This is a genomic window from Pseudomonas sp. GW822-FHT06D10, from assembly GCF_058799535.1.
In genome coordinates, this window is sequence record NZ_JBXALN010000009.1 from 1 (window position 1) to 113,568 (window position 113,568).

The following is a 113,568-nucleotide window of genomic DNA, read 5'->3' on the forward strand; positions in this document are numbered from 1 at the left end:
CGGTAGTTCAGTCGGTTAGAATACCGGCCTGTCACGCCGGGGGTCGCGGGTTCGAGTCCCGTCCGCTGCGCCATATTCGGCAACCTGGAACACTGAACGCCAGGTCGCCACACAAAGCCCGCTCAATGCGGGCTTTTTGCTGTCTGGGATTTGTATCGGTTCGAATCCTGCGCATGAAAAAAGCGGCCCGAGGGCCGCTTTTTGCGTTTTTGCCTACTGCTCGGCGTTACGGCTGTGCCGGTAGTCGCTGACGGCTTCATACACAGCCTTGCGCAGACGGTTGATGCCGCCGATGGGGCGATGGGCTTCCAGGCCGAACCAGGGGTTGAAGGACTGGTTGTCGCAAGCCAGGTTTTGCGCCGGGGTATCGAAGTCCTGGGCGGGAAGGGTTACCCGCGCCACCGTTTCAAAGGGGGCGTCACTTTCTTTCCACTCAATGCTGGTGTCTTCGATCGGCATGAAACGGTTCGGGTCCTGGCGCTGGACCTGCAGTACGAAACAGGCCGCAACCCGATCGGTGGAGAGCTGCTGGGTCAGGGCGCTGCGCAGGAAGTTGGGCAGATCCTGGTTCTGTGCTGGCAGGCTGTAGGCCGGGCAACTCTCGGGGTCCGGCATGACCCGGAATTTGGCGTTGGCATTGCCGAACTTGTAGGGCGAGACCGAGTAGTAGATGGTCTGGGTCGGGCTGGCCGGGGCCGGTGACAGGGTCGCCAGGGCGATGAACAGATGCCGTACCTGCCAGGTGCGCGGATCCCACCCGGGGAAGAATGCGCCGACTTTCTTGCCGTCCGCCTGGGCGGCGATGTTCTGCTGATATTCGGCTACGTCGCTGACGAAGAAATTCGGATGATTGAACATCACGAAGTCCTGTTCACGGCGTTGTGATTCCGACGCCATCAATTGTTGCCCGGGAACATCCAGTAGCTTGATCGCCATGCCGCGGGCGTCGCGAATACTGTCGAACTGCGGGTAGGCGTTGCCGTTGGACAGGCGTACGACGGCCTGCCAGGTCTGGCCAGGGGTGGCAAATACTCCCTGGCGCAGTGGCGGGCTCAAGTCGTTGAGGACCTGGACCTGCGCCTTCACGCAACCGTGAGCCTTGGCATGGGCATCGCGCAGGTAGCGGGTGCCTTCGCGGTGCTGGTCAACGATGCGCACCGCGGTCTGGATGATGTCCTGGGTGCGGGCTGCCTCATCGGCAGGAACCTGCTCCTGCACCGCTACCGGGCCTCGGTGGTGCCAGGCGAACCAGGCACTGGACAGTGCCCAGCCCAGCAGGCTGATGACCAGTAGCAATAACAGGGCCCTGCCCAGCAAGGCGCCGAGGCGCAGCCACAGTCGGGCCAGCAGGGACGGTCGTTTTCTGGCGAGATCGAGTTTCATGGCAATTGCGACTCCAATGGTCCGCCCAGCACTTTCAGGTATTCCAGCAAGGCCCAGCGTTCTTCTGGCTGCAGCAGTGGGCCGATAACGCCATTGCCGCGCTGGCCGGCGCGGAATTCGTGGCCGCTGTTGTGGTTGCCGCTGATGCGGGTATCGAATTCAAAACCGTTCTTGAAGGCTTCCGGGCGATAGCCCAGGTGCTTGGGATCGTACTCGAAGGTGCCGCGGTAGAAGGTTGTCGAGCGCTCTGATTGCGGAGACAGCAGTTGATAGAGGTTGGGTACCGAGCCGTTGTGCAGGTACGGCGGTGTGGCCCAGACCCCGGCCAGCGGGCGGGCCTTGTAGGCGCGCAACTCGCGTACGCCGATCGGCAGCCCGTAGCCGTCCAGCCGCGGGCGCTCCTCGGGGGTGACCTTGGCGTCGCTATAGGCGCGCTCTTCGACAAAGGCCGTGATGTAGGCCAGGCCCTTGGCAGCCGAGAGTTGACGCAGGTCCAGCGGTTCGCTGGGTGTCGGGTGCAGCTCGACATTGGACCTGGCCAGTTCGGCGGTATCCCACTGCAAGGAGCTCAGGTCATAACGCAGGTCGGCGATATTGCTCGCCGAATTCGGGTCGGTGCCAATCACCGCTACCGGAAGCATTTTCAACTGCTGCACGGGGCGGCCGTTGTTGTCGCTGACCGAGGGTACATGACAGCCGGCACAGTTGCTGGCGAACAGCTCGCGGCCCTTGGCGGCCAGCGGCTTGTCGATCGTGCCCAGCAAGGCTTCCGGCCAGGCCGGTGGCTTGAGGCGCTGCAAGGTTTCCTCGATCAGGTTGAGATCGCGGACACGTACGCTGGAAGGGTAGCGGGCCTCGCCGGTGAGGGGTTGGCCGTTGGCGTCGAACAGGTTCAGGGTGGCGCCAACCCCCAGGGCTTCGCCGATATTGCGCGCCATGGGTTGCTGCGCCGAGCCGTTCCACTGGACCCAGTCGAAGGTCCAGATATCCCAGAGTTGCGGGTAGTCCACCGGGGCATTGGCGATCCGATAGTTCTCAGGGGAAATGGCGTCGCCGAAGCTGGCATTGGCGATGCGGCCAAAGGCGTCGGTACGGCCCGGACCCTCTTCGGTTGGATAGAGGCCGCGATGGGTATCGTTCCAGGCCACCCGCAGGAAGTTATCCAGCGAGACCTTGAAGTCCTTGCGCAGCTGTTCGTGCCTGGCTTCGTAGTCGGCGCCCAGCACCTTGCGGGCGAAGCGCTCGAATTTCCAGGGGTTGTAGTAGGTGCTGGTCAGGCTGGCCACGAGGGCCTGGCCGAAGCTGCCACCACGCAGGGTCGGTACACTGGACGGTAGTACGTGCTGCGCCGAGCCGCCATCAATGCGCAGGGCTTGATGGTTGAACCGCAGCTCGCCGGTGTGGCAGGCAGCACAGGTGATGTCCAGGTATTGTTCCGCGCTGTCCGGATTCTGATGGCGGGCGAAGCCCACGGGCAGGTTGCCGGGATTCTGCGCTGTGGCTTTCTGCCCCGGCTCCACCAGGAAGCCGAAGCGGGCCAGGTACTCGGGAGCGGCAAAGGGCTGCTCGGAGAACGGCAGTTCCAGAGCGCTGAACCATTCATAGCGCAGGCCTTTGACCTGGGTGCCCTGGGGAGTGAAATAGTAGGTCTGGCGATCCTTGGCATCCCATTGGTCCAGGTAGTGCACCTGTTCAACGGGTACATAGTCGGGGAGTTTCGGATTGGCCACGTAGTACAGGACCACAGCCAGGACAATGCCGATCAGCACGGCAATCAACAGCAACACACGATAGATGAGGCGCAAGATGTACTTCCTTGTCGAATTTCGTTTCCTTATGCCTGAGCTCATCTGACGCGGCAAGTAGCCATTACTTGAGCTATGGTTATTCGCGCCCGTTCAAGCGCCTCGGTAAGCGGCCTGGGCAGGGTGTACCCCAGAGCATGAAAACGCGTTTAAAGACGTGAACTTATCGGCCATTTACTACTCTTACGCCGGTAGCCATTGGTCGTGGTCGCCTGATAAGCTCGCGGCTTTATTCGATTGCCCTTTAGGCGCATGAACAAGGAAATAGCATGAAACAGCATCGGTTGGCGGCGGCGGTGGCCCTGGTTAGCCTGGTACTTGCGGGTTGTGATTCGCAGACCAGCGTAGAGCTGAAAACCCCGGCGCAAAAAGCTTCCTACGGTATCGGCCTGAACATGGGCAAGAGTCTGGCTCAGGAAGGCATGGATGACCTGGATTCCAAAGCGGTCGCCCAGGGCATCGAAGATGCCGTCGGCAAGAAAGAACAGAAGCTGAAGGATGAAGAGTTGGTCGAAGCCTTCGCCGCGCTGCAAAAGCGTGCCGAAGAGCGCATGGCCAAGATGAGCGAAGAGTCGGCGGCTGCCGGCAAGAAATTCCTCGAAGAGAACGGCAAGAAAACCGGTGTGACCACCACCGCTTCCGGTCTGCAGTACGAAGTATTGAAAAAGGCTGACGGTCCTCAGCCCAAGCCGACTGATGTCGTGACTGTTCACTACACCGGCACCCTGACCAACGGCACTGTGTTCGACAGCTCGGTAGAGCGTGGCAGCCCGATCGATCTGCCGGTCAGCGGCGTGATCCCGGGTTGGGTCGAAGGCTTGCAACTGATGCACGTGGGCGAGAAGTACAAGCTGTACATCCCGAGCGACCTGGCCTACGGCGCCCAGAGTCCGAGCCCGGCGATTCCAGCCAACTCGGTGCTGGTCTTCGAACTGGAGCTGCTGGGTATCAAGGATCCAGCCAAGCAGGACGCCGCCAAGTAACCTGCGTTAGCGCCTGAAGCAACGCCCCGTTCTTACGGGGCGTTGTCGTTTCTGCAGGTTGCTGCTGGCAAATTATCCGAACCGACGGCAGTGTGGGTGGTCTGAACAGGGTATGAGCGATAGCTAGTCGCTGGAGCCTGCCAAGTCAATGAAATTATGGGTTTTTTTATGTGAGTAAAAAACGCCCGATCTGAGCTCAGCCCTTATGAAACGGGGCTTTCAGCCGTGAAAAATAGCTCTGTTCACAAGGTTATCCACAATTTGTGTGGATAACATTTCAGTGGGAGTGATGATGAAAGCACCCTGGAATTTTGCTCGTTTCCTGCCTTTGGCGGGGCGCTTGCTGAGCCGCGGTCGTTTGCCCACGCTGCTGTTCGCCGTGGCGAGCAAAGGCGCCAGCCAGGGCGGACGCCTGGGCAAGGTCAAGCAGGACCTGCGCTTGTTGCAGGCACTGTGCCTGGCCTACTGGCGTGGCGAGTACCGGGCCATCAGCCCCAAGGCGCTGCTGTCGGTGGTGGCAGGCTTGATGTATTTCCTCAGCCCGGTGGATGCCATTCCCGACTTTATTCCTGTGTTCGGCATGCTTGACGATATCGCCGTTCTGGCTTGGCTGATGAAAACCCTGGATGACGAACTCAACGCCTTCCGAGCCTGGCGCAATCGGCAAATGCCGGAAAAGCTCGCGGTTGTCGAGCGCTTGCCGGACACTGCGGAGCAATTGCTGCTGGAAGGACCGCAGAAAAACTAAGGGTATTCACCGCCTCCCACAACAATCATGCTCCCCGCGACCATTGCCGCTGTTAGGATTACACTTCAAGGGAAAAGTCCGACTCGCTAAGTGTCGTTGTCCTACGGGGTAGTAATGGATATTCAGATTATTGAACGCGATGGCGAGCCCGAATATGCGGTTCTGCCGTGGGCTCAGTATCAAGCTTTATTGTCAGCCGCAGGTCTTACCGAACAACCACCGCACGCTGTCGCAACTTCTCAGGCAGCGCCACCAGCCCAGAATCTTCCGGGCCTGGATCAATTGCGCAGTCTGCGCGAAGGGAAGGGCATCGCCATCGAGGCGCTGGCCCGCAAAGTTGGTATCAGTCCGTCTTACCTGGCCCTGATTGAAAGTGGCGAGCGTCAACCCGACGCTGCGATTCGCCGCAGCCTGGCCTGGGAGTTGACGGTGCCGGGGTGGAGGGAGCAATCGTGAGTGTAAGGATCAGTCGTCAGCACTGGGATGGGCTGTTGGGTGAGCTGGATCAGGCCCGTCGTCAGCGGCATCTTTTAACCTATCGAGCCTTGTTGGAGCGCTTGCAACTGCCCAGCCCGGCCATGCAGACCCTGACAGCCGCGCTGGAGCATCTGGCAGCGCTGGATGCACGGGCCGAACAGCCTTTGCGCAGTTCCCTGGTGATCAGCCAGGGGGCCAGCCGCTTGCCGCGTACCGGCTTCTTCGAGTGCGTGGAGCGTCTGGGGCGTTTTTCCGGCCCTTCCGACGGTGTTGCCGCGGCTTCATGGCATGCCTCGGAAGTGGTGCGGGTCTTCGAGTACGAGTATCCCGAATCAGCGGAGGCTTGAATGTTCCTGGCACTCAAGGCGCGACTCGGCTATTGGCTGGCGCGCCGTTTGTTTCATTGGCCGTGGTTTGTCCGCCAACCCCGTGTCTGGCGTTGGATGGAAGGTCAGTTCGCGCGCATGGCCAATCTGGGCAATGTCGGTGCGCTGAGCTTTTATGGGCACATCCTGACTTTTCGTGGGCAGGGGCTTGGCGCCCGTCAAGAAGGTCAACGCCTGCTGCGTCTGGCTGCACTGGCGGGGGATGGCAAGGCAGCCTATCAGTTGGGCGTGATCAGCCTGGCCGGCTCGCCCAGCAAGGCTCCCGACGCTGTCGAAGCGGCGCGCTGGTGGACGCTTTCGGCCCAGGCCGGGCATCCTCTTGCGGCGCTCAAACTGACGCAGCTCGATCAGCCGACTGATCCCGCAGCGGCTCACTGAGGTTTTGCGCTCCCAGGCTGGCTGCCGCTTCCAGGCTGTCGATCACATGGATGCTGTAGCCCTGGATATTCTTGGCGTGATGCTTGGCCTGGGAGGCCAGCTCCGCCAGTTGGTTGGAGTCCAGTTGGCCACAGGCCTGTGGATACAGGTGCACTACGCCGATGGACAGTGACAGCAAGGGAAATTCCTGACGGATCCCTTGCCGATTGGGGGCGACAAAACAGCCGGCTTCCAGGTGTTCGCTGCGATAGAAGCGCCGGCACTGGCTGTGGAAGTCATCCAGCAACTGGTTGAGCCGTCGGCGCCAGTCCTCCGGCCCCAGCACCAGCAGAAAGTCATCCCCACCGATATGTCCGACGAAGTCGCGGCTCGGGTCAACCCGGTCGTTCAGGCACTGGGCCAGGCACAGCAGCACCTCATCGCCGCGGCCATAGCCATAGATATCGTTGAAGGGTTTGAAACTGTCGATGTCGACGTAGCAGATCACCGATTCCCGTGCTTGCTGCAGCAGGCGGCTCAGGCACTGCTGGATCGGCACATTGCCGGGCAGCAGAGTCAGCGGGTTGGCGTAGCGGGCTTGCTGGATCTTCAGCTCCGTAATCAGCTTGAGCACATCGATGACCCGCCCCAGCCCCAGATAATGGCCATTCAAGGTGATGATGAAATCTTCCTCGATGCGTTGGCGGGCGCGGCTGGTGATCAGGCGGCTGACCTGCTGCAGGGACTGGCTGAGTTCGACCGCGAGAAAGTCATCGTTCATCAGGCGGCTGATGGGCTTGCGGGCGAACAGGTCGGTGGCAAAGGGCTTGAGCAGGGCGTCGGAGAGCGAGTGCCGATGGACGATGCCGCAAGGCTGCCCCTGTTCGTCCAGTACCGCCAGGGAGTTGAGGTTGGCTTGCCGGCGAAAGGCTTCCAGGACGTTGGCGGTGGGCGTATTGCGCGCAACGGCCGGTTGCTCGTTGAGCAGCGCACTGAGGTCGCTGCCATCATCGTTGAGGGCCACGCTGGTTTGATCATGCTTGGGCATCATTGCCCGAGCGTCCCTCGGCGGCTGTTCCTGGGGGCGACACAACAGGTAGCCCTGGACCAGGTCGACGCCCATCTCGGTCAGCACTGCCAGTTCTTCGGTCAGTTCGATCCCTTCGGCGATCACCTGGGCGCGGGAGGCTTTTGCGATTTGCAGAATCGAGCCGACGAACTCGCGCTTGAGGGCATCCTGGTGAATGCCGTCGATAAAGTGCCGGTCGATTTTCACGTAGTCCGGGCGCAGTTCCGACCACAGGCGCAGGCTCGAATAACCGGCGCCCAGGTCGTCCAGGGCGATGGAGAAACCCATGTCGCGGTAATGGTGCAGGGCGTTCTGCAGCAACTGGAGATCGTCGATCGGGGTCTGTTCGGTAAGCTCGATCACCACCTGGCTGGGGGGTATGCCGAAGTCCTCAAGCAGCTGCAAGGTACGCCCTGGTTGGTGGGCGGCCTCCAGCAGGGATTCCGGTGAAACGTTGAGGAACAGCTTGCCGGGCAGTTGTTGTTCGCTGAAGCGTTTGCAGGCGCTTTGCCGACAGGCAATCTCCAGCTCGCTCAGGCGCCCGGCCTGGCGCGCGACGGCGAACAGCGCGACAGGGGAGTGCAGAGGGCTGTTTGAGGGGCCGCGACTCAGGGCCTCATAACCCAGGATGCGCCGCTCGGACAGGGAAATGATCGGTTGGAACAGGCTGTGCAAACCGCTTTGAGCCAGGATTGAACTCAATGCACTGAGCTGTTCGGTCGTGGTCATGGCGATCTCTGTCGATAAAAAAAGGACCGGGCGCGGCTCTGGCTAGAGAGCGGCGCCCGGTCCTTTATTTCACGACAGAATGATGACTGTTTAATGACGATCCGAGGCGTGATCGAATTAAATTGCCATCATCCTCAGTGCTTGGCCACCGAGGTGTTGAGCTTCAGATAGTCCAGCAGGATGCGCCCGGTTTCACTCAGGTAGGCGTCGTCTTCCGGCTTGGTCTTGTCCGGCTCGGCAGCGGCCAGCGCGTCCTCGTCTTCTTTCTTCAACTCTTTGAGTGGCTCCTCGCCCTTGGCCTTGCGACGGGCGTTTTCCAGGGCCAGTTGCTTGGCTTCGATGTCGGCATGCTGTGCCCGGCGATCGGCTTCGTTGAGGCTGACGGTTTTTTCCGCCATCAGCTTCTGTGCCAGGGCCAGCTTGTCGCGGATGAACACGAACTCCGGATCTTTCGCCGAACGGCTTTCGTGTTCGGCCTTGAGCTGAGCCAGGAACGGTTTGAACGGGTCTACCGCAGGCTTGATGGCCGGGCGGATGGTGTCCCATGGCATGGCTTCAGGCAGGGCGCTTTCGCCGATTTCCTTGGTGTCGATGATCGACGGATAGCCGATATCCGGCAGCACGCCCTGGTGCTGGGTGCTCTGCCCGGAAACCCGGTAGAACTTGGCCAGGGTCAGCTTCAGCTCGCCGTGGTTCAGCGGCTGGATGGTCTGCACGGTGCCTTTGCCGAAAGTCTGGCCGCCGATGATCAAGGCGCGGTGGTAGTCCTGCATGGCGCCGGCGAAGATCTCCGAAGCCGAAGCCGAGAGACGGTTGACCAGCAGTGCCATCGGGCCTTTGTAGAAGGCGCCGGGGTTTTCATCTTCCAGTACATCCACCCGGCCGTCGGCGTTGCGCACCAGCACGGTAGGACCCTTGTCGATGAACAGGCTGGTCAGCTCGGTGGCTTCCTGGAGGGAACCGCCGCCGTTGTTGCGCAGGTCGATGACCACACCGTCGACCTTGTCTTTCTGCAACTCGGTCAGCAGTTTCTTCACGTCGCGGGTAGTGCTCTTGTAATCCGGATCACCAGCGCGGAAGGCCTTGAAGTCCAGGTAGAAGGCCGGGATCTCGATCACCCCGAGCTTGTAGTCCTTGCCGTCCTGCTTGAGGTTGAGGATCGACTTCTTCACCGCCTGGTCTTCGAGCTTCACCGCTTCGCGGGTGATCGGCACGATCTTGCTGGTCTGGTCGTTTGGCGCATTGCTGGCCGGGATTACCTCCAGGCGTACCAGGGTGCCTTTCGGACCACGGATCAGCTTGACTACTTCGTCCAGGCGCCAGCCCACCACGTCGACCATTTCCTTGTCGCCCTGGGCCACACCGATGATCTTGTCCGCAGGGGCTACCTGCTTGGTCTTGTCGGCAGGACCTGCCGGCACCAGGCGCACGACCTTGACCTGATCATTGTCGCTCTGCAACACGGCGCCGATGCCTTCCAGCGACAGGCTCATGTTGATGTCGAAGTTTTCCGCGTTATCCGGCGACAGATAGTTGGTGTGCGGGTCGTAGGACATGGCGAAGGTGTTGATGTAGGCCTGGAAGATATCTTCGGCACGGGTCTGGTCCAGGCGCGCCAGCTGGTTCTTGTAGCGCTTGGTCAGGGTTTCCTGGATCTGCTTGGGATCCTTGCCGGCGATCTTCATCCGCAGCACTTCGTCCTTGACGCGCTTGCGCCACAGGTCGTCGAGTTCGGCGGTGGTCTTGAGCCAAGGAGCATCCTTGCGATCGATCAGCAAGGTTTCCTTGGTGGTGAAGTCGATCTTGTCGACGCCCTTGTTAAGCTCGGCCAGGGCGAAGTCCAGGCGGGATTTGACCCGGTCCAGATAGCGCTTGTAGATGGTGAACCCGGCGTTCAGGTCGCCGCTCTTGAGGAAGTCGTCAAACTGGGTTTTCCATTTGTCGAACTCCGCGATGTCGCTGGCCATGAAGTAGCTGCGCGACGGATCCAGCAGCTTCAGGTAGCTGTCGTAGATGATCACCGAGCGCGCATCATCCAGCGGCGGTTTGCTGTAGTGATGACGTTTGAGCAGTTCAACGACATTGAGGCTGGCAATTACCTCATCGCGATCGGGCTGAAGATTGTCCCAGCTATTGGCTGCGAACGTATTGGTCGACATCGGCAGCAGGCCGAAACCAATGAAAAGAGCGAGGGCGGTGCTGGGGAACAAATGCTTCATGCTGATTCGACGCGGGGGCAATTGATAACGCATATTAGGCCGTCTTTGAAGTCGCCGGTTCCATAAGGACCGGTCGCATAATGCAAAAAGCCCGGTGCTACCGCTCCGGGCTCAGTCCAGACTCACTATGGAGGCACTGTGAAAGCATTGCAAGGCGTTGAAGGTCATGTGGAGTGGGTGGAAGAGCCAAGTCCGGCCTGTGATGTGGGGCAAGTTCGCATTCGGGTGGCGGCTGCTGGCCTCAATCGGGCCGACCTGTTGCAGCGTGCGGGGCTCTATCCCCCACCTCCCGGAGCCAGCAAGGCCCTTGGCCTGGAATGCTCCGGGGTAGTCAGTGAAGTGGGCCCGGGTTCGTCCTGGCAAGTGGGTGATCGGGTCTGTGCCCTGCTGGCGGGCGGAGGCATGGCTGAAGAGGTGGTGGTCGATGCCCGCCATGTACTGCCAGTACCCGAAGGGTTGTCCCTGGCCGAGGCTGCGGCGCTGCCCGAGGTCTACAGCACAGCCTGGCTGAATCTGTTCCAGCTGGCAGCGCTCAAGCCGGGCGAGAAGGTCCTGCTGCACGCTGGCGCCAGTGGCGTCGGCTCAGCGGCTATCCAGCTGTGCAAGGCGTTCGGCAACCCGTGCTGGGTGAGCGTTGGTTCAGCCGATCGCCTGGCCTACTGCGAGAGCCTCGGTGCCCAGGGCGGTGTGGTGCGTACCGATGGCATTGAGGCGCTGCGGGACTTTGGGCCTTTTGATGTGATTCTCGACCCGGTGGGCGCCAATTATGTGGCCAACAACCTCAAGCTGCTGGCCCTGGATGGACGTTGGGTGCTGATCGGCTTGATGGGCGGGCGCGAAGCGCAGCTGGACCTGGCCCAGGTGCTGGCCAAGCGGATCCAGTTTCTGGGGTCGACCCTGCGCAGCCGGAATGACCAGTTCAAGGCCGACCTGTTGAGCGACCTTGGGCAGAATGTCTGGCCGTTGTTCAGCGAAGGGCGCCTGAGCCCGCAATTGGCCAGGACCTTTGCGATCCAGGATGCAGAAGCCGCTTTTGCGGAGCTGGCGACCAATCAGGTCTCGGGCAAGCTGGTGCTGGTGATCGACCCCAGCCTGACCTGAGCCCTGCAGGAGCCGGCTTGCCGGCGAAGGGGGCGTCAGGCCTGGCGGTCTGTTCGCTGGCAAGCCAGCTCCTACACAAGCCAGCTCCGGGGATCTCTGGGGCGGGTCACTTCCAGTGGTGGATCGGCCAGCCGGCTTTCTGCGCATGTTCACGCAGCACCGGATCCGGGTTCACCACCTGCGGGTGGTCCACGCGCAGCAGCAACGGCAGGTCATTGCGCGAGTCGGAGTAGAAGGTCGCGCCTTCCAGGTTTTCTTCCTCGGCATCCAGCCATTGCAGCAGGCGGGTGATCTTGCCCTCGCGGTAGGTCAGGGTGCCAACGGTGCGGCCGCTGTAGACCCCATGCTGCACCTCCAGCTCGATTCCCAGGACTTCGTCGATACCCAGGCGCGCGGCAATCGGCTTCACCAGGTGAGTGCCCGAGGCCGAGATCACCAGGATCCGGTCGCCGGCCTGGCGGTGGGCGGCAATGGCCTTGCAGGCGTCGCTGAAGATGATCGGCTCGATCACCTCTTCGACCCAGGGGTCGACCAGGTGCGCGACCTCTTCCGGGGTGCGTCCGCTCATGGGTTCCAGGCTGAAGTCCATGAACTCCTCCATGGCCAGCTTGCCATGGCTGTAGGCGTCCATCAGCTCATGGTTGCGACGCATGAACGACTCGCTGTCGACCCAGCCCAGGCGGCCCATCTGTTCGCTCCAGAGGGTGGCGCAGTCGCCGTGAATCAGGGTTTCGTCCAGATCAAAAATTGCCAAGGCCATCAGTGCCGCTCTCTCTTCAGGATCAATTGCGTGAATGCCATCAGGCTACCTCACACAGGGCTGTCGGATCGATGCTCAATGCCAGACGCTGGCCGTCGGCGTGCAGATCATCGGCTGAGCGGTTGAGTACATCCACCACCAGCTCCACGCCTCGGGCCTCGACCCGATAGCGGATCACGTTGCCCAGCAGGCTGTGGCTGCGTACCAGCGCATCCAATGGGCCTTCTTTGCGCAGTTCGATGGCTTCCGGCCGGATGGCGATGCGGCCGCTGACCGGCCGTTGCAGCAGCTTGCTGGCGCTGTCGGCATCCAGCAGGTTGTAGTTGCCGATAAAGCCCGCGGCGAAGGCGTCCACCGGGGCGGTGTAGAGGGTTTCGGCATCGCCGCTCTGGACGATCCTGCCCTGGTTCATCAGGAAGATCCGGTCGGACATGGTCAGGGCTTCTTCCTGGTCGTGGGTGACGAAGATCGTCGTCAGGCCCAGTTCCCGCTGGATGTTGCGGATCTGTTCGCGCAAGTGCTTGCGGATCCGTGCATCCAGGGCCGACAGCGGTTCGTCCAGCAACAGCAGGCGCGGGCGGGTCACCAGAGAGCGGGCCAGGGCCACGCGCTGGCACTGGCCACCGGACAGCTGGTGCGGGTAGCGGCTGGCGAAGTCGTTGAGCTCCACCAGTTGCAAGGCTTCCTGGACCCGCTTGCGGCTGTCTTCGGCGCCGACCTTCTGCATGCGCAGGCCAAAGGCGACGTTCTGCTCCACGGTCATGTTGGGAAACAGCGCGTAGCTCTGGAACACCATGCCGATCCCGCGTTTCTGCGGGCTCAGGGGCACGATGTCCTGGCCGTCGAGGAGGATCTTGCCGCCGTCCACCGGGGTCAGTCCGGCGATGCAGCGCAGCAGGGTCGACTTGCCGCAGCCGGAAGGGCCGAGCAGGGTGACGAACTCGCCCTTGCGGATTTCGCAATTGATGTCGCTGAATACCGTGGTGCCCGCATAGTCTTTTTGCAGGTGTTGGACGCTGACGAAGCTCATTGGCTTTTGTCCTTGTTCAAGATGTTGGCGGCCCAGGTCAGAAGCAGCACGAAGAAGAAGTAGGAAATCACCAGGGCGCTGGTGAAGTGGCCGCTGCTGTTGCGCATGTTGTTCAGGTAGACCTGCAGGGTTTCATAGCGGGTGCCCACCAGGATGTTGGCGAACACGAACTCGCCGAACAGGAACGAGAAGGACAGCAGCAGCGCCACCATCAGGCCCTTGCGCAGGTTCGGCAGGACCACCAGGAAGGCCGCCTGCCAGGTACTGGCGCCCAGCAGTTGGGCCGCGTCCATCAGGTCGCGCAGGTTGATCGCCTGCAAGTTGTTGGTGATGGCCCGGTACATGAACGGCAATGCCACGGTGAAGTAGCAGCCGATGAGGATCCAGGGCGTGCCGACCATGGCGAAGGGCCCCGAACCATAGAGTTGCAGCAGGCCCACCGAGGACACCACCGGCGGCACCGCGAAGGGCAGCAGGATCAGGATGTTCATCAGCGCATCGAGCTTGGGGAAGTGGTAGTGCACCACGAACAGCAGCGGCAGGATCAGCACCACTGAAAGCACCAGCGCACCCACGCAGACCAGCAATGACTGGCCGAAGGCATTGAGAAACCGTGGGTCGCTCCACAGCTGCAGGTACCACTTGAAGGTGAAGCCGCTGGGCAGGATGGTCGCCGACCAGCTGCTGGCAATCGAGTAGACGAAGGTCCCCAGCAGCGGCAGCAGAAGGACGGCAAACAGCAGGTAGACCATCACTCGGTGGTAGAGCGCGGCGGAGCCGGGTTCAGCGCGAGACATGGTAGCTCCTCTTCAACAGCAGTTGATGGACGATGGTCACCAGGGTCATCAGCGCCACCAGCACCACGGCCAGGGCGCTGGCCATGTTCGGATCCAGGGAGATGTCCCCGGAGACCATGGCGGCGATGCGGATCGGCAGGACGTTGAAGTTGCCGGTGGTCAGGGCGTAGACCGTGGCGTAGGCGCCCAGGGCGTTGGCCAGCAGGATGACGAAGGTGCCCAGCAGCGCCGGGGTCAGCACCGGCAGGCCGATATGCCGCCAGAACTGCCAGCCGTTGGCTCCCAGCAAGGCGGCGGACTCACGCCAGTCCTCGCGCAGGGCGTCGAAGGCCGGGTAGAGCAGCAGCACGCCAAGGGGGATCTGGAAGTAGGTGTAGAGAATGATCAACCCGGTCTTGGAGTACAGGTTGAAGTCCTGAATGATCCCCGACTGCTTGAGCATGATGGTGATGGTGCCGTTGAAGCCCAGCAGGATGATGAAGGCGAAAGCCAGGGGCACCCCGGCGAAGTTGCTGGTCATGTTGGCGAAGGCATTGACGAAGTTGCGCAGGCGCGAATCCACCCGGCGCAGCGAGTAGCTGCCCAGCACCGCGATGATGATGCCGAACACGCTGGACCAGAAACTGATCTCCAGGCTGTACTGGATGGCCTGCAGGTAGAACTTCGAGCTGAAGATCCTGGTGAAGTTGGCCAGGCCCCAGCCGAACTCTTCCGATTGCAGGCTGTTGATCAGTACCCACACCAGGGGGGCAATCTGGAACACGATGAAGAACAGGGCGAAGGGCACCAGGCACAGGGCCGCCAGCCATTTGCCACGGGTGACTGAATTCACTTCAACAGCTCCCGGCAGAAAGGTTTGTCATGGGGCGCGCCCAGCAATTGGCAGACGGTGCCGCACAGTTCGGTCTGTTTCGGCGCGGCAGCGGGGTCGAGGCTGAAAGCGTCGCCGAGAACGAACAGCGGGACCTCTCGCTCCTCGGCCAGCAGGCCATTGTGCGAGCGGTCGTTGTTCATGCCGTGGTCGGCCGTCACCAGCACCTGGTAGCCGGCGTCGAGCCAGCCTTGCAGGTAGTCGGCGAGAATGATGTCCGCCGAGCGCGCGCTGTTGCGGTACTGCGAACTGTCCAGGCCATGCTTGTGTCCGGCGTCGTCGATGTTCATCGGATGCACCAGCAGCAGGTTGGGCTGATGGCGCAGGCGCAGGTCCTCGGCGTCGGCGAACAGATGGGAATCGGGGTAATGATCGCTCCAGTAGAAGTGGCCGTACTGGATCGGCAGTTCAGGGTTTGCGGTGTGCCGGTCTTGCGGGGCGTTGAAGGGCGAACGGTTGTACAGCTCGCTGACCCAGTGATAGGCCGCGGCGGCAGTGCTCAGGCCGGCCTCGCGGGCGTAGTGGAACAGGCTGCGCTGGTTGGACAGGCGCGAGACCTGGTTGTGCACGATACCGCTGTCGATCGGCCGCACGCCGGTGAGTATGCATTCGTACAGCGGGCGGGAGAGGGCAGGTAGTTCGCATTGCAGTTTGTACAGGGCGGCGCGGCCAGCACCGACGTAGGCTTGCAGGTGCCCCATGGCGTGTCGGGCAACTTCGTGGTTGAGGCCGTCGAGCACCACAAGGATGACGTTGTGCTTCATGAGGTGGAGGACTCCGGGATCGGGTGTGCAGGCGCCAGCTTGTCGGCGAGTGGCCTGTGTGCGCTTGTCTGTGCAGTGCCTTTGAGCCATTCGCCGGCAAGCCGGCTCCTACAGGGATGCAGCCTTACTGCATGTTGATGATCACTTCTTCCTGCCACTTCTGCGGCAGGCCCTTGGAGGTTTTCTCCCAGGCATCGGCGTCCTTGATCGGCGTTACGTGCTTGTACTGCTCGTTGGGCAGCAGGTTGGCCTGGACGTCCGCCGGCAGGGTCAGGTGCTCGGCACGGATCGGCCGCGCATTGCCGCGGGCCAGGTTGGTCTGGCCGGCGTCGCTGAAAATGTACTCGCGGGTCAGCTTGGCGGCGTTGGGATGCTTGGCGTACTTGTTGATGATGGTGGTGTAGCCGGAGATCACCGAGCCGTCCGACGGGATCAGCACGATGTAGTCGTCCTTGTTGACCATCTTGTTGCGGTAGCTCAGGCCGTTGAAGTCCCAGACCACGCCCACTTCCACTTCACCCTTTTCCATGGTGGCGATGGTCGGGTTGGCCAGGGACAGGCGCCCCTGCTTGGCAATTTCGGCGAACATCAGCAGCGCCGGCTGGATGTTCTTCTCGTCACCGCCCTTGGCGATGGCGGCGGCCAGTACGCCGTTGGCGGCCTGGGCGGCGGTGCTCACGTCACCGATGGAAACCTTGTACTTGCCCTTTTCCAGGTCGGCCCAGCTCTTCGGCGCTTCGGAGCCGTGCAGCAGCTTCTTGTTGATGATGAAGGCGATGGTGCCGGTGTAGGCCAGCGCCCAGTTGCCGTCCTTGTCCTTGGCCCAATCCGGGACCTGGGCCCAGGTGCTCGGCTTGTAAGGCTGGGCCACGCCCTGCTTGACCGCGATCGGGCCGAAGGCTGCGCCAACGTCGCCGATATCGGCGCTGGCATTGTCTTTCTCGGCGGCGAACTTGGCGATCTCCTGGGCCGAGCTCATGTCGGTATCGATGTGCTTGAGGCCGTAGGTCTTGGCCAGGTCTTCCCAGGTGCCTTTCCAGTTGGCCCAGTCATCGGGCATGCCGACGCTGTTGACCGCGCCTTCTGCTTTCGCAGCGGCTTCCAGGGTTTTCAAATCGTTATCAGCAGCCATGGCGGCGGTGCACAGGGCAATGGTCGAGCCTAACAGTGATGCCAGGAAAAGCTGTTTCATCCGAAGCTCCTTTGGGCGTGTTCAACGCTGCGTTTTATCGACAGTCTTGCGGTGGGTTGGTCTAGGTCAGCAATACCTGAGCCAATTTAGGTGGGTTGGATGACACTTTGATGTCGGTACCCATGATCGGCGCGAGGATTAGGGCGCAGGTCCAGGGCTGCGAAATAAGCGTAGACCATGGCCAAACATGCGCAGAGCAAGGATCTGGCGGGTAATTTGCAAGTCGGTGGCAGGCCCGTTGAGCGCCTTTGTCATCTGTCAGTCATATGCATTGCCTAGGCTTTGGGCACGGATGCAGAGCACTGCCCCGGCCATTGCGCTGCCCTGAAACAGTGCTGGTCTAGTCCAGATAGGTAACGTTGATGCGTATTGATGCAACCAAAGCGGTGACAGCCATCGGCCAGGTCCTGCAGGAGCAGATCGCCCACGGGCTGTTGGCGCCCGGTAGCAAGCTGCCGGCCGAACGCAAGCTCAGCGAGCTGTTCGCCACCACCCGCATCACTGTGCGTGAGGCCCTGCTGCAACTGGAGGCCCAGGGCCAGATCTACCGTGAAGAGCGTCGTGGCTGGTTTGTCTCGCCGCCGCGCCTGGCCTACAACCTGATGCAGCGCAGCCACTTCCACGCCATGGTCAGTGCCCAGGGGCGGGTGCCCTCCACCGAGGTGATTTCCGCGCGCCTGCAACCGGCATCGGCGGCGGTCTGCGCCTGGCTGCAATTGCCGGCACTGTCCAGCGTGATCCAGATCTGCCGCGCACGACGCATCGATGAGCGGCTGGTGCTGTATGTCGAGCACTACCTGAACCCCAAGTATTTTCCGAAGATTCTCGATCTGGACCTGAACCAGTCGATCACCGAACTCTATGCCCGGCATTACGACCTGCACTACGGACGGGTGCGCTTTGAAATCGTGCCCACCTCACTGCAGCCGGAAGCGGCGGCGGCCTTGAAGGTCTCGGTGGGCAGCCCGGGGCTGCGGATTGCCCGGGTGAACTATGACCAGCACGAGCGGCTGATCGATTGCGACCTGGAGTTCTGGCGCCATGACGCGATTCATGTCGGTGTTGACGTTCTTTAGGCGCCAGTGTCGTTAGCCGGCAAGCCGGCTCCTACAGGATTACTCCTTTTCCGCGCCGCCGCCTGCGGTGATCACCTGGATGCTCATGCGCGGCGTAGCCAGGTCCAGCCCGGCTTCGTCGAGGTGACGCTTGAGGGACAGGTTGAACGCCCGGGACACTTCCCACTGCTTGATCGGTGCGGTCTTGAAGCGGGCCCGGAGGATGGCGCTGCCGGACTCGAAACTCTCCACCCCCTGGATTTCCAGCGGCGACCAGATATTGCGGCGCTGCAGGGGGTCGGTGCGCATCTTCTGGCCGACATCGCGCATCAGCTTGATTGCGTCGTCGATTTCCATGTTGTACGGGATCGCCACGCGGAAGATCGCGTAGCCGAACTCCCGGGAGTAGTTCTTGATGCTCTTGATTTCGCTGAACGGGATGGTGTGCACGATGCCGTCGATGTCCCGCAGGCGCACGGTACGGATAGTCAGGCCCTCGACGGTACCCAGGTGGCCGCCGACATCGACGTAGTCGTCGATGGCCAGGGAGTCCTCGATGATGATGAACAGGCCGGTGATCAAGTCCGCCACCAGGGACTGGGCGCCGAAACCGATGGCCAGGCCGATGACACCGGCACCGGCCAGCAGCGGCGTGACGTTCATGCCCATGTTCGCCAGGGCAACGATGGTGGCAATGATGAAGATCGCCACGAACAGCACGTTGCGGATCAGCGGCATCATGGTTTGCGCGCGCGCGTTGGCCAGGCCCTTGCGCGAACGGGTCAGGGCGTGATGCACCGCGGTGTCGCTGAGAATCCAGATCAGCCAGGCAAAGATCAGGGTGCCGCCGAGGCTGAACAGCTTGACGCTGACTTCATGGCCATCGCCTTCGGTGAAGCGGATCAGCGACATGCCCCAGACCCGCAGGCCGAGCTCGATGAATGCCAGCCAGACCGCCAGGTGAGCCAGGGTGTAGAAGAAGCTTTTCAGCCGCTCGGAGTACAGCGCATGGCGTTTGTGCCCGCGCTGGGGCTTGAGGGCATGGCGGCGTACCAGGCCGTTGATCACCATGCACAGCACCAGCAGTACCGTGCACAGCAACGACTGGCGCAGGGCGGTGCTGGTGTCGCCGGCGGAAACGAAGGTGGCGAACAGCGAGATACCTACCAGCACCAGGGCCGGCAGGTACCAGAAGGTGCCAATGATCTCGATGGTGTCGCTCAGGGCCCGGCGGGTCAGGCGCCGTGACAGCGGCTGGTTGCGGATCAGGTGGGCGATGGGGCGGCGGAAACGCAGGATGAACACGCCGGTGGACAGCGCTGCCATGACATTGGCGAAGGTCGCCGCGGTATGGGCCAGGTGCTGGCCCAGGCTGGCCACCATGCGTGGGTCGCTCAGGGCCTCGCCAAAGGCGGCGAAGCTGCCGATCCACCACAGCGGGCGGAAGGCCTGGCGCCGCAGGATGTACAGGGCGCGATGGCGGTGCGGGCCGTCGAGTACGGAGAACGCCACCACGCAGATCGCCGAGAAACAGGTGCCGACCACCAGGGCGTAGGCCAGGACCATGGCCAGGTCCTTGCCCAGGGAGGAGGGCAGGGAGTAGGTCATGTAGACCGTGATCAACAGGGCGATCAGCCAGGGGCCGAGCTTGCGCAGGGCAAAGCGCAGCAGGTCCCAGGTCTTGGGGTGCTGGGGCAGGTCTTCGGTCAGGCCGAAGCGCAGGCGCACCCGGTGGCTGAGCCAGATCAGCGCTGCTGCCAGCAGGCTCCAGACCATGAGGATCAGGGCAAAGGCAAAGATGATCGGCAGCCACTGGCTGGCTGGCAGCATCAGTGCCGAGAGTTCTTCCTTGGCCAGGTCGAACTCGTCGGACCAGCGGGTAACCGGGCTGTCGGCCCCGGAGAATTGCTTTTCCAGGTTCGACAGGGTGCCGCCGATCAGGCCCAGTACGCCTTCTTCTGGCGTGGGCTGGGCTTTTTTCGTGGCATCCCGCAGTTTCTTCAGGTCCGCCAGCAGCTTGGCCCGTTGCTGGTCGTTCTCCAGGGACTTGATCACCTCGTCCAGGGATTGCCCCAGGGGTTCCTCAGCCTGGGGCTGCGCCTTGGTCTGGTTGCCCAGCAAGCCAGGCAAGCCCACCGCCTGGGCGCTCCCCAGGGGCAGCAGGGTCAGCAGGCAGACGAGCACATAGCAGGGCAGGGCAAAAAGACGAGCGAACACTGGGCGGTCAACCTCGGGGAAAATGGATCGACCGAGTGTACGAGGCCGCCAAATTCAATGCGAGGGTGAGTGCTGCATTTATTCCGCGAGCTTGGCCAGGATCTTGTAGACCACGGTGCCGAGAATCAGCAGCATGCCGATCCACATGCTGAACACACCGAGGTTCTTGTCCCGGAAGTTGAAGCCGATGGCCAGCAGGATCATGCCCGTGAGAATGGGGATGAGCATGGAGTGGAACGAAGACATCGAGATCATGGCGACAGCCTTGTCAGGAGGAGTAACTGTAAGTCTAGGTCGCTTTGTCGCGGCCCGGGTTGATGTGCATCAGAAACAGGCGGGCGTGTGTCCACGCGCCCGCCCTCTGCCTCATGGCAGTTCGTGGCTAGCGTAGAAGGCGCTCAGCACTTTCACCAGATGAGCCAGGTCATGGCTGCCACAGAGCTCGCGGATCGAGTGCATGGCGAAGGTCGGCAGGCCGATGTCCACAGTGCGTACCCCCAGATGGCTGGCGGTGATCGGGCCGATGGTCGAGCCGCAACCCATGTCGCTGCGCACCACGAAGCTCTGTACCGGCACTTCTTCGGCCATGCACAGGTGGCGGAAGAAGCCGGCGGTTTCGCTGTTGGTGGCGTAGCGCTGGTTGCTGTTGACCTTGATCACCGGGCCGGCATTGAGCTTCGGCCCGTGGTTGGCGTCGTGCTTGTCGGCATAGTTGGGGTGCACGCCGTGGGCGTTGTCTGCGGAGATCAACAGCGACTTCTGAATGGTACGGACGAATTCGTCACCTTCGGGCAACAGGCGGCGCAGGGTCTGTTCGAGCATCGGGCCGTCGGCGCCGCAGGCCGAGCAGGAGCCGACTTCTTCGTGGTCGTTGCACACCAGTACGCAGGTTTCATCGCTGTCGGCCGTCAGCAGGGCCTGCAGCCCGGCGTAGCAGGACAGCAGGTTGTCCAGGCGTGCACCGGCTATGAAGTCACCGTGCAGGCCTATCACCGCGGCGCTCTGGGTGTCGTAGAAGCTCAGTTCGTAGTCCAGCACCACGTCGGCGTTCAAACCATGCTCGCGGGCCAGTTGGTCGGTCAGCACCGCGCGGAAATCCACCCGCTCGTCACCGGCGAACTGGGCCAGGATCGGTGGTAGTTCGTTCTGCGCGTTGATCGCCCAGCCCTGGTTGGCTTCACGGTTGAGGTGAATGGCCAGGTTGGGAATGATCGCGATCGGTGCCTTGAAGTCGATCAGCTGGCTTTCCACCTTGCCGTCGCGGCGGAAGGTCACGCGGCCGGCCAGGGACAGGTCGCGGTCGAACCACGGAGCCAGCAATGCGCCGCCGTAGACTTCGACGCCCAGTTGCCAGAAGCCCTGGCGTTGCAGTTCCGGCTGGGGCTTGACCCGCAGGCAGGGGCTGTCGGTGTGGGCGCCTACCAGGCGGATGCCGCCTTGCAGGGGCGAATGCCGGCCCAGTTTGAAGGCGACGATGGAGGAGTCGTTACGGGTGACGTAGTAGCGGCCGTTGGCTTCGGTAGTCCATGGCTCGCGCTCGTCGAGGCGCTGGTAACCCGCCGCTTCCAGGCGCTGAACGAGGCTGGCAGTGGCATGGAAAGGGGTAGGGGAGGCCTTGAGAAAGTCGATCAGGCCTTGGTTCAACTCTTCGCGCATAAGTAGCTCCAGACAGCAGTGGCGCGAGTTTAACGTATAGGAGTGCCTTGTAGGAGCCGGCTTGCGGGCAAGGGCCGCTGGGGCGGCCTTTGCCCGCAAGCCGGCTTGGGCGGCGTGCGCTCAGAACGGCGCGGGGCAGTCGAAGCGCAGGCGCTCGCCGGTCTGGGGGTGGGTGAAGCTGAGCATGCTGGCGTGCAGGCACAGGCGTGGCCAGGCCGCCAGCGCCTGGGGATGGGCGTACAGGCCATCGCCCAGCAGCGGGTGGCCGATGGACAGCATGTGTACCCGCAACTGATGGGAGCGGCCGGTGATGGGGGTCAATTCGACCCGGCACCAATCGCCGCAGCGTTCCAGGACGCGCCAGAAGGTCAGGGCATGCTTGCCGAATTCGTGGTCCACCACGTGCCGGGGCTTGGTGGGCGGGTCGTAGCGCAGGGGCAGGTCAATGCTGCCGCTGTCCAGTTCTGGCTGGCCCCAGCAGAGTGCGGTGTAGGCTTTTTCCGTTTCGCGGTCATGAAACTGTCGGGACAGTTCGCGATGAGTGTCTGCGTCCCGAGCCAGCAGAATGATCCCCGAGGTTTCCCAGTCCAGGCGGTGGACGATGCGGGCTTCCGGGTAGCCGTTTTCCTGCAGGCGGGTAATCAGGCAATCCTTGTTGTCGTCGGCGCGGCCGGGGACGGAGAGCAGCAGGGTGGGTTTGTTCACCACCAGGACGGCGGCGTCCTGATGCAGGATGTGGATATTCGACAACGGCATTGAAACAGCCTCGTAACAAACGCCAACGGCGGCTCGCCGACCTCGATGCAATGCATGAGGCCCGCGAGCCGCCGTGGCTCCCGTCGGATCAATCAGCGATCAGGCAGGGTGATATTGAGTTCCAGGATCGAGCAGCTGCCCTGGTTTTCCAGAGCGACGTGCACGTCGTCGGACCCGATATTGACGTACTTGCGGATCACTTCCACCAGTTCCTTCTGCAAGGCGGGCAAGTAATCAGGGGTGCTGCGCTGGCCGCGTTCATGCGCCACGATGATCTGTAGACGCTCTTTCGCTACCGACGCGGTGCTGACCTTTTTGCTGGCACGAAAGAAGTCAAAAAGATTCATTATCTACCTCCAAACAGGCGCTCGAAGAATCCCTTCTTCTCGACATCAAGGAACCGGTGCTCCACGGTTTTGCCCAGCAGGCGGTCAACCGCATCGCTGTAGGCCTGGCCAGCATCACTCTGGTCGTCGAGAATCACCGGCACGCCCTGGTTGGAAGCCTTGAGCACTGCCTGGGATTCCGGAATGACGCCGAGCAGGGTCACTGCCAGAATTTCTTTGACGTCTTCAACACCGAGCATTTCGCCATTGCTGACACGCTCCGGGTTGTAGCGGGTCAACAGCAGGTGTTCCTTGATCGCGTCTTCGCCCTTTTCGGCGCGACGGGATTTGCTGGCCAGCAGGCCGAGCATACGGTCGGAGTCACGCACCGAAGACACTTCAGGGTTGGTCACGACAATCGCTTCGTCGGCGAAGTACATGGCCAGGTGCGCGCCTTTCTCGATACCGGCCGGGGAGTCGCAGACCACGAACTCGAAGGTTTCCTTGAGTTCCATCAGGACCTTTTCCACGCCTTCCAGGGTCAGCGCGTCTTTGTCGCGGGTCTGGCTGGCGGCCAGTACGTAGAGGTTTTCCAGGCGCTTGTCTTTGATCAGGGCTTGCTGCAGGTTGGCTTCGCCGTTGACCACGTTGACGAAGTCATACACCACGCGACGCTCGCAGCCCATGATCAGGTCGAGGTTACGCAGGCCGACGTCGAAGTCGACGATCACTGTTTTGTGGCCGCGCAGAGCGAGGCCGGTACCGATAGCGGCGCTGGTGGTGGTTTTACCCACACCACCCTTGCCGGATGTAACCACGAGAATCTTGGCCAAGGTGTTTCACCCCTAAGGAAAAAGGACTTTTAGCCCCTGAAAAACATCTCTTGAAAACTACTGCAGTCGGACAGCCTTGGCTGGAGCTCGGTCAGCGACAGGGTTTATCGTCGATAAACACTGCTGATTGCCAATTTCCTACTTCGTTTGAGCCGTTTTCGCTACGTTTTAGAGATGCTTGGAAAATGCGGCAGTATCCGTTAAAGACGTGTGATGTTCAACACGTCACCCGACAGGCTGACCTGGACTCCGGAGCCCCACAGAGGGTCGCGTCGCAGGTCCTCGGAAACCTTGTACTGGCCTGCGATGGAGATCAGTTCAGCGCTCAATTGCTGACAGAAAATCCGCGCCTTGGTGTCACCCTTGACTCCGGCCAGGGCGCGACCGCGCATGGGGCCGTATACATGGATATTGCCATCGGCGAGAAGTTCCGCACCGGGGCTGACCGAGGACACCACTACCAGATCGCCACCCTGGGCATAGATCTGCTGCCCGCCGCGTACGGGCGAGGTGATGATGCGAGTCGGTTTGATGGTGGGTTCCGGCGGTTTTTCCGGCTTCTTGATTTCACTTTCCGGTGGTTCCAACGGCCGCTCCCGGGCGCCGGAAGGTGGCAGCACCGGCAGGTCGACGGCAATCGCCGCGGCAATGTCTTCGATGCGGCTGGCGCGGATCGCCAGGGTCCGCAGGCCGTGCTGGCGGCAGACGCGCATCAGCCCGGGCAGATCCACCGAGCCTTCGCCAGCAGGCAGCTTGTCCAGGGCCAGTACCAGCGGGGCGTTGCTGAAGAAGTTCGGCGCCTGGGCGACTTTCGCGGCCAGTTGGCGATCGAGGCCTTCTAGGTCGTTGCGGGCCAGTTCCAGCACGGTGATGGCGAGCATGCTGCCCTTTAACTGGAACACAGGATCTTGGTCTAGCGATTCGGTTTGGCTCATGGTCTGCAGAAGGCGGCTTGTCACTAAAAGTGCCGAGACTTATAACGAGATCGCCCGCGCCCCGCAAGCCAGGTCGAACCGATGTAGAATGCGCGACCTTGTTGTCTGTCCCGGAATCTGTAATGGATCGCCCGCGTTTTCGAGCTGCATTCTTGTCTCCACGTTTCTGGCCGCTGTGGCTGGGGCTTGGTGTGTTATGGCTGATTGTCCAGTTGCCCTATGCCGCACTGCTGCACATCGGTCGAGCCCTCGGGGCGCTGATGTACCGGGTGGCCGGTGAGCGCCGGCGAATTGCCAAGCGCAACCTGGAACTGTGTTTCCCGGAAAAGTCCGCCGAGGAACGCAAACGCCTGCTCAAGGAGAACTTCGCCTCCACCGGGATCGCCTTCTTCGAGATGGCCATGAGCTGGTGGTGGTCCAAGCCGCGGCTGGCTCGGCTGGCCCATGTCGAAGGGCTGGACTACCTCAAGCAGGCCCAGCGCGACGGTCATGGGGTGATTCTCATGGCCCTGCACTTCACCACCCTGGAGATCGGCGCGGCGCTGCTGGGCCAGCAACACACCATCGATGGCATGTACCGCGAACACAAGAACCCACTGTTCGACTTCATCCAGCGCCGCGGGCGCGAGCGCCACAACCTCGATTCCCTGGCGGTGGAGCGCGACGACGTGCGCGGCATGCTCAAGCTGCTGCGGTCCGGGCGGGCGATCTGGTATGCGCCGGACCAGGACTATGGCGCCAAGCAGAGCGTTTTCGTGCCGCTGTTCGGTATCCAGGCCGCGACGGTCACCGCTACTAGCAAGTTTGCCCGCCTGGGCAAGGCGCTGGTGGTGCCTTTCACCCAGGAACGCCTGGCCGATGGCAGTGGGTACCGTCTGGTGATCCATGCTCCCCTGACGGATTTTCCCGGTGCCACCGAAGAAGAGGATTGCCTGCGGATCAATCAGTGGGTGGAAACCGCTTTGCGCGCCTGCCCCGAGCAGTACCTCTGGGCTCACCGTCGCTTCAAGAGCCGGCCGCCAGGCGAGCCCAAGCTCTATAAGAAGCGCGGCTGATCCTCTGGCCTTGATGAGCGGCCCTGGTACGCCATGGATGGAGTGAAGCAATGAGTGCTGGACCGGTAACAGGTTTGATTCTTTCCGGCGGTGGCGCCCGGGCCGCTTATCAAGTCGGCGTGCTGGCGGCGATTGCCGAGTTGCTGGGCCCGGGGGCGCGCAACCCGTTCCCGGTGATCGTCGGCACTTCAGCGGGGGCCATCAATGCCGTCAGCCTGGCCAGTGGCGCCGCGGACTTTTCTGCGGCGGTCCAGCGCCTCACGGCGTTCTGGCGCAACTTTCGCAGTGATCAGGTAATGCGCAGCGACTGGCCCGGGGTCATTCGCCAGGCCAGCCGCTTTGTCGGCCACAGCCTGCTGGGGCTGGGTGCCCAGGTGCCGGTGGCGCTGATCAACAACTCGCCGCTGCGCGAGCTGCTCAACGAACACATGCACCTGTCGGGCATCAACGACGCGATTGCCCAGGGCCAATTGCACGCTGTGGCGGTAACCGCGTTCGGCTACGAATCCGGCCAGGCGGTGACCTTCTATCAAGGGGGCGGGGTGATCGATCCCTGGCTGCGGCATCGACGGATCGGCATTCCCACCCATCTGACGGTGGATCACTTGCTGGCCAGTTCGGCGATACCCTTGCTGTTCGCGCCGGTGAAGCTCGACCAGGAGTATTTCGGCGATGGGGCGGTGCGCCAGTCGGCGCCCATCAGCCCGGCCCTGCACCTTGGGGCCAGTCGTGTGCTGGTGGTGGGCGTCAGCGGCAACCCGCGGGGCAACGATCCGGAGAGTGCCGGGCAGCGGACCTATACCGGTCAGGAGCCGACCCTGGCGCAGATTGGCGGGCACATGCTCAACAGCACCTTCATTGACAGCCTGGAAAGCGATATCGAATTGCTGGAGCGGCTCAATCACTTCAGCCGGTTGCTGCCCGGCAGTGCGGCCGACCGCGCCCTGGGTATTGCTCCAGTGGAAGTACTGGTGATTGCCCCCAGCCAGCCTATCGACGAGATAGCAGCACGCCACCGGCATGAGTTGCCAGCGGCGCTGCGAGTGTTTCTGCGCGGCCCCGGGGCGACCCGCACCAGCGGCGCAGGGGTCTTGAGCTATCTGCTGTTCGAAGCGGCCTACTGCAACGAGCTGATCGAGCTGGGCCGCAGTGACGCCCTGGCCAAGCGCGAGGAGCTGGCGCGCTTCCTTGGGCTGGCGAGCGCGCCACGGGCCTGAGTCCGCTTGGAAGCATGCAAGCGCCTGCGTGCGGAACAATGCGCGCAGCCCTGCCTGCTCTCTATTGCCGGCGCTGCCAAGGGCCGGCGCAGTCTTTTAAGAGCAATCTGATTACAAAGGTTCGGGATCGCTTGGATGATGGTGGAGATCAATGTCGATCATCATCGCGGTTCCTCCTGCTTTCTGCGGCCATTTGCTGTCAATTGTGGACATTGTCTTGAGGAGCCTGCGACGCAAATGTGGTAGGTAGTCCCATGCAACTATTGGTCCGCTCGACGCTGTCGGGCCTTTTTACGATGTCCCTCGTGGCTGTGTCGATCCAGGCGCGAGCTGCTGAATACGGCCAGATCGATCTCTCCAATCCGGCTGGCGGTGATTCGATGAGCCTGCATCCGGGCGACTCCGTGATCTATGACGGCCCGGGGGCGGCGATCAACATTTCGGCCAAGGGCAATGACCTGAATGCCGAAGGGGTTGATATCCAGGCCGGTTCCCCGGTCGGCAACTTCACGGTTGGGGTCAGCGCCAGCGATGGTGGACACGTGACTCTGGTGGATAGCCAGGTACTGAGCCACCGCACTTACGCGCTCGAAGCCCGTGGCTCTGGCAGTGAGATCGTCGCTAGTGGCACCTCGCTCACTTCCCGGCAATCATTTGGTGCGTACGCGCACGGTGGGGGCCGTATCACGCTTGACGGTGGCAGCATTACCACCCTCGGCACCTATGGTCATGGCGTGGTCGCCTCGGATGCGGGAACGGCTCTGGACGCTCGCAATCTGAGCATCTCTACCAGTAATGCCAACGGATATGGCGCCGAGGTGTCCCAGCGCGCCTCAATGACGCTGGAGGCGGTCACCATCAATACGGCGGGCGAGGACGCTTCGGTTCTGTATGTCAGGGGGGCCGGATCAAGCCTGGCCTTCATCGACAGCCATGGCACTTCTGCAAGCTACTCCGGCGCCCGACTTTATGGTGGCAAGTTCTCGATGCTTGGCGGCAGCCTCACCGCCCACGAGGACGCAGTATTTCTGGGGTACGACTTCGACGGCGTTGGCTCGTCAGCCGATATTCGCGATGCAACGCTGAGCTCCAGCAATGGCTATGGGCTCAACCTCAATGGCGACGCCGCCAGCGCCACGTTGAATAACGTCCGCATCAGTTCCTCTGGAGCTCAAGCAGGCGGAATATGGATGTTCATGCCCGAGACGAAGCTGGTGGCCGATCGCTTCAGCATCGACACCTACGGCGCCCAGTCTGCCCACGGGCTGGATAATCGGGCCGGCCAGGCGACGCTGAGCAACGGCAGCATCACTACTCACGGTGCGAATTCGCTGGGTTTGTACCTGTACAACCAGTTCGACAGCGATGCCAGCATTGAGGCGAGCAATATCAGGATTGAAACCTTCGGCGCCGGATCCTTCGGCGCCCTGGCACAAACTACGGGAGCCGACCTGCGCCTGGCACAGTCTGAGGTCGTCACCCATGGGCAAGCGGCCCATGGTCTGTTCGTGCGGGCGGACGATGTACGTCTGGCCGCCAGTAGCACCGAGGTCATCACCAACGGCAACGGTGCGTCCGCCCTGGCACTGGGCAATGGTGCGGTAGCAATTTTGGAGAACTCCCGGCTGGCCACTCACGGGGACCTGGCGTCTGGCGTCTGGAGTTATGTCAACAGCGGGACGGCGAGCAATAGCCTTTCGCTGACCGGCAGTCAGATCAGTACCCAGGATGGCGCAGGCTTGCTGGCCAGTGGCGGCGATCATCAGTTCACTCTGATGAACTCGAGCATTGTTGCGCGTGCCGATGGGCAGGAGGCCCAGGGCATCTTTCTGCAGACCCACCAGGCAATGTTGAACAATGTTCCCGTCGATACCGGCCAGGTCAGTGTCGAGGCCAGCGGCTCGACGCTGGTGGGCGATGTCTTTGCCCAGAGCGGCAGTGTGGACCTGAGCCTCAGCGCCGGCTCGGAATTGACGGGGGCTCTGCGGGCCGAGAGTGGAGGGCGGATCAACAGCCTGCTGCTCGATGACAGCAGCCGCTGGAACATACGCAGTGACTCGACACTGGGCACCTTGACCAACAACGGTACGCTGGTGTTCGGCGCAGCCGGTTTCCAGACCCTGACCGTTAACGACTACATCGGTAATGGCACGATGGTATTCAGCAGCCACCTGGGCGACGACACGTCCCCCAGCGACCGGCTGGTCATCGATGGTGGAACGGCTAGTGGCCGAACCGCAGTGCGAGTGCTCAACGCTGGCGGTAAGGGGGGGCTGACGCAGGTGGGGATCCCCCTGGTGCAGGCGATCAATGGCGGAACCATCGCAGCCGACGCCTTCTACCTGGACACGGGCTCCAGCGGTTATCGTTGGAGCGTCGGCAGCCTTTCGATCAATGGCTATGAGTACAGCCTGGTGCAAGGTGGCAACTCGGGCAACACGAATGACTGGTACCTGACCTCAGAAGCCCACCAGGTGGCACCGGAAGGCGGGGCATATATCGGCACCCAGCAGGCCACCAGGACAATGTTCGACCATGGCCTGCAGGACCGTGCCAGCAAGCGCAGCCTGGGGGCCGACCGCCAGGATTCGGGACTCTGGATGCGGGCCCAGGGGCGGCATGACAAGGGCATGCGCATGGCCGAAGGCAAGGTCGATATCGATTCCAGCAGCGATGTGGTGCAGATGGGCGGAGCCTTGCTGCGCCGGCCGGTGGGCGCGCAAGGCGCGCTCTATGCCGGGCTCATGGCGGGCTATGGCGACGCGCGCATCGACTCGACCTCCACATTGATGCGCCGCGACACCAATACTGCTGTTCGCGCGAAGGCCCATGGCAAGGTCTCGGGTTATTCGGCGGGCGTGTATGGCACTTTCTATGCGGATGACGTGAACCGGCTGGGCGCCTATGTCGACACCTGGTTGCAGTACGGTCGCTATACCAACCGGCTGAGCAGTGAACTGGGGTCCGCCGATTATGATTCGAACCTATGGTCGACCTCCCTGGAGTCCGGCTATGCATTGGCGCCATTTGCCGCTGATTCTCCCTTCCGGGCCTGGGTGGTGGAGCCTCGCGGGCAGCTGATCTATAGCCGTTATACCGCCAGGGCCGCAGACTTGCGGGATACGCGGTTGCGCAGTGGCACTGCCGATTCCTGGCGTTCCAGTATTGGCGTGCGGCTCTACCAGCAGCCTGGTCAGGCAGCCGATGAATCGGTGCTGCGACCCTTTCTCGAAGCCAACTGGCTGCATAGCGAAGCGGTGCCGTCGGTACGGATGGGGAGTAACAGCTTCGATGCCAGGCCATCGCGGGATGCTCTGGAATTGAAGGTAGGAGCCCAGGTGCGGGTCGCTCGGGATGTGGAGCTATCCAGTCATCTATTCGGCCATTCGGGAAGCGCCAGCGAGTACGGTTACGGCGGGCAGTTGAACCTGAGCTACAGCTGGTAGTGCTTGCAGGTCTTGTGGCAAACCCAGCGAGGACGGCCTCCAGCTCAAGGAGGCCATCCTGGGGGCGGTCCGTTGTTCAACGATGCAGATAATCCCTGATGAACTGTCGGATCACGCTGGCAAAGTCCGGGTCCGCGGTGAAGCCCAGTTGGTTTGCATAAGGTGTGCTGAACGCTCCCGGCCAAGAGCCGACGATGCGCTCGACGGCTGCGTCCGGCCGCAATTGAACCTGCCGGGCCACTGCGTCACCGGCCACCTCGCGCAGCGCATCGATCATCTGCTCCACTGTCTGTGACAAACCGGGCATGTTGATTACTCGGCCCTGGCTCAAGCGCTCGGCGGCCAGCTCGTGACCGTGAACCAGGTTGGCAATGGCCTGTGCCGGTGACATCAGCCATAGTCGGGTGTTCAAGGGCACCGGGCAGACACTGGCCTGACCGTTGAGGGGCTCACGGATGATGCCGCTGGCAAAGCTTGATGCCGCCAGATTCGGCTTGCCCGGGCGCACGACGATGGTGGGCATGCGCAGGCTGCGGCCATCGACGAAGCCGCGACGGCTATAGTCGGCCAGCAGCAGGTCGTTCATGGCTTTCTGGGTGCCATAGGAACTCTGAGGTGACCAGACTTGATCATCGCCGACGGTGTCCGGCAGTTGCCCACCGAAGACGGCCACCGAGCTGGTCATCACCCACTTTGGGCAAGTACCCAACTGTCGCGCGCGTTCCAGCAGTCCCTGGGTGGCGCTGAAGTTGACGCGCATGCCCAGATCGAAATCGCTTTCTGCCTGGCTGGAGACCACTGCGGCCAGGTGAAAGATGCTTTGGGTGTCGGCGTCGATCAGGTGCGCCAGTACCTGGGGATCGGTGATATCCCCACCCTTGACCTGGACCCGAGGGTCGTCGAGGCCTTGCACGGGGTCGCGGTCGAACGCGGTAATCCGCTGAATGGGGCGCAACTGGCCGTGACGGTCGGTGAGTGAGCCGCGCTCGAGCAGGGCCTGGATCAGCCGGCGTCCGAGAAACCCGGCGGCGCCGGTGACAAGAATATTCATGAGTGACTCCAACTATCAGCGATTGACCAGTTTTCCGGGGATCTTGAAGACCAGCAGGGCTCCGACGAACAGCGCACTGGCCATCACGTACATGCCGATGGTGGTGCTCTGGGTCAGGTCCTTGAGAAAGCCCATCAGGTAGGGCGAAACGAACCCGGCGAGATTGCCCCAGGAGTTGATCAGGGCAATCCCGGCTGCCGCAGCGGTACCGCCGAGAAAGGCGGTGGGCAGGCTCCAGAACAGTGGCAGGGTGCTGAAGGCGCCCATGGCCCCCAGGGTCAGGCCGATCATCGACACTGTGAAATTGTCGCTCCAGGTGGCGGAAATCATCAGCCCCACCCCACCCAGCACCGCGGTCAGCGCCAGGTGCCAGCGACGTTCGCGCAGGCGGTCGGCACTGCGGGATATCAACACCATGGTCAGTGCCGCTGCGGCATAGGGAATCGCGGTGAGCATGCCGACCTGGAAGACGTCGCTGACGCCTGCCTGGCGAATCAAGGAGGGCAGCCAGAATCCGACTGTGTAGAAGCCGGCGATCATGCAGAAGTAGATGGCGGTCAGCAGCCAGATCCGTGGCTGCCCGAACACTTGGCGCACGCTGTGTACCTGGTGGCCGTCGGTTTCGGCTTCGATCCTGCTCTGCAGCAGGGTCTTCTGTTCCCGGGTCAGCCAGCCGGCGTCGGCGATCCGGTCGCTGAGGCAGTAGATCACCAGGCCGCCCACCAGAATCGAGGGCAGGCCTTCGAGAAAGAACATCCACTGCCAGCCGGCGAATCCGTGATGGCCATTGAGAGCGCTCATGATCCAGCCGGATAGCGGTGCGCCGATCAGCCCCGAAAGCGGCACGGCGGTAGCGAACAGTGCGTACATCTTGCCGCGGCGGTTGGAGGGGAACCAGTACGACAGGTAGAGGATCACCCCCGGGTAGAACCCGGCCTCGGCGATGCCCAGTAGAAAGCGCATGACATAGAAGGAAGTGGGGGTGTTGACGAAGGCCATGCACGAGGAAATGAGGCCCCAGCTGATCATGATGCGCGCGATCCACAGCCGCGCGCCGACTCGATGCAGGATCAGGTTGCTGGGGATCTCCACCAGAAAGTAGGCAATGAAGAAGATCCCGGCGCCCAGGCCATAGACCGCTTCGGAAAACTGCAGGTCTTCGGACATCTGCAGCTTGGCGAAGCCGACGTTGACCCGGTCCAGATAGGCCACCAGGTAGCACAGCAACAGTAGCGGCAGGATGCGCCAGGCGACTTTACGGTAGGCCAGGTCCTCGAAGGAGGCGGTGACCGGGGCCGATGCGGTTTGCGACAGTGATTCAGGCATGTCTTTACCCATCCTTGTTTCTTGTATTTGGGTGATTTTGTTTTTATCGGACTTGCTGACATGGCTTAGATAACATAATACATCATACGAATTCAATGGCGGGCTTCGGGCAGGACGGCGTGCCTGAAATGCAGTACCGTTAGCCAATTTGACTACCGAGATGCCCATGTCCAAGCCTGATAACGCTTTCCCCGCTGCCGATTCCCTGGCGACGCTCAAGGATTCGGCCAAGGGCACGCTGGCGGACCAGGTGACTGCGGCGCTCAAGGCACACATCGCCAATGGCGAAGTCCTGCCGGGAGCGCGCCTGCCCACCGAACCGGTTCTGTGCGAGCGTTTCGGCGTCAGCCGCACCGTCATCCGCGAGGCCATATCGCGCTTGAAATCGGCGGGTCTGGTGGAGGTGCGCCAAGGCAGCGGCACCGTGGTGTGTGAGGGCGCCCATATCAAGGCGTTCACTATCGACCTGGACGTACGTGGCTCGATCGAGGCGGTGCTCAGGGTCACCGAACTGCGTCGTGGTATCGAAGGCGAGGCGGCGGCCCTGGCGGCCCAGCGCCATACCCCTTCGCAGTTAGAGGCGATTCATCAGGCGCTGCTGGCTATCGATAGCGCCGAGCAGGCGGGTCAGGATGGGGTGGAGCAGGACCTGGCGTTCCATCTGTCGATTTCCCAGGCCACCGGTAACCCGCTGTACCCCTCCCTGCATGAATTCATTGCGCAATTCATCAAGGAAGCGATTCGTATCACCCGCTCCAATGAGGAACGGCGCAAGGATCTGGCGCGCACGGTGCGCGCCGAGCATCTGGCGGTCTATCGGGCGATTGCGGCGCGGGATGTCGAAGGGGCGAGGCAAGCGGCGCTGAGCCACATCCATAACGCGGTGGAGCGGCTCAAGAGTGCCGATCCGGCATTCTGGCGGGATTCCGGTTCACGCATTGCCTGATGGCAAATACCGCCTGCGCCCCTCCATGGAGGGGCGCAGGCGGCATCAGCCAAGCATCAGAAGTGGTACTTGACCAGCAGGCTGGCGGTGTCCTGGTTGGTCTCGAAGTTGCGCGAGTCCTCGATACCGTACTTGTTCTTCCAGTAGTCGTACTCGAAGCCGACGTACAGCTGCTTGGCGCCCCAATTCAGCGCCTTGCCCAGGTCGTACTTGATCTGCGGGTTGAAGTGCAGGTTGGCGTGGTAGGTACCCTTGGCGTTCTGGTCGTTGTCCACCACCCAGTCCATGTAGCCGTCGATCAGGATGTCCGAGCGGCCCACGGGAATGGTGTAGGACCACACTGGCGTGATCTGCCAGACGTTGTCGCCCGGGCGGCTGCCCTCGGTGTGGCGCTGGTAGAAGTTCAGTTGGAAATAGTCGAAGCCAGGGACTGCCAGGTCGAAGCCCGGGCCGATCAGGTAGGACTCGTTGTCACCCTCGCCAAACTCGTAGGTGAACGCCAGGAGCACGTCCTTGATTGGGCCGAATTCAAGTTTCTGGTCGAAGATCTTGCCGAACGACAGGCGTGGCGTGAACTCGCCGTAGTAAGTGTCCGGGCCGACGTTGCCGTCTTCCTTGCCGTTATAGAAGATGCGGTCGAGGAAGAAAAAGTTATCCCCGTACTTCCAGGCATCGGCATGTTCGAAAGTAACCGTCTGTTGAATCTGCGGGTTAACTTCGAAGTTCTTGCCATACAAGTAAGTCAGGCTGTTGTTCTGCCATTGCAACAGGTCGCCAGCCACGGCCTGCCCCCCGGCCAGCAAGCTGGCGGCCAACATCAGGCTCTTGCACATCGGTTTCATTCGGTTGCTCCCAAGTAGGTAGTTCCACGTTTTTTTGGCTTGGCGCTCTGGTTTGGCGCCTTTTTTCGTTGCTGCAAAAAACCATCCGATCGGTCAGCTTTGTTGCTGTTAGCAAGAGCTGAGCCAAGGCCGAAAAAAAGCAAAAAACTCCCGTCCGGCTGTAGCGATACCGCCGGGCGAGAGTGTTTTTCGCGATGTTTTCTTGCGCCTTGTTACCTGTCCAGGCCGGGATAAGTTGGCTATTGGGTCAGGTTTTTCATCCGGTCTTTTTTTTAGACCAGACTTGCGCGGCCGCGGAGAATACTGGCTCTCACGGCAGGGCTCAAGTGCTCCGCAACGGCGCACTTGCAACCACTTTGGGGCGGGTATGCGGGCCATCTCAGGCAAGCATCCGCATTGAAGGGCAATAGAGTGCCAATGACTGGCGGCCGTCAGGGGGATTGCATGGCGCTAATGGCCGTCCAGCGGCCACCGCCAGGAAAGCCTGGGCAGGCTGCATAGGTGTTGCTCCCTGTTTGTTCTTATTTTCAAGGCGCAGCGTCTAATGGGCAGCGCTCGATCCTGAGTGGGCGAGCGCTGCGGTCAAGCGTGAACGGTGAAGCAAGGTCAGGGCGCCGAGCCGGCACCCTGTTGGTGATTCAGTGCTGATGGGCGTGATGCGCATTGCTGGCCGCGCGCTCGCTGCCCCCGAGAATGTTGAACAGCAGGTTCAGCACCAGCGCACTCAAGGTCGCCATGGCGATGCCACTGTGGGTGATGGGGCTCATCCACAGGGGCAGGTGGGCGAAGAACTCCGGGCGCACCACGGGAATCAGGCCCATGCCGATGCTCACGGCCACCAGCAACTGATTGCGCCGGTCGGCGATGTCAGCTTCCTGGAGGATCTTGATCCCGGTCGCAGCCACCATGCCGAACATGGCGATGGCCGCGCCACCCAGTACCGCCGGTGGAATCGACGCCACCAGGAACGCCGCCTTGGGCAGCAGGCTGAGGACGATCAGCAGGCCGCCGGCGACCATGGTCACGGAACGGCAGCGCACGCCGGTCATCTGCACCAGGCCGATGTTCTGGGCAAAGGAGGAGTGGGTGAAGGTGTTGAGGAAGCCAGCGAAGAACGATGCCCCGGCATCACACAGCAAGCCGCGACGCAGCATGCGTGGGGTGACCTCCTGGCCGGTGATCTTGCCCAGGGCCAGGAACATCCCGGTGGACTCGACGAAGATGATCACCACCACCAGGCACATGGAGAGGATCGGGGCCAGGTGGAACTGCGGCATGCCGAAGTGCAGCGGTGTGACCACCTGCAGCCAGGGCGCCTGGGCCATGCCGCTGAGGTCGACCATACCGATCAGGCCGCAGAGGATGTAGCCCAGGCCCATGCCGATCAGTACCGAGATGTTCACCCAGAAGCCGCGCATGAAGCGGTGGATCAGCAGGATGGTACCCAGCACCAGGGCGGCGATGGTCAGGTAGATGGGCGAGCCGAACTGGGCCGCGCTGCTGCCTCCGCCTGCCCAGTTCACCGCCACGGGAAACAGCGAGAGACCGATCGAGGTGATGACCGTGCCAGTGACCAGCGGCGGGAAGAAGCGCACCACCTTGGACATGAACGGCGCGATCAGCATGCCGAAGAAACCGGCGGCGATGGTTGCGCCGAAAATTCCCTGCATGCCGATGCCGGGCATGCCGGCCATGGCCACCATGCTGCCCACCGCGGCGAAGCTGGCCCCCATCATCACCGGCATGCGAATGCCCATGGGGCCGATGCCCATTGACTGGACGATGGTGGCAATCCCGGCAACCAGCAGGTCGGCATTGATCAGGAAGGCGATTTCTTCACGACTCAGGCCAGCGGCCTGTCCGATGATCAGCGGTACCGCGATTGCACCGCCATACATCAGCAGGACGTGCTGCAGACCGACCAGGATCAGTTGCAGGAAGGGCAAGCGCTGAATGGCGGGCGCATCGGGGACGCACTGTTCGGATGAATCGGACATGCAACACCTCGGATCTTTTTATTCTTGTGATTTAACCGCTGCGTCTTTACGCGCAACGTGTTTGCAACAGGCGAATCTTCTGACTGATGGCAAGAAAGCCCGCTCCTACAGACAGTTGCGGTCCTGTAGGAGCGAGCTTGCTCGCGAATCAGCCGGGAACCAGGCTGATCAGTTGGTCTGGGCTCCCTGGGCAATCCAGGCACCGACCAGTTCACGTTCCTGCTGGGTCATCTGGGTGATGTTGCCCAGCGGCATGATCTGGCTGGCGACGGCCTGGGCCTGGATCCGCGCGGCTTGCAGGCGGATCTGCTCTGGAGTGTCGAACATCACCCCTGCCGGTGCTGCGCTGAACAGGGGGCTGGTTGGCTTGGCCGAATGGCAGACCGCGCAACGCTCCTGGATCACGCTATGCACCTTGTCGAAGGACGGGCCGGCATTGGCCGCCTGCGCCGGGGCGCTGGCCGGAGCCGTTGCCGCAGCGGCTGGAGCGGCCGGTGGCGGTGCCTCTGTCGCAGCCGAGGTTGCCGGCTTGCCGCCCAGGGCGGTTTCAGGCAGTGGCTGGTACTGGGTCTGGGCCTTGGCCACTTCCGGAGCGCTTGGCGCCGGGGTCGGGCCGGTCACGTAGGCCAGGCAGATCATGCCCAGTGCCGCGACGGGCAGGGTCCAGGCGAACTTGTGGCTGTCATGACGGGTGTTGAAGTAATGACGCACCAATACCGCCAGGACCGCGATCCCGGCCAGGATCAACCAGTTGTACTGGCTGCCGTAGGTGCTCGGGAAGTGGTTGCTGATCATGATGAACAGCACGGGTAGGGTGAAGTAGTTGTTGTGACGCGAGCGCAGCAGGCCCTTGGCCGGCAGGGTCGGGTCGGGGGTGCGGTTTTCCGCGATCGCTGCCACCAGCGCGCGCTGGGCCGGCATGATGATGCGGAACACGTTGCCCACCATGATGGTGCCGATGATGGCGCCCACATGCAGGTACGCGCCACGGCCACTGAACACCTTGCTGAAGCCATAGGCAGCGCCGATCAGCAGGAGGAACAGGATGAAGCCGAGCAGGGCGGGTTTCTTGCCCAGTGGCGAATCGCAGAGGAAGTCATAGACGAACCAGCCGGCGATCAACGCACCGATACCGATGGCCACGCCTTCAGGGCCGGTCAGACCGCTGCCGGGGGCAACCAGGTAGAGCATCGGGTTGAAGTAGAACACCAGGCACAGCAGGGCAATCCCGGACATCCAGGTGAAGTAGGCTTCCCATTTGAACCAGTGCAGGTTCTCCGGCATCGAGGGCGGTGCCAGCTTGTATTTTTCCAGGTGATAGATACCACCGCCGTGAATCGCCCAGAGGTCGCCGGACAGGCCGTCCTTGGGGTTGACGCGGTTGAGGTTGTTCTCCAGCCAGACGAAATAGAACGATGCGCCGATCCAGGCCACACCAGTGATCATATGTACCCAACGCACGCTCAGGTTGAGCCATTCCAACAGATGTGCTTCCACAGTCTTTACCTCTTGCCTGCCACCCTTGTTGTCGGGTGATCAGACCTTCTCTTATTGGTGGGGGGCGAGGATCAAACGCTCATCCTCTTTGAAGAAATGCTCATCGCAGTTGTTGCCAGTGCCACTGCGATCAACCACCAGGAAGTCATCCCGCTTTTCGATCGTCAGCACCGGGTGGTGCCAGACGCCGCGATGGTAATTAATGCCCTGCCTGCCATTACTGACAAAGGCACGGACCAAGCCCGATACAGGTTCATCGCCAAGTGGCGCGACCACGATCAGAAAGGGATTGCCGAGCAGCGGGATGAAAGCCTGGCTGCCCAGCGGATGGCGTTCCAGCATGCGGATGGTCAGCGGCATGTCCAGCGCGTCGGCGCGGAAGATGCTGATGATGGCCTGGTCTTCCGGCTGAGCGGTCTCGACCGTTGCCAGGCGGTGGAAGCGCATGGTCGAACCGTTGTTGATCATGAAGTGATCGCTGCCGTCGGTCTCGATTACGTCACCGAAAGGGGCGAAGGCTTCTTTGCTCAGGGGCTCAATCACTAATGTGCGCATGCTGTTCTTCTTATCTCGAGTTCGTTGTTGTCTGGTCCGTGGCTACTGCGGGCAAACCGGTCGCCCGCGCGCTGCGCGACCCTTTATTTTTTGACCTTGCCCAGCAGTCTCAGGCGGCTGACGCCACCGTCCGGGAATACATTCAGGCGCACGTGGGTAATAGCCCCCAGTGCCCTGATCTGTTCGACGAAGCTGTGTTCGGCGTGCATTTCCAACTTCTGGCTGGGTAGCAGTTCACGCCAGAACAGGCTCTGGGTTTCGATCTGGCTGTCGGTGCCACCCTTGACGAAGGCGCCCTGGATCGAGCAGCTGTCCGGGTAGTTGCCTTTGAAGTGCAGGGTGTCGACGATGATCTTTTCGATTTCACCGGCATGGCCCAGGGCGATGATCACCCAGTCGTTGCCGGGAGTACGGCGCCGGGCGGTTTCCCAGCCGTCACCCATGTTGATGCCGCGGCCGGGGTTGAGGAGGTTGCCCATGCGCCCGAAGTGCTCGTCGGAGCAGGCCAGGGCGCGGCCGCCGTTGAGGGCGGCAGCCAGGTCGACCTGTTCGTCGTCGCCGATGGCCGACCAGTCGCGGTAGGGAATGCCGTAGACCCGCAGCCGTGCTACGCCGCCATCGGGGTAGATGTTGAAGCGCAGGTGGCTGAACGGCTGGTGGTGGTGGATCTCGTGGTAGTGGTGGCTGTTGCCCTGCAACTCCACCGCCGACAGCACTTCGGTCCACTGGGTGTTTTCATCCGGTTCGCCTGCGGCCAGGAAGCAGGCTTCCAGGGAGGCCGAGGGCGGGAAGTTGCCCGTGAAGAATGAAGTGTCGATGTCCACGCCCTTGATCGAGCCGGCCACGCCGAGACGGATGACCGCACTGTCGTAGCCTTCGAAGCGCTTGCGGCGTGATTCCCAGCCATCCATCCACTTGCCGTTGTCATCGAATACGCCTTCCTTCCACACCGCCGGAGTCGGTTGGAACAGGCGGTTGGCGTCGGCGAACCAGTCATCGGTGACCGAGATGATCTTGGTCCCCAGCCGGGCATCGGCCAGGTTGACGAACTTCTCGAAAGCTACGGCGTTGGTTTTCATTCTTCTTGTCTGCCTTGAATTCAGTGGCCGGGGTGCTCGCGAGGCCCTGGGAAATGCATCGGTGCAGATGCTTTCTCGGGCCAGGCGGGCAATCGCTACAGGGTCAGCAAGCGGAACAGGGCGATCTTGTTGATTTCTGCCAGTGCGCATTTGAACTCGGTGTCCACCGAGTTGTGGATGCGGGTTTCGAATGCGGCGAGGATCTGGTGCCGATTGCTGCCCTTCACCGCCATGATGAAGGGAAACTTGAACTTGGCCTTGTAGGCGTCGTTGAGCTCGGTGAAGCGCTGGAACTCTTCGGCGGTGCATTGGTGAATACCTGCGCCGGCCTGCTCATTGGTACTGGCTTCGGTCAACTGGCCCTGGACGGCGGCTTTGCCGGCCAGGTCCGGGTGAGCGTTGATCAGTGCCAGCTGGCTGGCGTGATCGGCGCTCAACAGGATGTCGCTCATGCGCTGGTGCAGGGTCTCGATCTGGTCGACGGAGGCGTCGAGCCCCAGTTCGTAGGCCTTTTCGGCAACCCACGGCGAGTGTTCGTAGATGTCGGCGAAGGCCCTGACGAAATCTTCGCGGCTCAGGGTCGAGGGCTTGAGGCTCTGGAAGGCAGTCATTTCGCCGCTCCCTGGTAAGGGTGGGTCTGTTGCCAGTGACGGGCGATGTCCACCCGGCGGCTGAACCACACCTGCTCGTGGCCCTTGACGTATTCGAGGAAGCGCTTGAGCGAGGCCAGGCGCGCCGGGCGGCCGATCAGGCGGCAGTGCAGGCCGATGGAAAGCATCTTCGGCGCTTCGGCACCTTCGGCGTAGAGCACATCGAAGGCGTCCTTCAGGTACTGGAAGAAGTCGTCGCCCTTGTTGAAGCCCTGCACCTGGGTAAAGCGCATGTCGTTGGTGTCCAGGGTGTAGGGGATTACCAGGTGCGGCTTGCCGGTGGGGTTGTTGGGTTCCCAGTAGGGCAGGTCGTCGTCGTAGGTGTCGCAGTCATAGAGGAAGCCGCCTTCCTCCATCACCAGGCGCCGGGTGTTCGGGCCGGTGCGGCCGGTGTACCAGCCCAGTGGGCGTTCGCCGGTGATTTCGGTGAGGATGCGGATCGCTTCGAGCATGTGCTCGCGTTCCTGGGCCTCGTCCATGTACTGGTAGTCAATCCAGCGGTAGCCGTGGCTGCAGATCTCGTGGCCGGCTTCGACCATGGCGCGGATCACGTCCGGGTGACGCTGGGCGGCCATGGCCACGGCGAAGATGGTCAGTGGAATGTCGAATTCCTTGAACAGCTTGAGAATCCGCCAGACGCCGGCACGGCTGCCATACTCGTACAGCGATTCCATGCTCATGTTGCGCTCGCCCTGCAGCGGTTGCGCCGAGACCATTTCCGAGAGGAAGGCTTCCGATTCCTTGTCGCCATGAAGGATGTTGCGCTCGCCGCCCTCTTCGTAATTGAGCACGAAGGACAGGGCGACGCGGGCATTGCCCGGCCAGTGAGGGTGAGGAGGGTTGGAGCCGTAACCGATCAGGTCGCGAGGGTAGTCAGCGCTCACTGCAGTCTTCCTTCTTATTCGTGATAACGGTGGCGTGGCGGAACCTGAAGCCGGAAAGCCAGGTGGGCGTCACTGCGATGGAATTATTGTATACAAGTTTGTCTTCACTTTGTAAGCCTGATTTTTTGCATTTTTCCGCTTTCATCGCTATGGCTGTCACCTGCAAGAAACTTGCCTGGATGGTCAGCTAATGGATGACAAGTCGTCTGTCGCTATGGCGTTCAGGCAAATCCGCTGATGCATTCGAAGGGGCTCGGGGCCGGGAATATTTGCGATTATTATTGTGTACAATTTTTTTGAAAAATGTCTTAATCTTGCTCTCGCCGCAGCTTTTCACTGGTCGAAACGCTGCGGTCTCCTTCAATTACTGACTCCGGGAGGCGCGAGGCCTGAACGCTTGAAGGCGCCAGGCACGCAGAATCAATGGGACGTTTGACTACACACGTTTTGGATGCCGCACATGGCTGCCCTGGCAGCGCTATCAAGGTCGAGCTGTATCGAGTGGAAGGGGCCCAGCTGGAATTGGTCGCCAGCACCCTGACCAACAGCGATGGCCGTTGCGATGCGCCGCTGCTGCAGGGTGATGACTACCGTTCCGGTGTGTACCAGCTGCACTTCCATGCCGGTGACTACTACCGTGCCCGTGGTGTGCAACTGCCGCAGCCGGCGTTCCTGGATGTGGTGGTACTGCGGTTCGGCATCAGCGCCGAGCAGGACCACTATCACGTACCGCTACTGATCTCGCCTTACAGCTATTCGACCTACAGAGGAAGCTAGGACTTTCCCCCCAAGAATCCTGCGCAAATAGCTTCTTTGGTCCTTGCCCGCCCACACTGCGGGCTTTTTTTCGTCTGGCATAAAGCCTTCACTGGTCGTCGGCTCCACTCGATCCCGCAGGAGCCGGCTCGCCGCCGAAAGGGCCCTGTGACCGCCCCGGACCTGCTGGCCACAGCCGATCATCGGCAACGAAAAAGCCCCATCCAGCGGGACGGGGCCTGTGTGGAGCAGGGCGCCCTAGAGGAAAATGAACTTGGCGATGAAAATCGCGCACAGCACATACAGGCTGATGGAGATTTCCTTGTACTTGCCGGTGCCGGCCTTCAGCACTACATAGGTGATGAAGCCCAGGGCAATGCCATCGGCGACGGAAAAGGTCAGGGGCATCATGATCGCGGTGACGATGGCCGGAATGCTGTCGGTGGCCTCGTCCCAGTTGATGTGGGCCATGCCGCCCATCATCAGCATCGCCACATAGATCAGCGCGCCGGCGGTGGCATAGGCGGGGATCATGCCTGCCAGGGGAGCGAAGAACATTGCGGCAATGAACAGCACGCCCACGGTGACCGCGGTCAGCCCGGTGCGGCCACCAGCGGCGACCCCGGCGGCACTTTCCACATAGCTGGTGACTGGTGGTACACCGACCACGGCACCGAACACGCTGGAGGCACTGTCCGCCTTGAGTGCGCGGGAGAGGTTCTCGATCTTGCCATCGGCGTTCACCAGGCCGGCGCGCTGGGCCACGCCCATCAGGGTGCCGGCGGTGTCGAACATGTGCACGAAGAGGAACGCCAGGACCACGCTGATCATGCTGACGTTGAACACCCCGGCGATGTCCATGGCCATCCAGGTCGGCGCCAGGCTCGGCGGAGTGGACATGATCCCGTTGTAGTGCACCAGGTCCAGGCCCCAGCCGGCCAGGGTCACGGCGATGATACTGATGAGAATCGCGCCGAAGACCCGGTGATAGCTGAGCACTGCGATCATCAAGAAGCAGACGGCCGCCAGCAGTGGGCCGGGGTCTCGCAGGTTGCCGAGCTTGATCAGGGTGGCCGGGCTGTCGACGATGATGTTGGCCGTCTTCAGGCCGATCAGGCCGAGAAACAGCCCGACCCCGGCACCCATGGCGAACCGCAGGCTCACCGGAATGCTGTTGAGCAGCCATTCACGTACCCGCGACAGGGTCAGGATCATGAACAGCACACCGGAAATGAACACCGCGCCAAGGGCGGTTTCCCAGTGGTAGCCCATGGTGCCGACCACGGTGTAGGTGAAGAAGGCGTTGAGCCCCATGCCCGGTGCGAGGCCCACCGGCCAGTTGGCGTACAGGCCCATCAACAGGCAGCCCAGGGCGGCGGCGATGCAGGTGGCGACGAAGGCTGCGCCGTGATCGATGCCGGCGTCGGCCATGATGTTGGGGTTGACGAAGATGATGTAGGCCATGGTGATGAAGGTTGTCAGACCGGCAATCAACTCGGTCTTCACCGTGGTGCCATGCAACCTGAGTTTGAAGATGCGCTCCAGCCAGCCGCTGTTCAGCGACGGCGAGAGATCGAGCGTAGAGGCTTCGGATTTGCGGCTTTCCACAGCGAGTACTCCTCAAGAGTTTTATTGTTTTTTCCAGAGCCGGACACGCAAGGGTGGACAGCGGCTCTTTGAGGCAGGTAAGGCGTGCGGGTTTTGTTGACCTTTGGGTCAAGAACTCGTCGGGCGAATTATGCGTTTGTATACAAAGAAAGCAAATAATGTTTTTGGGGTTGTGTGCGAAAAATCCGCGAACATGGCTATATCGCGGCCCCGACGTTGCGCCGGGGTGTGCAAGGGTTTGGGGCAAGGCCGGGGCCGGCGCACCAATGAATGGCGCCCGCAGGGGCTCAGTCTTCGACGGGTTTGCCCGCCAGCGCCTGGTTCACCGCCAGCCAGCCATTGACCGCACTCTCGCCAGCTTCGCTGAAGGCCCGTTGCAGGAGTTTGACCTGCTCGCGGCGCAGGGATTGCTCGAAGCCTGTGCCATCGGCGGTCAACTGCAACAGGCGCTTACGCTTGTCGCTGTCCGGGGCGACGCTGTCCACCAGGTGCATTTCCATCAATTGGCGCAACGGTGTGTTCAATGCCTGCTTGCTCACCCCCAGCAGATTGAGCAGTTCCTTGACGCTGAGCCCGGGATAGCGGGCGATGAAAAACACGATGCGCTGGTGCACCCGGCTCAGGCCCCGGCGTTCGAGCATTTCGTCGGCCTTGGCGGTAAACGCCTGATAGCCGAAGAAGAAAGCTTCCATGGCCGCTTGTTGCGAAGCCTGGTTTTTAAGGTCAAGCATATTGACGTATCTGCAAAGGTCGGCGTAATTTCGGTCAAGCAGTTTGACGTATTTTCCTCAGCCTTCGCTAGCGGTGATCTCCATGGCCTTCTCCGAACGTGTATCGCGTCTCAAAAGCTCTCTGATCCGTGAAATCCTTGCCGCGGCCCAGCGCCCGGAAGTGATGTCGTTCGCCGGGGGCCTGCCGGCCGAAGTGATGCTGCCCAAGGTGCAATGGCAGGACATGCCGTTGGCCATGGGCCAATACGGCATGAGCGAAGGCGAGCCGCAATTGCGTGAAGCCCTGGCGGCCCAGGCGCGCCAGCTCGGGGTGCCTTGCGAGGCGAGCCAGGTGCTGGTGGTCAGTGGTTCCCAGCAGACCCTCGATCTGGCAGCCAAGCTGTACATCGACAAGGGCACCCAGATCATGCTGGAAGCGCCGACCTACCTGGCCGCCCTGCAGATTTTCCAGCTGTTCGGCGCCGACTGCCTGACCGTACCGCTGCAGGCCGATGGGCCGGACCTGGTGCAGATGCGCGCGCGCCTGGAGCAGCACCGGCCGGCGTTCATCTACCTGATTCCGACGTTCCAGAACCCCTCGGCGGTGCGCTACAGCGAAGCCAAGCGTGATGCCGTGGCGGCTTTGCTGGACGAGTTCGGCGTGACCCTGATCGAGGACGAGCCCTACCGTGAGCTGACGTTCGATGGTGGCAGTGCCACGCCTATTGTCGGCCGCCTGGAAAAAGCCAGTTGGATCTACACCGGCACCGTGTCTAAAACCCTGTTGCCGGGCCTGCGGGTGGGTTACCTGATTGCCAGCCCGGACCTGTTTCCGCACCTGCTGCGGCTGAAGCAGTCGGCGGACCTGCACACCAATCGGGTTGGCCAGTGGCAGGCCATGCAGTGGATCGGCAGCGAGCGGTATCAGGCGCACCTGGATCAGTTGCGCAGTTTCTATCGCCAACGCCGGGATGAATTCCAGGGCGCCTTGCTCACCCATTTCGCCGATCTGGCGGATTGGCAGGTGCCCCAGGGCGGATTGTTTTTCTGGCTGAGCTTGAAACAGCCCCTGGATACCCGCACTTTGCTCAAGTCGGCGTTGGAGCACGACGTCACATTCATGCCCGGTGAGCCGTTCTTTGCCGATCCGGAACGCAACCCCGGGCATCTGCGGTTGAATTTCAGCCATATCGATCCGGCGCGGCTGGACGAAGGCCTCAAGCGGCTGGCCACCGTGATACGTCAAGCACAGGCTGCACAGGCAGCCTAAGGGGAGGGCCATGTACAAGGTTTATGGCGATTACCGTTCGGGCAACTGCTACAAGATCAAGCTGATGCTCAATCTGCTGGGGCTGCCTTATGAATGGCAGGCGGTGGATATTCTCGGGGGCGATACCCAGACCGAGGCCTTCCTGGCAAAGAACCCCAACGGCAAGATTCCGGTTCTGGAACTGGAAGACGGCACCTGCCTGTGGGAGTCCAACGCTATTCTCAACTTCCTCGCCGACGGCAGTCAGTTCCTGCCCAGCGAACCGCGCTTGCGCACCCAGGTTCTGCAATGGCAGTTCTTCGAGCAGTACAGCCATGAGCCCTACATCGCGGTGGCGCGTTTCATCCAGCTTTACGAAGGGCTGCCGGAGGAGCGCCGCGAGGAATACCTGAAGTTGCACAAGCGTGGCTACAAGGCGCTGGACGTGATGGAGAAACAATTGAGCCGCACCCCGTACCTGGTGGGCGAGCACTATTCGATCGCCGATATTGCGCTCTATGCCTACACCCACGTGGCCGATGAGGGCGGTTTCGACCTGAGCCGTTACCCGGGCATCCAGGCCTGGATGCAGCGGGTGCAAAGCCATCCGCGACACGTGCCGATGCTCGACTGAGCGGGTGCTTTCATCCCCACTGGACCGGCCTTGTGCCGGTTCGGTGCGTTGTGGGGCCCGCTAACGATGTTTGCCGGCCAGGTTCTGGCGCAGCAACTCATAACAGCGCTGCGCCGCTGGGCTCAGTTGCTGGCCACTGCGGCGGATCAGGCCGATCTCGCGGCTGACCCCCGGGTGTTTGATGGCAATCCGGCGCAGGCCCTCACGGCCGTCATCGGCGGATTCCGGCAGCAGGGTAATGCCCAGCCCCTGGCGTACCAGCGCCAGCACCGTGCTCATGTAGTTGGCTTCCATGGCTGGAAGCAGGGACAGTCGGCTGTCGTCGAACAGCGCTTCGACCTGCTCGCGCACGCTGCTGTCGCGGCCGGTGAGAATGATCGGCTGGCGGGCCAGGTCCTTCAGCGTCACTGACTGGCGCTGGGCCAGGGGATGATCGGTGGCCACGAACAGGCACAGGCGATCCTCCAGCAGAGGTTGGAAATCCAGCCCGTGGCTGAGCCGGGCGCGCCCGCCGATACCGAAATCCACCTCGCCGGCCCGGACCTGGGCATGAATGCGGTGAGCCACCAGGTCCTGCAGGCGTACCTCGATTCCGGCAAATTGCTCGCGAAACTGGCGCAAGGCCGGCGGCAGCACCCCGGCGCAGACCGACGGCAGCGCGGCGAGGGTGACCACGCCCCGACGCAGGGCGGCCAGGTCCCGGGAGCCACTGACGATGTTGTCCAGGTCCAGCAGCAGTTTCTCCATCGGTCCCCGAGCCTGCAGCCCAGCAGCGGTCAGGCTGACATGGCGCGGGCTGCGATCGAGCAGGGCGACCCCCAGCCATTCCTCCAGTTGCTGGACCTGCACGGTAAGGGCTGATGGCGACAGGTGCAGCTCGGCGGCGGCTTTGCTGAAGTTGCCGCTGCGGGCCACGGCGAGGAAGGCCTGGATATGCTGGATCGAGTTCTTCATTTTGTTTTTCCGAATGCAAGGCGCCGAATATTCCAATTTACAAAGACTAGCGCGATTTCAATACTCCAGAAAAACAATAACCGTCCGCCTTCCGGCCCCGGCTTGAAGAGGCGGCACACTGGAGTTGCTCCATGCTCGCCACCCTGGGTGTCATCACCATTCTCTGCCTGCTCGCGGCCGTCATGAGCAAGCGCCTGTCGCCTCTGGTCGCGCTGATTGCGCTGCCGATCATCGCCGCGCTGATCGGCGGCTTCGGTCTGCAGACCAGCGCCTTCATCGTCACCGGCATCAAGAACGTCGCCCCCGTGGTAGGCATGTTCGTGTTCGCTATCCTGTTCTTCGGCATCATGACCGACGCCGGCATGCTCGACCCGATCATCGACCGCATCCTGCGCACCGTCGGCACCCGGCCGACGCGGATCGTGGTCGGTACGGCGCTTCTGGCGCTGCTGGTGCACCTGGACGGTTCCGGCGCGGTGACCTTCCTGGTGACGGTGCCGGCAATGCTGCCGCTGTATACCCGGCTGGGCATCGATCGACGGGTTCTGGCCTGTGTCGCGGCGATGGCCGCGGGGGTCAATTTCCTGCCCTGGACCGGCCCGGTACTGCGCTCATCAGCGGCCCTGCATGTGCCGGTGGCGGATCTGTTCCAGCCGCTGATCCCGGTGCAGATCGTCGGCCTGCTGTTCGTCTTCGCCAGCGCCTGGTGGCTCGGCCGCCGGGAGGAGCGCCGCCTGGGGCTCGGTGCCGATGCCACGGCCGGTGCAGGCATCCCGACCCGGGTATTGAGCCCCGCCGAAGAGGCGCTACGCCGTCCCAGGCGCTTCTGGATCAACCTGCTGCTCACGGTGCTGGTGATGCTGGTGATGATTGCCGGCTGGGTCGATCCGGTGGTGATGTTCATGGTCGGCACGGTGCTGGCGCTGTGCATCAACTATCCGGATGTCGAGGCCCAGCGGGCACGCATCGATGCTCATGCCAAGACGGCCCTGACCATGGCCAGCATTCTCCTGGCGGCCGGTGTGTTCACCGGCATCATGCAGGGCAGCGGCATGCTCAAGGCGATTGCCGAAGTGGCGGTGGCGCAGATTCCTGCCGGTCACGGCAAGCTGATTCCGACTGTGGTGGGGTTCCTGTCCATGCCTCTGAGCATGCTGTTCGACCCCGACTCCTACTACTTCGGGGTGATGCCGGTGATTACCGAAGTGGGCAAGGCCCTGGGTGTCGACCCGCTGCAAGTGGCCCAGGCTTCGTTGCTCGGCGTGCACACCACCGGTTTCCCGGTAAGCCCGCTGACCCCGGCGACCTTCTTGCTGGTGGGCCTGTGCAAGATCGAACTGGCCGACCACCAGCGTTTCACCATCCCCTTTCTATTCGCTGCGTCAGTGTTGATGACCCTGACCGCGCTGCTGCTGGGAGTTTTTTAAGATGAAAAGCCTACGTATCGGCTCCGGCGCCGGTTACTCCGGTGACCGTATCGAGCCCGCCATCGAGTTGGCGCAACAGGGCGACCTGGATTACCTGGTGTTCGAATGCCTGGCCGAGCGCACCATCGCCCTGGCGCAGCAGGCGCGCCTGGCCGACCCGCACAGCGGCTACGACCCGTTGCTGGGGGCACGGATGCGCGGGGTGCTGCCCTTTGTCGGCGCCACGGCCTCGGGGCGGCGTTTGCGCATCATCAGCAACATGGGGGCGGCCAATCCGTTGGCGGCGGTGGCCGAGGTGCAACGGATCGCGGCCGAGTTGGGCTTGCCAGGGCTCAAGGTGATCGCGGTGCTGGGGGACGATGTGCTCGAGACTCTGCGGGCCCGGCCGGAGTGGGTGCTGGACAACGGGCAGACCCTGGGCTCGCTGGGGCAGCGGCTGATTTCCGCCAATGCCTACCTGGGCGCCCAGGGCATCGTCGACGCGCTGCGGGCTGATGCCGACGTAGTGATCACTGGGCGGGTGGCCGACCCCTCGTTGTTCCTGGCGCCGCAGATCTTCGAGTTCGGCTGGGCCGAGGATGACTGGCTGCGCCTGGGGCGCGGGACCCTGGTGGGGCATCTGCTGGAGTGCGCAGGGCAGGTCAGCGGCGGCTACTTTGCCGATCCGGGGGTCAAGAATGTGGCCGGTCTGGCGCGCCTGGGGTTCCCCCTGGCCGAAGTGGATGCACAGGGCGCGGCGCTGATCACCAAGGTCAAGGGCTCCGGGGGGCAGGTCAGCAGCGCTACCTGTACCGAGCAGTTGATCTACGAAGTGCATGACCCGGCGGCCTACCTGACGCCGGATGTCTGTGCCGACTTTTCCGCAGTGGGCTTTGTCGAGGAGGCACCGGACCGGGTGCGGCTGCAAGGGGCGGCAGGCAGCCCACGGCCTGAGCGGCTCAAGGTCAGCGTCGGCTACCTGGATGGCTGGATCGGCGAAGGGCAGATTTCCTATGGCGGCCCTGGGGCTGTGGCCAGGGCGCGGCTGGCCCGGGATATCGTGCTCGAGCGCCTGGCCCTGACCGGGGTACAGATGCAGGAAGTGCGCGCGGAGCTGATCGGCATCGATGCCTTGCACGGTGTTGAACTGGGCCAGCGAGCGCCTGCCGAACCCTGGGAAGTGCGCCTGCGGGTGGCGGCTCGCTGCACGGACAAGGCCGAAGCGGTGCGCGTCGGCAATGAGGTGGAAACCCTCTATACCAATGGGCCCGCTGGTGGCGGCGGGGCCAGTAAAAGCCTGCGGCAGGTGGTGGCGGTGGCTTCGCTGTTACTGCCCCGGGAGGCCGTCAGGGTCACCTTGCATCAGGAGGTACGGGCATGAATGAGGTCAAATTGCGTGACTTGGCGCACTCGCGTACGGGGGACAAGGGCGACACTTCGAATATTTCGGTGATTGCCTACCGCGCCGAGGACTTTGCCTTTCTTTGCGAGCAGCTTACCGCCGAGCGCGTGGCGCAATATTTCGCCGGCTTGCTGGGGAGCGATGCGGCGCCGGTACAGCGCTATGTCCTGGAGAATGTGCGGGCCTTAAACTTTGTCTTGCCGGGCATCCTGCGCGGCGGAGTGACCCGCTCCCTGGCGCTGGATGCCCACGGCAAGTGCCTGGGCGCGGCCTTGCTTGACTTGCAGTTGGCTCGGGGCTGAAGAGCCCCGGGGAGGGCGTCAGACGGTCGCGAAGCGCTGGTTCAGGTAATCGATGATCACCTTGGATTCATACATCCAGGTGGTCTGGCCGTTCTCTTCGATGCGCAGGCACGGCACCTTGATCTTGCCGCCCTGCTCCAACAGGGCCTGGCGGTCCTGCTCGTTGTTTTTTGCGTCGCGCAAGGCCACCGGCACATTCAGGCGATGCAGGGTACGGCGGGTCTTCACGCAGAACGGGCAGGCGTGAAACTGGTACAGGGTCAGGCCCTTGGCGGCTTCCACGACTTGCGCCTGAGCGGCGGCGTCCCGCTGCTGCTTGCGTGGGCGGGTGATGAAGTCGATGAAAATGATGAGTTGGCCCAGGCCGACTCGCAGCGCTTTGACGATCACGGTTATTGCCTCTTGCCCATGAATGAAGGGGCGGCAGCTTACCTGATTTTTCCCGGGCGAAAAAAAACCGGCGATCAACGCCGGTTTTTTCGCCTGCAGCCTGTTACTTGATCAGGCTGAGGAATTCGCTGCGGGTCGCGGCATTCTCGCGGAACTCGCCCAGCATCACCGAGGTGATCATCGACGAATTCTGTTTCTCCACACCGCGCATCATCATGCACATGTGCTTGGCCTCGATCACCACGGCCACCCCGAGGGCGCCGGTCACTTGTTGGACGGCGTCGGCGATCTGCCGGCTGAGGTTTTCCTGGATCTGCAGGCGGCGGGCATACATATCGACGATGCGCGCGACTTTCGACAGCCCCAGGACCTTGCCGCTGGGAATGTAGGCGACATGGGCCTTGCCGATGAACGGCAGCAGGTGGTGTTCGCACAACGAGTAGAGCTCGATATCCTTGACCAGGACCATTTCGCTGTTGTCGGAGCTGAACAAGGCACCGTTGGTGACCTCTTCCAGGGTTTGGGCATAACCGCGGCAGAGGTACTGCATGGCTTTGGCGGCACGCTTGGGCGTGTCGAGCAGGCCCTCGCGGGAGACGTCCTCGCCCAGTTGGCCGAGGATCGCGGTGTAATTCTGTTCCAGGGACATGAAACTACCTGTGGGATTTTACGCAAAGGGCAAGGGTACGGTGGCGGACACGACGCTGCAAGCGTGATGCAGCGGCTTTATTCGTCACGGCCTTCCATCATGGTGCGCTTGAGCATGACGTACAGCGCCCCGGTACCGCCATGCCTGGCCTGGCAGGAAGTGAAGCCCAGCACCTGCGGATGCTGGCGCAGCCAGGTGTTGACGTGGCTCTTGATCATCGGTCGCTTGCCGTCCAGGCGCACAGCCTTGCCGTGGGTGACGCGCACGCAGCGGATTTCGAACTGGGTGGCTTCAGCGAGAAAGGCCCAGAGGGTTTCCCGGGCCTTTTCCACGGTCATGCCATGCAGGTCGAGGCTGCCTTCAAAGGGGATCTGGCCGATCTTCAGCTTGCGCATCTGGCTTTCCTGGACCCCGTCGCGGGCCCACATCAGCTCATCTTCCGGCCCCACGTCGATGACGAACTGGTCGGACAGCCCGTCCACTGTGGTGGTCTCGCTGCGTACGGTGGCCGCCTGGCGCAACTTGGCGATCTGCGCCCGGTCGCTCTTGGGTTTGCCCGTATCGGCACGATCGTGCTTGATCGGCTTGACGCCGCGGATCTCGTTTTTGAACAGGGAAAAATCGTCGTCTTGCATGTCAGCCTCCGCGAAGGGCGGCTAGTTTACCCAACTCGGAACACCTTAAGGCGCGCAAATCGCGCCTCGGGAATGTCAGTCGTGTTTTTTCATCAGGTGCGGCGCCATGTTCAGCGCCAGGGGCTGGCGCATGCGCCGCCGGCAGCGCCGCCACAAGCGTACGCCGACATACAGCAGCAACAGGCCGACCACCAGGATCACCGCCGAGCCCGCCGGGCTGGCATTCATTTCCCCCAGCGCCGGGGCGCGGCCCAGCAGGCTCGCAGTACCGGCCATCGCCAGCAGCACGCCAAATGTCGCCAGTAGCGCGGAGAATCCCGCACCCAGGCGCAACCGCCAGTTTCGCGGGCTTTTGGGCCGCAATCGGCGTGCGTCAAAACCATCGGATATCTTCATTCCGACCTTCCTCAATGGGTATCGGCCCTTCGACCGGAAGTTGACCGGGTGGTTCCTGAGGCTAAGGCAATTGCTGCAAAGGCGAGGGGTTTATGGATGAGCGGCCCGCCAGCCGCTCACCAGGGCTGATCAGATCAGGCTTGCGGTCTGGGCGAGGGTGGCGAAGTTGTCGGCCATGATTGCCATTTCGGTTTGCTGAACGTGCTCGGCGCTGAGGATGCCACCCTTGTAGGGCAGGTCGCGGGTGGCGCAGGCGTCTTCTACCAGGGTGCAGCGAAAGCCCAGGTTCTTGGCCGCGCGCACGGTGGTGCTGACGCTGGAGTGGCTCATGAAACCGGCGACGATCAGGTCCAGGGAACCGAGGTCTTGCAGGCGCTTTTCCAGTTCGGTGCCGTGGAACGCGCTGGGCAGCAGTTTGCCGATGATGGTTTCGTCGCCTTGGGGTTCAAGGCCGGGAATGAACTCGCCGCGCTCGCCTTGTGGGTCGAACAGGCCGCCGACGGTACCGAGGTGGCGTACGTGCACCACTGGGCGACCGGCAGCCCGGGCCGCGGCCAGCAGTTGGCGGATGTTGGCCACTGCCGCGTCCATGCCGGACAGGGCCAGCGGGCCGCTGAGGTATTCTTTCTGGGCGTCGATGATCACAAGGGTCGCGTGGCTCAAATTGGCCGCTGCATAACCACGACCGCTGAGTTGAAACATCGTCTTTGGAACGGACATTCTGGGGCTCCTGTGAGTGGGGCTTTTGCGCCATTGTCCTCTGGCGGAGCGCTTCTGTGAATCGCTACTAACGTAAGGTGCGCCGTTGCTGGCCTGTAGCCTTGTCAAGTGGGGCAAGGTATGCAGCCTTCCCGAGAAAAAAACGCTTGAACACCATTGCCCGTCGCTGGTTTTTCATTCGTCGTCGGCAAGCGTTTTGGCTGTTAGAATCGCCGGTCGTTTTGTCAGGAGTCTGTCCCGTGATCACTTCCCGCCTGCGCACCTTGCGCGACCATATCCGCTGGGCTGTCAGCCGCTTTCATGGGGAGGATCTGTTCTTCGGCCATGGTACCGACAATGCCTGGGACGAGGCCCGTCAACTGGTGCTCGGCGCCTTGCACCTGCCTTGGGAAATTGCCGACAGTTACCTTGATTGCGCGTTGGAAGACGACGAGCTGGTCCATGTGCAGCACCTGCTCAAGCGCCGTATCCAGGAGCGCGTGCCTACCGCCTACCTGCTGGGCGAGGCCTGGTTCTGCGGCATGTCGTTCATTGTCGATGAGCGCGTGCTGATCCCCCGTTCGCCGATTGGCGAGCTGATCGAAAAACGTTTCGAACCCTGGCTGGGCAGCGAGCCGGCACGGATTCTCGACCTGTGTACCGGTTCCGGCTGCATCGGTATCGCTTGTGCCTATGAATTCCGTGATGCCGAGGTGGTGTTGGCGGACCTGTCCTTCGAAGCCCTCGAAGTGGCCAACCAGAACATCGAGCGCCATGGCGTCGATGAGCGGGTGTTCACGGTCCAGGGCGACGGCTTCGATGGCCTGCCCGGGCAGCGCTTCGACCTGATCGTGTCCAACCCGCCCTATGTCGATGCCGAAGACTTCGCCGACATGCCGGATGAATACCAGCACGAGCCCGAGCTGGGCCTGGCCTGTGGCGAGGATGGCCTGAACCTGGTGCGGCGGATGCTGGCCGAGGCGGCGGACCACCTGACCGAGAAGGGCTTGCTGATTGTCGAGGTGGGCAACAGCCAGGTGCATGTCGAGGCGCTGTACCCGGAGGTCGACTTCGCCTGGCTGGACTTCGAGCGCGGTGGCCACGGTGTGTTCATGCTGACCGCGGAGCAGTGCCGCGAACATCAGGCGTTGTTCGCGTCCCGGGTCTGAGCCGATTGCCGGCCCGCGCAGCGCGGGCCTCTGGTGGTCAGGCGTTGCGGCTCAGCGATGAGTCGCAATCCAGATCAGCAGCCCGGCCTGGAACACCGCAAAGGCCACCAGGCAGGTGATGGTGAAGCGCAGACCGGTGTCCTCGCGCTTGTACTTGGTGACTTTCTCTTCCTGCTTGCGCAGCTTCACTTCCAGTTCTTCAAGATTCTGTTCGGCCTGCTGGAGCATCTGCGCCGCTTCCAGAATCTCCACGAACTGCAGTTTTTCGCTATTCCACTGGCCCAGCAGTTCACCCACCTGGACATCCTTGACGCTGCCCTTGAGGTGCTGGGCATCGGCATACACCACATCGAAACCCTGGGTGCGCAGCACGTGGTCGCGACGCAGGCGCGTGTCTTCGTTGAGGGCATCCTTGTTTGCCAGGTCGAAGCCGTCGACCCGGTAGTGCGGCCACTTCTTCTGGGCCCACTGCGCTGCCTGGGCCAGCAGGAAACGGCCGATTCCGCGGTTCAGCGGTTCGACCTGCAGGCCGCCTTCGGGCTCGAAGTGCACCCGGCGAGTGTCGTGCTCGACCCACACATCCAGGTGATTCTGTTCCTTGCGCACCCGTTGGCCGGGGAGGCTGATGGTCATGCGCAGCAGGCTGTGCTCTTTGTTGTTGCGTTCGGCATAACCGAACTCGACAAAGCGCAGAGGCCGTCCGCCCGTGGCGCGATCGGTCTGCAAGGGTGCCAGGCGCAGCATCTTGTGGTGCTCGGCCTGCACATCGGCCCACGGCAGCGGCGGCGCTTCCGGGGCGGCGGCTTCCTGCTCGGTGGCGGGTGAATTCGGGGTATCAGTCATAACGGCGAGATCCTGTCCAATCGCTGCGCGCCGACAGCAATTGAACGGCCGGCAAAGGCTTATCGGCCGTTTTTTTCAGGACTGGAGGGCAAAAACAGCCTAACGGGTGTGAAGTCCGTCAATAAAATCGATGATCGCGCTGCCCAGTTCCGCTGCCAGGGGCAATTGCGGGTCCTTGTAGGAGGCCAGCTGGCGCTTGAGGTCATTGGGCACGATGCGCATTACATGGTTCATGCCCTCGATCAGTGCCAGTTGCGCATCCGGTTTGGCGGCCTTGAGGACCCTGGCGTCATCGACGCTGACCTGGATGTCGTTGCTGCCCTGGATGATTAGCGCCGGCATCTTCAGGCGGGCGAAGGCCGCCGCCGGGTCTTCGCGAAACAGGGTGATCAGGTAAGGCTGCACGCTGGGGCGAAAGATGACTTGCAGGGCAGGGGGTACATCCGGGTCGACCTTGCCGGCCTTGAGGCTGTCCAGCAGCTCATTGCTGCGCAGCATCAGCGCCGGTGGCAGGCGGTAGCTCAACTGCTGGCGCAGGATCTGGTCCACCGGGCGGGCGGTTCCGGAGATCGAGATAACGCCTGCGGCATTCAGCTGCGGTGCCGCCAGCGTGGCGATCAGTGCGCCTTCGCTATGCCCCAGGACTATCAGTTGGCCCAGGCGTGGATCGGCCTTGAGCTTGTTGCCCCAGGCCACGGCATCTGCGACATAGGCGTCCAGGGTCAGGTTGCGTTCGTCCGGGGTCGCGGCGAGGCTGGCGGCCACGCCGCGCTTGTCATAACGCACGCTGGCGATGTTGTGCTTGGCCAGTACCCAGGCCAGGCGCTTGAGGCTGTCGTTGCGCCCGCCATCGGGGTTGTTGCCGTCGCGGTCAGTGGGGCCGGAGCCGGAAATGATCAGCACCACCGGCACCGGCTGCTCGGACTTGGGTAGCAGCAGCGAGCCGTACAGCTCACCGTGCCCGGTGTCCAGGCTCACGGGGCGTTGCAGGACGGCCGCATGAACCAGGCCGGTGAACAGGGAAAGGCTCAAGAGAAGAACTCGCAGCATCATCGCGCCATCATGGATAAGGTGCCGGTTTGACTCGGTAACAGGCAGAAGGTTCGAGGATGAACTAGTTGGGTAGCCTGCGTATACTGGCGCACGCGCTAATCCAGATTGAGTTATTTCGGCTGATTTCACGGAGCTCCCTGCATGTCCGGCAATACCTACGGCAAGCTGTTCACTGTCACCACCGCGGGCGAAAGCCATGGTCCGGCGTTGGTCGCCATTGTCGACGGCTGCCCGCCGGGCCTGGAACTGACGCTGGAGGACCTGCAGCGTGACCTGGACCGGCGCAAGCCTGGCACCAGCCGCCACACCACCCAGCGCCAGGAACCCGATGAGGTCGAGATCCTCTCCGGGGTGTTCGAAGGCAAGACCACCGGCTGTTCCATCGGCTTGTTGATCCGCAACACCGATCAGAAGTCCAAGGACTATTCGGCGATCAAGGACCTGTTCCGCCCGGCTCACGCCGACTACAGCTACCACCACAAGTACGGCATCCGCGACTACCGTGGTGGCGGCCGCAGCTCGGCCCGGGAAACCGCCATGCGCGTGGCGGCCGGGGCCATTGCCAAGAAGTACCTGGCCAGCCAGGGCATCGTGATTCGCGGCTACATGAGCCAGCTGGGCCCGATCGAGATTCCCTTCAAGACCTGGGATTCGGTAGAGAACAACGCCTTCTTCAGCCCCGATCCGGACAAGGTTGCGGAACTGGAAGCCTATATGGACCAGTTGCGTCGAGACCAGGATTCGGTCGGAGCGAAGATCACTGTGGTGGCCGAAGGGGTGATGCCGGGTCTGGGCGAGCCGATTTTCGATCGCCTGGACGCCGAGCTGGCCCATGCTCTGATGAGCATCAACGCGGTCAAGGGCGTGGAGATCGGCGCCGGTTTCGCCTGCGTTGCCCAGCGCGGCACCGAGCACCGTGACGAACTGACCCCGCAAGGTTTCCTCAGCAATAACGCCGGCGGCATTCTGGGCGGCATCTCCTCGGGGCAGCCGATCGTCGCTCACCTGGCGCTCAAGCCGACCTCCAGCATTACCACCCCCGGGCGCTCCATCGATATCGACGGCAACCCGGTGGACGTGATCACCAAGGGGCGCCACGACCCGTGCGTGGGCATTCGCGCCACGCCGATCGCCGAGGCGATGATGGCCATCGTGCTGATGGATCACCTGCTGCGCCACCGCGGCCAGAATGCCGACGTGCGCGTCAGCACGCCGGTGCTGGGCCAGCTGTAATGCCGGTCCTGCCAGTCGCCACGGTCTGAAGGCCGTGGCGGCACTTCCCTACTGGCGGCTTTCCAGTTTCTACCTGTTCTATTTCGCGCTGCTGGGCTCGACCGCGCCATTCCTGGCGCTGTATTTCGATCACCTGGGGTTCTCCAGCGCGCGCATCGGCGAACTGGTGGCCATTCCCATGCTCATGCGCTGCGTGGCGCCCAACCTTTGGGGCTGGCTGGGGGACTATACCGGGCGGCGCCTGGCGATCGTGCGTTTTGGTGCGTTCTGCACCCTGGTCTGTTTCTCCCTGATCTTCGTCGACAAGAGCTATGCCTGGCTGGCCATGGTCATGGCCCTGCATGCTTTTTTCTGGCACGCGGTGCTGCCGCAGTTCGAAGTGATCACCCTGGCGCACCTGCAAGGCCAGGCCTCGCGCTACAGCCAGATCCGCCTCTGGGGCTCCATCGGCTTCATTCTTACCGTGGTGGCCCTGGGGCGTTTGTTCGAGTGGTTGAGCCTGGACATCTACCCGGTAGCGCTGGTGGTGATCATGGCGGGCATCGTCCTCAGCAGCCTGTGGGTGCCTAACGCCCAGCCTCGGGTGCAGGGGCCGCGGCACGCCGGGGAGGGCTTTGTCAGGCAACTGCGTAGCCCCGGTGTGCTGGCCTTCTACCTGTGCGTGGCACTGATGCAGATGAGCCACGGCCCCTATTACACTTTCCTGACTCTGCACCTGGAGCGCCTGGGCTATACCCGCGGGCTGATCGGCATGCTCTGGGCCCTGGGTGTGGTGGCCGAAGTGTTGATGTTTCTGGCGATGAGCTGGCTCCTGGCGCGCTTTTCCGTGCGGCGGGTGCTGCTGGCGAGCTTCCTGCTGGCGGCTCTGCGCTGGTTGCTGCTGGGCGGCCTGGCGGAACACCTCGGGGTGCTGTTGTTGGCTCAGGTGCTGCACGCGGCGACCTTCGGCAGTTTCCACGCCGCCGCCATTCATTTTGTGCAGCGCAGTTTCGGTGCCCGCCAGCAAGGCCAGGGTCAGGCGTTGTACGCGGCCCTGGCGGGAACCGGGGGCGCCCTGGGGGCCTTGTATTCGGGTTATAGCTGGAATGCCCTGGGCCCCACATTGACCTTTAGTATTGCCAGCGTCGCAGCCTTGGCCGCAGCCGTTATCATTGCCACCCGCATGCAAGAGGAGTTGCCGTAATGAGCAGCCTGTCCGTCTACCACGTATCCAGTCCGGACCTGCCGAACAAGGTCCTGACCCACTTCGACGATATCGCTGCAACCCTGGCCGAGCAGGGGATTCGTTTCGATCGCTGGCCTGCCACCACGCGTGTTGCACCGGGCACCGGCCAGCAAGAAGTGATAAGCGCCTATCAGGAGCAGGTCGATCGCCTGATGACCGAGGGTGGCTACGCCAGTGTGGATGTCATCAGCCTCGATGAAGACCATCCGCAGAAGGCCGAGCTGCGCGCCAGCTTTCTCGATGAGCACCGCCACAGCGAGGATGAAGTACGTTTCTTCGTTGCGGGCCGGGGCCTGTTCAACCTGCACATCGATGACTATGTGTACGCCGTACTGTGCGAGAGGAATGACCTGATCTCGGTGCCGGCGGGCACCGCCCATTGGTTCGACATGGGCGAGCGGCCGAACCTGGTGGCCATCCGCATGTTCAACAACCCCCAGGGCTGGAACGCCAGCCTGACCGGCGACGCGATCGCCAGCCAGTTCCCGCGCCTGGACGATTGAGCGGGGAGCACAACGTCAACGGGCCGGACCCACGCAAGGTGGGGCCGGCCCGGACAGGTGCAGCGCAAGCGGCTTACGCGGAGTGGTAAGTCGGCAGGGCAAAGCGGTTCTGGCTTTGCAGCATGGAGATCTGTGGCAACTCACTGGCCTGTTCGGCCAAGTCCCGACGAATTGCGCTGATGACCCACGACAGTTGGTCGGCGGCGTGCAACTGTGCGTAGGAGATCGAACGCTTGAACTGTTTGCCTTCGCTGCTGCGCAGGGTCAACAGGATGCCACCGTCAGGGCGTGGCTGGGTGGTCACTTCGAAGTTGGAGAACAGGGAGGAAAATTTTTCTTGGATCAGGCTCATGTCTATCAGCTCCGTTAGCTCTTGAAGGGCAAGCGTGGAGTGATAGGTGCAGCGATTGTGCCAGCATTGTTTTTTTTTAAATATGCTTTAAAAACAACAACTTATAAAAATCAAAAAAGCGCCTGTTCGTGCAAATTGCATGAATGGCCATCGTGCATCCTGCATTTTGCAGGTCCGCAGGGGGTGTTGGCGGGTGCCGTGGCAGTGTTGTGACCGCGGGCCAGGGTGGAAAATTCAATCGTTGAAGCGGGGACAAGTACGCTGCGTGGGGAGACCGAGGGTAGATACAAAAGTTTGCAAAAACCCCGTGTACAGCGTCGCGAGAGCTGACGTATTTTCCAGCCAGTCACGTTGGTTCAACCTGGCCTCGGCGGCCCCGCGAAAGCGGCTTGAACGGCGTTTCTGCGACATGGAATGTGTTGTGGCGCGATCTTGCGATCCCGCCCGACCAATAATAAGAACATAGGACGCTCTCCATGAACCTTTCCTGCGCCTCATCGCCGGTGCTCTTTGCAGCCCTGCGCTTGTCCTGCCTTCATCCCTTTGCGAGAGATATCCACAGCTCCCGCGTGCCGCTCGCCGCACCCTGGATCGCTACCCCCGGTTGAGCCTTGCGCCGCTGTTGCCAACGCCCGGCCGGCCAGGCCCGGGCCCAGATCCTTGCTGTGCAACCGGAGCAACCATGAACAAGCACAAGAGCGACATGATCACCTGGGGCATGATGCTGCGTAAGGTGCCCTCCATTGCCAGGGCACTGCCGCGGGTGGTGCGGGGCATGAAGGCGGGCAATATCGACAACCCGGACCAGCCCTGCGGCCTGGGCTGGAGCTTTGAGCAGGCGACCCTGCGCAACCCCGAGGGGCCGGCCTTGCTGTACGGTGACCGGGTGCTCAGTTATGCACAGGTCAATCAATGGGCCAACCGCATTGCTGCCTACCTGCAGGAGCAGGGCATCGGCAAGGGTGATGTGCTGGCGATCTTCATCGAGAACCGCCCGGAATTGCTGGTCACGGTGCTGGCGGTGGCCAAGCTCGGAGGCATTTGCGCGATGCTCAACACCGCGCAGACCCAGGGCGTGCTGGCGCACAGCCTGGCGTTGGTGAAACCGGCGGCGATCATCCTCGGCGGCGAGCTGCAGGCCGCTTACTCGGCGGTACGCGAGCAGGTGGGCATCGATCCGCAGCGCACCTGGTTCGTGGCCGATCAGGACACCTTTGCCGACCCCGGGCCGACCCCTGCGGGAATGCGCAACCTGATGGCCGAGAGCGCCGGTTACCCATCGGACAACCTGGCGCAGACCCAGCGCATCTTCCTCAACGACCCTTGCTTCTACATCTATACCTCCGGCACCACGGGGTTGCCCAAGGCCGGGATCTTCAAGCATGGGCGCTGGATGCGCACCTCTGCCGGCTTCGGCACCATCGCCCTGGATATGCAGCCCGGCGACGTGGTGTATTGCACCTTGCCGCTGTACCACGCCACGGGTCTGTGCGTGTGCTGGGGCTCGGCGATTACCGGCGCCTCGGGCTTTGCCATCCGCCGCAAATTCAGCGCCAGCCAGTTCTGGGATGACGTGCGCCGCTACAAGGCCACGACCGTGGGTTATGTCGGGGAGTTGTGCCGCTACCTGATCGACCAGCCGGCTTGCGCACGGGATACCGAGCACGGGGTCTCGAAGATGATCGGCAACGGGCTGCGCCCGGGCGTCTGGAGCGAGTTCAAGCAACGTTTCGGCGTCGGTCATATCTGTGAGTTGTATGCCGCCAGTGACGGCAATATCGGTTTCAGCAACATCCTCAACTTCGACAATACCGTGGGCTTTTCCCTGATCCCCTGGGCGCTGGTGGAATACGCCCACGACACCGGTGCGCCACTGCGCAACAGCCAGGGCTTCATGCAGAAGGTGGCCAAGGGCGGCCAGGGGCTGTTGCTGGCGAAGATCGACGACAAGGCGCCCCTGGATGGCTACACCGACCCGGAAAAGAACCTCAAGGTGATTCTCAAGGACGTATTCGAGAAGGGCGACTGCTACTTCAACACCGGCGATCTGCTGCGCGATATCGGCTTTGGCCATGTGCAGTTCGTCGACCGGCTGGGAGATACCTATCGCTGGAAGGGAGAGAACGTTTCCACCACCGAGGTGGAGAACGTCCTCCTGGGGCACCCGCAGGTTGCCGAGGTGGTGGCCTATGGGGTCGAGATCCACAACACCAACGGTCGGGCCGGGATGGTGGCGATCACTCCGGCAGAATCCCTGGCGACCCTGGATTTCAGCGAGTTGCTGCAGTTCGCCCGGCAGCAGTTGCCGGCCTATGCAGTGCCGCTGTTCCTGCGGATCAAAGTGAAGATGGACACCACCGGCACCTTCAAGTACCAGAAGAGTCGCCTCAAGGAGCAGGCATTCGATCTGCAGCAAATCGGGGACGAGCCGGTGTATGCCTGGTTGCCGGGCTCGGATACCTATGTGCGGCTGACCCCGCAGATTCTCGCGGACATTCAGGGTGGGCGCCTGCGTTATTGATTCTGCCTATGGTGGCTCTCGGGAAAAAAGGGATGACAGGCTGGCGCTGGCTTGGGGAAACTAGCGCCTTTCCGAATTGCCGAACCTGGAGTTTCCGATGACCGACAAAAGCCGCCAGATGACTGAAGAAGAGGCCGCCCAGTTTGTCGAACAGGTGTTCAACGTGGCCCGCCAGGGCGACGCACAGATGCTCGACAAGCTGGCTGCCAGTGGCCTGCCGGTCAACTTGCGCAATCACAAGGGCGACACGCTGCTGATGCTCGCCGCCTATCACGGCCATGTGGACGCGGTGCAGGTGCTGCTCAAGCACCAGGCCGACCCCGAGATCCGCAACGACAACGGCCAGAGCCCGATTGCCGGGGCTGCCTTCAAGGGCGACCTGGCGGTGGTCAAGGCGCTGGTGGAGGGGGGCGCCCAGGTGGAAGGCTCGTCCTTCGACGGACGTACCGCGCTGATGATGGCGGCGATGTTCAACCGCACGGAAATCGTCACCTACCTGATCGGCCAGGGCGCCGACCCCAAGGCCCGCGACAGCAATGGCGTGAGTGCCCTGGAAGCGGCCAAGACCATGGGCGCCATGGATACCACGGCGCAGCTGGAAAAACTCCTGGCCTGAGCCGGCGATGATCGGGGCGTGCAGGCGTCAGGTGCTGCCTGGCGTGATAGCTCGGGCACTTTAGGCTATCCTTCGCGCCCCTTGATTTCCTAGCTTCCAGGATGTGCCCATGAAAATCGCCCTTATCGAACTCATTAGCAAGATCAGCTCCGGGTGCATGGGCGATGCCGAGATCCAGCAGATCGCCGAGGAGGCGAGCCAGGCCTACGCCGACCCTCAGGGATTCCTGGCAGCCAACCCGGATATCAACTACGACGACAGCTTCCCTATTCCACTGGGGGAATGGGTGGTGGTCGGCAGCCTGCCGGAAACCGTGTTGTTTCAGGCCGATACCTATGTCGACCTGTTCGCCCAGATCGTCGCCTCGTTCGGCAAGGACGTGGCTTTCAACATCAAGCCCAAGCAGTTGGCCAAGATCGAAGCCCTGACGGCCTTGAACCGCATCCAGATCCAGATGGGCAGCATGAACCCGGAAAACGGCGGCTATGTGTTGATGAACTTCAGCCAGTTGCTGGATGACGAGTTGCAGATGGTACTGGTCTACGGCAACGACGTGCCGCGGGTGCTGGAGCTGTGCGCCGAGGTAGGGATCGCCGCAGCGCCGGCCCTGGAAGCCTTGAAGATCGCCGTTCATGTCTGAAGCCCGAGCGGCTGTGGAATAAAACGGAACCCTGATCCAGCACGGCTATCCTAAAGAGGCACGCCATCATTTAGGGAGCGACACCATGGGTTCCACCTTCAATGGCCTGGTTGGCCTGATCATTCTGGCCCTGGATATCTGGGCCATCATCAACGTACTCAAAAGCGGCGCCGAAACCGGGATGAAGATCCTCTGGGTGCTCTTGATCATTCTCCTGCCGGTGCTGGGGCTGATCATCTGGGCGATCGCCGGGCCGCGAGGCAATGTGCGGCTCTGAAGCGGGAGACGCAGGTTGCACAGGGAAAAGGGCCGTCAGGCCCTTTTTTGTGTGACTAAACATGCGTTGAACGAAATTTTCACAAACGCTCTAAGACAATTCGCCGGCGCTTTTCCCCCGGTATAACTCTCTGCAATCTCTTGTCCCAGAGCTGTTGGCAGTGGGTTTTTCGGTGCTGCCCACTAATCAATGGCAATGCCTTGAGTGATCGTGCAACATTTGCGCACCGCGAATTCCCCCGTCGCCCTGGCGGCAACAAGAGGGCAGAACGCAGCTTTATCTTTGCAACTTAAACTTCCAATGGGTCCTAAAACCACATGGCAAACTCGGATGCCCTGAGTCAGCAGCGATCCTCGAATCGCCTGCTGCAACCGACCGTTAAATCCCATCTGGCCTACACGCTATTGTGCGCCCTGGTCATGATGGTGATGCTTTCCCTGTTGCGCGTCGCGCTGCTGATCTACAACCGCGAGATGATTCTCGACACTCCGGCCTCGACCTTCCTCGAAGCGTTTGCTAACGGGCTGCGTTTTGACCTGCGGCTGGTGGTCTACCTCAGCGTACCGCTGCTGCTGGCGCTGTTCAGCGCCCGGGCCATGGCGGCTCGCGGGGTGTTGCGCTTCTGGCTGACGGTCACCTCCAGCATCGCGCTGTTCCTCGGCCTGATGGAGATGGACTTCTACCGCGAGTTCCACCAGCGCCTCAACGGCCTGGTCTTCCAGTATGTGAAGGAAGACCCGAAAACCGTGATGAGCATGCTCTGGTACGGCTTCCCGGTGGTCCGCTACCTGCTGGCCTGGGCCGTGGGCACCTGGATCCTGAGCCTGGCATTCAAGGGGGCCGACCGCGCCACCCGGCCCCGCGGCCCGTTCAGCGGCGGCAATGTCGGCACCCGGCAGATTGCCCCCTGGTATGCGCGCATTGCGGTGTTCGTGGTGTGTCTGCTGATCTGCGTGGTTGCAGCCCGTGGCACTCTGCGCCAGGGCCCGCCGATGCGTTGGGGTGACGTCTACACCACCGAATCCAACTTCGCCAACCAGTTGGGCCTCAATGGCACGCTGCAATTGATGGCGGCGGCCAAGGATCGTCTGTCCGAGGACCGCACCAATATCTGGAAGGCCACCTTGCCTCAGCCTCTGGCGCAGCAGACCGTGCGCGACATGCTGCTGGTGCCGAGTGACAAGCTGGTGGATGCCGACATCGCCGCTGTACGCCGCACCTACACGCCGGATGGGGAAAAGACCCTGCCGATCAAGAACGTCGTGGTGATCCTGATGGAAAGCTTCGCCGGGCATTCGGTGGGCGCCCTGGGACGTCCGGGGGAGATCACTCCGTACTTCGACAAACTGTCCAAGGAAGGCCTGCTGTTCGACCGCTTCTTCTCCAACGGCACCCACACCCACCAGGGCATGTTCGCCACCATGGCGTGCTTCCCCAACCTGCCTGGCTTCGAATACCTGATGCAGACCCCGGAAGGCAGCCACAAGCTGTCCGGCCTGCCGCAACTGCTCAGTGCTCGCAACTACGATGACGTGTATGTCTACAACGGCGATTTCGCCTGGGACAACCAGTCGGGGTTCTTCAGCAACCAGGGCATGACCAACTTCATCGGCCGTAACGACTTCGTCAATCCGGTGTTCTCCGACCCGACCTGGGGCGTGTCCGACCAGGACATGTTCAACCGCGGCCTGGAAGAGTTGAAGGCCCGGGAAGGCAAGGGGCCGTTCTATGCCCTGCTGCAGACCCTGTCCAACCACACGCCGTATGCCCTGCCCACGCCTTTGCCGGTGGACAAGGTGACCGACCGCGGCAGCCTCAACGAACACCTGACGGCCATGCGCTACTCCGACTGGGCCCTGGGCCAGTTCTTCGAGAAAGCGCGCAAGGAGCCTTACTTCAAGGAAACCCTGTTCGTGGTAGTGGGCGACCATGGCTTCGGCAACGAGCAGCAGATCACCGAAATGGACCTGGGGCGCTTCAACGTGCCCATGCTGATGATCGCTCCGGGCATCCAGGAAAAGTTCGGCCAGCGTGACCACACCGTGGGCACCCAGATCGACATCGTGCCCACCATCATGGGCCGCCTGGGTGGCGACGTACTGCACCAGTGCTGGGGGCGCGACCTACTCAACCTGCCGGAAGGCGACAAGGGCTTCGGCGTGATCAAGCCTTCGGGCAGTGACCAGACCGTAGCGCTGCTGACGGCGGACCGGGTGCTGGTACTGCCCAAGGAAATGCCGCCACGGCTGTACAAGTACGAACTGGGTTCGGCACCGGGGGGCGAACTGATCCCGGATTCTGCCGATGAGGCGCAGCTCAAGCAGAAGCTGGAATCCTTCCTGCAGACGGCGACCAAGAGCTTGCTCGACAACACCGCAGGCGTGGTCAACGGGAAACCGGACTAAACGCTGTAGCGCCGGCCCTGTCATGCGGGGTTGGCGCAAGTTGCCCGCGTGAATAAAACACCCCACAAGTGGGGTGTTTTTTATTCGGGCTAATAAAAAGGCGCCGGTGAAGACCGGCGCCTTTTTACGTTCAAACATGCTCTGGGGCGAGCAATAAGGGCGTTATATCCTGCCCAGCAGCAAGAGTACCAACAGCACCACCAGCACGACGCCAATGATTCCTGAAGGCCCATAACCCCAGCTTCTGGAGTGCGGGAATACTGGCAGGCCGCCAATCAGCAGCAGAATCAGAATAACGATCAGAATGGTGCCCATGGCTGTTTCCTTATTGGAATAGAGTTGAACAACGCAGTTATTCAAGGACAAGTTCGTTTTAGGGATAAAGCGAACCGCTTAATAAATCCGACTCTGCGCCCCTCCAGAAAATTCCAAGTATTTTTAAAGCTTTCCGCTTTCGGTCTTATTTCCTTTGCGCCTGCCCGGAGCAGGGGGGCGGATGACAGGTCGGGGGCACCGGGCCGGCGGTTTGCCCGGGGCATTCAGCACCCTGATGGTGCGTGGGTGGCGCAGGGGCCTTCGCTACACTGCGGCTCATCTTCCCCGGAACAACAAGGCAACTCTTATGCAAAATCGCATGATGATCACTGGCGCCGGCTCCGGCCTGGGTCGCGAAATCGCTTTGCGCTGGGCCCGCGAGGGCTGGCGGCTGGCCTTGTCCGATGTCAGCGAGGCGGGCCTGCAGGAAACCCTGAAACTGGTGCGTGCAGCCGGTGGTGACGGTTTTGTGCAGCGCTGCGATGTGCGTGACTACAGCCAGTTGACCGCCTTCGCTCAGGCCTGCGAGGTGAAGTTCGGCGGCATCGACATCATCGTCAACAACGCCGGCGTGGCCTCTGGCGGGTTCTTCAGCGAACTGTCGCTGGAAGATTGGGACTGGCAGATCGCGATCAACCTAATGGGGGTGGTCAAGGGCTGCAAGGCCTTCCTGCCGCTGCTGGAGCAGAGCAAGGGCAAGATCATCAATATCGCTTCCATGGCGGCCTTGATGCAGGGCCCGGCCATGAGCAACTACAACGTGGCCAAGGCCGGAGTGGTGGCGCTTTCCGAGAGCCTGTTGATCGAGCTCGCGCAGCAGGAAATCGGCGTGCATGTGGTCTGCCCGTCGTTCTTCCAGACCAACCTGCTGGACTCCTTCCGGGGGCCAACCCCGGCCATGAAGGCCCAGGTGGGCAAGTTGCTGGAAAACTCGCCGATCACCGCCGCCGAGATCGCCGACTACATCCATGCCCAGGTCGATGCCGGCCAGTTCATGATCCTGCCCCATGAGCAGGGCCGCATGGCCTGGGCCCTGAAGCAGAAAAATCCCCAGGCGCTGTACGACGAAATGACCCTGATGGCCGACAAGATGCGCGCCAAGGCCAAGCAAAGCGCCAGTTGAGCTTGCCCAATCCCCCTGGGCGTCGTTAGGGTTGCCGGCATCCGACAATCCTGACGAGTTCCTGCATGCTCAATTACCTGTGGTTCTTCCTCGCCGCGTTGTTTGAAATCGCCGGCTGCTATGCGTTCTGGATGTGGCTGCGTCAGGGCAAGAGTGCCTTGTGGGTGATTCCCGCGCTGGTCAGCCTGACCCTGTTCGCCCTGTTGCTGACCAAGGTCGAGGCCACCTACGCCGGGCGCGCCTATGCCGCCTACGGAGGCATCTATATCGTCGCTTCGATTGGCTGGCTGGCAGTGGTGGAGCGGGTGCGGCCCCTGGGTTCGGATTGGCTGGGGCTGGCGCTGTGCGTGATCGGGGCCAGTGTGATTCTGTTCGGCCCGCGCTTTTCCAATGGCTGAATAACCCGGCCCAGAGAAGCTGGGCCGGGGGCAGGGTCAGTCGAATAGCTCCTTGGGCACATCGTGCTTGAGCATCAGTTGGCACTGTTCGCTGTCCGGATCGAAGACGATCACCGCCTGGCCCTTGGTCAAGGCCTGGCGCACCCGCAGCACACGGGTCTCCAGGGGCGTTTCATCACCGTTGTCGGTGCCCTCGCGGGTTACGAAGTCCTCGATCAGGCGGGTCAGGGTGTCGACTTCAAGTTGGTCGTGGGGAATCAGCATGGGGGCCTCCGGCAAACAATCCGGGATCCTACTGCGCCCGGGGCCGTGCCGCCAGCCAGGGCGTGCACAAACTCCGGGGCGGGTTCAGGATTTCTGCCCCACCAGGCTGTCCACCGAGGGCACCCGGGTATCGCTTTCCATTTGTGCATCGTGCTCCAGTTGATGGCTGAAGCGGTCCAGTGAGCCCTGGGCCGGTTGCGCGTCGCTGGCAAATACCGGCGGGCTGAGGATGTAGGCCCCCAGCAGGCGGCTGAGTGCCGCCAGGCTGTCGATATGAGTGCGCTCATAGCCGTGGGTGGCGTCGCAACCGAAGGCCAGCAGCGCAGTGCGGATGTCGTGGCCGGCGGTGACCGCCGAATGGGCGTCGCTGAAGTAGTAGCGGAACAGGTCGCGACGCACCGGCAACTCGTGTTCGCCGGCCAGGCGCAGCAGGTGGCGGGACAAGTGATAGTCGTAGGGGCCACCGGAGTCCTGCATGGCCACGCTCACCGCATGTTCGCTGGAGTGCTGGCCCGGGGCGACCGGGGCAATGTCGATGCCGACGAACTCGCTGACGTCCCAGGGCAGGGCCGCTGCTGCACCACTGCCGGTTTCTTCGGTGATGGTGAATAGCGGATGGCAGTCGATCATCAGCGGCTCGCCGCTGTCGACTATGGCCTTGAGCGCGGCCAGCAGCGCGGCGACACCGGCCTTGTCGTCCAGGTGCCGGGCGCTGATATGGCCGCTTTCGGTGAACTCGGGCAAGGGGTCGAAGGCAACAAAGTCACCCACGCCTATCCCCAGGGATTCGCAGTCGGCGCGGGTGGTGCAGTAGGCATCCAGGCGCAGCTCGATGTGGTCCCAACTGATGGGCAGTTCGTCCACCGCGGTGTTGAAGGCGTGCCCGGAGGCCATCAGCGGCAGGACGCTGCCGCGCAACACGCCGTTGTCGGTGAACAGGCTGACTCGGCTGCCCTCGGCAAAGCGGCTGGACCAGCAGCCCACCGGGGCCAGGGTCAGGCGGCCGTTGTCCTTCACCGCGCGCACGCTGGCGCCAATGGTGTCCAGGTGCGCCGAGACGGCCCGGTCCGGGCTGTTCTTCTGGCCCTTGAGGGTGGCGCGAATGGTGCCGCGACGGGTCAGCTCGAAGGGGATGCCCAGTTCTTCCAGGCGTTCGGCGACATAGCGCACGATGGTGTCGGTAAAGCCGGTGGGGCTGGGAATGGCGAGCATTTCCAGGAGGACTTTCTGCAGGTAGGCGAGGTCGGGTTCGGGAATCTTGCGGGTCATGGAAACTCCTGATGAGAAACGGCCATCGATGGTTTCGATGAGGGCATGGATGGAGGGCCAGGGGGCGCCTTCGCTGCCAAGCCGGCTCCTACCAGTGAGGGTAGGAGCCGGCTTGCCGGCGAAGGATCACGGCGCCGGTTGGCTGTGGGGAAACAGCAGGTCGACAAAACGTTCGGCGGTGGGTTGCGGTTCGTGATTGGCCAACCCGGCGCGTTCGTTGGCTTCGATGAACACGTACTCGGGCTGATCCGCCGCCGGCACCATCAGGTCCAGGCCCACCACGGGAATGTCCAGGGCACGGGCTGCGCGGATGGCGGCGTCGGCCAGGGTCGGATGAAGGATGCCGGTGACGTCTTCCAGAGTGCCGCCGGTGTGCAGGTTGGCGGTGCGCCGTACAAACAGCCGCTCCCCGGCGGCCAGTACGCTGTTGTAGTCGTAGCCGGCGGCGTGCAGGGTGCGCTGGGTCTCCTGGTCCAGGGGGATTTTGCTCTCGCCGCCGGTGGCCGCCTGGCGGCGACGGCTGCGGGCTTCGATCAGCGCGCCGATGGAGTGCTGACCATCACCGATGATTTCCGCGGGACGGCGGATAGCCGCTGCCACCACTTCAAAGCCGATCACCAGGATGCGCAGGTCCAGGCCTTCGTGGAAGCTTTCCAGCAATACCCGGCTGTCAAAGCGGCGGGCGTGGTCGATGGCCTTTTGCACCTCTTCGATGGTCCGCAGATCCACCGCCACGCCTTGTCCCTGTTCGCCATCCAGGGGCTTGACCACCACCCGCTGGTGCTCGTCGAGAAAGCCCAGGTTGTCATCGGCGTTGCCCGCCAGTTGCTGCGCCGGCAGGTTCAAGCCAGCACCCTTGAGCACTTTGTGGGTCAGGCTCTTGTCCTGGCACAGGCTCATGCTGATGGCGCTGGTGAGATCGCTCAGCGATTCCCGGCAGCGTACCCGGCGACCGCCGTGGCTGAGGGTGAACAGCCCGGCGTCGGCGTCATCCACCTGCACATCGATGCCCCGGCGATGTGCTTCCTCGACGATGATCCGCGCATAGGGGTTGAACTCCGCCTGGGGCCCGGGGCCGAGGAACAGCGGCTGGTTGATGCCGTTCTTGCGCTTGATGGCGAAGGTCGACAGGGTGCGAAACCCGAGTTTGGCGTAGAGGTTCTTGGCCTGGCGGTTGTCGTGCAGCACCGACAGGTCGAGGTAGCTCAGGCCGCGGCTCATGAAGTGTTCGATCAGGTGGCGCACCAGCACTTCGCCGACGCCCGGGCGACTGCAGTCGGGGTCCACTGCCAGGCACCAGAGGCTGCTGCCGTGTTCCGGGTCCTGGTAGGCCTTGTGGTGATTGAGGCCCATGACGCTGCCGATCACCGCGCCGCTGTCTTCGTCCTCGGCCAGCCAGTACACCGGCCCGCCTTGATGGCGCGGGGTCAGCAGTTGCGGGTCGATGGGCAGCATGCCGCGGGCCTGGTACAGCTGGTTGATGGCTTGCCAGTCGGCTTCGCTCTGGGCGCGACGGATGCGGAAACCGCGAAATACCCGAGTGGCCTGGCGGTAATCGCTGAACCACAGGCGCAGGGTATCGGAAGGGTCGAGGAACAGTTGCGCCGGCTCCAGCCCCAGCACTTGTTGTGGTGCCGCCACGTACAGGGCGATGTCGCGCTCGCCAGGTCGCTCGTTGAGCAACTCCCCGGCCAGGCTGGTGGGGTCGGGAAAGGTATGGCCGATCAGCAGGCGGCCCCAACCGCAATGTACCGCGATCGGTTCGCACCCGGGTTCGCTGCCGTCTTCGGCGAAGCGCGCCTGCAGGCGTTCATAGGACGGCGCCTGGCCGCGCAGCAGGCGTTGGCTGTAAGCCGTGGCGTGAGCTTTCATCGGTCAGATTCCTTGTTCGCTGAGCCACAGGTTCAATGCCGCCAGTTGCCACAGCTTGGAGCCGCGCAAGGGCGTCAACTGGCCCTGGGGATCGGTCAGCAGGCGGTCGAGCATGGCCGGCTTGAACAGGCCGCGATCCTGGCTCGGGTCCAGCAGCAGTTCGCGTACCCATTCCAGGGTCGCGCCCTGCAAGTGCTTGAGGCCCGGCACTGGGAAGTAGCCTTTCTTGCGGTCGATCACCTCGCTGGGGATCACCAGCCGCGCAGCTTCCTTGAGCACCTGCTTGCCGCCGTCCGGCAACTTGAAGCGCGCCGGCACCCGGGCCGAAAGCTCCACCAGGCGGTAGTCGAGGAACGGCGTGCGCGCCTCCAGGCCCCAGGCCATGGTCATGTTATCCACACGCTTGACCGGGTCATCCACCAGCATCACCGTGCTGTCCAGGCGCAGGGCCTTATCCACAGCTGCGTCGGCGCCGGGCTGGGCGAAATGCTCGCGGACAAAATCCCCGGCGGCATCGTTGGCGGTCAGCCACTGCGGTTGTACGGTGGCCGCGTAGTCGTCGTAGCTGCGGTCGAAGAAGGCCGCACGGTAGGCCGCGTAGGGGTCGCTGGCGCCGTCCACCTGCGGGTACCAGTGGTAGCCGGCAAAGAGTTCGTCGGCGCCCTGGCCGCTTTGCACTACCTTGCAGTGCTTGGCCACTTCCCGGGACAGCAGGTAGAAAGCGATGCAGTCGTGGCTGACCATCGGCTCGCTCATGGCCCGAAAGGCCGCGGGCAACTGTTCGATGATTTCACGTTCATCGATGCGCAACTGGTGATGCCGGGTGCCGTAGTGCCGGGCAATCAGGTCGGAGTACTGGAACTCGTCGCCCCGCTCGCCACCGGCGTCCTCGAAGCCGATGGAGAAGGTCGACAGGTTGTCCACCCCCACCTCTCGCAGCAGGCCCACCAGCAAGCTGGAGTCGACACCGCCAGACAGCAGCACGCCCACATCCACCGCTGCCCGTTGGCGGATGGCCACCGCTTCACGGGTGCTGTCCAGCACCCGGTCACGCCAGTCTTCCAGAGTCAGGTTGGTTTCGTCGGCACGGGGGCCGTAGGGCAGGGTCCACCAGGTCTGCTGCTCGGTGCGACCGTCGGCCTCGATACGCATCCAGGTGGCCGGCGGCAGTTTTTCGATGCCTGCCAGCAGGGTTCGCGGTGCTGGCACCACGGCATGGAAGTTCAGGTAGTGGTTGAGCGCCACGGGGTCGAGCAACGGGTTGATGTCGCCACCTTTGAGCAACGCCGGCAGGGCCGAGGCGAAGCGCAGGCGCTGGCCGGTGCGCGACAGGTACAGCGGCTTGACCCCGAGGCGGTCGCGGGCGATGAACAGGCGCTGGGCATCGCGCTCCCAGATGGCGAAGGCGAACATGCCGTTGAGCTTGGGCAGCAGGTCCGCGCCCCAGGCGTGGTAGCCCTTGAGCAACACCTCAGTGTCGCCGCCGGAATAGAAGGCATAACCCTTGGCTTCCAGTTCGGCGCGCAGTTCGGGGAAGTTGTAGATCGCGCCATTGAAGGCCAGGGACAGGCCCAGTTGGTTGTCGACCATGGGCTGCGCCGAGCCGTCCGAAAGGTCCATGATTTTCAGCCGTCGATGGCCGAGGGCAATCGGGCCCTGGCTGTGAAAGCCCCAGGCGTCCGGGCCGCGAGGGGCCAGGTGGTGGGTGATTCGTTCAACCGCTGCCAGGTCGGCAGGTTGATGATCAAAGCGTAATTCGCCAGCTAGTCCGCACATAAGTCCTTACCGGTTTTTCCGTTGGGGAGAGTCAATCTGCCGCCGTCAAAAGGGCGGCTACCTGGAAACTGACCTGTGCGTAACTTGGGAGTTTTAGATCGATCGGTTATAAGCAGTTGAGTGGGGCCGGACGGTTGGATGTAGTGCTTGGTGCTGGCCAGCGGCCATTGGCGGCGCTGGAAAGTCAGCGCCGCCGCTCTGCTTCAGGCCTTGCCGCGAATCAGGCGACGCAGGGCAAAACGGTTCGGATGGCAGGCTTCGGCCACGCTTCTGGGCAGGGGCAGGGGCTCGTTTTCCAGCCAGGCGGCCAGCAGCTCGCCGGACAGCGGCGCGGTGATCAGCCCACGGGAACCGTGGCCACTGTTGATGTACAGGCCGTCGAGCCAGGGGCAGGGCAGGTCCGGCACTTGGCGCGCATCCTTGCCCAGGGCGGCGTAGGTTTCGGCAAAGGCAAGCGGGTCCGCCAGGGGGCCGACGATGGGCAGGTAGTCCGGGCTGGTGCAGCGAAAGGCCGCGCGGCCTTGCAGGCTGTCCAGGGGCAGTTGCTCGGCACCCAGGCGGTGCAGCAGGTCGCTGGAGATTTCCCGCAGCATCTCCAGGTTGCCGGCATGCTCGGCGCTGGTGGGGGTCAGGTCCTGGCTCTTGAAGTCGAAACTGGCGCCCAGGGTGTGTTCACCCAGGCGCGCGGGGGCGACGTAGCCTTCGGCGCAGACCACCGTGGCCAGGCTCTGGCTTTGTGCGGTCTGGGGCAGGCGGGTGATCTGCCCGCGAATGCGCTTGAGGGGCAGGTCGGCGCTGGCCGGGAAGCGCTTGATCTCGGCCGCACCGGCGAGGATCACCACCGCGGCGCTGGCCAGCATCCGGTCGCCGTCCCAGGCTTGCCATTGCTCATCGACCCGGTGCAGTTCCAGGACTTCCCGGTGTGCCAGGACCTGGATCCGCGGGTGGCTGGCCTGCCATTGGCACAGGGCCGGCGGATGCACCCAGCCACCTTCGGGGTAGAACAGGCCTCCGTGCTCAAGGCCGATACCGGCCCGGGCCTGGGCTTGGGGTTGGTCCAGCAGGTGCAGCAGGTCGGCGGGAAAGGCCGCGGCCAGTTGGGCCTGGCGTTCGGCTTCCTTGGCGTTGAAGGCCAGTTGCAGCACGCCGCAGCCATCCCAGTCCTGGCCGCGCTGCAGGTGCTCCAGTTGGCGCCGGGTATAGCCGAAGCCGCTGAGGATCATCTGCGACAGAGCGGTGCCGTGGGCCGAGAGCTTGAGGTAGAGCACGCCCTGGGGATTGCCCGAGGCCTCCCGGGCCAGCTCTGCATGACGCTCCAGCAATTGCACCTGCCAGCCGCGGGCGGCCAGGCTGGCGGCGCTGGCACAACCGGCCAGCCCGCCGCCGATCACCAGGGCGGTCTTCTCTCGCAGTGCGGGGCGGGCGAACCAGGGCCTGGCCCTGGCCGGCGCCGGCGCATCCTCCGGCCAGCCGAGGAACTCGCCTCGCAGTACCTCCCATTTGTGGCCGATGCCCGGGGTACGTTTCATCTTGAAGCCGGCACTGTTCAGCAGCCGGCGCACCCAGCCGGTGCTGGTGAAGGTACTGATAGTGGAACCTGGGGCGGCCAGGCGCGCCAGTTCGGCGAAGAGCTCGGCGGTCCACATGTCGGGGTTCTTGGCCGGTGCGAAACCGTCGAGAAACCAGGCATCGACCTGGGCGTCCAGTTGCGGCAGTTGCTCCAGGGCATCGCCGATCAGCAGGGTCAGGGTCACTCGCCCGCCCTCCAGCACGATGCGCTGGAAGCCGCCATGCACTGCCACGTACTGCTCAAGCAGCGGTGCACAGAGGCTCGCCAGTTCCGGCCACAGGGCCAGGGCCCGTTGCAGGTCGGCAGGGCTCAAGGGGTACTTTTCCACACTGACGAAATGCAGCCGGGCACCGGTCGGGGCCTGTTGCTGGAACAACTGCCAGGCGCAGAGAAAGTTCAGCCCGGTGCCGAAGCCGGTTTCACCGATAACGAAGCGTTCGCCATCGGCCAGGGCGGCAAAGCGCTGGCCCAGGCGGTTCTGTTCGATGAACACGTGGCGGGTTTCATCCAGGCCCGATTCGCTGGAGAAGTACACATCGTCGAAGACCCGCGAGCGCGGGCGTCCTTGGTCGTCCCAGTCGAGCTGGGCGTGGGGCAGTTCAGGGATCATGTTCGGCTCATGTTGCGCAAGGCGGCCATTCTAGCCCATCGCGCCGGCGGCGCTTGATCCATGGCAAGGCGCTGCAGGTTCGGGGGATTTGTTTTCCCTGGCCGAGGTCGATCCGCTAGTCTTGGAAAATTCTTGGAAGGGAGCCACCCATGTTCGAATCCGCTGAAATCGGTCACGCCATCGACAAAGAAACCTACGATGCCGAGGTGCCGGCGTTGCGCGAGGCCTTGCTCGAAGCCCAGTTCGAACTGCGCCAGAAGGCGAACTTTCCGGTGATCGTGCTGATCAACGGGATCGAGGGTGCGGGCAAGGGCGAGACGGTCAAGCTGCTCAACGAATGGATGGACCCGCGGCTGATCGAGGTGCGCACCTTCGACCAGCAGACCGACGAGGAACTGTCGCGGCCACCGGCCTGGCGCTACTGGCGGATGCTTCCGGCCAAGGGGCGCATGGGGGTGTTCTTCGGCAACTGGTACAGCCAGATGCTGCAGAGCCGGGTCCATGGCGAGATCAAGGACCCACGCCTGGACCAGGCGATCAACGGCGCCGAGCGCCTGGAGAAGATGCTCTGCGATGAAGGCGCACTGATCTTCAAGTTCTGGTTCCACCTGTCCAAGAAACAGATGAAGGCCCGCCTCAAGGCGTTGCAGGACGACCCGCTGCACAGCTGGCGCATCAGCCCGCTGGACTGGCAGCAGTCAGAAACCTACGACAAGTTCGTCAAGTACGGCGAGCGCGTGCTGCGCCGCACCAGCCGCGACTATGCGCCCTGGCACGTGATCGAGGGCGTCGATCCGCATTACCGCAGCCTTACCGTGGGGCGGATTCTCCTGGAAGGGCTGCAAAGCGCGCTGAACCGCCAGCCGCTGCGAGCCACCCAGGTCAACGCGGCGCCGCTGCCTCCGGCGGTGGATCAGCTCAGCCTGTTGGACAGCCTGGACATGACCCAGCACCTGGACAAGGACGACTACGAAGAACAACTGATTACCGAACAGGCGCGCCTGGCCGGCCTGCTGCGGGATAAGCGCATGCGCAAGCACGCCCTGGTGGCGGTGTTCGAAGGCAACGACGCGGCGGGCAAGGGCGGGGCCATCCGCCGGGTTGCGGCGGCCCTGGACCCGCGCCAGTACAGCATCGTGCCGATTGCCGCGCCCACGGAAGAGGAGCGCGCCCAGCCCTATCTCTGGCGTTTCTGGCGGCATATCCCGGCCCGGGGCAAGTTCACCATCTTCGATCGTTCCTGGTACGGCCGGGTGCTGGTGGAGCGCATCGAGGGCTTCTGCAGCCCTGCCGACTGGTTGCGGGCCTACAGCGAGATCAACGACTTCGAGGAGCAGTTGGCCGATGCCCGGGTGATCGTCGTCAAGTTCTGGCTGGCCATCGACAAGGACACCCAGCTGGAGCGCTTCCAGGCCCGGGAGGAGATTCCCTTCAAGCGTTTCAAGATCACCGAGGACGACTGGCGCAACCGCGACAAGTGGGACGATTACCGCGCTGCCGTCGGCGACATGGTCGACCGCACCAGCACCGAGGTGTCGCCCTGGACTCTGGTGGAGGCCAACGACAAGCGCTGGGCCCGGGTCAAGGTTCTGCGCACCATCAATCGCGCGCTGGAAGCCGCGTTCGAGCGCTCGGACAAGCACGACAAGAAAGACAAGAAAGACAAGAAGTAGGTCGATGGTCGCGCATACGCCCAGTGAATGATTGTCGCGGCGGGACAGGAGGGGGATCTATGCTCGATGCTCTTCCTGCCGCCAACAACAATGAGGTGCGTCATGCGTGAAGTGGTGATCGTCGACAGCGTACGGACTGGCCTGGCCAAGTCCTTTCGGGGCAAGTTCAACCAGACCCGTCCGGATGACATGGCCGCCCACTGCGTCAATGCGCTGCTCGCCCGCAACGGCATCGACCCGGCCAGTGTCGAGGACTGCATCGTCGGCGCCGGTTCCAATGAAGGGGCCCAGGGTTTCAACATAGGGCGCAACGTCGCGGTGCTCTCGGCCCTGGGCACCGGTACCGCGGGGATGACCCTCAACCGCTTCTGTTCCTCGGGCCTGCAAGCGATCGCCATCGCCGCCAACCAGATCGCCTCCGGCTGCAGCGACATCATCGTGGCCGGTGGCGTCGAATCCATCAGCCTGACCATGAAGAGCGTCAACACCGAAAACCTGGTCAATCCGCTGCTCAAGGAGCAGGTACCGGGCATCTACTTCCCCATGGGCCAGACCGCCGAAGTGGTGGCCCGGCGCTACAGTGTCAGCCGCGAAGCCCAGGACCGCTACTCCCTGCAAAGCCAGCAGCGTACCGCCCTGGCCCAGGCCGCCGGCCTTTTCAGCGACGAGATCGTGCCGATGACGGTCAAGTACAAGGTCGAGGACAAGAACACCGGTGAGGTGCAGATCCTTGATGGCGTGGTGGACCGCGACGATTGCAACCGCCCCGACACCACCCTGGAAAATCTCGCGGCGTTGAAGCCGGTGTTTGCCGACGACGGTTCGGTGACGGCGGGCAATTCCTCGCAGCTGTCCGACGGTGCTTCGATGACCCTGGTGATGAGCCTGGAGCGGGCCCTGGCCCTGGGGCTCAAGCCCAAGGCGTTCTTCCGCGGCTTTACCGTGGCCGGCTGCGAGCCGGACGAGATGGGTATCGGCCCGGTGTTCTCGGTGCCCAAGCTGCTCAAGGCCAAGGGCCTGAGCGTGGCTGACATCGATCTTTGGGAGCTCAATGAAGCGTTCGCTTCCCAGTGCCTGTATGCCCGCGACCGCCTGGAGATCGACAACGCCCGTTACAACGTCAATGGCGGCTCGATCTCCATCGGCCACCCGTTCGGCATGACCGGCTCGCGTCAGGTCGGGCATCTGGTGCGCGAGCTGCAGCGGCGCAACCTGCGCTATGGCATCGTCACCATGTGCGTGGGCGGCGGCATGGGGGCCACGGGGTTGTTCGAGGCGGTACGCTAGGTTTCGCTTCGTCGGCAAGCCGGCTCCCGTGGGGCCGGTTTGCGACCTGCACAATCCCGTTTGCGCTTTGTCGCCAACTGTCTCTGTGTCGGCTGCCGGCGCGGGCCTAGTATGTGAGCCTTGCTCGTAAGGCCTTGTGGGGTTCGCATGCACGTCTCGTCCGGTCGCTGGGTCTATGGTCTGTTCCTGGCCTTATTGACCGCGCTGTTGTGGGGCATCCTGCCCATCAAGCTCAAGCAGGTACTGCAAGTGATGGACCCGGTCACCGTGACCTGGTTTCGCCTGACGGTGTCCGGTGGCTGCCTGCTGGCCTACCTGGCGGCGGTGGGGCGCCTGCCGCGCTGGCGGGTGCTGGGGCCCAAGGGTATCTGGCTGGTGCCGATCTCGGTCTGTGGCCTGGTAGGCAATTACGTGCTGTACCTCATGGGCCTCAATCTGTTGAGCCCGGGCACCGCGCAACTGGTGGTGCAGATGGGGCCTATCCTGCTATTGATCGCCAGCCTGTTCGTATTCAAGGAGCGGTTCAGTCTCGGCCAGGGCCTGGGGCTTCTGGTGCTGCTGATCGGCTTTGGGCTGTTCTTCAATCAGCGCCTGAGCGAACTGCTGACTTCCCTGAGCGACTACACCGCGGGGGTCCTGACCATTCTTGCCGCTTCCGCGGTCTGGACCTTCTACGCCCTGGGCCAGAAGCAACTGCTGAGCGTGTGGAATTCCCTGCAGGTAATGATGGTGATCTACCTGTTCTGCGCCTTGTTGCTCACCCCTTGGGCTCACCCGCTGGAGGCGCTGGAATTGAACCCGTTGCAGGGTTGGCTGTTGCTGGCGTGCTGCCTCAATACCCTGATTGCCTATGGCGCCTTTGCCGAGGCTCTGGCCCATTGGGAAGCGTCGCGGGTCAGCGCGACCCTGGCCATTACGCCGCTGGTGACCTTTGTCGCGGTGGCTTGGGCAGCCTGGCTCTGGCCCGAGTATGTGCAGGCCGAGCAGATCAATGGCCTGGGCTATGGCGGGGCGCTGCTGGTGGTGCTGGGGTCGGCGCTGACGGCACTGGGTCCGTCGTTGATGGCGGGGTTGCGAGCGCGGCGGCAGCGGATCGCGGCGGGCTGAGCTTCGCTGGCGAGCCAGCTCCTGCAGTCGGGTTGTGGCAGGAGCTGGCTCGCTAGCGAAGGCGACTGCGGTCTTACCCCTGCTTCCCGGCCTCCAGCATGTTTTCCGGGCGGACCCAGGCATCGAACTGTTCATCGGTCAGGTACCCGAGTTCCAGCGCCGCCTCGCGCAAGGTCAGGTTCTCGGCATAGGCCTTCTTGGCGATCTCGGCGGCCTTGTCGTAGCCGATATGGGTATTGAGCGCGGTCACCAGCATCAGCCCGCGCTCCAGGTGCGCGGCCATCTGTTGCGGGTCGGGCTCCAGCCCGGCGATGCAATGGTGCTGGAAGTTGCTGCAGCCATCGGCCAGCAGGCGGATCGATTGCAGCAGGTTGTGGATGATCACCGGCTTGAACACGTTCAGTTGCAGGTGGCCCTGGCTGGCGGCAAAGCCGATGGTCACATCGTTGCCCATGACCTGGCAGGCCAGCATCGACAGGGCTTCGCACTGGGTCGGGTTGACCTTGCCGGGCATGATCGAGCTGCCGGGCTCGTTGGCGGGCAGCTTGACCTCGGCCAGGCCTGCCCGTGGCCCCGAGCCCAGCAGGCGCAGGTCGTTGGCAATTTTCATCAGGCACACGGCGAGGGTTTTCAGGGCGCCGGAAAGGCTGGTCAGCGGTTCATGGCCGGCCAGGGCGGCGAACTTGTTCGACGCCGTGACGAAGGGCAGGCCCGAGAGCGCCGCCAACTCGGCGGCGATGGCCTCGCCGAAACCGTGGGGTGAGTTGAGCCCGGTGCCTACCGCGGTGCCGCCCTGAGCCAGTTCGCAGACGGCCGGCAAAGCGCTGCGGATGGCGCGCTCGGCGTACCCCAGTTGGGCGATGAAGGCCGAGATTTCCTGGCCGAAGGTAATGGGTGTGGCGTCCATCATGTGGGTGCGACCGGTCTTCACCAGCTTCATGTGCCGCGCCGACAGCTCGGCCAGGCCGCCGGAGAGCTCGGTGATCGCTGGCAGCAACTGGAACTGCACGGCTTGGGCCGCCGCAATGTGCATGGCAGTGGGGAAGCAGTCGTTGGAGCTTTGCGAGCGATTGACGTGGTCATTGGGGTGCACCGGCGTCTTGCCGCCCCGAGGGTTGCCCGCGAGCTCGTTGGCCCGTCCAGCCAGCACTTCGTTGACGTTCATGTTGCTTTGGGTACCGCTGCCGGTCTGCCACACCACCAGAGGGAACTGGTCGTCATGCTCGCCCGCGAGCACTTCGTCGGCGGCCTGTTCGATCAGGCGGGCGATATCGGCAGGGATGTCGCCGTTGCGGTCGTTGACCCGCGCCGCGGCTTTCTTGATCAGGGCCAGGGCATGCAGCACCGCCAAGGGCATGCGTTCGTTGCCGATGGCGAAGTTGACCAGCGAACGTTGGGTCTGCGCGCCCCAGTAGGCTTCTTGCGGGACTTCAACCTGGCCCAGGCTGTCGGTTTCGATTCGGTTCATCGTGGCAATCCTCCTAGTCTGACAGGCCAGTTTAGGCCGTGATCCGCGGCTCGGGTTCCATGCCGGGGGTTTTTCCCCGCCATGGCCGAGCAAAATGGGGGGCCGGTCGGCGTGGGGTTGAGGGACGCGGATTAATAGGCGCAGAATGGGCGCCCTTGGGGTTCTACCTCGCCTGCTAGATAAAGGAAACTCGATGACCCGTTTTCGTGCCATCTGTACCGCGGTTGTTCTGGTGTGTGCCAGCGGCCAGGTTCTTGCCGATACCGCCAGCCACAACGCCAGTGCCGAGGCCTTCCTGACCCTGGCCCATGCGGACAAGCTCGGTACCCCGGTGTACATGCAAGTTCAGCAAATGTTCGCCCAGCGCTTCGAGCAGACCAAAGCCCCGGAATCCAAGCGTGCCCTGCTGGAAACCTACCAGGCCAAGGCCAATGCCGCCCTGGACCAGGCCATTGGCTGGAACAAGCTGAAGCCGGACATGGTCAAGCTCTACACCAGCAATTTCAGCGAATCGGAGCTCAAGGAACTGGTGGCTTTCTATCAGTCGCCACTGGGCAAGAAAGTCCTGGAAAAAATGCCCCAGCTGACCCAGCAATCGGCGCAGATGACCCAGGCCAAGCTGGAAAGCGCGGTACCGGTGGTGAACAAGCTGCTGGCCGACATGACCGCCGAGCTCGAGCCCAAGGCTGCCCCGGCGAAGAAGAAGTAAGCGGAGCCCGCAATGACCATGCAACAACGTATCGAAGCGGCGCTCGGGGCATTGCAGCCCGAGCACCTGCAAGTGCTGGATGAAAGCCACATGCACAGCCGTGGCCTGGAAACCCACTTCAAGGCGGTACTGGTCAGCGAACAGTTCGCCGGCCTCAACAGCGTCAAGCGCCATCAGAAGGTCTACGCCACCCTGGGTGAGCTGATGGGCCAGTTCCATGCGTTGGCGCTGCACACTTATACGCCTGAGGAATGGTCGAAGATCGGTGTGGCTCCGGCTTCGCCGACCTGTGCCGGTGGCAGTCAGCATTAACCGCGGTTTTTTTGTTAGAATCCGCAACGCGCCGCTTATGCCGGCGCGTTTTTTTTTGCATCCGGTTCACCCTTTACGAGGGTAGCCACCTGGAGATTACCCATGGCACAACCTATTGTCGTGGCGGCACTGTACAAGTTCGTCACCCTCGAAGATTACGTCAACCTGCGTGAGCCCCTGTTGCAGGCAATGCTCGACAACGGCATCAAGGGCACCTTGCTGATTGCCGAAGAAGGCATCAACGGCACGGTTTCCGGCAGCCGCGAAGGCATCGACGGGCTGCTGGCCTGGCTGAAGAACGACCCGCGCATGGTGGATATCGATCACAAGGAATCCTACTGCGACGAGCAGCCGTTCTACCGCACCAAGGTCAAGCTCAAGAAAGAGATCGTTACCCTGGGCGTGCCCGGCGTCGATCCCAACAAGAAGGTCGGGACCTACGTCGAGCCACAGGATTGGAACGCCCTGATCAGCGATCCGGAAGTGCTGCTGATCGATACCCGCAACGACTATGAAGTGTCCATTGGCACCTTCGAAGGCGCCATCGACCCCAAGACCACCAGCTTCCGCGAGTTCCCGGACTACATCAAAGCCCACTTCGACCCGAGCAAGCACAAGAAGGTGGCGATGTTCTGCACCGGCGGCATCCGTTGCGAGAAGGCCTCGAGCTACATGCTCAGCGAAGGCTTCGACGAGGTGTTCCACCTCAAGGGCGGGATCCTCAAGTACCTCGAAGAGGTACCGCAGCAAGAGAGCAAATGGCAGGGCGACTGCTTCGTGTTCGATAACCGGGTCACCGTGCGCCACGACCTGAGCGAAGGCGACTACGATCAATGTCATGCCTGCCGTACTCCAGTGAGCGTCGAGGATCGTGCATCCGAGCACTATGTGCCTGGTATCAGCTGCCCGCACTGCTGGGACAAGCTGAGCGAGAAGACCCGCCGCAGCGCCATCGACCGGCAGAAGCAGATCGAATTGGCCAAGGCTCGCAACATGCCGCACCCGATTGGTTACAACTACAAGCAATCTTCTTCCGAGGCTTGAGCCATGTCTGCCCGCCTGCTCTATGTGATGGACCCGATGTGTTCATGGTGCTGGGGCTTTGCGCCCGTGGCCCAGGCCCTGGCGGAGCAGGCCCGGGCCGCCGGGGTCGAGGTGCACCTGGTGGTGGGGGGCTTGCGTACCGGTAGCGGTGCGGCCCTGGAACCCAATACCCGGCGCTACATCCTCGAGCACTGGCAGGCGGTGCACCAGGCCACCGGCCAACCGTTCGGCTTCGAGGGCGCCTTGCCCGATGGCTTTGTCTATGACACCGAACCGGCCTGTCGCGCCATCGTCACCGCACGTGGCCTGGCGGCGGACTGCGCCTGGACCCTGCTGGGGCTGATCCAGCAGGCGTTCTATGTCGAAGGCCGGGATGTCACCCTGGCCAGTGTGCTGGTGGAGCTGGCGGAGCGGGCAGGGGTACCGCGTATCGAATTCGCCGAAGCCTTCGACCGTGCCGAGCAGCATGTGGCTACCGCGGCGGATTTCACCTGGGTCCAGGACCTGGGAATCGCCGGCTTTCCTACCTTGCTGGCCGAGCGTAATGGCCAGTTGGCATTGCTGACCAACGGCTATCAGCCGCTGAGCGAGCTGTCCCCTCTGTTGGGGCGCTGGTTGGAGCGCGCCGCCTGTGCCTGAACCGGTGGATTCAAGCGTCAGCGGCAAGCCGATCGATCGCCTGAGCTGGGCGCATATCCGTCGCCTGGCTCTTGAGCACAAGAAATCTCTGTGGATCGCCAACGGCGTCGCTGTGCTGGCGACCCTGTGCAGTGTGCCGATCCCGCTGCTGCTGCCCTTGCTGGTGGATGAGGTGCTGTTGGGGCACGGCGATGCCGCTTTGCAGGTGATGAACCGCTTCCTGCCCCAGGGATGGCAGAGTGCCGCTGGCTATATCGGCCTGATGCTCATGGTGACGCTGATCCTGCGCTGCTCGGCGCTGGTGTTCAACGTGATTCAGGCGCGGCTGTTTGCCGGGCTGGCCAAGGACATCGTCTACCGCATCCGCGTGCGACTGATCGAGCGGCTCAAGCGCATTTCCCTGGGGGAATACGAAAGCCTGGGGGGCGGTACGGTCACCACTCACCTGGTCACCGACCTGGACACTGTGGACAAGTTCGTCGGTGAGACCCTCAGCCGCTTCCTGGTGGCCATGCTGACCCTGGTGGGCACAGCGGGCATCCTGATGTGGATGCACTGGAAACTGGCCTTGCTGATCCTGCTGTTCAACCCGCTGGTGATCTTCGCCACGGTGCAGTTGGGCAAGCGGGTCAAGCACCTGAAAAAGCTGGAAAACGACAGCACCTCGCGCTTTACCCAGGCCCTGACCGAGACCCTGGAGGCTATCCAGGAAATTCGCGCGAGCAATCGCCAGGGCTACTTTCTCGGGCGCCTGGGGCGGCGTGCCGAGGAGGTGCGGGACTACGCTGTGGCCTCGCAATGGAAAAGCGATGCCTCGGGCCGCGCCAGCGGGCTGCTATTCCAGTTCGGCATCGATATCTTCCGCGCGGCGGCGATGCTGACCGTGTTGTTCTCCGACCTGTCCATCGGCCAGATGCTGGCGGTATTCAGTTACCTGTGGTTCATGATCGGGCCGGTGGAACAGTTGCTGAACCTGCAATACGCCTACTACGCCGCGGGCGGCGCACTGACCCGGATCAACGAGCTGCTGGCGCGGGCCGACGAACCGCAGTACGGCCCGGGTGCGGACCCGTTCGTGGGGCGCGAGACCGTCGGCATCGAGGTCCGCGGCTTGAGCTTCGGCTACGGTGACGAGCGGGTGCTGGACAATATGGACCTGTCCATCGCTCCCGGTGAAAAGGTAGCCATTGTCGGTGCCAGCGGTGGCGGCAAGAGCACCCTGGTGCAGTTGCTGCTGGGGCTCTACACACCGCAGACCGGGGTGATCCGCTTTGGTGGTTCGACCCAGCAGGAAATTGGCCTGGAGACGGTGCGGGAGAACGTGGCGGTGGTGTTGCAGCATCCCGCGCTGTTCAACGACACCATCCGCGCCAACCTGGCCATGGGGCGCGAGCGCAGTGACGAAGCCTGCTGGCAGGCCCTGGAAATTGCCCAGTTGGACGCTACCGTCAGGGCCTTGCCGCAGGGGCTGGACAGCGTGGTGGGGCGTTCCGGCGTGCGTTTGTCCGGGGGCCAGCGCCAGCGCCTGGCGATTGCGCGGATGGTTCTGGCCGAGCCCAAGGTGGTGATCCTCGATGAGGCCACTTCCGCCCTGGATGCCGCCACCGAGTACAACCTGCATCAGGCCTTGACGCGTTTTCTGCGTGGGCGGACTACGCTGATCATTGCCCATCGCTTGTCAGCGGTAAAACAGGCGGACCGGGTTTTGGTGTTCGATGGCGGGCAGATTGCCGAAGATGGCGACCATCAGCAGCTGATTGCCGATGGCGGCCTTTACGCCAAGCTGTACGGGCATTTGCAGCAGGTTCGATAGCCTTGAGTTTTATCCGTCTTTCTGTGCTTAGTGCTTGAATTTCCTGGTGGAACAACCGTTTCAGCTTTAGTGCGGCGGCCCGTTTCCCCAGCCGGTCTGCGCCAGCGGCAGCCTGCCCTGCGCCGGTTCTGTGGAAATTGGCCTAACCTGTGCTGTCTGAGGCGCAACTACTGGGTGTTCATTTGGCTGTGCGCAAGCAAGGACCCTCATGAAGCAAAAGCGGACTTTCACAACGCCGCGCTTGTTGGGCATCGTCTGGCCCTTCATCGCCGTGGTGTTATTTCAAGCGCTGTTGGGCGGCCTCAGCCTGTACGTACTGTCGGCGGTACGGGGCTATGTGGCAGGTGAAAGCCTCTGGTCCAAGGGCCAGAAAGATGCCATCTACTACCTCAATCTGTATGCCGACAGCCGCGACGAAGGCACTTTCCTCAAGTACCAGAACGCAATTGCCGTGCCCCAGGGCGGGCATGAGTTGCGGGTTGCCCTGGATCACCAGCCACCGGATCTGGAGGCCGCACGCCTGGGCATCCTCAAGGGCGGCAATCACCCGGACGATGTCTCCAGCCTGATCTGGCTGTACCTCAACTTCCGTCATTTCAGCTACCTGGAAAAGGCCATCGATCTGTGGACCGTGGGGGACGGATACCTGTTGCAACTGGACACCGTGGCCCGGGAGATGCACCAGAGGATCGGCAGCAACAGCGCCAGCGAAGGCGACGTGCAGCGCTGGAAGAGTCAGATTTTCGCCATCAATGACGGCGTCACTCCCGCTGCCAAGGCCTTCAGCGATGCCTTGGGCGAGGGTTCGCGGGTGATCTTGCGGCTGTTGCTGGTGACCAACCTGGCAACCGCGCTGGTGCTGATTGCCCTGGCCCTGCTGCGCACGCACAAACTGCTGGCCCAGCGCCATGCCTTTGCCGACGCGCTGCAACTGGAAAAGGAGCGGGCGCAGATCACCCTGCAGTCCATCGGCGACGGGGTGATCACCACCGACGTCGAAGGTGCTATCGCCTACATGAACCCGGCGGCAGAGGACCTGACTCGCTGGAAGGCCGAGCAGGCAGTGGGGTTGCCCCTGGCAGCCTTGTTCAACCTGCTGGATGAAAATGCCCAGGCTGACGGTTTTACCCTCATCGAGCACATCCTCAGCGGTCAGCTCAGCGGCGGCAGCGAGCATTCCAAACTGATCCAGCGTCTGGACGGCAGCACGGTCTCGGTGACCCTGGTGGGGGCGCCAATCCGCAATGCCGGCAAGGTCAGCGGCACGGTGCTGGTGCTGCACGACATGACCCAGGAACGGCAATACATCGCCAACCTCTCCTGGCAGGCGACCCATGACGCCCTGACCGGCCTGGCCAATCGCCGGGAGTTCGAGTTCCGCCTGGAGCAGGCCCTGCACAGCCTGATTCGCCAGCCGGCACGGCATGCGCTGATGTTCCTCGATCTGGATCAGTTCAAGCTGGTCAATGACACCTGTGGCCATGCTGCCGGGGACGAGCTGCTGCGGCATATCTGCGCGCTGCTGCAATCGGGCCTGCGCGAAGGCGACACCCTGGCACGGCTGGGTGGGGACGAGTTCGGCATCCTCCTGGAAAATTGCTCGCCAGAGGCCGCGGAGAAGATTGCCGAGGGGCTGCGCCAGACCGTGCAGAATCTGCATTTCGTCTGGAAAGGCCGGCCCTTCGTGACCACCGTGAGTATCGGCCTGGTGCACATCGCCCAGACCCCGACCACCCTCGAAGCCTCGCTGAGAGCGGCGGACATGGCCTGCTACATGGCCAAGGAAAAGGGACGTAACCGGGTGCAGGTCTACCATGCCGACGATTCCGAGCTGTCGCTGCGCTTTGGCGAGATGGCCTGGGTCCAGCGTCTGCACATGGCGCTGGAGGAAAACCGCTTCTGCCTCTATTCGCAGGAGATCACCGCCCTGGGGCATGTCGAGCGTGGCGGCGGGCATGTGGAGATTCTGTTGCGCCTGCATGACGAGGCGGGCCGGATGATTCTGCCGGACAGCTTCATTCCGGCGGCGGAGCGCTACGGCCTGATGACCTCTCTGGACCGTTGGGTGGTACAGAACGTATTCAAGATCATTGCCCAATGCATTGCCGAAGGCCGTGAAGGGCCAATGGCAATGTGCGCCATCAACCTGTCGGGTATCACCATCGGTGATGATGCGTTTCTCGACTTCTTGCGCGAGCAGTTTGTCGTCTATGGCGTACCGCCAAAGTTGATCTGTTTTGAAATTACTGAAACCAGTGCGATTGCCAATTTGGGCAGTGCCATTCGTTTCATAAATGAACTCAAGGGCTTAGGCTGCCATTTTTCCCTGGATGATTTTTGTGCGGGAATGTCGTCGTTCGCTTATCTCAAACATTTGCCTGTAGACTTCCTCAAGATCGATGGAAGTTTCGTAAAGGATATGCTGGACGACCCGATTAACCGCGCCATGGTCGAAGTGATCAACCACATCGGGCATGTCATGGGTAAGCGCACGATTGCCGAGTTTGTTGAAACACCGCAGATCGAGCAGGCATTGCTTGAGATCGGCGTGGATTATGCTCAAGGCTACATTATTGAACGCCCGCAATTGTTCACCTGTGACAGCCTGCAGTGTCGACCCGTGAGACCACAGCCACTGTTGTTCAAGGCGCCCGGTACGTTCCGTTGAAACCTCTTTTGGATCCGTACATCACAATCAAAAGGAGCCCGACAGTGATCGACACATTCAGCCGAACCGGCCCGCTCATGGAAGCTGCCAGTTACCCCGCCTGGACCCAGCAATTGATCCAGGACTGCAGCGAGAGCAAGCGCCGCGTCGTGGAGCATGAGCTGTACCAGCGCATGCGCGATAACAAACTCAGTGCCAAAGTCATGCGTCAGTATCTGATTGGCGGCTGGCCGGTGGTTGAACAGTTCGCCCTGTACATGGCGCAAAACCTGACCAAGACCCGTTTTGCCCGCCATCCCGGCGAAGACATGGCGCGTCGTTGGCTAATGCGCAATATCCGGGTCGAGCTCAATCATGCCGATTACTGGGTGCACTGGAGCCGGGCCCATGGCGTGACCCTGGAAGACCTGCAGGCCCAGCAAGTACCGCCAGAGCTGCATGCCTTGAGCCATTGGTGCTGGCATACCAGTTCTGCCGATTCCCTGATCGTGGCCATTGCCGCCACCAACTATGCCATTGAAGGGGCCACGGGCGAGTGGTCGGCGCTGGTGTGTTCCAACGGCATCTATGCCGCGGCGTTCCCGGAAGAGGATCGCAAACGTGCCATGAAGTGGCTGAAGATGCATGCCCAGTACGACGACGCCCATCCCTGGGAAGCGCTGGAAATCATCGTCACCCTGGCAGGGCTGAACCCGAGCAAGGCCCTGCAGGTCGAGCTGCGTCAGGCCATCTGCAAGAGCTATGACTATATGTACCTGTTCCTGGAACGCTGCATGCAGCAGGAAAAGACTGCGGTGACCCGCGAGCGCCTGGCACTGGCCGAAGGCTGAGTCAGGGAATGTCGGGCGCTTCGATTGCCGCGCACGCTGGGCGTATGGGGTGATGAAGTTGCCCGTGCATCAACGGGGCAGGGCGCTACCTTGTGCTCAGCCCGCCATTGCCAGGCGGTTGCGCCCTTCGCGCTTGGCCACGTACAGCGCGCTGTCGGCGCGTCGCAACAGGCTTTCTGCGGATTCTCCCGGTAGCAGAGTCGAACATCCCAGGCTTACGGTAAGTTCGATCGGCTGACCATCGGCTCGGTAGTCCTGGGCCTGGGCGGCATGGCGCAGACGCTCGCCCACCATCGCTGCGGCTTCGCGCCCGGTGTTGGACAGCAGGATCAAGAACTCTTCCCCGCCAAAGCGAAACACCATGTCGACATTGCGCAATTGCCCCTTGATTGCCGCGGCAACGGCCTTGAGCACTTGATCGCCGGCGCTGTGGCCGTGGTTGTCGTTGATGCGCTTGAAATGATCGATGTCCAGCATCAGCAGCGACAGTGGAAGCAGGTGACGACGGGCCATTTCGATTTCCCGTTGCAGGGTCTGGTCCATGGCGATGCGATTGCCGGTATCGGTCAGTGGATCCCGCAGGGCGCTGCGAGTGGCGGCGCGATACAGCAGGGCATTGCGCATCGGGTACAGCAGGGTCGAGAGCAGCGATTCCAGGGAGCCCTGTTCTGATTCGCTGAAGCGCTGGTTGCGGCGAAAGACCAGCTCGCCCATCGGTTCGCCTTCGTGGCTCAGGCTGTAGCTGATGGAGTGATGGCCGCGCTGGCCGAACTCCAGGCGCAGGTCGCTCGGAGTGTGCTGGTACTGCAGGGCATCCAGGGGGACCAGGCGCTGAACCTCACGAAAGAACAGGCCCAGGATGCGTTGCGGTTCAAGGCTGGTCTGCAGCTGCAGGCCCAGTTGCTGGCGCAACTGGGCGAGGCTGATGGGCTGCTTGATCAGTGGCGACTGCTGGCCAAAGCCCAGGCGTTGCAATTTGGCGCTATCGAAGTCAATTGCGTTGGTCTGGGTCGGTGTTTTCATCTGAGCTTGAGCCCCCTGAGCACTGTGTACGGTCTAACTGCCTGGGTGAGAGCGGCTCAGAGCTGCGCGTCATACTGTTCCATCAGTCCCGTAGGACAACGCGCATATTTTAGGCCGTCTCGCCTGTGGCTATAAAGCCCTCAGCGCAAGCCGTTTTCCACAGCGTCAATGCACTGTGTATTGAGTGTCGTTAGAGCGAAACTCGTGCCATTCGGTTCATATTGGGAAAACTTGTTTGGATTCAGTAGCTTGGGTTTCGGCGTAAAAAGGCTGTCGTCAAAAATGACATTTGTTTGGCTTGAAACCTACGCGGGGTAGGCATTGCCGAGGCGTCGCGACGGTATTCCGTCGCGACGAACGGGAGGGGGTATTACTGCGCGTCGAAGGCTTGACCGTTGATCCCGGTGCTGTCCGGCCCCATCAGGTACAGATAGACCGGCATGATTTCTTCCGGGGTCGGATTGTTGCTGGGGTTTTCTCCCGGGTAGGCCTGGGCCCGCATGCTGGTGCGGGTGGCGCCTGGGTTGATGCTGTTGGCACGCACCGGAGCCACGGTGTCCAGCTCGTCGGCCAGGGTCTGCATCAAGCCTTCGGTGGCGAACTTCGACACGCCGTAGGCGCCCCAGTAAGCCCGGCCCTTGCGGCCAACGCTGCTGGAGGTGAAGACCACCGATGCATCCTGGGACAGCTTGAGCAGGGGCAGCAGGGTGCTGGTAAGCATGAACATGGCGTTGACGTTGACCTGCATCACACGCATGAAGTTCTCCCCGGAGAGCTGCTCCAGAGGCGTGCGCGGGCCGATGATCGAGGCGTTGTGCAACAGGCCGTCGAGGTGGCCGAACTCGGTTTCGATCATGGCCGCCAGTTCGTCGTACTGGTGCGGCAGGGCGGTTTCCAGGTTGAACGGGATTACCGCCGGCTGCGGATGGCCGGCCGCCTCGATGGCGTCGTAGACCTCGGTCAGGTTGGCTTCGGTCTTGCCCAGCAGCAGCACGGTGGCGCCATGAGCGGCAAAGGTCTTGGCGGCGGCGGCGCCGATGCCACGACCGGCGCCGGTGACCAGAATGACCCGGTCCTTGAGCAGTTCTGGGCGAGCGGAATAATCAAACATAAAAGGCCTCAACAGAAATTGGATCGTCCCCGGCGCTTAGCCGGGCATGCCGCTGCTCAGCAGCTGCACAGCGCGTTGTCCAGAACCTGGCGCAGTTCCAGCGGGTGACTGACCACCACGTCGGCGCCCCAGTGCCGTGGGTTGTCGTCCGGATGGATATAGCCATAGGTCACCGCAGCGGTCCTGGTGCCCGCATCGCGGCCGGATTCGATATCGCGCAGGTCATCGCCGACAAACAGCACGCTGGACGGGGCCAGGTCGAGCATCTTGCACGCCAGGATCAGCGGTTCGGGGTCGGGCTTGCTGTTCTTCACGTGGTCAGGGCAGATCAGCAGTGCCGAGCGCTCGGCCAGCCCCAGTTGCTGCATGATCGGCTCGGCGAAGCGCAGCGGCTTGTTGGTGACCACGCCCCAGACCAGGTGGGCCTTTTCGATATCTGCCAGCAGCTCGGCCATGCCGTCGAATAGCTTGCTGTGCACGGCGCAATGCTTGAGGTAGCGCTCGAGAAACTCCAGGCGCAGTTCCTCGAAGCCCGGGGATTCGGGGTCCATGGAGAAGGTCACCGCCACCATGGCGCGGGCGCCGCCGGAGATCTCGTCGCGAATGTGCTGGTCGGCGATGGGCGGCAGGCCGCGATCACGGCGCATGCCCTGGCACACCGCGATGAAGTCCGGAGCGGTATCGAGCAGGGTGCCATCCATGTCGAAGAGAACGGCTCTGATAGCCATGTCTTACTCCTCTCGCAGGGTCTGGATCATGTAGTTGACGTCCACGTCCGGGGCCAGCTTGTAGTGCTTGGTCAGCGGGTTGTAGGTCAGGCCGATGATGTCCTTGACGGTCAGGCCGGCAGAGCGGCTCCAGGCACCGAGCTCGGATGGGCGGATGAACTTCTTGAAGTCGTGGGTGCCGCGCGGCAGCAGCTTCATGATGTATTCAGCGCCGATGATGGCGAACAGGTAGGCCTTGGGGTTGCGGTTGATGGTGGAGAAGAACACCTGGCCACCGGGCTTGACCATGCGGAAGCAGGCGCGAATCACCGACGAAGGGTCCGGCACGTGCTCGAGCATTTCCAGGCAGGTGACCACGTCGAATTGCTCGGGCATTTCCTCGGCCAGGGCCTCGGCAGTGATCTGCCGGTACTCGACGTTGACGCCGGATTCCAGCTGGTGCAATTGCGCCACGGCCAGCGGGGCCTCGCCCATGTCGATGCCGGTCACGGTAGCGCCGCGCTGGGCCATGGCTTCGCTGAGGATGCCGCCGCCGCAACCGACGTCGAGGACTTTCTTGCCCGCCAGGCCGACCCGTTCGTCGATCCAGTTTACCCGCAGGGGGTTGATGTCGTGCAGGGGCTTGAACTCGCTTTCACGGTCCCACCAGCGATGGGCCAGGGCTTCGAATTTGGCGATTTCAGCGTGGTCGACGTTGCTCATGGGTAGTGCTCCAAAGCTAGAAAATTCTCTGTCGGGCCTCGAGCCTGTGCTCAAGGCCCGGGTTATGGGTGGTGGCCGCTGATGCGCCGGGCCCAGTCGCGGGCGGTAGCGCCCAGCTGATGCTCGTCCAGGCGGGTCAGGCGTCGGTCATCCAGCAGTTGCTTGCCGGCGACCCATACATGTTTCACGCAGTCTCGGCCGGTGGCGTAGATCAGTTGCGACACCGGGTCGTAGATCGGCTGCTGGGCCAGACCGGACAGGTCGAAGGCTGTCAGGTCTGCGGCCTTGCCGATCTCCAGGGAGCCCACTTGGCTTTCCAGGCCCATGGCCCTGGCGCCGTTGAGGGTAGCCATGCGCAGTGCGCGATGGGCATCCAGGGCGGTAGCCGACCCGGCCACGGCCTTGGCCAGCAGCGCGGCGGTACGGGTTTCCCCCAGCAGGTCCAGGTCGTTGTTGCTGGCGGCGCCATCGGTGCCTACCGCCACGTTGACTCCGGCCTGCCACAGGCGTTCTACAGGGCAGAAGCCGCTGGCCAGTTTCAGGTTGGATTCCGGGCAGTGAATGACGCTGGTGTTGGTTTCTACCAGTAAAGCCAGGTCGTCATCGCTGATTTGGGTCATATGAACGGCCTGGAAGCGTGGTCCCAGCAGGCCCAGGCGAGCCAGGCGCGCCAGTGGTCGCTCACCGTGCTGTTCCACGGATTGCTGCACCTCGTGGGCGGTCTCATGCACATGCATGTGGATCGCAGCGTCGAGTTCTTCGGCAATGATCCGGATTTTTTCCAGGTTCTTGTCGCCAACGGTGTAGGGTGCATGAGGGCCGAAGGTGATGTTGATCCGCGGATGGTGCTTGAGATCGCCGAACAGCTCTACGCCCTGGCGGATGGCTTCGTCGGCATCCTGGGCACCGGGAATCGGGAAGTCGAGAATGGGGATGGCGACCTGTGCTCGCATGCCGCTGTTGTGCACCCGCTCACTGGCAACCTTCGGGAAGAAGTACATATCCGAGAAACAGGTGATGCCACCCTTGATCTGCTCGGCGATGGCCAGGTCGGTGCCGTCGCGGACGAAGGCTTCATCCACCCACTCGGCTTCGGCGGGCCAGATGTGCTTTTCCAGCCAGGTCATCAGCGGCAGGTCATCGGCCAGGCCACGAAACAGGGTCATGGCGGCGTGCCCGTGGGCGTTGATCAGGCCCGGGGTGAGCAGAGTGTCGGGCAGTTCGCGGATTTCCGTGGCGCGATACTTCAAGGCCTCGGTGCGTGGGCCGATGAACACGATGTGCCCGTCACGAATGCCCAGGCCGTGTTCCCTGAGGACGACGCCGGCCGGCTCCACCGGCACCAGCCAGGTCGGGAGCAGCAGCAGGTCGAGCGCAATGTCGCGGTTCGGCATCGAATATCGGTCCAGGGCTTTATATAAAAGGATGGCGAAGTATACCCGAGCGTCCTGGCAGGGGGATCGCTATAATCGGCGGCTTTTGTTCATGAGTGCGGGGTGAGGGATGCGCGATCGTCTGTTGGCTGCGGAGAAAGTCAGGGCCATTGAATGGCGGGATAGCACTCTGTACCTGCTCGATCAGCGGGCCTTGCCTTTCGAGGAGTCCTGGATTGCCTATGACAGCGCCGCTGGAGTGGCCGAGGCGATTCGCTCGATGGTGGTCTGTGGGGCGCCGGCCATTGGCATCAGTGCTGCCTACGGCCTGGTTCTGGCAGCACGTGGACGATTTGTCGCAGGTGGCGACTGGTTTACGGCGCTGGAAGAGGATTTCACCTTGCTGGCGGATGCCGCTCCTGCGGCGGTAAATCTGTCCTGGGCGCTCAATCGCATGCGCGAGCGCCTGGAGCGGGTCAGGGAACATGCTGATCCGTTGGCAGCGCTGGAAGCTGAAGCCCTGGCCATTCATGAGAGCGATCGCGAAGCCAACCTGACCATGGCTCAGTTGGGTGTGGACCTGATCCGGCGGCATCAGGGCAACCCCCAGGCCCTGTTGACTCACAGCAATACCGGCGCCCTGGCCACCGGTGGTTTTGGCACGGCCCTGGGGGTGATTCGCGCGGCCTGGCTGGAAGGTATGGTGGAGCGGGTCTACGCCGATGAAACCCGGCCCTGGTTGCAGGGTTCGCGCCTGACGGCCTGGGAGCTGGCCAGCGAAGGCATTCCGGTAACGGTAAATGTCGATGCAGCCGCCGCGCACATCATGAAGACCAAGGGCGTGACCTGGGTCGTGGTGGGGGCGGACCGCATCACTGCCAATGGCGATGTAGCGAACCAGATTGGCACTTACCAGCTGGCGGTCAATGCCATGCACCACGGTGTTCGCTTCATGGTGGTGGCGCCCAGTTCGAGCATCGACATGAGCCTTGCCAGCGGTGATGACATTCCCTTGGCAGAGCGGGCGGGCGAGGAGTTGCTGGAGATCGCGGGCAAGCGCATGGGGGAGGGAGTAGAAGGCTTCAATCCGCTGTTCGATGTCACGCCAGCGGACCTGATCGATGCCATCGTCACCGAGAAGGGCGTTGTCGAGCGGCCGGACACGGCCAAGATGGCTCAATTGATGTGCCGCAAGCGCTTGCACTGACGAGTGTCCGGGCAAGTCGTCAGTGCCGGCTTCCCGGGAAAGCTGTCAGCTCAGAAAAAAGCGCTTAATTATGTGCGAATTTGGCCTCTGAGCCCCTCTCGTCTCTTATCAGGCTGTCACCGGTCAACTAACTATGCTCCATGCGCGTCAGGGGGATAGGTGCGTGGCGGCGATTGTGATAACATCCGGCGGTTTCCAAGGTGGTCCGACGCGGCTGCCTTCACTGCGCAAATCCATGGCATAACTTGTTGATTTGTCGTAAGTCGGTGCATGGCACTAGGCCTGCAGCGGCGAGCTTCGTTCGTCCCATATGGATGTGACGAAGTTTCACCAGAAAAAGGAATCAGGCTTCTCATGGGCGAACTGGCCAAAGAAATCCTCCCGGTCAATATCGAAGACGAGCTGAAACAGTCCTACCTCGACTACGCGATGAGCGTAATCGTCGGGCGGGCACTGCCTGATGCGCGCGATGGCTTGAAGCCCGTGCACCGGCGTGTGCTGTACGCGATGAGCGAGCTCGGTAACGACTGGAACAAGCCGTACAAGAAATCTGCCCGTGTTGTCGGTGACGTGATCGGTAAGTATCACCCGCACGGTGATACCGCGGTGTACGACACCATCGTTCGTATGGCCCAGCCATTCTCCCTGCGCTACCTGCTGGTAGACGGCCAGGGTAACTTCGGTTCGGTCGACGGCGACAACGCGGCGGCCATGCGATACACCGAAGTTCGCATGACCAAGCTGGCGCACGAGCTGCTGGCCGACCTGCACAAGGAAACCGTGGACTGGGTGCCGAACTACGACGGCACCGAGATGATCCCGGCGGTCATGCCGACCAAGATCCCCAACCTGCTGGTCAACGGTTCCAGCGGTATCGCCGTGGGCATGGCGACCAACATTCCGCCGCACAACCTCGGTGAAGTCATCGATGGTTGCCTGGCGCTGATCGACAATCCCGAGCTGACTGTCGACGAGCTGATGCAGTACATCCCCGGCCCGGATTTCCCGACCGCGGCGATCATCAACGGTCGCGAAGGCATCATCGAGGCCTATCGCACCGGCCGTGGCCGCATCTATATGCGTGCCCGCTCGATCATCGAAGACATCGACAAGGTTGGCGGCCGCCAACAGATCGTCATCACCGAGCTGCCTTACCAACTGAACAAGGCGCGGTTGATCGAGAAGATCGCCGAGCTGGTGAAAGAGAAGAAACTCGAAGGCATCACTGAACTGCGCGATGAGTCCGACAAGGACGGTATGCGCGTCGTGATCGAGCTGCGTCGTGGCGAAGTGCCTGAGGTGATCCTCAATAACCTCTACGCCCAGACCCAGCTGCAAGCAGTGTTCGGCATCAACATCGTGGCGCTGATCGACGGCCGTCCGCGGATCCTCAATCTCAAGGATCTGCTGGAAGCCTTCGTTCGTCACCGTCGTGAAGTCGTTACCCGGCGTACCGTGTTCGAGCTGCGCAAGGCTCGTGAGCGTGGCCACATCCTTGAAGGCCAGGCCGTTGCCCTGTCCAACATCGATCCGGTGATCGCCCTGATCAAGGCCTCGCCGACGCCGTCGGAAGCCAAGGAAGCGCTGATCAGCACCCCTTGGGAGTCCAGCGCGGTCATGACCATGGTCGAGCGTGCCGGTGCGGATTCCTGCCGCCCGGAAAACCTTGATCCGCAATACGGTCTGCGCGACGGCAAGTACTTCCTGTCCCCGGAACAGGCACAAGCCATTCTGGAGTTGCGCCTGCACCGCCTGACTGGCCTGGAGCACGAAAAGCTGCTGGCCGAGTACCAGGAGATCCTCAACCAGATCGGCGAGCTGATCCGCATCCTCAATAGCGCCACGCGCCTGATGGAAGTGATCCGCGAAGAGCTGGAAGTGATCCGCGCCGAATACGGCGACGTGCGCCGCACCGAGATTCTCGATGCCCGCCTCGACCTGACCCTGGGTGACATGATCCCGGAAGAAGAGCGTGTGGTGACCATTTCCCACGGCGGCTACGCCAAGACCCAGCCGCTGGCTGCCTACCAGGCCCAGCGTCGTGGCGGTAAAGGCAAGTCGGCCACAGGCGTCAAGGATGAGGACTACATCGCTCACCTGCTGGTTGCCAACAGCCACACCACGCTGCTGCTGTTCTCCAGCAAGGGCAAGGTGTACTGGCTGAAGACTTATGAAATTCCTGAAGCATCCCGTGCCGCACGCGGTCGTCCGCTGGTCAACCTGCTACCGCTGGATGAGGGTGAATACATCACCACCATGCTGCCGGTAGAGGAGTACACCGAAGGTCACTACATCTTCATGGCGACCGCCAACGGCACCGTGAAGAAGACCCCGCTGGAGTCCTTCAGCCGTCAGCGCAGCGTGGGCCTGATCGCCCTGGAGCTGGACGAAGGCGACGTGCTGATCAGTGCCGCCATCACCGATGGCGAGCGTGAAGTCATGCTGTTCTCCGACGGAGGCAAGGTCACTCGCTTCAAGGAGTCCGACGTGCGCGCCATGGGCCGTACCGCTCGCGGTGTGCGCGGCATGCGCCTGGCGGAAGGTCAGAAGCTGATTTCCATGCTGATTCCGGAAGAAGGCAGCCAGATCCTCACCGCCTCCGAGCGTGGTTTCGGCAAGCGTACCGCCATTGGCGAGTTCCCCGAGTACAAGCGTGGCGGCCAGGGCGTTATCGCCATGGTCAGCAACGAGCGTAACGGTCGCCTGGTTGGCGCGGTGCAGGTGCTGGATGGTGAGGAGATCATGCTGATTTCCGATCAGGGCACCCTGGTGCGTACTCGTGTCGACGAAGTGTCGAGCCTGGGCCGTAACACTCAAGGAGTGACCCTGATCAAGCTGGCCAGCGATGAAACCCTGGTGGGCCTGGAGCGGGTGCAGGAGCCATCGGAAATCGAGGGCGAAGAGTTCGAAGGTGAAGAGGGTGCTGAATTCGAGGGAGCCGTGCTGGATGCGGTTGCCGATACCGATGAGGCAGCCGAAGGCCAACAGGCAGACGCCGCAGGCGAAGAAGAGTCGCAAGACTAAATAAATCGTAGCAGGGCAGAGTGTTTGCTCTGTCCGCTACCGTGAATGCATAGCGAGAGTGGATGTGAGCAAACGAGCCTATAACTTCTGCGCAGGTCCCGCTGCGCTACCTGAAGCTGTCCTGTTGCGTGCCCAGGCCGAATTGCTGGATTGGCATGGCAAGGGCCTGTCGGTCATGGAAATGAGCCATCGCAGCGATGAGTTCGTTTCCATTGCCACCAAGGCCGAGCAGGATCTGCGTGATCTGCTGAATATCCCCTCGAACTATAAAGTGCTGTTTCTGCAAGGCGGCGCCAGCCAGCAATTTGCCCAGATCCCACTGAACCTGCTGCCCGAGGGTGGCAAGGCCGACTATGTCGACACCGGTATCTGGTCGCAGAAAGCCATTGAAGAAGCCTCCCGCTACGGGCAGGTGAATGTGGCGGCCACTGCCAAGCCTTACGACTATTTCGCAATTCCCGGCCAGAATGAATGGCAGCTGTCGCAAGATGCGGCCTACGTGCACTACGCGCCGAACGAAACCATTGGCGGCCTGGAATTCAACTGGATCCCGGAAACCGGCGACGTTCCCCTGGTGGCCGACATGTCGTCCGACATCCTCTCGCGCCCTGTGGATATCTCCCGTTTCGGCATGATCTACGCTGGCGCGCAGAAGAATATCGGCCCCAGCGGCATCCTGGTGAACATCATTCGCGAAGACCTGCTGGGGCGTGCCCGTTCGCTGTGCCCGACCATGCTCGACTACAAGGTCGCGGCGGACAACGGCTCGATGTACAACACACCGCCGACCCTGGCCTGGTACTTGTCCGGCCTGGTGTTCGAATGGCTCAAGGAGCAGGGTGGGGTGGAAGCCATCGCCAAGCTCAATGAGGTCAAGCAGCGCACGCTGTATGAGTTCATCGACGCCAGCGGCCTGTACAGCAACCCGATCAACAAGACCGACCGCTCCTGGATGAACGTACCGTTCCGTCTGGCCGACGATCGCCTGGACAAACCGTTCCTGGTGGGCGCCGAGGCTCGCGGCCTGTTGAACCTCAAGGGCCACCGCTCGGTGGGTGGCATGCGCGCTTCCATCTACAACGCCGTGGACATCAACGCAGTCAATGCGCTGGTGGCCTACATGGCGGAGTTCGAGAAGGAACACGGCTGATGTCTGAGCAAGAACTCAAGGCCCTGCGCTTGCGTATTGACGCCCTGGACGAGAAGGTCCTGGAACTGATCAGTGAGCGCGCGCGCTGTGCCCAGGAAGTGGCGCGGGTCAAGATGGGCTCCCTCGCCGAAGGCGAAGTGCCGGTGTTCTATCGTCCCGAGCGTGAAGCCCAGGTGCTCAAGCGGGTGATGGAGCGCAACCAGGGGCCGCTGGGCAATGAAGAGATGGCGCGCTTGTTCCGCGAAATCATGTCTTCGTGCCTGGCCCTGGAGCAGCCATTGAAAGTGGCCTACCTCGGTCCTGAAGGTACCTTCACCCAAGCCGCGGCCATGAAGCACTTCGGTCATGCGGTGATCAGCAAGCCGATGGCGGCGATCGACGAGGTGTTCCGTGAAGTGGCGGCCGGCGCCGTGAACTTCGGCGTGGTGCCGGTGGAAAACTCCACCGAGGGTGCGGTGAACCACACTCTCGACAGCTTCCTCGAGCACGACATGGTGATCTGCGGTGAAGTCGAACTGCGCATTCACCATCATCTGCTGGTGGGCGAGAACACCAAGACCGACAGCATCAGTCGCATCTATTCCCATGCCCAGTCCCTGGCCCAGTGCCGCAAGTGGCTGGACGCCCATTACCCGAATGTCGAGCGCGTGGCGGTGTCCAGCAACGCCGAGGCGGCCAAGCGGGTCAAGGGCGAGTGGAATTCGGCGGCGATCGCCGGCGACATGGCGGCAGGCCTGTATGGCCTGACGCGCCTGGCAGAGAAAATCGAGGATCGTCCGGACAACTCCACGCGCTTTTTGATGATCGGTAATCAGGAAGTGCCGCCGACCGGCGACGACAAGACCTCGATCATCGTGTCCATGAGCAACAAGCCCGGTGCCTTGCACGAGCTGTTAGTGCCATTCCACGACAATGGCATCGACTTGACTCGAATCGAGACCCGACCTTCGCGCAGTGGCAAATGGACCTATGTGTTCTTCATCGACTTCGTCGGCCACCACCGTGATCCGTTGGTCAAGGGTGTGCTGGAAAAGATCAGTCAGGAAGCAGTAGCACTCAAGGTGCTGGGTTCCTACCCGAAAGCGGTTCTCTGAGGCTTTAACAATGAGTGGCGACTTCCTCGCACTGGCACAACCAGGCGTGCAACAACTTTCGCCTTACGTTCCGGGCAAGCCCGTGGACGAACTGGCCCGTGAGCTGGACATTGATCCGGCCACCATCGTCAAGCTGGCGAGCAATGAAAACCCGCTGGGCGCCAGCCCCAAGGCCCTGGCGGCGATTCGCGACGAGCTTGCCGAGCTGACCCGTTATCCGGATGGCAACGGTTTTGCCCTCAAGTCCCTGCTGGCCGAGCGCTGCGGTGTGGAAATCGACCAGGTGACCCTGGGCAACGGTTCCAACGACATTCTGGAGCTGGTGGCTCGTGCCTACCTGGCGCCTGGCTTGAATGCGGTGTTCAGCGAGCACGCATTTGCCGTCTACCCCATCGTTACCCAGGCTGTCGGAGCCCAGGCTCGCGTGGTTCCGGCCAAGAGCTGGGGGCATGACCTGCCAGCCATGCTCAAGGCGATCGATGATCGGACCCGCGTGGTGTTCATCGCCAACCCGAACAACCCGACCGGTACCTGGTTCGGTGCCGAGGAGCTGGACGAGTTTTTGCAGGATGTACCGGCCCACGTGCTGGTGGTGCTGGACGAGGCCTATATCGAGTACGCCGAAGGCAGCGACCTGCCGGATGGCCTGGACTTCCTGGCGGCCTACCCGAACCTGCTGGTTTCGCGAACCTTCTCCAAGGCCTATGGCCTGGCAGCCCTGCGGGTCGGTTATGGGCTGTCGACCCCGGTGGTGGCGGATGTGCTGAACCGCGTGCGCCAGCCTTTCAACGTCAACAGCCTGGCCTTGGCTGCGGCTTGCGCCGCACTTGAGGATGTGGACTACCTGGCTGAGAGTCGTCGTCTGAACGAGGCCGGCATGCAGCAGTTGGAGGCGGGGTTCCGTGATCTGGGCCTGAGCTGGATTCCTTCCAAGGGCAATTTCATTGCCGTGGACCTGGGGCGTGAGGCTGCGCCGATTTTCCAGGGGTTGTTGCGCGAGGGGGTGATCGTGCGGCCGGTGGCCAACTACGGCATGCCAAATCATTTACGTATCACCATCGGCCTGCCGGCGGAAAATACTCGTTTCCTTGAGGCTTTGGCCAAGGTTCTGGCCCGTGCTTGATGTCATTCCAATGCAATCTGCTGTGCCTATGATCGGTCGCCTGGTGGTGATCGGCCTGGGGTTGATTGGCGGTTCCTTTGCCAAGGGTTTGCGTGAAAGTGGCCTGTGTCGCGAGGTAGTCGGTGTCGATCTGGATCCGCAGTCCCGCCAGTTGGCGGTCGAACTGGGGGTGGTGGATCGCTGTGAAGAGGATCTGGTCCTGGCTTGCCAGGGCGCCGATGTGATTCAACTGGCGGTGCCGATCCTGGCCATGGAAAAGCTGCTGGCTCTGCTTGCCGGCATGGATCTGGGCCAGGCGGTGCTGACCGATGTCGGCAGCGCCAAAGGCAATGTGGTGCGCGCTGCGCAAGAAGCTTTTGGCGGCATGCCTGCGCGTTTTGTCCCGGGGCATCCCATTGCGGGCTCCGAGCAGAGTGGTGTGGAAGCCTCCAACGCGCAGCTGTTTCGTCGGCACAAGGTGATCCTTACGCCTCTGGAGCAGACTGATGCCGCGGCGCTGGACCTGGTCGACAGGCTTTGGCGTGAGCTGGGGGCGGATGTCGAGCACATGCAGGTCGAGCGTCACGATGAAGTCCTGGCGGCGACCAGCCATTTGCCGCACCTGCTGGCGTTCGGTCTGGTCGATTCCCTGGCCAAGCGCAGTGAAAATCTCGATATCTTCCGTTACGCTGCGGGCGGGTTCCGCGATTTCACGAGAATCGCCGGCAGCGACCCGGTCATGTGGCACGACATCTTCCTTGCCAATCGCGAGGCGGTACTGCGCACACTCGATACATTTCGCAACGACCTCGACGCTCTGCGTGACGCGGTCGATGCAGGGGACGGGCATCAATTGTTGGGCGTATTCACTCGCGCCCGGGTTGCCCGCGAGCATTTCGGTAAAATCCTGGCCCGCCGGGCCTATGTGGACGCTATGAACTCCAACGATCTGATTTTTCTGGCAAATCCTGGTGGCCGCCTGTCTGGGCGGATTCGTGTACCGGGCGACAAGTCGATTTCTCACCGCTCGATCATGCTTGGCTCGCTGGCTGAGGGCACCACTGAAGTGGAAGGTTTCCTCGAGGGTGAAGACGCTCTGGCGACCTTGCAGGCTTTTCGCGACATGGGCGTGGTCATCGAAGGGCCGCATCATGGTCGTGTGACCATTCATGGTGTTGGCTTGCACGGCTTGAAGCCGGCTCCGGGGCCGATCTACCTGGGGAACTCCGGTACCTCGATGCGCCTGTTGTCGGGCTTGCTGGCTGCACAAAGCTTCGACAGCACGTTGACTGGCGATCCGTCCCTGTCCAAGCGTCCGATGAATCGTGTGGCGAACCCGCTGCGGGAAATGGGCGCGGTCATTGAGACTGCTGCCGAGGGTCGCCCGCCGATGGTGATTCGTGGCGGTCATAAGCTCAAGGGGCTGACCTACACCTTGCCGATGGCCAGTGCGCAGGTTAAGTCCTGCCTGTTGTTGGCGGGTTTATATGCCGAAGGGAAAACCACGGTCACCGAGCCGGCTCCGACCCGTGACCATACTGAGCGCATGCTGCGTGGCTTCGGCTACTCGGTGAGTGTCGACGGCGCCACGGCCTCAGTCGAATCCGGCGGCAAGCTCAAGGCAACCCATATTGAGGTGCCTGCGGACATTTCTTCCGCGGCGTTCTTCCTGGTGGCTGCATCCATTGCCGAAGGTTCCGAACTGGTGTTGGAGCACGTGGGCATCAACCCGACCCGTACAGGTGTGATCGATATCCTACGGTTGATGGGCGCTGACATTCGTCTGGAAAACCAGCGCGAAGTGGGTGGCGAGCCGGTTGCCGATCTGCATGTGCGCGCCGCCAAGCTCAAGGGGATCGAGATTCCCGAAGAGTTGGTACCGCTGGCAATCGATGAGTTCCCTGTGTTGTTCGTCGCGGCCGCTTGCGCCGAAGGGCGCACGGTGCTGCGTGGCGCTGAAGAACTGCGGGTCAAGGAGTCTGACCGTATCCAGGTGATGGCTGATGGCCTGCTGACCCTGGGGGTCAAGTGCGAACCGACCCCGGACGGCATCATCATCGAGGGTGGCCAGATCGGCGGCGGGGAGGTTCATGGGCATGGTGACCACCGTATCGCCATGGCTTTCAGTGTTGCCTCGCTGCGCGCCAATGCGCCGATCCGCATTCATGACTGCGCCAACGTCGCGACCTCGTTCCCGAACTTCCTTGCGCTGTGCGCGCAAGTGGGGATCCGTGTCGCGCAAGAGGCCCAGTCGTGAATATCAAGGCGCCGGTGATCACCATCGATGGGCCGAGTGGTTCGGGTAAGGGCACCATTGCCGGGAAGCTAGCCAAGCATCTGGGCTGGTGTCTGCTGGACTCCGGAGCGCTGTACCGGCTGCTGGCGTTCGCTGCGCGCAATCATGGCGTCGATCTGACCAATGAAGAGTCGCTGAAATTGTTGGCGGCTCACCTGGATGTGCAGTTTCTCGGGGCTACCGAGAACCATCCGCAGCGGATCATTCTTGAGGGTGATGACGTGACGGATGACCTGCGCAACGAGCAGGTCGGGGCCTGGGCTTCTCAGGTTGCGGCGTTGCCTGCTGTGCGAGACGCCCTGCTGCAGCGTCAGCGTGCCTTTCAGGAGCCGCCGGGGTTGGTTGCCGATGGCCGCGACATGGGAACCGTGGTGTTTCCCGACGCTCCGTTGAAGATTTTCCTGACTGCCAGTGCCGAGGAGCGTGCTCGTCGCCGTTACTTGCAGTTGAAGGGAAAGGTCGATGGTGTTAGTCTGTCGAGTCTGCTAGATGAGATCCGTACGCGTGATGAGCGCGATACCCAGCGAGCGGTGGCCCCGCTCAAGCCGGCGGCTGACGCCATACAGCTGGATTCCACGGAGTTGTCCATCGATCAGGTGTTGCAACGCATCTTGAGTGAAATCGCCATTCGCGATATCACCGGGTGAACAAGAAGGGTTGCAGGGGACCAGTCATAGTCCTGCGATCGTTCTTTTATATGAACGTAACCCACATCGTCTGGGATGTGGCAGATGGGCGGATTCTTCGCCCTTATCAACAGGAATTAAAATGAGCGAAAGCTTTGCGGAACTCTTTGAAGAAAGCCTAAAAACCCTGAACCTTCAGGCAGGCTCCATCATCACCGGTGTTATCGTCGACATCGACTACCAAGCGCGTTGGGTAACCGTTCACGCTGGTCTGAAGTCTGAAGCGCTGATCCCGCTTGAGCAGTTCTACAACGATGCTGGCGAACTGTCCATCAATGTTGGTGATGAAGTTCACGTTGCTCTGGATTCGGTTGAAGACGGCTTTGGTGAAACCAAGCTCTCCCGTGAAAAAGCCAAGCGCGCTGAATGCTGGATCGTTCTGGAAGCAGCTTTCGCAGCCGAAGAAGTGGTCAAGGGCGTTATCAACGGTAAGGTTAAAGGCGGCTTCACTGTCGACGTTAACGGCATCCGTGCGTTCCTGCCAGGTTCTCTGGTTGACGTCCGTCCAGTGCGCGACACCACGCACCTGGAAGGCAAAGAGCTCGAGTTTAAAGTCATCAAACTCGACCAGAAGCGCAACAACGTTGTCGTTTCCCGCCGCAGCGTCCTCGAGGCCGAGAACTCCGCTGAGCGTGAAGCTCTGCTGGAATCCCTGCAGGAAGGTCAGCAAGTCAAAGGTATCGTCAAGAACCTCACCGATTACGGCGCATTCGTCGATCTGGGTGGCGTCGATGGCCTGCTGCACATCACCGACATGGCTTGGAAGCGTATCAAGCATCCTTCCGAAATCGTCAACGTTGGCGACGAGATCGATGTCAAGGTTCTGAAGTACGATCGCGAGCGCAATCGTGTTTCCCTGGGCCTGAAGCAACTGGGCGAAGATCCATGGGTTGCTATCAAGGCTCGTTACCCAGAAAGCACCCGCGTTACCGCTCGTGTAACCAACCTGACCGACTACGGTTGCTTCGCTGAGCTGGAAGAAGGCGTGGAAGGCCTGGTACACGTTTCGGAAATGGACTGGACCAACAAGAACATCCACCCTTCGAAAGTCGTACAAGTCGGCGACGAAGTGGAAGTTATGGTTCTGGACATCGACGAAGAGCGTCGTCGTATCTCCCTCGGCATCAAGCAGTGCAAGTCCAACCCATGGGAAGACTTCTCTGGCCAGTTCAACAAGGGCGATAAGATCTCCGGCACCATCAAGTCGATCACCGATTTCGGTATCTTCATTGGTCTGGACGGTGGCATCGACGGTCTGGTTCACCTGTCCGACATCTCCTGGAACGAAGTGGGCGAAGAAGCCGTACGCCGTTTCAAGAAGGGCGACGAGCTGGACACCGTTATCCTGTCGGTTGACCCTGAGCGCGAGCGCATCTCCCTGGGTATCAAGCAACTGGAAAGCGATCCGTTCTCCGAGTACGTTCAAGAGAACGACAAAGGCGCAATCGTTAAGGGTGTTGTAAAAGAAGTTGACGCCAAAGGCGCCATCATCACCCTGGCTAACGATATCGAAGCTACTCTGAAAGCCTCCGAAATCAGCCGTGACCGCATCGAAGATGCGCGTAACGTTCTGAAAGAAGGCGAAGAAGTTGAAGCCAAGATCATCAGCGTTGACCGTAAGAGCCGTGTAATCCAGCTCTCGATCAAGTCGAAAGACGTTGAAGACGAGAAAGAAGCTATCCAGAGCCTGCGCGACAAGCCAGCTGCTTCGGATATCGCTGCTGGTCCTACTACTCTGGGTGACCTGCTGCGTGCACAAATGGAAAAGCAGAACTAAGTTCTGTCAGACCATAAAAAAGGGCGACTTCGGTCGCCCTTTTTTGTGCCTGAAATTCGAGAGGGTCAGAGCAGGGGGCCGGGGAAACCAATCTGTGCAATGAGTTGTCTCTTTCTTAGGTGGGTTGGCTGCCGTGTCAGGGTCTAGGCTTACCCAATGGGTGCATTACTCAAGCAGCATAAGCTGCCTTAAGGAAGAGCATGAGCAGGTTGGGTGTCGTAGTTTTGGTGCTTCTTTTGACTGGGTGTACGACCAATGTAAAGACCCATGCGGTGCGCGGGGTCAGTGGCATAGAAATTGACTGTTCGGGGCTGGGGTCGGATTGGGACAAATGCTACAAGCGTGCTGCGCGTGAGTGTAAGGCCAATGGCTACAAGGTCATTACCAAGTCCAGTGATGCCAAGGATGAGGAGGGGGATTATCCCTTCGGTTGGAATCCGGCGGGTTATCTGACCCGAACGATACTGGTCATGTGTCGATAGGGCGGCTTTGCGTTTTTGTCACGGCATCTTCTGCAAGAAAGGAGTTTGTATTAGCGTCGCAGATGGGCTGTTCAAAACCCTCAGAGCATGCTAAAACCTTTGAAGCACTGACCTAGCTGCTTGAAAAAGAAGGGAAAAATATGACGAAGTCGGAGTTAATCGAACGAATTGTCACCCATCAAGGGCTGCTCTCATCCAAGGATGTCGAGTTGGCGATAAAGACGATGCTTGAACAGATGTCTCAATGCCTAGCCACTGGCGATCGAATTGAGATTCGTGGCTTTGGTAGCTTTTCGCTTCACTATCGTGCGCCTCGGGTAGGTCGTAACCCAAAAACAGGTCAGTCAGTTAGCTTGGATGGAAAATTCGTTCCCCACTTTAAGCCGGGTAAGGAGCTTCGTGATCGAGTTAACGAAGAGGAGGTGGATGGCCTGTGAGCCTAAGATAAAAACACTCTAGATGAAGTCGCTTTTAGTATGCTGTTCGCTCGCAGAGGAAGGCGGAATGCTTGTCGGTGATCGAACAGGTCATTGGCTTGAGTGGGATTGCTTTTAAGCTGTTTTTATAGTGTCGGTCCTAGGTTTCTCCTAGCGACTCCCTTGTTTCTACCATCTTAAAATCTCGCAGGGTTGATTGTTCTTCTTTCAGCCGAAGTGGGCTTTGGGTCATTTTGATATTGAATGATGCTTTGCGATGGCAGCTCTGCTGCTTGCGCGATTATCTTGAGCTGTGTCTGCGGTATTCTGCGTTGCATTGAGATCGGGATGTTTTTTTGATGGATAGTATGGCTCGGCAGGTTGTTGACGGCGCATAATGTCATTTTCGAGTGTTTCAGATACTACTCTGTGGCGCCAGTTTTAGAAGGTACGGTAGATAATGGCCAGGATCCTTTTGACGGGAGCATCCGGTTTTGTAGGCGGCGCTGTTCATGAGTGTTTATCTAAAAATTCACCCCATAAGTTAACTGTCGTGGTGCGAAAGCCCATTCCGGCTTTAGCGGCTACCACGTCTGTTACTCAGGTAGAACAGATTGATGGTCTGACGGACTGGAGTTCGATATTGCTTGATTGCAATGTCGTAGTACATGCCGCTGCCCGTGTCCATGTAATGCATGAGTCCTCACTCGATCCTCTCGAGGCCTTCCGGAAGGTCAATGTGGAAGGGACGCTAAATTTGGCTCGCCAGGCTGCCCAGCGTGGTGTAGGTCGATTCGTTTTTATCAGTTCCATCAAGGTTAATGGTGAGGGGACATCACTCAATGTTCCTTATACTGCTGATGATGAGCCTGCCCCTACAGATCCATATGGTATTTCCAAAATGGAAGCGGAAAAGGGCTTGGCTCTCATTGCCTCTCAAACGGGAATGGAAGTTGTAATTATTCGCCCAGTTCTTGTATACGGTCCTGGCGTTAAAGCTAACTTTCTTAATATGATGCGCTGGTTGTATAAGGGAGTTCCTTTACCTTTTGGGGCAATAGATAACCGCCGGAGTTTGGTGGCATTAGATAATTTGGTGGATCTGATAGTTACGTGCATTGATCATCCGCTAGCTGCCAATCAGGTGTTTTTAGTTAGTGATGGGGACGATCTTTCGACAACCGAACTGCTAAAAAGAATGGGTAATGCATTGGGTAAGCCTGCTCGTCTGCTGGCCATCCCCAGTGGGATCTTGAGTTTTAGTGCTGCATTGTTGGGTAAAAAATCCATTTCCCAACGGCTGTGTGGTTCTCTTCAGGTTGATATATCCAAGAATCTTGAGCTATTGGGGTGGGCTCCTCCTCTGAGTGTAAATAAAGCACTTGATGCTACAGCGAAATACTTTATTGATAGTTGTGCTTGAGTTTTAACTCATTTGAAGAGGCTTTCTGGTTTAAAGGGTATGACTCTAATGATTATCGATTTTTCATGCGCTTTAAGGATTGAAGTTACATGGTGATTTGGTTCTTTATGTTAGTAGTAGCCAGTGTTTCGCTTCTGCTAACGTGGGTGTTGCGACGCTATGCTCTAGCTCGCAGCTTGATGGACGTTCCCAATAGTCGCAGCTCTCACACCGTGCCTACCCCCAGAGGGGGGGGCGTTGCAATTGTCCTGAGCTTTCTGGCTGCTGCGCCTCTGCTAAGCGTGCTGGTAGATATTCCTCTGCTTTCCATAGGGGCTTTATGGGGAGCAGGTGCCCTGATAGCTGTAGTTGGTTTTTTAGATGATCATGGGCATATAGCAGCGCGTTGGAGACTGCTTGCGCACTTTATCGCGGCGATATGGGCTCTGACTTGGCTAGGTGGATTGCCTGCGATTAATGTATTTGGCATGGATCTCAATCTTTCATGGTTGGGACATATCTGCGCAGTTTTTTATCTGGTCTGGATGCTCAATCTATACAACTTCATGGATGGTATTGATGGGATTGCCAGTGTTCAGGCTGTGAGTACATGTCTTGGTGCCTGCGTAATTTACTGGTTTGCTGATGCTCCATCATTGATTTGGCTGCCACTGTTATTGTCGATGGCAGTGCTGGGTTTCCTTTACTGGAACTTCCCTCCTGCACGTATTTTCATGGGGGACGCTGGCAGCGGTTTTCTTGGACTTGTTCTGGGGATACTTTCCGTACAAGCAGCCTGGGCATCCTCGCGCTTTCTTTGGGTATGGTTGATTCTTCTTGGCGTCTTCATTGTTGATGCGACCTTTACTCTGACTCGGCGGTTAGTTCGCGGAGACAAGGTCTATGAAGCGCATCGTAGTCATGCTTATCAGTTCGCCTCCCGCCAGTTTGGTCGGCATCTACCAGTGACCTTGGCGGTCTTGGGTATCAATACACTCTGGCTTCTGCCAATCGCCATAGGCGTGGGGCTGTTCGGGTTGGATGGTATTATTGGTCTAGCACTGGCTTACGCGCCGCTGGTTTTACTTGCTTTCAGGTTTCGGGCGGGTGAGTTGGAGAAACAGGCTGATACTGCCTAGTATTCGGGACTACCAAATAGGGCGCTTTCCATCAGTATGCAACATAGATCGAGGCTGAAGGCCGAGGTTCGAAAAAGGAATTATGGATAAGATACGAACACTTCTGTTGAAGCTCCCGCGGCGGCAGAAGAGGGTGCTGCAGGTGGTCACCGACATTTTGCTGGTGTGGGTCGCTCTATGGATGGCATTTGTCGTCAGGTTGGGTTTTGACGATCTGAACAATCCTTTCATTGTGCATTTCTGGCTATTCGCCAGCGCTCCTATAGTTGCCATTCCTCTGTTCATTCGGTTCGGGATGTATCGCGCGGTCATGCGTTACTTCGGTAACGATGCTCTTATTGCTATCGTCAAGGCCGTAACCCTGTCGGCTTTGACTCTCGCGCTGGTGGTCTATGTGTATAGCAATCACCAGACCGTGGTGCCGCGCTCAATCGTATTCAACTATTGGTGGTTGAGTATGGTGATGATTGGTGGACTTAGGCTGGCGATGCGTCAGTACTTTCTTGGTGACTGGTTCACCACCGCCCAGCATGTACCTTTTACCAATCGTGATGATGGTTTGCCTAAGGTGGCTATCTACGGTGCTGGAGCGGCAGGCAATCAACTGGTGGCGGCGTTGCGATTGGGGCGGTTGATGCGTCCTGTGGCCTTTATCGATGATGACGGCAGTATTGCCGATCGGATGATCGCCGGGCTGCAGGTGTATAAACCCAAGCATTTGCAGCAAATGATTGATGACACGGGGGCAGAAGAGATTCTCCTGGCAATTCCCTCATCCAGTCGTAGCCGTCGAAGAGAGATTCTGGGGTATTTGGAAGGGTTCCCCTTACATGTACGAAGTGTTCCCGGTTTCATGGATCTTGCCAGTGGCCGAGTGAAAGTCGATGACATTCAAGAGGTGGACATAGCTGACCTGCTTGGGCGTGACGCGGTCCCGGCTCAAGTTGACCTGTTGGCGCATTGTATAAAGGGGCAGACAGTTCTGGTGACAGGTGCTGGAGGGTCTATCGGTTCTGAACTTTGTCGGCAGATTCTGCTCCAGGACCCTAGCACGCTAATATTGCTCGATCACAGTGAGTTTAATCTTTACAGTATCTTGTCCGAACTTGAACAGCGTGTATCGAGAGAGTCTCGGCTTGTAAAACTATTGCCAATTCTTGGTTCGGTACGCAACTACGAGAAGTTGCTGTCAGTCATGAAGACCTGGAGCGTCGATACGGTTTATCACGCGGCTGCATATAAGCATGTTCCGATGGTAGAACATAATATCGCTGAAGGTGTACTTAATAATGTCATGGGGACGCTCAATACCGCGCAGGCCGCACTGCAATGTGGGGTAGCCAACTTTGTATTGATTTCTACGGATAAGGCGGTTCGCCCAACCAATGTCATGGGTAGTACCAAACGACTGGCGGAGCTTACGTTGCAGGCGTTGAGCAAGGAGCTGGCCCCGGTTCTGTTCGATGATTTGTCAAATGTGTCACGGGTTAATAAAACTCGTTTCACCATGGTCCGTTTCGGGAATGTACTGGGCTCTTCAGGTTCGGTTATTCCGCTATTCCATAAGCAGATCAAGTCTGGTGGCCCATTAACGGTTACGCATCCAAAGATCACCCGTTATTTCATGACCATCCCAGAGGCTGCCCAATTGGTCATTCAGGCAGGTTCGATGGGGCAGGGTGGGGACGTATTTGTATTGGATATGGGCGAGCCAGTCAGAATTGTCGAGCTGGCAGAAAAAATGATTCATCTTTCCGGGCTGAGTGTTCGCTCGGAAAAAAATCCTCATGGTGATATCGCGATTGAGTTTACTGGCTTGCGGCCTGGTGAAAAGCTTTACGAAGAGTTGCTGATTGGAGACAACGTCGCCGCTACTCAGCACCCGATGATCATGAGTGCCAACGAGGATCATCTACCGTGGGAAACACTCAAGCTGAAGCTCGCTGAACTCCTTGCAGCCCTTGAGTTGGACGACTATGCAAGAGTTCGCCAGTTGCTTCGCGAGACCGTAAGTGGCTACACACCGGATGGTGAAATCGTCGACTGGGTCTATCAGCAGCGTCGTCTCAAACCTTGAATCTACATAAGCAGTAACTCTCTGGCTTTTGATTTGCCCGTGGCATCAACCTAGGTTTGGAAGGCAGCTTTGGAAAGCTGCTTTCCTTACTCGATGTCATGGAGCGTCACTATGCGTAACTCTTTTTTCATCTCATTGATCTTTGCTTTTCTCGCCAGCTTTGCACTTGTCACTCAAGCAGCGCCGGGTCCTAAGACCCAGCCCGGTTCTGCGCAAGTGGCGGAGCAGGCGCCGATTCAAGCGAGCAAGGTCAATCTCAATACGGCGGATGAGGCTGTGCTGCAACGCGAGCTTTTTGGGGTGGGGGCTGCCAAGGCCAAGGCGATTGTTGCTTATCGGGAAGAAAATGGGCCCTTTGCTTCGGTGGACGAGTTGCTAGAGGTCAAGGGGATTGGGAGGGCGATTCTGGAACGAAATCTGGATAAGCTCGAAGTCAATTGAGTTCTCCCGCATAACGTTTGAAGGCCGGTCTATGACCGGCCTTTTGCATTTCATGAGTGGGGTAGCTGACAGTGTATCTCTATTGCCTGGATTAATTATTTTCATGATGGTTCAAAAATATTATGATAATAATATTTCCGGGCGCCAAATGTTTCTGGCCGAAGGCGCTCATTACTTTCATGCATTGTCAGGAGTCCAGCTATGAGTTCGATTCAATCCCAAGGTACAGCATTGGTCACTGGGGCCTCATCCGGTATTGGAGCGGTTTATGCCGAGCGACTGGCGGCGCGAGGTTTTGATTTGTTGCTGGTTGCTCGGGATGAGGGACGTTTGAAGGCGGCAGCCAATGCGTTGAGCGATAAATATAACGTGCAGGTGGAGGTGTTGAAGGCGGATTTGACGCTCAAGAAGGACTTGCTGAGTGTCGAGCAACGTTTGCGCGACGACTCCCGTATCAGCTTGCTGCTGAACAATGCGGGAGTAGCTGCCAGCGGGGCTTTGGCTGGCGCCGACCTGGATCAGATGGAACACATGATTCAGCTCAATGTAGTGGCACTGACCCGGCTGGCCGGGGTGGCTGCAACGAGTTTCTCTGCGACTGGGCGTGGGGCGATTATCAATATTGCCTCGGTGGTGGCCTTGATTCCTGAGCGTTTCAACGCGACTTATAGTGCAACCAAGGCATATGTACTCAGTTTGACTCAGTCGCTGCAGGCTGAGTTGAAGGGTAGCGGGGTTCGTGTCCAGGCTGTCTTGCCGGGTGTCACTCGTACCGAGATCTGGGAGCGTTCAGGGCTCGATGCCAAGACCATTCCGGCGGAAATGGTGATGGAGGTACAGGAGATGGTCGATGCAGCGTTGAGCGGCTTGGATCAGGGCGAGTTGATTACATTGCCTTCGCTACCCGATCCTGCGGATTGGCAGGCTTTGGTGGCGGCACGCTTGGCTCTTGGCCCCAATCTGTCCAGGAGCAGTGCGGCCGCTCGCTATAAATAAGAAGAGTAGGTGGAGCGTATCGCTTCAGCGCCGCTCCTGTTGCTTCAGGCCCTCGCGAACCACCTCCAGTATCCGAGTTCCCAACTGCGGGTTTTCCACGCTGCGAGAAAGCATGAGTGCACCGACCAAGGTGGACATGAGCATCAGGCTTCGCTCGGCTTTCTGTTCGCCTTCCAGCACCGATTCTAGTTGTTCGAGCCTGGTGTTGAGCACCTCATCCGTAATCGCACTGGGTTGCCCGCGCTGGCCGAGTTCCGAGCTCATGGTCGGTAGCGGGCAACCTTGATGAGGGGACTTCTGGTGCCACTCGCAGAGGTAGTTATCGATAAAGGCTGGTAGTGGATGCTCTTGTGCGAACAGCGCTGCGCAATGGGCGTCCAGCTCTTGAGCGGCGGCGCGCAGGGCTTCTTCTACTAGTTCATCCTTGGACTTGAAGTGGGAATAGAAGCCGCCATGGGTCAACCCCAGGGCTTTCATCAGGGGCTGTAGACCTGTTGCACCTATCCCGTCACGCCGAAAACGTTCTGAAGCTTCCTGGATAATGCGTTGATGAGTCTGGGCTTTATGGTCTGGCGAGTAACGCATTTGAGAAACCTCCGCAACTAGAAGACCATTTTAACCAAGGATTCTCAGATCATGCCCCTACTTCTAGGCAGGGATTGTCAGCGTTGACAGCTTCCCGACAGCTTTTCGTGAGGGCATAAGGGGTGATTGAAGTTGGCACGATAAGTGACTACCTGCTGTTCATGAATTGTTGAACAATCGTGAGGTGCCCCATGAGCGACGGACTATCCCTGGCGGATCACATTACTGTGGAACTGCGGGCTGACATCATCGGTGGTCGTTTATTGCCCGGAATGGCGCTGGTGGAAAGCGAGCTGGTCAGTGCCTATAGCGCCTCACGCAATACCATCCGTGAAGCCCTGCACCGTCTGGGGCAGGAAGGGTTGACCTGGTACGTACGGCACAAAGGC

104 protein-coding genes (1 of these 104 only partly in view) are annotated in these 113,568 nt (G+C 61.4%); 54 read left to right on the top strand and 50 right to left on the bottom strand.

The window, feature by feature from the left end; translation table 11 throughout:
- Nucleotides 1-213: 213 nt before the first annotated feature.
- The gene (locus tag AC1RL5_RS26010) at nt 214-1,383 is read right to left on the bottom strand and encodes a catalase family protein (protein WP_072450674.1); all 1,170 of its coding nucleotides are present in this window, start codon (nt 1,381-1,383) and stop codon (nt 214-216) included.
- Complete coding sequence (locus AC1RL5_RS26015) at nt 1,380-3,188, bottom strand: di-heme-cytochrome C peroxidase (protein ID WP_185021739.1); 1,809 nt, start codon at nt 3,186-3,188, stop codon at nt 1,380-1,382. Before AC1RL5_RS26015 ends, AC1RL5_RS26010 begins: the two co-directional genes overlap by 4 nt.
- A gap of 269 nt (nt 3,189-3,457) precedes the next feature.
- Here AC1RL5_RS26015 and bamJ point away from each other — a divergent pair, with 269 nt between their 5' ends.
- The 5 genes from bamJ (at nt 3,458) to AC1RL5_RS26040 (ending at nt 6,160) form a co-directional block, all read left to right on the top strand.
- Nucleotides 3,458-4,171, top strand: coding sequence for a BamJ family beta-barrel-assembly machinery protein (gene bamJ, locus AC1RL5_RS26020; RefSeq protein ID WP_011062667.1), 714 nt, complete (start codon nt 3,458-3,460; stop codon nt 4,169-4,171).
- Between the two features lie 292 nt (nt 4,172-4,463).
- A complete protein-coding gene (locus AC1RL5_RS26025) occupies nt 4,464-4,919 on the top strand; it encodes a YkvA family protein (protein ID WP_019093616.1) in 456 nt (151 codons plus the stop codon).
- A 114-nt stretch (nt 4,920-5,033) separates the two neighbouring features.
- A complete protein-coding gene (locus tag AC1RL5_RS26030; RefSeq protein WP_026020021.1) occupies nt 5,034-5,375 on the top strand; it encodes a helix-turn-helix domain-containing protein in 342 nt (113 codons plus the stop codon).
- Nucleotides 5,372-5,743, top strand: a complete 372-nt coding sequence (locus tag AC1RL5_RS26035; RefSeq protein ID WP_003179080.1) for a hypothetical protein — start codon at nt 5,372-5,374, stop codon at nt 5,741-5,743. Before AC1RL5_RS26030 ends, AC1RL5_RS26035 begins: the two co-directional genes overlap by 4 nt.
- A complete protein-coding gene (locus AC1RL5_RS26040) occupies nt 5,744-6,160 on the top strand; it encodes an SEL1-like repeat protein (RefSeq protein WP_011062665.1) in 417 nt (138 codons plus the stop codon). It abuts the gene before it with no gap.
- On the opposite strand, the gene AC1RL5_RS26045 is transcribed toward AC1RL5_RS26040, so the two are convergent.
- Together AC1RL5_RS26045 and AC1RL5_RS26050 are read right to left on the bottom strand one after the other, a co-directional pair.
- Nucleotides 6,111-7,937 (bottom strand): bifunctional diguanylate cyclase/phosphodiesterase, encoded by a 1,827-nt coding sequence (locus AC1RL5_RS26045; RefSeq protein ID WP_123576897.1) that lies wholly within the window; start codon nt 7,935-7,937, stop codon nt 6,111-6,113. The two genes, AC1RL5_RS26040 and AC1RL5_RS26045, sit on opposite strands and share 50 nt — an antisense overlap.
- A 134-nt stretch (nt 7,938-8,071) precedes the next feature.
- The gene (locus AC1RL5_RS26050) at nt 8,072-10,156 is read right to left on the bottom strand and encodes a carboxy terminal-processing peptidase (protein ID WP_174395633.1); all 2,085 of its coding nucleotides are present in this window, start codon (nt 10,154-10,156) and stop codon (nt 8,072-8,074) included.
- Between the two features lie 138 nt (nt 10,157-10,294).
- Here AC1RL5_RS26050 and AC1RL5_RS26055 point away from each other — a divergent pair, with 138 nt between their 5' ends.
- Nucleotides 10,295-11,257 carry an NAD(P)H-quinone oxidoreductase gene (locus AC1RL5_RS26055; protein ID WP_011062662.1) on the top strand — a complete coding sequence of 321 codons (963 nt, stop codon included), beginning with the start codon at nt 10,295-10,297 and terminating at the stop codon, nt 11,255-11,257.
- A gap of 106 nt (nt 11,258-11,363) precedes the next feature.
- Here the strand turns inward: AC1RL5_RS26055 and AC1RL5_RS26060 are convergent, their stop codons facing one another.
- The 6 genes from AC1RL5_RS26060 to AC1RL5_RS26085 all read right to left on the bottom strand — a co-directional run bounded on the left by AC1RL5_RS26060 (nt 11,364) and on the right by AC1RL5_RS26085 (nt 16,671).
- Entirely contained in the window at nt 11,364-12,017 is a 654-nt protein-coding gene (locus AC1RL5_RS26060; protein WP_103406948.1) for an HAD family hydrolase, read from the bottom strand.
- Between the two features lie 40 nt (nt 12,018-12,057).
- Nucleotides 12,058-13,047 (bottom strand): ABC transporter ATP-binding protein, encoded by a 990-nt coding sequence (locus AC1RL5_RS26065; RefSeq protein ID WP_103406949.1) that lies wholly within the window; start codon nt 13,045-13,047, stop codon nt 12,058-12,060.
- Nucleotides 13,044-13,844, bottom strand: coding sequence for an ABC transporter permease (locus tag AC1RL5_RS26070; protein WP_072450671.1), 801 nt, complete (start codon nt 13,842-13,844; stop codon nt 13,044-13,046). Before AC1RL5_RS26070 ends, AC1RL5_RS26065 begins: the two co-directional genes overlap by 4 nt.
- On the bottom strand, nt 13,831-14,676 hold the full coding sequence (locus AC1RL5_RS26075) for an ABC transporter permease (protein ID WP_011062658.1): 846 nt from the start codon (nt 14,674-14,676) through the stop codon (nt 13,831-13,833). Before AC1RL5_RS26075 ends, AC1RL5_RS26070 begins: the two co-directional genes overlap by 14 nt.
- Nucleotides 14,673-15,479, bottom strand: coding sequence for an alkaline phosphatase family protein (locus tag AC1RL5_RS26080; protein WP_011062657.1), 807 nt, complete (start codon nt 15,477-15,479; stop codon nt 14,673-14,675). Before AC1RL5_RS26080 ends, AC1RL5_RS26075 begins: the two co-directional genes overlap by 4 nt.
- Nucleotides 15,480-15,603: 124 nt before the next feature.
- Entirely contained in the window at nt 15,604-16,671 is a 1,068-nt protein-coding gene (locus tag AC1RL5_RS26085) for an ABC transporter substrate-binding protein (RefSeq protein ID WP_015636612.1), read from the bottom strand.
- 362 nt (nt 16,672-17,033) lie between these two features.
- Between AC1RL5_RS26085 and AC1RL5_RS26090 the strand changes: the two genes are divergently transcribed.
- The gene (locus tag AC1RL5_RS26090) at nt 17,034-17,747 is read left to right on the top strand and encodes a UTRA domain-containing protein (RefSeq protein WP_011062655.1); all 714 of its coding nucleotides are present in this window, start codon (nt 17,034-17,036) and stop codon (nt 17,745-17,747) included.
- 39 nt (nt 17,748-17,786) lie between these two features.
- Here AC1RL5_RS26090 and AC1RL5_RS26095 read toward each other — a convergent pair whose 3' ends face one another.
- The 7 genes from AC1RL5_RS26095 to minC form a co-directional block, all read right to left on the bottom strand.
- Nucleotides 17,787-19,943: a mechanosensitive ion channel family protein gene (locus tag AC1RL5_RS26095; RefSeq protein ID WP_041119455.1), complete on the bottom strand. Its 2,157-nt coding sequence runs from the start codon at nt 19,941-19,943 to the stop codon at nt 17,787-17,789.
- Between the two features lie 78 nt (nt 19,944-20,021).
- A complete protein-coding gene (locus AC1RL5_RS26100; protein WP_011062653.1) occupies nt 20,022-20,198 on the bottom strand; it encodes a hypothetical protein in 177 nt (58 codons plus the stop codon).
- A gap of 111 nt (nt 20,199-20,309) precedes the next feature.
- A complete protein-coding gene (locus tag AC1RL5_RS26105; RefSeq protein ID WP_041119454.1) occupies nt 20,310-21,599 on the bottom strand; it encodes a M18 family aminopeptidase in 1,290 nt (429 codons plus the stop codon).
- Between the two features lie 120 nt (nt 21,600-21,719).
- Nucleotides 21,720-22,355 (bottom strand): RluA family pseudouridine synthase, encoded by a 636-nt coding sequence (locus tag AC1RL5_RS26110; RefSeq protein ID WP_041119453.1) that lies wholly within the window; start codon nt 22,353-22,355, stop codon nt 21,720-21,722.
- Nucleotides 22,356-22,447: 92 nt separating this feature from the next.
- On the bottom strand, nt 22,448-22,702 hold the full coding sequence (gene minE, locus AC1RL5_RS26115; protein ID WP_007898843.1) for a cell division topological specificity factor MinE: 255 nt from the start codon (nt 22,700-22,702) through the stop codon (nt 22,448-22,450).
- Entirely contained in the window at nt 22,702-23,514 is an 813-nt protein-coding gene (gene minD, locus AC1RL5_RS26120; RefSeq protein WP_011062650.1) for a septum site-determining protein MinD, read from the bottom strand. Before minD ends, minE begins: the two co-directional genes overlap by 1 nt.
- A 200-nt stretch (nt 23,515-23,714) precedes the next feature.
- A complete protein-coding gene (gene minC / locus AC1RL5_RS26125; protein WP_011062649.1) occupies nt 23,715-24,449 on the bottom strand; it encodes a septum site-determining protein MinC in 735 nt (244 codons plus the stop codon).
- Nucleotides 24,450-24,571: 122 nt separating this feature from the next.
- Here minC and AC1RL5_RS26130 point away from each other — a divergent pair, with 122 nt between their 5' ends.
- The 3 genes from AC1RL5_RS26130 to AC1RL5_RS26140 all read left to right on the top strand — a co-directional run bounded on the left by AC1RL5_RS26130 (nt 24,572) and on the right by AC1RL5_RS26140 (nt 30,167).
- A complete protein-coding gene (locus AC1RL5_RS26130; RefSeq protein ID WP_072450669.1) occupies nt 24,572-25,504 on the top strand; it encodes a lipid A biosynthesis lauroyl acyltransferase in 933 nt (310 codons plus the stop codon).
- Nucleotides 25,505-25,554: 50 nt separating this feature from the next.
- Complete coding sequence (locus AC1RL5_RS26135) at nt 25,555-26,721, top strand: patatin-like phospholipase family protein (RefSeq protein WP_492589414.1); 1,167 nt, start codon at nt 25,555-25,557, stop codon at nt 26,719-26,721.
- 254 nt (nt 26,722-26,975) lie between these two features.
- Nucleotides 26,976-30,167, top strand: coding sequence for an autotransporter family protein (locus tag AC1RL5_RS26140; RefSeq protein WP_239690653.1), 3,192 nt, complete (start codon nt 26,976-26,978; stop codon nt 30,165-30,167).
- Between the two features lie 76 nt (nt 30,168-30,243).
- Here AC1RL5_RS26140 and denD read toward each other — a convergent pair whose 3' ends face one another.
- A complete protein-coding gene (gene denD, locus AC1RL5_RS26145; protein ID WP_093407762.1) occupies nt 30,244-31,218 on the bottom strand; it encodes a D-erythronate dehydrogenase in 975 nt (324 codons plus the stop codon).
- A 15-nt stretch (nt 31,219-31,233) separates the two neighbouring features.
- Nucleotides 31,234-32,544: an MFS transporter gene (locus AC1RL5_RS26150; protein ID WP_072450665.1), complete on the bottom strand. Its 1,311-nt coding sequence runs from the start codon at nt 32,542-32,544 to the stop codon at nt 31,234-31,236.
- Between the two features lie 160 nt (nt 32,545-32,704).
- On the opposite strand from AC1RL5_RS26150, the gene AC1RL5_RS26155 reads away from it, so the two are divergent.
- Nucleotides 32,705-33,490, top strand: a complete 786-nt coding sequence (locus tag AC1RL5_RS26155; protein ID WP_019093447.1) for a FadR/GntR family transcriptional regulator — start codon at nt 32,705-32,707, stop codon at nt 33,488-33,490.
- 56 nt (nt 33,491-33,546) lie between these two features.
- Here AC1RL5_RS26155 and AC1RL5_RS26160 read toward each other — a convergent pair whose 3' ends face one another.
- From AC1RL5_RS26160 to puuE, 7 genes are all read right to left on the bottom strand, one after another.
- Entirely contained in the window at nt 33,547-34,332 is a 786-nt protein-coding gene (locus AC1RL5_RS26160; protein WP_011062642.1) for an outer membrane protein OmpK, read from the bottom strand.
- 638 nt (nt 34,333-34,970) lie between these two features.
- Entirely contained in the window at nt 34,971-36,329 is a 1,359-nt protein-coding gene (locus tag AC1RL5_RS26165) for a nucleobase:cation symporter-2 family protein (protein WP_015636603.1), read from the bottom strand.
- A gap of 168 nt (nt 36,330-36,497) precedes the next feature.
- Nucleotides 36,498-37,826, bottom strand: a complete 1,329-nt coding sequence (locus AC1RL5_RS26170) for a urate hydroxylase PuuD (RefSeq protein WP_072450663.1) — start codon at nt 37,824-37,826, stop codon at nt 36,498-36,500.
- A gap of 51 nt (nt 37,827-37,877) precedes the next feature.
- Nucleotides 37,878-38,381 (bottom strand): ureidoglycolate lyase, encoded by a 504-nt coding sequence (locus AC1RL5_RS26175; RefSeq protein ID WP_011062639.1) that lies wholly within the window; start codon nt 38,379-38,381, stop codon nt 37,878-37,880.
- An 83-nt stretch (nt 38,382-38,464) separates the two neighbouring features.
- Nucleotides 38,465-39,460, bottom strand: a complete 996-nt coding sequence (alc, locus tag AC1RL5_RS26180; RefSeq protein WP_093407771.1) for an allantoicase — start codon at nt 39,458-39,460, stop codon at nt 38,465-38,467.
- A gap of 95 nt (nt 39,461-39,555) precedes the next feature.
- Entirely contained in the window at nt 39,556-40,071 is a 516-nt protein-coding gene (gene uraD, locus AC1RL5_RS26185) for a 2-oxo-4-hydroxy-4-carboxy-5-ureidoimidazoline decarboxylase (protein ID WP_072450661.1), read from the bottom strand.
- A complete protein-coding gene (puuE, locus tag AC1RL5_RS26190; protein ID WP_011062636.1) occupies nt 40,068-40,994 on the bottom strand; it encodes an allantoinase PuuE in 927 nt (308 codons plus the stop codon). Before puuE ends, uraD begins: the two co-directional genes overlap by 4 nt.
- A 423-nt stretch (nt 40,995-41,417) precedes the next feature.
- Between puuE and uraH the strand changes: the two genes are divergently transcribed.
- Nucleotides 41,418-41,771, top strand: a complete 354-nt coding sequence (gene uraH, locus AC1RL5_RS26195; RefSeq protein WP_011062635.1) for a hydroxyisourate hydrolase — start codon at nt 41,418-41,420, stop codon at nt 41,769-41,771.
- A 237-nt stretch (nt 41,772-42,008) separates the two neighbouring features.
- Here the strand turns inward: uraH and AC1RL5_RS26200 are convergent, their stop codons facing one another.
- Nucleotides 42,009-43,358 carry an NCS2 family permease gene (locus AC1RL5_RS26200; RefSeq protein ID WP_015636600.1) on the bottom strand — a complete coding sequence of 450 codons (1,350 nt, stop codon included), beginning with the start codon at nt 43,356-43,358 and terminating at the stop codon, nt 42,009-42,011.
- A 287-nt stretch (nt 43,359-43,645) separates the two neighbouring features.
- Nucleotides 43,646-44,089 carry a MarR family transcriptional regulator gene (locus AC1RL5_RS26205; RefSeq protein ID WP_011062633.1) on the bottom strand — a complete coding sequence of 148 codons (444 nt, stop codon included), beginning with the start codon at nt 44,087-44,089 and terminating at the stop codon, nt 43,646-43,648.
- A gap of 82 nt (nt 44,090-44,171) precedes the next feature.
- Between AC1RL5_RS26205 and AC1RL5_RS26210 the strand changes: the two genes are divergently transcribed.
- Together AC1RL5_RS26210 and AC1RL5_RS26215 are read left to right on the top strand one after the other, a co-directional pair.
- Entirely contained in the window at nt 44,172-45,338 is a 1,167-nt protein-coding gene (locus AC1RL5_RS26210; protein WP_093408014.1) for an aminotransferase-like domain-containing protein, read from the top strand.
- A gap of 10 nt (nt 45,339-45,348) precedes the next feature.
- Nucleotides 45,349-45,951, top strand: coding sequence for a glutathione S-transferase family protein (locus AC1RL5_RS26215; RefSeq protein WP_011062631.1), 603 nt, complete (start codon nt 45,349-45,351; stop codon nt 45,949-45,951).
- 60 nt (nt 45,952-46,011) lie between these two features.
- On the opposite strand, the gene AC1RL5_RS26220 is transcribed toward AC1RL5_RS26215, so the two are convergent.
- Complete coding sequence (locus AC1RL5_RS26220; protein WP_011062630.1) at nt 46,012-46,905, bottom strand: LysR family transcriptional regulator; 894 nt, start codon at nt 46,903-46,905, stop codon at nt 46,012-46,014.
- Nucleotides 46,906-47,036: 131 nt separating this feature from the next.
- On the opposite strand from AC1RL5_RS26220, the gene AC1RL5_RS26225 reads away from it, so the two are divergent.
- Genes AC1RL5_RS26225 through AC1RL5_RS26235 form a run of 3 tightly spaced genes read left to right on the top strand, consistent with a single transcriptional unit; the run spans nt 47,037 to nt 50,015 of the window.
- Nucleotides 47,037-48,332: a CitMHS family transporter gene (locus tag AC1RL5_RS26225; RefSeq protein ID WP_492589413.1), complete on the top strand. Its 1,296-nt coding sequence runs from the start codon at nt 47,037-47,039 to the stop codon at nt 48,330-48,332.
- 1 nt (nt 48,333) lies between these two features.
- Nucleotides 48,334-49,692, top strand: coding sequence for an acyclic terpene utilization AtuA family protein (locus tag AC1RL5_RS26230; protein WP_053159745.1), 1,359 nt, complete (start codon nt 48,334-48,336; stop codon nt 49,690-49,692).
- Nucleotides 49,689-50,015, top strand: a complete 327-nt coding sequence (locus AC1RL5_RS26235; RefSeq protein ID WP_011062627.1) for an AtuA-related protein — start codon at nt 49,689-49,691, stop codon at nt 50,013-50,015. Before AC1RL5_RS26230 ends, AC1RL5_RS26235 begins: the two co-directional genes overlap by 4 nt.
- A gap of 18 nt (nt 50,016-50,033) precedes the next feature.
- Here AC1RL5_RS26235 and AC1RL5_RS26240 read toward each other — a convergent pair whose 3' ends face one another.
- The 5 genes from AC1RL5_RS26240 to AC1RL5_RS26260 form a co-directional block, all read right to left on the bottom strand.
- Nucleotides 50,034-50,405 (bottom strand): glutathione S-transferase N-terminal domain-containing protein, encoded by a 372-nt coding sequence (locus tag AC1RL5_RS26240; RefSeq protein ID WP_065365442.1) that lies wholly within the window; start codon nt 50,403-50,405, stop codon nt 50,034-50,036.
- 103 nt (nt 50,406-50,508) lie between these two features.
- A complete protein-coding gene (gene folE / locus AC1RL5_RS26245) occupies nt 50,509-51,054 on the bottom strand; it encodes a GTP cyclohydrolase I FolE (RefSeq protein ID WP_011062625.1) in 546 nt (181 codons plus the stop codon).
- 77 nt (nt 51,055-51,131) lie between these two features.
- A complete protein-coding gene (locus AC1RL5_RS26250) occupies nt 51,132-51,689 on the bottom strand; it encodes a Smr/MutS family protein (protein ID WP_011062624.1) in 558 nt (185 codons plus the stop codon).
- Between the two features lie 75 nt (nt 51,690-51,764).
- Nucleotides 51,765-52,085 (bottom strand): hypothetical protein, encoded by a 321-nt coding sequence (locus AC1RL5_RS26255; protein ID WP_011062623.1) that lies wholly within the window; start codon nt 52,083-52,085, stop codon nt 51,765-51,767.
- A gap of 129 nt (nt 52,086-52,214) precedes the next feature.
- Nucleotides 52,215-52,805, bottom strand: coding sequence for a cysteine hydrolase family protein (locus AC1RL5_RS26260; protein WP_011062622.1), 591 nt, complete (start codon nt 52,803-52,805; stop codon nt 52,215-52,217).
- A gap of 239 nt (nt 52,806-53,044) precedes the next feature.
- On the opposite strand from AC1RL5_RS26260, the gene prmB reads away from it, so the two are divergent.
- Nucleotides 53,045-53,953: a 50S ribosomal protein L3 N(5)-glutamine methyltransferase gene (gene prmB, locus AC1RL5_RS26265; protein ID WP_011062621.1), complete on the top strand. Its 909-nt coding sequence runs from the start codon at nt 53,045-53,047 to the stop codon at nt 53,951-53,953.
- 51 nt (nt 53,954-54,004) lie between these two features.
- On the opposite strand, the gene AC1RL5_RS26270 is transcribed toward prmB, so the two are convergent.
- The gene (locus AC1RL5_RS26270; RefSeq protein ID WP_011062620.1) at nt 54,005-54,796 is read right to left on the bottom strand and encodes a hypothetical protein; all 792 of its coding nucleotides are present in this window, start codon (nt 54,794-54,796) and stop codon (nt 54,005-54,007) included.
- Nucleotides 54,797-54,895: 99 nt separating this feature from the next.
- Nucleotides 54,896-55,849 (bottom strand): alpha/beta hydrolase, encoded by a 954-nt coding sequence (locus tag AC1RL5_RS26275; protein WP_015636592.1) that lies wholly within the window; start codon nt 55,847-55,849, stop codon nt 54,896-54,898.
- A 141-nt stretch (nt 55,850-55,990) separates the two neighbouring features.
- Here AC1RL5_RS26275 and aroC point away from each other — a divergent pair, with 141 nt between their 5' ends.
- From aroC to AC1RL5_RS26290, 3 genes are read left to right on the top strand one after another with little or no spacing between them, the layout of a single operon-like run.
- Nucleotides 55,991-57,082, top strand: coding sequence for a chorismate synthase (aroC, locus tag AC1RL5_RS26280; protein WP_011062618.1), 1,092 nt, complete (start codon nt 55,991-55,993; stop codon nt 57,080-57,082).
- Between the two features lie 34 nt (nt 57,083-57,116).
- A complete protein-coding gene (locus tag AC1RL5_RS26285) occupies nt 57,117-58,265 on the top strand; it encodes an MFS transporter (RefSeq protein WP_093407776.1) in 1,149 nt (382 codons plus the stop codon).
- Entirely contained in the window at nt 58,265-58,810 is a 546-nt protein-coding gene (locus AC1RL5_RS26290; RefSeq protein ID WP_065365446.1) for a 1,2-dihydroxy-3-keto-5-methylthiopentene dioxygenase, read from the top strand. Before AC1RL5_RS26285 ends, AC1RL5_RS26290 begins: the two co-directional genes overlap by 1 nt.
- A gap of 73 nt (nt 58,811-58,883) precedes the next feature.
- On the opposite strand, the gene AC1RL5_RS26295 is transcribed toward AC1RL5_RS26290, so the two are convergent.
- Entirely contained in the window at nt 58,884-59,162 is a 279-nt protein-coding gene (locus AC1RL5_RS26295) for a DUF3509 domain-containing protein (protein WP_072450656.1), read from the bottom strand.
- A gap of 682 nt (nt 59,163-59,844) precedes the next feature.
- On the opposite strand from AC1RL5_RS26295, the gene AC1RL5_RS26300 reads away from it, so the two are divergent.
- The 5 genes from AC1RL5_RS26300 (at nt 59,845) to AC1RL5_RS26320 (ending at nt 65,621) form a co-directional block, all read left to right on the top strand.
- Nucleotides 59,845-61,683, top strand: coding sequence for a long-chain-acyl-CoA synthetase (locus AC1RL5_RS26300; RefSeq protein WP_047337508.1), 1,839 nt, complete (start codon nt 59,845-59,847; stop codon nt 61,681-61,683).
- 97 nt (nt 61,684-61,780) lie between these two features.
- Nucleotides 61,781-62,299, top strand: a complete 519-nt coding sequence (locus tag AC1RL5_RS26305) for an ankyrin repeat domain-containing protein (RefSeq protein ID WP_492589412.1) — start codon at nt 61,781-61,783, stop codon at nt 62,297-62,299.
- 109 nt (nt 62,300-62,408) lie between these two features.
- Nucleotides 62,409-62,939, top strand: a complete 531-nt coding sequence (locus AC1RL5_RS26310; protein WP_492589410.1) for a hypothetical protein — start codon at nt 62,409-62,411, stop codon at nt 62,937-62,939.
- Between the two features lie 85 nt (nt 62,940-63,024).
- Complete coding sequence (locus AC1RL5_RS26315) at nt 63,025-63,216, top strand: PLDc N-terminal domain-containing protein (RefSeq protein ID WP_011062611.1); 192 nt, start codon at nt 63,025-63,027, stop codon at nt 63,214-63,216.
- Between the two features lie 317 nt (nt 63,217-63,533).
- Entirely contained in the window at nt 63,534-65,621 is a 2,088-nt protein-coding gene (locus AC1RL5_RS26320) for an LTA synthase family protein (RefSeq protein WP_011062610.1), read from the top strand.
- Between the two features lie 162 nt (nt 65,622-65,783).
- On the opposite strand, the gene AC1RL5_RS26325 is transcribed toward AC1RL5_RS26320, so the two are convergent.
- The gene (locus tag AC1RL5_RS26325) at nt 65,784-65,936 is read right to left on the bottom strand and encodes a DUF3309 family protein (RefSeq protein WP_007945780.1); all 153 of its coding nucleotides are present in this window, start codon (nt 65,934-65,936) and stop codon (nt 65,784-65,786) included.
- 307 nt (nt 65,937-66,243) lie between these two features.
- Here AC1RL5_RS26325 and AC1RL5_RS26330 point away from each other — a divergent pair, with 307 nt between their 5' ends.
- Nucleotides 66,244-67,059, top strand: a complete 816-nt coding sequence (locus AC1RL5_RS26330) for an SDR family oxidoreductase (protein WP_011062608.1) — start codon at nt 66,244-66,246, stop codon at nt 67,057-67,059.
- A 65-nt stretch (nt 67,060-67,124) separates the two neighbouring features.
- Nucleotides 67,125-67,457, top strand: coding sequence for a YnfA family protein (locus tag AC1RL5_RS26335; protein WP_011062607.1), 333 nt, complete (start codon nt 67,125-67,127; stop codon nt 67,455-67,457).
- A 36-nt stretch (nt 67,458-67,493) separates the two neighbouring features.
- Here AC1RL5_RS26335 and AC1RL5_RS26340 read toward each other — a convergent pair whose 3' ends face one another.
- From AC1RL5_RS26340 to mnmC, 5 genes are all read right to left on the bottom strand, one after another.
- Nucleotides 67,494-67,721, bottom strand: coding sequence for a YheU family protein (locus AC1RL5_RS26340; RefSeq protein WP_011062606.1), 228 nt, complete (start codon nt 67,719-67,721; stop codon nt 67,494-67,496).
- Between the two features lie 84 nt (nt 67,722-67,805).
- Nucleotides 67,806-68,990 carry an osmoprotectant NAGGN system M42 family peptidase gene (locus AC1RL5_RS26345; protein ID WP_015636583.1) on the bottom strand — a complete coding sequence of 395 codons (1,185 nt, stop codon included), beginning with the start codon at nt 68,988-68,990 and terminating at the stop codon, nt 67,806-67,808.
- 126 nt (nt 68,991-69,116) lie between these two features.
- Nucleotides 69,117-70,862 carry an N-acetylglutaminylglutamine synthetase gene (gene ngg / locus AC1RL5_RS26350; RefSeq protein WP_011062604.1) on the bottom strand — a complete coding sequence of 582 codons (1,746 nt, stop codon included), beginning with the start codon at nt 70,860-70,862 and terminating at the stop codon, nt 69,117-69,119.
- 3 nt (nt 70,863-70,865) lie between these two features.
- Nucleotides 70,866-72,638, bottom strand: coding sequence for an N-acetylglutaminylglutamine amidotransferase (locus AC1RL5_RS26355; RefSeq protein WP_072450652.1), 1,773 nt, complete (start codon nt 72,636-72,638; stop codon nt 70,866-70,868).
- A 203-nt stretch (nt 72,639-72,841) separates the two neighbouring features.
- The gene (gene mnmC / locus AC1RL5_RS26360) at nt 72,842-74,818 is read right to left on the bottom strand and encodes a bifunctional tRNA (5-methylaminomethyl-2-thiouridine)(34)-methyltransferase MnmC2/FAD-dependent 5-carboxymethylaminomethyl-2-thiouridine(34) oxidoreductase MnmC1 (protein WP_093407790.1); all 1,977 of its coding nucleotides are present in this window, start codon (nt 74,816-74,818) and stop codon (nt 72,842-72,844) included.
- 149 nt (nt 74,819-74,967) lie between these two features.
- Between mnmC and pap the strand changes: the two genes are divergently transcribed.
- From pap to AC1RL5_RS26375, 3 genes are all read left to right on the top strand, one after another.
- Nucleotides 74,968-76,491 (top strand): polyphosphate:AMP phosphotransferase, encoded by a 1,524-nt coding sequence (pap, locus tag AC1RL5_RS26365; RefSeq protein WP_072450650.1) that lies wholly within the window; start codon nt 74,968-74,970, stop codon nt 76,489-76,491.
- A 102-nt stretch (nt 76,492-76,593) separates the two neighbouring features.
- Nucleotides 76,594-77,778, top strand: coding sequence for a thiolase family protein (locus tag AC1RL5_RS26370; protein ID WP_072450649.1), 1,185 nt, complete (start codon nt 76,594-76,596; stop codon nt 77,776-77,778).
- A 147-nt stretch (nt 77,779-77,925) separates the two neighbouring features.
- Nucleotides 77,926-78,885: a DMT family transporter gene (locus AC1RL5_RS26375; RefSeq protein WP_019093385.1), complete on the top strand. Its 960-nt coding sequence runs from the start codon at nt 77,926-77,928 to the stop codon at nt 78,883-78,885.
- 73 nt (nt 78,886-78,958) lie between these two features.
- Here AC1RL5_RS26375 and AC1RL5_RS26380 read toward each other — a convergent pair whose 3' ends face one another.
- A complete protein-coding gene (locus tag AC1RL5_RS26380) occupies nt 78,959-80,353 on the bottom strand; it encodes a class II fumarate hydratase (protein ID WP_011062598.1) in 1,395 nt (464 codons plus the stop codon).
- 193 nt (nt 80,354-80,546) lie between these two features.
- On the opposite strand from AC1RL5_RS26380, the gene AC1RL5_RS26385 reads away from it, so the two are divergent.
- From AC1RL5_RS26385 to AC1RL5_RS26415, 7 genes are all read left to right on the top strand, one after another.
- Nucleotides 80,547-81,062, top strand: a complete 516-nt coding sequence (locus AC1RL5_RS26385; RefSeq protein WP_015636579.1) for a DUF2059 domain-containing protein — start codon at nt 80,547-80,549, stop codon at nt 81,060-81,062.
- A 12-nt stretch (nt 81,063-81,074) separates the two neighbouring features.
- A complete protein-coding gene (locus tag AC1RL5_RS26390) occupies nt 81,075-81,374 on the top strand; it encodes a BolA family protein (protein ID WP_011062596.1) in 300 nt (99 codons plus the stop codon).
- Nucleotides 81,375-81,476: 102 nt separating this feature from the next.
- Entirely contained in the window at nt 81,477-82,418 is a 942-nt protein-coding gene (gene trhO, locus AC1RL5_RS26395; RefSeq protein ID WP_011062595.1) for an oxygen-dependent tRNA uridine(34) hydroxylase TrhO, read from the top strand.
- Nucleotides 82,419-82,454: 36 nt separating this feature from the next.
- Nucleotides 82,455-83,057, top strand: coding sequence for a DsbA family protein (locus AC1RL5_RS26400; RefSeq protein ID WP_169892285.1), 603 nt, complete (start codon nt 82,455-82,457; stop codon nt 83,055-83,057).
- Nucleotides 83,058-83,088: 31 nt separating this feature from the next.
- The gene (locus AC1RL5_RS26405) at nt 83,089-84,870 is read left to right on the top strand and encodes an ABC transporter ATP-binding protein (RefSeq protein WP_169892275.1); all 1,782 of its coding nucleotides are present in this window, start codon (nt 83,089-83,091) and stop codon (nt 84,868-84,870) included.
- 208 nt (nt 84,871-85,078) lie between these two features.
- On the top strand, nt 85,079-87,538 hold the full coding sequence (locus tag AC1RL5_RS26410) for an EAL domain-containing protein (protein WP_041119425.1): 2,460 nt from the start codon (nt 85,079-85,081) through the stop codon (nt 87,536-87,538).
- Nucleotides 87,539-87,615: 77 nt separating this feature from the next.
- Complete coding sequence (locus AC1RL5_RS26415; RefSeq protein ID WP_220802812.1) at nt 87,616-88,368, top strand: iron-containing redox enzyme family protein; 753 nt, start codon at nt 87,616-87,618, stop codon at nt 88,366-88,368.
- Nucleotides 88,369-88,464: 96 nt separating this feature from the next.
- Here the strand turns inward: AC1RL5_RS26415 and AC1RL5_RS26420 are convergent, their stop codons facing one another.
- The 5 genes from AC1RL5_RS26420 to AC1RL5_RS26440 form a co-directional block, all read right to left on the bottom strand.
- Nucleotides 88,465-89,391: a GGDEF domain-containing protein gene (locus AC1RL5_RS26420; RefSeq protein ID WP_011062590.1), complete on the bottom strand. Its 927-nt coding sequence runs from the start codon at nt 89,389-89,391 to the stop codon at nt 88,465-88,467.
- Nucleotides 89,392-89,761: 370 nt separating this feature from the next.
- Entirely contained in the window at nt 89,762-90,502 is a 741-nt protein-coding gene (locus tag AC1RL5_RS26425; RefSeq protein WP_015636577.1) for a YciK family oxidoreductase, read from the bottom strand.
- 56 nt (nt 90,503-90,558) lie between these two features.
- Nucleotides 90,559-91,230: an N-acetylmuramic acid 6-phosphate phosphatase MupP gene (gene mupP / locus AC1RL5_RS26430; protein WP_011062589.1), complete on the bottom strand. Its 672-nt coding sequence runs from the start codon at nt 91,228-91,230 to the stop codon at nt 90,559-90,561.
- Nucleotides 91,231-91,233: 3 nt separating this feature from the next.
- On the bottom strand, nt 91,234-91,932 hold the full coding sequence (gene ubiG / locus AC1RL5_RS26435; RefSeq protein WP_011062588.1) for a bifunctional 2-polyprenyl-6-hydroxyphenol methylase/3-demethylubiquinol 3-O-methyltransferase UbiG: 699 nt from the start codon (nt 91,930-91,932) through the stop codon (nt 91,234-91,236).
- 62 nt (nt 91,933-91,994) lie between these two features.
- Complete coding sequence (locus AC1RL5_RS26440; protein WP_492589408.1) at nt 91,995-93,326, bottom strand: TRZ/ATZ family hydrolase; 1,332 nt, start codon at nt 93,324-93,326, stop codon at nt 91,995-91,997.
- Nucleotides 93,327-93,435: 109 nt separating this feature from the next.
- Between AC1RL5_RS26440 and mtnA the strand changes: the two genes are divergently transcribed.
- The 15 genes from mtnA (at nt 93,436) to AC1RL5_RS26515 (ending at nt 112,594) form a co-directional block, all read left to right on the top strand.
- Entirely contained in the window at nt 93,436-94,512 is a 1,077-nt protein-coding gene (gene mtnA / locus AC1RL5_RS26445; RefSeq protein ID WP_093407815.1) for an S-methyl-5-thioribose-1-phosphate isomerase, read from the top strand.
- Nucleotides 94,513-94,866: 354 nt separating this feature from the next.
- A complete protein-coding gene (gene gyrA, locus AC1RL5_RS26450) occupies nt 94,867-97,536 on the top strand; it encodes a DNA gyrase subunit A (RefSeq protein WP_011062585.1) in 2,670 nt (889 codons plus the stop codon).
- 64 nt (nt 97,537-97,600) lie between these two features.
- Complete coding sequence (gene serC, locus AC1RL5_RS26455; protein WP_072450984.1) at nt 97,601-98,686, top strand: 3-phosphoserine/phosphohydroxythreonine transaminase; 1,086 nt, start codon at nt 97,601-97,603, stop codon at nt 98,684-98,686.
- The gene (gene pheA, locus AC1RL5_RS26460; RefSeq protein WP_011062583.1) at nt 98,686-99,780 is read left to right on the top strand and encodes a prephenate dehydratase; all 1,095 of its coding nucleotides are present in this window, start codon (nt 98,686-98,688) and stop codon (nt 99,778-99,780) included. The genes serC and pheA overlap by 1 nt, the downstream gene beginning before the upstream one ends.
- Before the next feature lie 10 nt (nt 99,781-99,790).
- The gene (gene hisC / locus AC1RL5_RS26465; protein ID WP_072450644.1) at nt 99,791-100,903 is read left to right on the top strand and encodes a histidinol-phosphate transaminase; all 1,113 of its coding nucleotides are present in this window, start codon (nt 99,791-99,793) and stop codon (nt 100,901-100,903) included.
- Nucleotides 100,904-100,931: 28 nt separating this feature from the next.
- Complete coding sequence (locus AC1RL5_RS26470) at nt 100,932-103,139, top strand: bifunctional prephenate dehydrogenase/3-phosphoshikimate 1-carboxyvinyltransferase (protein WP_041752460.1); 2,208 nt, start codon at nt 100,932-100,934, stop codon at nt 103,137-103,139.
- A complete protein-coding gene (gene cmk / locus AC1RL5_RS26475; RefSeq protein WP_072442823.1) occupies nt 103,136-103,825 on the top strand; it encodes a (d)CMP kinase in 690 nt (229 codons plus the stop codon). The genes AC1RL5_RS26470 and cmk overlap by 4 nt, the downstream gene beginning before the upstream one ends.
- 121 nt (nt 103,826-103,946) lie before the next feature.
- Complete coding sequence (rpsA, locus tag AC1RL5_RS26480; RefSeq protein WP_007931318.1) at nt 103,947-105,641, top strand: 30S ribosomal protein S1; 1,695 nt, start codon at nt 103,947-103,949, stop codon at nt 105,639-105,641.
- 200 nt (nt 105,642-105,841) lie between these two features.
- Nucleotides 105,842-106,123, top strand: a complete 282-nt coding sequence (locus AC1RL5_RS26485; RefSeq protein WP_072450643.1) for a hypothetical protein — start codon at nt 105,842-105,844, stop codon at nt 106,121-106,123.
- A gap of 140 nt (nt 106,124-106,263) precedes the next feature.
- On the top strand, nt 106,264-106,560 hold the full coding sequence (ihfB, locus tag AC1RL5_RS26490; RefSeq protein ID WP_053153140.1) for an integration host factor subunit beta: 297 nt from the start codon (nt 106,264-106,266) through the stop codon (nt 106,558-106,560).
- Nucleotides 106,561-106,999: 439 nt separating this feature from the next.
- The gene (locus AC1RL5_RS26495; protein ID WP_072450642.1) at nt 107,000-107,962 is read left to right on the top strand and encodes a UDP-glucose 4-epimerase family protein; all 963 of its coding nucleotides are present in this window, start codon (nt 107,000-107,002) and stop codon (nt 107,960-107,962) included.
- A gap of 89 nt (nt 107,963-108,051) precedes the next feature.
- Nucleotides 108,052-109,080, top strand: coding sequence for an MraY family glycosyltransferase (locus AC1RL5_RS26500; RefSeq protein ID WP_072450641.1), 1,029 nt, complete (start codon nt 108,052-108,054; stop codon nt 109,078-109,080).
- 82 nt (nt 109,081-109,162) lie between these two features.
- Entirely contained in the window at nt 109,163-111,157 is a 1,995-nt protein-coding gene (locus tag AC1RL5_RS26505; RefSeq protein WP_072450640.1) for a polysaccharide biosynthesis protein, read from the top strand.
- Between the two features lie 111 nt (nt 111,158-111,268).
- On the top strand, nt 111,269-111,598 hold the full coding sequence (locus AC1RL5_RS26510; protein WP_072450639.1) for a ComEA family DNA-binding protein: 330 nt from the start codon (nt 111,269-111,271) through the stop codon (nt 111,596-111,598).
- A 201-nt stretch (nt 111,599-111,799) separates the two neighbouring features.
- Nucleotides 111,800-112,594 (top strand): SDR family NAD(P)-dependent oxidoreductase, encoded by a 795-nt coding sequence (locus AC1RL5_RS26515; RefSeq protein ID WP_093407827.1) that lies wholly within the window; start codon nt 111,800-111,802, stop codon nt 112,592-112,594.
- Between the two features lie 24 nt (nt 112,595-112,618).
- Here the strand turns inward: AC1RL5_RS26515 and AC1RL5_RS26520 are convergent, their stop codons facing one another.
- Entirely contained in the window at nt 112,619-113,179 is a 561-nt protein-coding gene (locus AC1RL5_RS26520) for a TetR/AcrR family transcriptional regulator (protein WP_093407832.1), read from the bottom strand.
- Between the two features lie 191 nt (nt 113,180-113,370).
- On the opposite strand from AC1RL5_RS26520, the gene AC1RL5_RS26525 reads away from it, so the two are divergent.
- Nucleotides 113,371-113,568 carry the start of a GntR family transcriptional regulator gene (locus AC1RL5_RS26525; protein WP_072450636.1) on the top strand. The gene runs 456 nt beyond the window's last position, so the window shows 198 of its 654 coding nt (coding positions 1-198); its start codon is at nt 113,371-113,373; the stop codon falls past the right edge of the window.

Coding starts and splice junctions, on each gene's coding strand:
- AC1RL5_RS26310 (WP_492589410.1), top strand. CDS start 62,409: ATGAAAATCGCCCTTATCGAACTCATTAGCAAGATCAGCTCCGGGTGC.
- AC1RL5_RS26225 (WP_492589413.1), top strand. CDS start 47,037: ATGCTCGCCACCCTGGGTGTCATCACCATTCTCTGCCTGCTCGCGGCC.
- AC1RL5_RS26415 (WP_220802812.1), top strand. CDS start 87,616: ATGGAAGCTGCCAGTTACCCCGCCTGGACCCAGCAATTGATCCAGGAC.
- AC1RL5_RS26375 (WP_019093385.1), top strand. CDS start 77,926: ATGCACGTCTCGTCCGGTCGCTGGGTCTATGGTCTGTTCCTGGCCTTA.
- hisC (WP_072450644.1), top strand. CDS start 99,791: ATGAGTGGCGACTTCCTCGCACTGGCACAACCAGGCGTGCAACAACTT.
- AC1RL5_RS26165 (WP_015636603.1), bottom strand. CDS start 36,329: ATGTCCGATTCATCCGAACAGTGCGTCCCCGATGCGCCCGCCATTCAG.
- AC1RL5_RS26085 (WP_015636612.1), bottom strand. CDS start 16,671: ATGAAACAGCTTTTCCTGGCATCACTGTTAGGCTCGACCATTGCCCTG.
- AC1RL5_RS26100 (WP_011062653.1), bottom strand. CDS start 20,198: ATGATCTCGATGTCTTCGTTCCACTCCATGCTCATCCCCATTCTCACG.
- ubiG (WP_011062588.1), bottom strand. CDS start 91,932: ATGAGCAACGTCGACCACGCTGAAATCGCCAAATTCGAAGCCCTGGCC.
- AC1RL5_RS26470 (WP_041752460.1), top strand. CDS start 100,932: ATGATCGGTCGCCTGGTGGTGATCGGCCTGGGGTTGATTGGCGGTTCC.
- AC1RL5_RS26160 (WP_011062642.1), bottom strand. CDS start 34,332: ATGAAACCGATGTGCAAGAGCCTGATGTTGGCCGCCAGCTTGCTGGCC.
- AC1RL5_RS26520 (WP_093407832.1), bottom strand. CDS start 113,179: ATGCGTTACTCGCCAGACCATAAAGCCCAGACTCATCAACGCATTATC.
- mnmC (WP_093407790.1), bottom strand. CDS start 74,818: ATGATCCCTGAACTGCCCCACGCCCAGCTCGACTGGGACGACCAAGGA.
- AC1RL5_RS26255 (WP_011062623.1), bottom strand. CDS start 52,085: ATGAAGATATCCGATGGTTTTGACGCACGCCGATTGCGGCCCAAAAGC.
- AC1RL5_RS26150 (WP_072450665.1), bottom strand. CDS start 32,544: ATGCCTGAATCACTGTCGCAAACCGCATCGGCCCCGGTCACCGCCTCC.
- AC1RL5_RS26130 (WP_072450669.1), top strand. CDS start 24,572: ATGGATCGCCCGCGTTTTCGAGCTGCATTCTTGTCTCCACGTTTCTGG.
- AC1RL5_RS26275 (WP_015636592.1), bottom strand. CDS start 55,849: ATGATGCTGCGAGTTCTTCTCTTGAGCCTTTCCCTGTTCACCGGCCTG.
- AC1RL5_RS26340 (WP_011062606.1), bottom strand. CDS start 67,721: ATGCTGATTCCCCACGACCAACTTGAAGTCGACACCCTGACCCGCCTG.
- AC1RL5_RS26025 (WP_019093616.1), top strand. CDS start 4,464: ATGAAAGCACCCTGGAATTTTGCTCGTTTCCTGCCTTTGGCGGGGCGC.
- pap (WP_072450650.1), top strand. CDS start 74,968: ATGTTCGAATCCGCTGAAATCGGTCACGCCATCGACAAAGAAACCTAC.
- gyrA (WP_011062585.1), top strand. CDS start 94,867: ATGGGCGAACTGGCCAAAGAAATCCTCCCGGTCAATATCGAAGACGAG.
- AC1RL5_RS26210 (WP_093408014.1), top strand. CDS start 44,172: ATGGCCTTCTCCGAACGTGTATCGCGTCTCAAAAGCTCTCTGATCCGT.
- AC1RL5_RS26235 (WP_011062627.1), top strand. CDS start 49,689: ATGAATGAGGTCAAATTGCGTGACTTGGCGCACTCGCGTACGGGGGAC.
- minE (WP_007898843.1), bottom strand. CDS start 22,702: ATGAATCTTTTTGACTTCTTTCGTGCCAGCAAAAAGGTCAGCACCGCG.
- mupP (WP_011062589.1), bottom strand. CDS start 91,230: ATGGCTATCAGAGCCGTTCTCTTCGACATGGATGGCACCCTGCTCGAT.
- AC1RL5_RS26295 (WP_072450656.1), bottom strand. CDS start 59,162: ATGAGCCTGATCCAAGAAAAATTTTCCTCCCTGTTCTCCAACTTCGAA.
- AC1RL5_RS26355 (WP_072450652.1), bottom strand. CDS start 72,638: ATGTGCGGACTAGCTGGCGAATTACGCTTTGATCATCAACCTGCCGAC.
- ihfB (WP_053153140.1), top strand. CDS start 106,264: ATGACGAAGTCGGAGTTAATCGAACGAATTGTCACCCATCAAGGGCTG.
- AC1RL5_RS26215 (WP_011062631.1), top strand. CDS start 45,349: ATGTACAAGGTTTATGGCGATTACCGTTCGGGCAACTGCTACAAGATC.
- AC1RL5_RS26205 (WP_011062633.1), bottom strand. CDS start 44,089: ATGCTTGACCTTAAAAACCAGGCTTCGCAACAAGCGGCCATGGAAGCT.
- AC1RL5_RS26030 (WP_026020021.1), top strand. CDS start 5,034: ATGGATATTCAGATTATTGAACGCGATGGCGAGCCCGAATATGCGGTT.
- AC1RL5_RS26385 (WP_015636579.1), top strand. CDS start 80,547: ATGACCCGTTTTCGTGCCATCTGTACCGCGGTTGTTCTGGTGTGTGCC.
- alc (WP_093407771.1), bottom strand. CDS start 39,460: ATGAAAACCAACGCCGTAGCTTTCGAGAAGTTCGTCAACCTGGCCGAT.
- rpsA (WP_007931318.1), top strand. CDS start 103,947: ATGAGCGAAAGCTTTGCGGAACTCTTTGAAGAAAGCCTAAAAACCCTG.
- mtnA (WP_093407815.1), top strand. CDS start 93,436: ATGCGCGATCGTCTGTTGGCTGCGGAGAAAGTCAGGGCCATTGAATGG.
- AC1RL5_RS26060 (WP_103406948.1), bottom strand. CDS start 12,017: ATGGCCTTGGCAATTTTTGATCTGGACGAAACCCTGATTCACGGCGAC.
- uraD (WP_072450661.1), bottom strand. CDS start 40,071: ATGACTGCCTTCCAGAGCCTCAAGCCCTCGACCCTGAGCCGCGAAGAT.
- AC1RL5_RS26420 (WP_011062590.1), bottom strand. CDS start 89,391: ATGAAAACACCGACCCAGACCAACGCAATTGACTTCGATAGCGCCAAA.
- AC1RL5_RS26510 (WP_072450639.1), top strand. CDS start 111,269: ATGCGTAACTCTTTTTTCATCTCATTGATCTTTGCTTTTCTCGCCAGC.
- AC1RL5_RS26300 (WP_047337508.1), top strand. CDS start 59,845: ATGAACAAGCACAAGAGCGACATGATCACCTGGGGCATGATGCTGCGT.
- AC1RL5_RS26105 (WP_041119454.1), bottom strand. CDS start 21,599: ATGCGCGAAGAGTTGAACCAAGGCCTGATCGACTTTCTCAAGGCCTCC.
- AC1RL5_RS26380 (WP_011062598.1), bottom strand. CDS start 80,353: ATGAACCGAATCGAAACCGACAGCCTGGGCCAGGTTGAAGTCCCGCAA.
- AC1RL5_RS26140 (WP_239690653.1), top strand. CDS start 26,976: ATGCAACTATTGGTCCGCTCGACGCTGTCGGGCCTTTTTACGATGTCC.
- AC1RL5_RS26065 (WP_103406949.1), bottom strand. CDS start 13,047: ATGAGCTTCGTCAGCGTCCAACACCTGCAAAAAGACTATGCGGGCACC.
- AC1RL5_RS26135 (WP_492589414.1), top strand. CDS start 25,555: ATGAGTGCTGGACCGGTAACAGGTTTGATTCTTTCCGGCGGTGGCGCC.
- AC1RL5_RS26230 (WP_053159745.1), top strand. CDS start 48,334: ATGAAAAGCCTACGTATCGGCTCCGGCGCCGGTTACTCCGGTGACCGT.
- folE (WP_011062625.1), bottom strand. CDS start 51,054: ATGTCCCTGGAACAGAATTACACCGCGATCCTCGGCCAACTGGGCGAG.
- AC1RL5_RS26485 (WP_072450643.1), top strand. CDS start 105,842: ATGAGCAGGTTGGGTGTCGTAGTTTTGGTGCTTCTTTTGACTGGGTGT.
- aroC (WP_011062618.1), top strand. CDS start 55,991: ATGTCCGGCAATACCTACGGCAAGCTGTTCACTGTCACCACCGCGGGC.
- AC1RL5_RS26305 (WP_492589412.1), top strand. CDS start 61,781: ATGACCGACAAAAGCCGCCAGATGACTGAAGAAGAGGCCGCCCAGTTT.
- AC1RL5_RS26330 (WP_011062608.1), top strand. CDS start 66,244: ATGCAAAATCGCATGATGATCACTGGCGCCGGCTCCGGCCTGGGTCGC.
- minC (WP_011062649.1), bottom strand. CDS start 24,449: ATGAGCCAAACCGAATCGCTAGACCAAGATCCTGTGTTCCAGTTAAAG.
- ngg (WP_011062604.1), bottom strand. CDS start 70,862: ATGAAAGCTCACGCCACGGCTTACAGCCAACGCCTGCTGCGCGGCCAG.
- AC1RL5_RS26505 (WP_072450640.1), top strand. CDS start 109,163: ATGGATAAGATACGAACACTTCTGTTGAAGCTCCCGCGGCGGCAGAAG.
- AC1RL5_RS26175 (WP_011062639.1), bottom strand. CDS start 38,381: ATGCGCACATTAGTGATTGAGCCCCTGAGCAAAGAAGCCTTCGCCCCT.
- AC1RL5_RS26045 (WP_123576897.1), bottom strand. CDS start 7,937: ATGACCACGACCGAACAGCTCAGTGCATTGAGTTCAATCCTGGCTCAA.
- AC1RL5_RS26040 (WP_011062665.1), top strand. CDS start 5,744: ATGTTCCTGGCACTCAAGGCGCGACTCGGCTATTGGCTGGCGCGCCGT.
- AC1RL5_RS26320 (WP_011062610.1), top strand. CDS start 63,534: ATGGCAAACTCGGATGCCCTGAGTCAGCAGCGATCCTCGAATCGCCTG.
- AC1RL5_RS26315 (WP_011062611.1), top strand. CDS start 63,025: ATGGGTTCCACCTTCAATGGCCTGGTTGGCCTGATCATTCTGGCCCTG.
- AC1RL5_RS26050 (WP_174395633.1), bottom strand. CDS start 10,156: ATGAAGCATTTGTTCCCCAGCACCGCCCTCGCTCTTTTCATTGGTTTC.
- AC1RL5_RS26495 (WP_072450642.1), top strand. CDS start 107,000: ATGGCCAGGATCCTTTTGACGGGAGCATCCGGTTTTGTAGGCGGCGCT.
- AC1RL5_RS26070 (WP_072450671.1), bottom strand. CDS start 13,844: ATGTCTCGCGCTGAACCCGGCTCCGCCGCGCTCTACCACCGAGTGATG.
- uraH (WP_011062635.1), top strand. CDS start 41,418: ATGGGACGTTTGACTACACACGTTTTGGATGCCGCACATGGCTGCCCT.
- AC1RL5_RS26400 (WP_169892285.1), top strand. CDS start 82,455: ATGTGTTCATGGTGCTGGGGCTTTGCGCCCGTGGCCCAGGCCCTGGCG.
- AC1RL5_RS26220 (WP_011062630.1), bottom strand. CDS start 46,905: ATGAAGAACTCGATCCAGCATATCCAGGCCTTCCTCGCCGTGGCCCGC.
- AC1RL5_RS26335 (WP_011062607.1), top strand. CDS start 67,125: ATGCTCAATTACCTGTGGTTCTTCCTCGCCGCGTTGTTTGAAATCGCC.
- AC1RL5_RS26500 (WP_072450641.1), top strand. CDS start 108,052: ATGGTGATTTGGTTCTTTATGTTAGTAGTAGCCAGTGTTTCGCTTCTG.
- trhO (WP_011062595.1), top strand. CDS start 81,477: ATGGCACAACCTATTGTCGTGGCGGCACTGTACAAGTTCGTCACCCTC.
- AC1RL5_RS26290 (WP_065365446.1), top strand. CDS start 58,265: ATGAGCAGCCTGTCCGTCTACCACGTATCCAGTCCGGACCTGCCGAAC.
- AC1RL5_RS26010 (WP_072450674.1), bottom strand. CDS start 1,383: ATGAAACTCGATCTCGCCAGAAAACGACCGTCCCTGCTGGCCCGACTG.
- pheA (WP_011062583.1), top strand. CDS start 98,686: ATGTCTGAGCAAGAACTCAAGGCCCTGCGCTTGCGTATTGACGCCCTG.
- AC1RL5_RS26270 (WP_011062620.1), bottom strand. CDS start 54,796: ATGACTGATACCCCGAATTCACCCGCCACCGAGCAGGAAGCCGCCGCC.
- denD (WP_093407762.1), bottom strand. CDS start 31,218: ATGAATATTCTTGTCACCGGCGCCGCCGGGTTTCTCGGACGCCGGCTG.
- bamJ (WP_011062667.1), top strand. CDS start 3,458: ATGAAACAGCATCGGTTGGCGGCGGCGGTGGCCCTGGTTAGCCTGGTA.
- AC1RL5_RS26325 (WP_007945780.1), bottom strand. CDS start 65,936: ATGGGCACCATTCTGATCGTTATTCTGATTCTGCTGCTGATTGGCGGC.
- AC1RL5_RS26110 (WP_041119453.1), bottom strand. CDS start 22,355: ATGCCGTTGTCGAATATCCACATCCTGCATCAGGACGCCGCCGTCCTG.
- AC1RL5_RS26440 (WP_492589408.1), bottom strand. CDS start 93,326: ATGCCGAACCGCGACATTGCGCTCGACCTGCTGCTGCTCCCGACCTGG.
- AC1RL5_RS26155 (WP_019093447.1), top strand. CDS start 32,705: ATGCCCATGTCCAAGCCTGATAACGCTTTCCCCGCTGCCGATTCCCTG.
- AC1RL5_RS26515 (WP_093407827.1), top strand. CDS start 111,800: ATGAGTTCGATTCAATCCCAAGGTACAGCATTGGTCACTGGGGCCTCA.
- AC1RL5_RS26390 (WP_011062596.1), top strand. CDS start 81,075: ATGACCATGCAACAACGTATCGAAGCGGCGCTCGGGGCATTGCAGCCC.
- AC1RL5_RS26410 (WP_041119425.1), top strand. CDS start 85,079: ATGAAGCAAAAGCGGACTTTCACAACGCCGCGCTTGTTGGGCATCGTC.
- AC1RL5_RS26260 (WP_011062622.1), bottom strand. CDS start 52,805: ATGTCCGTTCCAAAGACGATGTTTCAACTCAGCGGTCGTGGTTATGCA.
- AC1RL5_RS26080 (WP_011062657.1), bottom strand. CDS start 15,479: ATGAAGCACAACGTCATCCTTGTGGTGCTCGACGGCCTCAACCACGAA.
- AC1RL5_RS26425 (WP_015636577.1), bottom strand. CDS start 90,502: ATGTTTGATTATTCCGCTCGCCCAGAACTGCTCAAGGACCGGGTCATT.
- AC1RL5_RS26250 (WP_011062624.1), bottom strand. CDS start 51,689: ATGCAAGACGACGATTTTTCCCTGTTCAAAAACGAGATCCGCGGCGTC.
- AC1RL5_RS26345 (WP_015636583.1), bottom strand. CDS start 68,990: ATGACCCGCAAGATTCCCGAACCCGACCTCGCCTACCTGCAGAAAGTC.
- AC1RL5_RS26370 (WP_072450649.1), top strand. CDS start 76,594: ATGCGTGAAGTGGTGATCGTCGACAGCGTACGGACTGGCCTGGCCAAG.
- AC1RL5_RS26090 (WP_011062655.1), top strand. CDS start 17,034: ATGCGTATTGATGCAACCAAAGCGGTGACAGCCATCGGCCAGGTCCTG.